Source organism: Achromobacter sp. FW305-C-28 (genome assembly GCF_058783235.1).
The window spans coordinates 1-114417 of the sequence record NZ_JBYSYL010000005.1 but is presented as its reverse complement, the minus strand read 5'-3'; the positions used below and the strand labels follow the sequence as shown (position 1 = coordinate 114417).

Below are 114417 nucleotides of genomic sequence, written 5' to 3'. Positions count from 1 at the left end.
GCGCCACCACGGTCAGCACCAGGTTTTCCTTGGCGGGGAAATGGTGATGGATGCTGGGCTTGCCGATGCCCACTTTTTCGGACACGTCGGCGTAGCTGAACCCGTGATAGCCGCCGGCGGCCAGCAGCAGCCGGGTCTGCTCGACGATTTCCAGGGCGCGGGGGGATAAATCCAGACTCATGCGGGGATTTCCAGGTTCACGACGCAACCAATCTACTAGTTGGTCGGTAACGTGTCAAGTCCACCGGTGCGCAATGGCGCCCTGGCCCCGGCACGCCATTGCCAGAGAGCGGTTACATCTTTTCCCGGACGGAGCAACCCCGTATGTCACCAAGCGTGATCAGCCAGCATTTCGGGACCCGTTCTCATGCATCGTCCGCCGCATTCCCGCCTTCCCCTGCCCCGGCACCCGCGCACCATCTGCCCGCCAACCTCGGGGACAAGCATTGCTGCGGCGTTTCGCGCGCTTTCGTTGACGCCGCTGACCGCCGCGTGCGCACTTGCCGTCAGCGTGCTGGCCGCGCTGCCCGCCGACGTCCACGCGGCCGCCGGCTACGGCGGCGGCTTGGGCGGCACGGGCATTGGTTTCGGGGCGGGCGGCGGCCAAGGCGGTGGCCTCACCGGCGGCGACGGCGGCCATGGCGGCAACAATATCTTGGGCTCCTCAGTGAATCCAGGCTACCAAGCTGGGGCCGGCGGCGGCGTAGCGGGCACAGCGGCAGTCGCGGGCGGCCTGCCTGGCAACCCGGGCGATGACGGCTTGCCCGGCAAGGGCGGCCTGGGCGGGGCAGCGGGCGCGCCTTCCTTCCCGGGAGGCCTGCTGGGCGGCGGCGGCGGAGGCGGCGGCCTCACTATCGGGTCGGGCGGCGGCGGTGGCAGTGACGGCAGCAACGCCTCGACCAGTATCGGCGGGAACGGGGGATTCGCCCCCACCTCCGTGAGCAATATCGAGATCCGCAGCGGCACACTCTACGGAGCGCGCGGATTCGATGGAACCGGTTTCGGGGGAGGCGGCGGCGGCGGCGCCACAGTCGTGGGCCTGCCGGGCGTTTCATTGACGATGGACGGCAACGTCATCGTCCAGGGCGGCCAAGGCGGTAGCACCTTCTATGAATCCACGTTGGGCCTGACGTATTCCGCCTCAGGCGGAGGCGGCGGCGGCGCGGGCGTTGTAGCAGCTTCCGGCACGTTGCAGCTCTTGCGAGGAAACATCTACGGCGGCAACGGCGGCCAATCACGCATAGCAGGCGGGGCCGGCGGCGATGCGATCGTCCTGACCTCGGGCACGATCACGATAGGCGCATCGACCTCCGTTGTCGGCGGCGTCGGCGGCTCGGTCCTCTCCTCGAATGCGACGGGATTGCAGGGCGGCAACGGCGGCACCGGCATCTCGATCGGGTCCGGCACGGTCACCAATGAAGGCATTATCGCAGGCGGTGGCGGCGGCGCAGCAGGACCGGCCGACAGGCCGGGCATTGACGGGGTCGCGCTGCGGGCCGGCAGCCACACCACCGTCATCAACAAGGGCACGATTTCCAGCGGCACCGATGCCGTCATTTTCGAAGGCAACAACAACACCTTGACGCTGTGGCGCGGCGCGACCACGACGGGCAACATCCGCTTCACCGGCACGGGTAACACACTGGCGATCGGCAGCAACGCCGGCACGGGCACTGCACTGGCGCGCGTCACGGGGTCAGTGGATTTCGGCACCGGCAGCACCTTCGTCGTGCGCATGGAAAATGGCCAGGCCGACTTGCTGGCCACGACCGGCAGCGCCAATGTGTCCGGGGCAACCGTGAAGGTCGTGGCCGGTTCGGGCAGCTATGGCACCGGCACGCTCTACCCCATCCTGCAGGCGAACGGCACGCTCAACGGCACGCGCTTTGCCAGCATCACCACCAACCTGGCGTATCTGGACACGACGCTGGACTATTCGGCCAACGACGAGGCGGTGAACCTGAAATTCGCGACCAAGCAGGTGCCGCCTGTGACGCCGGACCCTGACCCCGGCACACCGCCTGCTACCGGCGGCAATCCGGTGCCCCCCGTGATCGAGCCGCCGGCCACGCGCCCCATCCGCTTCGCCGACCTGGTCTTCAGCCGCAACGGCATCGCCACCGCCAACGCGGTGAACAGCCTGCCCGTCAGCCACGAGGTCTATCGCCACGCCCTGACGCTGCCTGAAGGCGCGCCGCCGTCGTACTTCGCCGCCTTGTCCGGCGACACCCACGCCAGCGTCGCCAGCGCGTTGCAGGGCCTGGGCAGCCAGGTGCGCAATGTGCCGTTGGCACAACTGCGCGCCAACCTGGGCGCGGGCTTGCGTCCGGGCGCGCCCACGGCCGCCACCGGCATGCGCGACGCAGCCCCCGGCGCCACCACCTTGCCCACGTCCAACGCGCAGCCGGCCTGGGTGCAAGGGGTGGGCAACTGGCAGCGCCTGGGCGCCACGGCCGATACGGCTGCCGTGCGCCTGCATATGGGCGGCGTTTTCGCGGGAGGAGACGGCGCCATCGGCGGCGGCTGGCGGCTGGGCGGTGCGCTGGGCTATACCGACAGCAACCTGCGCACCGACGGCGTGGATGCCAAGACCGACATTTCCAGCTACAGCGCGATCGTCTACGGCGGCAAGGCCTTTGCGGCCGGCCCCGGCACGCTCAACCTGCTACTGGGCGCGGCCTATACCTGGCACGACATCAGCACCCAACGCCGCATCGCCGCGGGCGGGCTGGACCAGACGCTGCGCGCCGACTACGGCGCCAACACCACGCAGGTCTTCACGGAACTGGGCTGGGCGTTCAAAGCGAGCGATGCGCTCACCATGGAACCCTATGCCGGCGCGGCGTGGGCCGGCCAGCGCAGCCGGGCGTTCCGCGAAAGCGGCGGTAGCGCGGCGCTGTCGGGCGAGAGCCAGACCACCCACACCACGACCACCACCCTGGGGCTGCGGGCCCGCCATGACCTGGCGCTGGGGACAACGCAAGGCACCCTCACGGGCGGCCTGGGCTGGCGCCACGCCTTCGGCGACGTCAAACCGGTATCGCGCATGGCGTTCGATGCGGGCGACGCATTCACCGTCGCGGGTGCGCCGATTGCGCGCAACGCCGCCTTGGTCGACGTGGGCCTGGGCGCCGCCGTCGGCCGCAACGCCACGGTGGGCCTTGCCTACGCCGGCCAGTTCGGCTCGGGCAACCAGGACCACGGCGCGACGCTGTCCTGGCGCTGGGCGTTCTAGCGCGCGGCCTGCCGCCGGTAGAACTTCAACTTGTCGGTATCCAGCGTGACGCCGAAGCCCGGCAGGTCGGGCACGACCAGCGCATGGTCCTTGAACGCGATGACCGGCGAGGCGATGTCGTCGGTCAGCAGATGCGGGCCGAACAACTGCGCGCCCAGCGTCAGGTTGGGCATGGTCGAGAAGATCTGCGCATAGGCCGACGTGCCGATCTGCCCTTCGATCATCGTGCCGCCAAACAGGCGGATGCCGGCGGCCTGGGCAATGTTGGCGACCTGCTTGGTGCGCAGCATGCCGCCATGCTTGGTGACCTTCACCGAAAAGGCATCGGCGGCGTTGCGCTGCGCGATGCGCAGCGCGTCTTGCGCGGTCATCACGCCTTCGTCGGCCATGATGGGCACGGTGAAGCGTTCGGTCAGGCGGCGCATGCCTTCGACGTTGTGGCCGGGCAGCGGCTGCTCGATGATCTCGATGCCGCCGGCCTGCAGTTCGGCGATGCCCCAGGTGGCGGTGGCTTCATCCCAGCCCTGGTTGATGTCGACCCGCACCTGGGCGCGGTCGCCCAGCGCATCGCGGATGGCCAGCGCACGGTCGACGTTTTCACGCGGGTCGCCCTTGCCGATCTTGACCAGGAACAGCTTGTAGTCGCCCAGCCGCGCCTCGGCTTCGGCAATGTCTTTGTCGATGACGCCATTGCCCAGCACCCACAAGAGCGGAATGCTGTCGTGCAGCTTGCCGCCGAACAGCTGGTAGGCCGGCACGTTCATGGCGCGGGCGATGGCGTCCACGCAGGCCATCTCGATGCCGCCCTTGGCGTAGGCGTTGTTCTTGATGATCTGGTCCATGAACTGGACCAGACCTTCGAGCCGCCGGATGTCGTAGCCCACCAGGTAAGGCGCGATCACTTCGTCGATCATCGACTTGATGGCGCCCGGCGCTTCTTCGCCGTAATGCGGAATGATGGCGATCTCGCCCAGGCCTTCGACGCCGCATTCGGTGCGCAGGCGCACGATGACCTGGCTGTGGCGGTCGATCACAGCCATGGCCAGCTTGTGCGGCCGGGCCACCGGCAGATCGACGATGGTGGTGTCCAGGCTGTGCAGCTTCATTGCGCCCCCGGCAGATGGCAGACGCCGTCCACATATGCCTTGCGCCAGCGGGTGACGCGCACTTCGGCAAACAGCTCGCCCAGGAAGAACGGATCGGCGTGAATGAACGCCTGCGCCTCGGCCAGGCTGTCGGCGGTGATGATGTACACGCCGCCGCCGGCATCGCTGCCGTCATCGCGCAGCTTGGCGCCGCAGGCCAGCAGCCGGTGGGCGTGGGCTTGCAGGAATTCCAGATGCTGCGGGCGCAAGGCCTGGCGCACGGCCTGATGATCGGGCTTGTCGAACGTTTCGATGAAATAGGTCATGGTCTGTATGCTCAGTTCTGGCTGCCTTCCAGGCCGGTCGCGCGCAGCAGCGTGCGATGGCTTTCGAGCTGGTCCTTGACCAGCGCGCCCAGCGCTTGCGGCGTGGACGGGGTCAACATGAAGTCCTGCACTTGCATGGCTTGCTTGACCGAAGGCTTGTCCATGGCGCGCTTGAAGGCCGCGTTCAATTGCTCGACCAGATCGGCCGGCATGCCGGCCGGACCGAACAGCCCCAGCCAGGGGGCGATGGGAAAGCCGCCCAGGCCGGCTTCGGCCATGGTCGGCACGGTCGGCGCGTTGGGGCTGCGGGTGGGCAGCACGGTCGCCAGCGCCTTGAGCTTGCCGGCCTGCACCTGCGGCATGCCGGTGCCCGCCGTGGCGATGCCCGCATCAAGATGGCCGCCCAGGATGTCATTGATCATCGGCGGCTCGCCCTTGTAGGGCACGCTCAGGATGTCGATCTTGCTGGCCTGCGCCACGTACGCAAACGACAGCAGGCCCGTGACGTTGCCCGACCCGTAGGTCAGCTTGCCGGGGTTCTTCCTGGCGTGCTGCACGAATTCCTGCAGCGTGTTGCCCGGGACGTCGGCGCGGGTATACAGAAAGAACGAATAGCGGCCGATATCGGTGATGGGTGTGAAATCCTTCACCGGATCGTAGGGCGGCGTCTTGCGCATGACCGGCACGCCCGACATCGGGCTGTTGGTCGCGATAAGCAGGGTGTAGCCGTCGGGCTTGGCGCGCACCACTTCCTGGGCGGCGATGGCGCCGTCCGCGCCGGGCTTGTTCTGGATGATGACGGCCTGGCCCAGGTCTTCGCCCACTTCCTTGGCCAGCGTGCGGGCAATGATGTCGGTCGACGCGCCGGCCGGAAAATGCACGATCAGCGTGATCGGCTTGTCGGGAAAGGCTGCCTGGGCCGTGGATGCGCCAACCAGCGCCGCGCACGCAAGCAGTGCGCCGGGAATGAGCCGTTTCATGAATGTCTCCTGTTTTATCGCTATGGAGCGCATTCTAGTGAGCGGCCACCCATCCGTATAATGATTTGGAACGCCAGAATCGTTCGTTTCTATCGATGAATTCGCATGCCGATGAAGCACGGCCGGGCGAACGAACGACCCATAAGATCGACCCATAGGGCAGACCATGGAAATCCGGCAACTCAGGTATTTTCTCGAAGCGGCCAAGCGCGAGCACATCACGCAGGCGGCCAGCGCGCTGCACATCACGCAGTCCACGCTGTCGCACCAGCTGCGCCAGCTGGAAGCGCAGCTGGGCACGCCGCTGTTCGACCGGGTCGGGCGCCAGGTGCGGCTGACGGCGGCCGGGCGGCTGTTCTCACGCTTTGCGCTCAGGGCGCTGCGCGACCTGGAAGATGGCCAGCTGGCGCTGCAATCGCTGAACGACCTGCAAAGCGGCGAACTGCGTGTCGGTGTGATCACCACCTATACGAATTCGCTGCTGCCGCGCGCCATTGCCTCGTTCGCCACGCGCTATCCGGGCATCCACCTGCACGTCGAAGACCTGCCCATGCGGCAGATCGAACAGCGCCTGCAGGATGGCCTGCTGGATATCGGCCTGGGCTTCACCACGCCCGACAACGGCGAACACCTGGACAGCGAACCTCTCTTCACCGAACGCCTGATGCTGCTGGTGAAAGACGACCATCCCCTGGCCGCGCGCCAGACCATCGACAAGAAAGACCTGTCGGGCCTGGACATCGCCCTGCAATCGCGCCTGTATGTGTCGCGCCAGCTGATCGAACGCCAACTGGCCAAGTACATCGAAGGCCGGGTGCGGCTGGAGCTGGACTCGATCCCGGCCATGCAGAGCATCGTCGCCCATAGCCATCTGGCGTGCATGCTGTTCGAAGGGGCGGTGCTGCCCCTGCCGACGATGCGGGCCATTCCCATCGCGCCGCAGGTGACGCGCACGGCCGCCCTGCTCTGGCCGCGCGAGCGCTACCGCTCGAAGGCGGTCACGGAGTTCGTGCAGACGGTCAAGGCCAATCTGGCCATGACGTCGGCCCCCGGGCTGGCGCCGGCCAGCGACAAGCGCCCTGCCCGGCGCCCCCGCACCGCAAAGGCCGGCGGCGGCCTGGCCAACGCCAACGGCCGCCTCAAATAAGCGCCGCCGCCTGCTCGCAATGCCGCAGCGCCTGGCGCAGCGCCGTGTCCACCGACCGCAACGACATGCCCAGCCATTCGGCCGCATCGGCGCGGCTGCGCCCTTCCACCCGCAAGGCGATCAGCACGGCGCGCTGGCGGCGCGGCAATTGATCCACGATGCGCGACAGCGCAGCCAGGGCCGACCGCCCCTCGGTCACGGCCTGCGGCCCCGGGGTCTCGTCGACCAGCTCGGGCAGCGCCGTGGCAGGGTCATCCAGCGACAGGCACGACGCCTGCCCGCGCAACCGGTCGATGGCCACATGACAGGCCATGCGGAACACATAGGCGTCGGCCTCGCGCACCTCGGCCAGCACCGGCCGCTGCAGCCGCAGCCAGGTCTCGTGCAGGCATTCGTGCGCCAGGTCGGCGCAACGAAACCGCCGCAGCAGCCGGCCATGCAGCGCGGCGTAGCTGCCGCTCAGGTGCTCGCGCAGCCGCGCCGTATCGTCGACCCGGCGCGGCGATTCGTCAGGCGGGCGCACGGTGCCGTCCGGCGAGTGCACCGTTTCGTCTTGCGGACGCACGGCCTGCCGTGCCTGCCGCAAGGGCTGGCGCGGCAGATGCCACGCATCGACGTCCAGCCAGGGCGGCGGCAAGGCGGGCGCCGGCCGCGGGCGCGCGCTCGATAGGGGCGTCATCATCACAGCCGGCCCAGGTTGCTCTGTTCGCGTTCGGTCAGCTGCTGCTGCGCCTCCGGCGGCAACTCGCCCAGGCCCAGGACGCGCACCGCGCTGCCCGGGTCATAGGACGCCGACGGCGCGGGCGGCTTGGGCGGCGGCGCTTCGGCGCCGCTGCCGGCCGGCAACTGCTCCGTGCCAAAGCCCAGGATCTGCACGTTGAAGATCGACGGCTGGTTCTGACGCGCCGCCGCGCGGTCGCGCTGCATCACGTCCTGCGCCGAGGACGACGCCGAGGTCGCCGCCGCGCTGGCGCTGGTCAGCGCGTTGGTGTTGACCGACGCCGTCACCGGGATGCCCTTGCTGTCGCCCTGCACCTGGATGTTGGCGGCGTTCACCACATGCAGCGCCGCCACGTTGACGTTGCCCGACACGCGGATGCCGGCCTCGCCCGCATCGATGGTGCCCAGCGGCGCGATCAGGTCCACGTCGCCCGCCGGCACTTCGGGAATCGGCGCCAGCGTGCCGATGCCCGCGCCGGTGGACGGCACGGTCGGCGACAGCGTGACGTTGCCGAAGGCGTCGTACACGCGCCGCGGCGGCGTATACAGCACCGTCGTCTTGGCGCCCCGGCCGGCGTTGATGTCGCCTTCGGCCGACCAGGCCTGGATGTGGCCACCGAACGTGGTCATGATGCGGCTCTGGCCCAGCAGCAGGCTGCCTTGCGCATACAGCTGGATGTTGCCCTGCCCTTGCGTCACCACGCCCGCGCTGGCCGGCGGCGCCACGCCTTCCACGCCCAGCACCTGCCGGCCGCCCGGCGTGAGCAGCTGGATGTTGCCGCCGAAGTTGCTGCGCAGCCCCGCGCCGCCGTACATCGTAAAACTGCCGTCGTAGCGCAGCGGCCTGCCCGCGGCGTCGACGTCGGGGAACAGCGCGGCAATGGCGCGGCGTCCGCGCAGATAGCTGCCAAAGCGCGGGCCGCCATCGTCGTTGTATTCGCGCCCGCCTTCCTTCAGTTCGGCAAAGAACAGCTGACGCGCGTAGATGCCCAGTTCGGCCGGCGCCAGCGCCGCCAGGGCCGCGCCCGCGCCCGCCTCATCTCCCTGATAGCCATGGTGCTTGCGCAGCCAGTTCACCAGGTGGACGCCGCTGTCCTGCTCGAAGTCGTTCTTCAGGTCGCGGCGAGCCTTGTTCGTGTCGGCATCGCGCAGCGCCTGCTGGCGCGCCAGCTCGGCCGGCGCACCGGCGTCATCGCCGGCATAGCCGAACTCGGCCGCCAGCCAGCCGCGCAGCGTCATCTCGCCGCCATAGGCCTGCACGACCTTGCCCGGATGGGTGCCCAGCGCCTCGCCGGCTTGCAGCCCGCGCGCGCCGTCCAGGTAACGCGCCAGGAACGACGCGTAGTCCGGACCCGCCGAGCCCACGCCGGCCAGCACGGCCAGGTCCGCACCGGGGCGGGTGTCGCCGCGCACGATGGCGCCCAGGCTGCGCACGCTGGCCACGTCTTCCTGGCGCAGTTGGCGCCCGGCCTGCATCAACAGCGTGCCGGGCCCTGCTACCTGCGCATTGGCGTAGACGATGTCGCGGCCCGCCTCGATCAGCGAGAAATCGCGGGCATTGTTGTGCAGCGCGGTGACGTCCAGGCCCAGGATGTCTCGACCCGCCCGCACGGACACCGGCAAGGCGGCCTCGTACCAGGTATCGACGCTGCGCACCGCGCCCGCCACGTTAAAGCGCACCGTCGCGCCGCTCTTGACGCCCACGATGTCGCCAGAAGCGGCATAGAAGCGGGCGACGCTGGCGTCCCCTGCGTGCAGCGACCGGTCCAGCGGGGTGCCTGGCCCGAACGCAAAGAGCGGCTTGTTATCCCATCCCGACGCCTGCATCACCCCTTGAGTGCTGGTGTTGGTCAAGATCAGAGTGGCGTACATGTCCGTCGAGTAGGCGCTGAAGGCCGGACGCAACGGCGTGGGCAACGCCACATCGGCCGCCGACATCGACACCGTATGCGCGCCTGTGGCCAGAATGGAACGACCCGCCAGCATTTCCAGCTGGCCGCCCGCCGACGGCGCCAGCAGCAGCACCGGATTGTCCTCGCCGGCAGCGTTGTCGGCCAGCACGATATTGCCGTTGGCGGCCACCGCCCGCAGAATCGACGGGTACACGAAATACCTGCGGCCCGTCCCATCGATCTGCGTGATTTCGGGCCGCAGTTCGTCACCGGCAAAACGGGCATTGGTGACGGTCATCGGCGTGAGATTGCCGCCCGCCGAAAACAGATTGATGGCCGTCGATGGCGTCCAGAGCGTGAACCAGCTTTCGCCGCCGCCCGTCGCCGGCTGCGCGTCGCTGACCCGCTGGTACGGACTGGCATTGACCGGCCGGGTCCGCCCGGGGTCGCTGACGCCGCCCAGCACCAGGTCCGAGCGCGTGTCGATCCAGGCCACGGCATCGCCCAGCACCAGCCGCGGTCCGCCCATCGGACGGCCGGACGCCACCGCATACGGATCGGCGGCGCGCAGGCCGCCGCCATCGCCATAGCGCAGATCCATGCCCCCCATCTGGCCGGCGGACACGGCAAGCCGGCCCCGCAGGTTCGCCAGCACGCCGTTCAGGTCCAGATGGTCGCTACCGCCGGTGTGCGGACCGGTGGCGTTCAGCTGGGTGGCGGCCAGCGACGGATTGATGCTGCCGCCCACGCGCAGGTCCAGATCGCCGCCGCCCGTCAGCACCATGTTGCCATCGAGCACCCGGCCGGTGCTGCCGACGACAGCGGTCAGGCCTTGCGAACGCGGTTCCACGCCATTGACGTAACGGGCCGCATCGCCGCGGGCATCGCGGATACCCGCGTCGCGTCCGGCGGAAATGCTGAGGTTGCCACCGCCCAGCGTGCCGAAGCCGGTAAATCCAAGCAGCCGCGGCTCTTCATAGCCGCCGCCCACGGAAGCCTTCGTCGCATAGCTGCCAAAGTTGATCCACCAGCTGGGCGCGATGTCCGCCACGCCCGGCGTGCCCAGGCTGCCCTGGCGCCACAGCCACGCGCCGGTCAGCGTGTTGGCATAGCGTGCACGGGGAGACGCGCCTTCGAGCGTGACGCCTGCATCGGCGGCCGACCCCACCGCATCGCCGTAGACGTCGCGCCCGGCCTGCACCACCAGGTTGCCGCCCTGGTCGGGATACCAGGCCTGGTACACGGACAGGGCGGCGTCATACTTGCCGTCCAGCTGGATCAGCCCCAGCGTGCCGGTGGCCTTGTCGGCGCCGCGCGGCAGGTTGAACCGCGCATCGGCCGCGCCCAGCGATGATTGCGTGCCCGCCGTGTACACGCCGTACAGCGACGCCATGCCGACGTCGCGTCCGGCCAGCAGCGACAGATCGCCCGCGCCGGTGCGCAGCACGCTGAAGGCCGGCGACCCGAAGCCATATTTGTATTCGCGGGTGACGATGGTTTCGCTCGTGCCGCCGCCCAGGCAATTGGTGGCATCGGCGCAGAATTCGTCTACGGTGATACCCAACTGGGCCACGAGCTGCTCGACCGGCTTGCCCACCCAGCTCAAGTCTCCCCACCAGTTCATGGAACCGGTTTCCGACACCGTGCGCGGCGCGGGCGTGCAATAGTCGCCCCACCCGCACATCTCTTCCCATTCGAAGCCCCACTGTTCGGCCAATTCCTTGATCGGCTTGCCAACCAGGAGCGGATCGCCGAACAACTCTTCGGCGCCGGCCGGCGTCAACACCATCACGCCGACGAAGATCGTCTTGGTGGTCTGGGTCGCGCGGGCCGCCAGGCCGTAGTGCGTATCGGCCAGCACCAGGTCGCCCTTGCCCAGCACGTTGCGGGCGCGCACGTCCGCCGAGTCCAGGTCGGCGCCAGCCACCGCCGTCAGGCTCCAGGCGCTGGCGCCCGGGCCCAGCATGGGGGCCAATGCCCAGTTGCGGCCTTGCTTGCCGTCCGGGCCCTTGGGCCGCAGATCCACCGGCTTGCCATCGAGCAGCACCACCTTGGTCTGGGACGGAATCAGCGAGCCCTGCGCCAGCACGATCCGCGTGCTGGCCACCAGCTCGGTCGGCAACGCCACGCCCTTGGGCCAGGTGAATGCGCGCATCGACGCACTGCTGCGCAGCACGAAGCCGGCGCCCAGCATCGAACCCGCTTCAAGCTTGACCTCGCCCGCCAGCACCGTACCGGCGCGCAGCACGCTGCCGCTGGCGGTGGTGACGTCGCCCGTCAGCACCAGGCCGGCAGGCAGCGACAACGCCGCGTTCAGCGTCATGGCGACCGGCAGCACCGTGCCCATCGGCAAGGTCGCGGGGCGCGCGGGCAGGTCGTAGTTCAACGTGCGGCCCTCGGGGAACGAGGTGCCCGCTTCCAGCTTGACGCCGCCGATCGGCACCACCAGGTCGCCGCCAAACGGCGTCACGGCCTGCGAGCCGTAGCGCCCCTCGACCAGTTGCCAGCCAGCCGCGTCGTCCGGCGAATCCGGCGGCGGCGCAAAGCCGTCGTTGATGCTGCCGTAGATGTTCAGATTGCCGCCCGCGCGCAACACCAGCGCGCCCGGTTCGCCATAGCCGCGCCGTGCCGGCGTGTTGCGGTCGACGTTCGGGCCGTAGCGGTAGTTGGACAGGTCAATGTCGCCCACCACGCTCAGGTCGCCGTCCGGCGTGGCACTGACCACCTCGACACCGGGGCGCAGATGGTAATTGCCCAGGCCCGCCAGACGGGCGGACAACGCCGGGTTGCCCAGCGCCGCGGTCATGAAGGCCTGGCTCTGGCCGTCGATGCCGTCCAGGTAGGCCTGCGAGATCAGCTGCGGCACCTTGCCCGTCACGTCCGGCGCGCTCGCCAGCGGCGCGTCGTTGTAGCGGCGGAAGGCATTCACCGCGACGGTCCTGGCTCCCCGGATGGCGGGCGTGCCCAGCACCGTCACGGCCACGTCGTTGGCGCCGTCGCCCGAACCGGCAAAGGCGCCCTGCCCGTTGCCGCCGCCCAGGCGGCGCGCGTTCAGGTCCAGCGTGCCGCGCGCCACGCCATCATTGTTCGGCGCGTCGGTGCCCGCGCGCAGGTCCACTGCCGCGCCAGCCCCCAGCACCAGCGTGCCCTCGCGGGACGTCAGGTCCACCATGGCGCGGTTGACGCTGTCGATGATCTTGCCGTAGCTGTCCACGCGCAGGCCGGTGCCATGCGTGTCCAGCAGGCCGTTGATGACCAGGTCGCGCATGGCAGCCAGGCGGATGCTGCCCACCTGCGCGCCGCTGGCGTCGATGCGGCCATTGACGGTCAGGCTGCCGCCGTCCAGCACCAGTTCGACCTGGCGGGCGCGCACCTCGTCACCCACCACCAGGTCACCGCGCTTGATCTGGAAGCGCCGGGCACCAAACACGCCGCCTTCGGTCAGGCGCGCGTTCAGGTCGGCAAAGTCGGCCACGGTCTGGGCACGCAGCACCGCCTCGGCGCTTTCGTATGCCACCCGCGTGCCGCCCGCGTCATACAGGCCCGACGCCGTGCCGCGCAACGATCCCGCCAGGTCCAGGCGACCCGCGCCTTCGCCCAGCGCAATGGCCTGGATACGGCCCGCGCGGTTGTGCACCGCCGACACATCGATCAGTCCGCCAGGCGCCTGCGTGATGTTGCCCGCCGTGCTTTGCAGATCGATATCGCCCCCCCAGCTGTAGCGCAGCTGGTCAAGCAGCCGCACCTCGCGGCCCGATAGATCCAGGCGCGAGCCCGCGCCCAGCGTGATGTCGCCCTCGGCCTTGACGGTCAGCTTGCCCGACGGCAACGCCACGGTCGTGTCCACCAGGACGCTGCGGCCGGCCAGGTTCAGGGTGGCGCCCAGCGCATTGCGTGCGGCAGCGGCGGCTCCCGTGCCGGTGACGGCCAGCGCACCGCCCGCCTTGATCGAGTTCACCGAACCGGCCTCGCCAGTCAAGAGCGGCGTGCGGATCAGCAGATCGCCGTCGCGATAGCGCCAGCCGTCCTGCGCGGTGTAGCCCTCCGGCGCGTGATAGACCGACAGGCCGCCCTTGGCGCGGCCGGAAATCATCTGCGCGGCATCCAGGGTCACCGACGAAAAGCCCAGCACCAGGCGCTCGGCCGGTACCAGGTCGTTCGGCAATTGATAGGGCGAAGATTCCAGCCGGATCACATCGGCCGCGATGTTCAGCGCACCGCTGCCCAGGCTGTCCAGGATCGCGCCGCCCGGCGCCTGCGGCTTGTTGGCGCCGGCGCCGCTTGAACCGCCGCGGTCGGCGGCAGTCGCCCCCGCCCACACGAATTCAGAGGCGGCAATCGTGGCGGTATCGCCCGCCGCGCCGTAGCCGTAGATGGCCGGTGCGCCCAGCACCAGCCGCTGCAGTGACCGGCCGCCCGCGCCGCGCGCGTCCAGCGAGACCGAGCCGTACACGTTGACCGATTCGCCCGCGTTGAGGATCAGGCTTTCCAGCGCCGGGGCTTCCAGCGCGGTATTGCCGCGCAGCAGATTGCCCAGCACGTCCTGGTTCAGCGCCAGGCCCGGCGGCAGGCGGCCTGCCGCGCCGGCCTGCTGCAGGGCCTGGGCGCTGCCCAGGTTGACGGCCGACACGCTCAGCGCCAGGTTGCGAGTGCCGTATTGCACCGTATCGCGCCAGGTGAACGCACCGCTGGTAGAGGCACCGATCGAGCCTTCCGACAGCAGGCGGGCAGGCCCCGAACAATCCGTGAGGCAGCCGCCCACATCGATGGCGGTGCCGGTGCCGTACTTGGGCACCAGCAGGTTCACCAGCCCGTTGGAGACCGCCAGCATGGCGCCGCTGATCAAGTCGTAGTAAAGGCCCGTGCGCGCATCCTGCGCCACGTCGCCGCGCCCCAGCGTGGAAAGGGTCGCCCCCTGTTCCACCAGGATGCCCCGGCCGCCATCGAGCGAGTACAGGAAGATCTCGGGCGCCCGCAACGCGGCGCCGCTGCGCACGACCACCTGCTTCGCGTTGCCCCCTACGCTGCGGGCGCCTGACGCATATTGGCCCCCGACGGTGCCGCCGATGAACATCGCGCCAGGCGACAAGGCGTTCAGGTCCGCGGCATAGATCGCCGCGGCCTTCGGGCCCAGCACGGGCGTCTGGCCGGCCGCCAGGATCTCCAGGCCATCTGCCGGGCCAGTCACCGCCAGGCGGCCGGCGTAACTGCCGCTGCCCGCGGGCACGTCGAACCGCGCGGTTCCCTTGAACGACAGGGCCGGGGCATCGCCCATGCCGGCGCCCGGCGCCAGGTTCAGATGCAGCGCGCGGGCATCCGTGGTCAGCATGCCGCGGGCAATGCCCTTGCGCGCCGCGTCGGCCAGCACGAAGGCGTTATAGGACGTCTCGTTGTACTGCGCATGGCGCCGCACCACATCGGCAGGCGTGATCAACAGGCGCGTCGGCAGCGCTGCAAGCTGCCCGGTCCGGGCTGTGCCCACCAACCCGCTGCCCACCCACGAGCCGCCGCGCGTCGCCGCCGTCACCGACGCTTCATTGGCGCCCTGCGGGCCCAGTTCGACGCGGAAGGCGCCGGGCAGCAGCGCATACGTCGAGGGCAGCAAGGTGTAGGTCCCCGCCGGCAGGCCCGGCACGCCGCCCTCAATGGTGACCTGCCGCCCCACTGCGGGATTGCCCGCGCCGGCATCGGCCGCAACCGGCGCCTGGCTGCCGGTGAAGCCCGGCACGATGGCATAGACCGCGTTGCCCGACCGGCTGAAGCTGAATCCCGGATTGGCATCGGCCATGGCGTAGCGCAGCACGTCGACCGAACCGCCCCGGCCACGCACGAACGCGCCGCCCGTCAGTTCGCCGCCGCCGGACAGATCCAGCACGGCGCCCTCGGCCACCTCGATCACGCTGCCCTGGATCTGAATCTTTCTGCCCAGGAAATCGTCGCTGCGGGTCGGATCCGGCGTCACGTCCTTGCCGGCATAGGCGTATTTCACGCCGTCCACCGTGCCGCCATAGGGCATGAGCAGCCCGCCGCCGCTGATCGACGTGATGCTGCCCGGCAGGAACCGCACCGTGCTCGGCTTTTCGGAGCGGCTTTCAAAGGTGATGGCGCCCAACGGTGCGCGCAGCACGCCGCCCTGCTCGATCAGCGGCGCCGCCAGCGTGATCGACCCGAATGCGGAATAGGGCAAGGCCGGCGTCTGGCCGTCCGTGCGTCGCAACGTCAGCACGGCATCGTGGTTGTAGCTGGCGATGTCGCCGTTCGGTCCCTTGGCGAGGTAGTCGCCAACGGCAATGGTGCCCCCCGAACCGGTGACCGGGTAGATCTGTGCCGCGGTCAGCGTCAGGCGGCCGGGCGCGGCCAGCTTGTTCATCAGGCCGCGGTCGCCAAACCCCGACGCGCCCATGCGCATGTCGCCCAGCACGTCGAAGCGCACGTCGTCAAAGGTGACCAGGTTGCGCATGCCGCGCACATCCAGCAGATCCGCCGCCACGTTCAGCCGGTGATCGACATGGAGATACTTCAGCGGCGCGGCAACCGGCTGCAGGAAGGCGTCGGCGCCATCCAGCGGCCGATAGCGCGCCTGGTTGAACAGCACGTACGACGCGCTCAGATTCACCACGCTGGCGGCAGACGCCGTTTCAAGCAACGACAGCGCGCCCGACAGCCGCAGGCTCTGGCGCAGGGCCAGCGAGACGTCGCCGTCGGCGCGCACATCGGCGTTCAGCGCCAGGTTGTCAAAACCGCCCGCCTCGATCCGGTCCACGCCCAGACGGCCATAGCCATACACCAACGCGGGGTTGTCCTGGCCCGGCTTGAGATCCGCGGCCAGCAAGCTTTCGCCCTGGCGTTGCGCCAGGATCAGCTGGCGTTCCGCCTGCACCGCCAGTTCCGGCGATTGGTTGCGCATGTAGAACGCGCCGGCCAGCGACACGCCCAGGGTGCCGCCGGCCGCCTGGCGGGAACCGGCCGCCGCGCGCAGCATGCCATCCAGGTGCAGGCCGTTGGCGGACGACAGCACGATCGTGCCGCCATCGGACCCCACCACCGTGGCACCGCGCCCCGGCAGGTCCAGCACGGCCTGCGTGCCCGATGCATCCAGCAACGCCCCCGGCCGCAGGATGATGTGCCGGTCGATGGGCCGGTTCAGCGTATCGACATCGGTTTCCCAGTCGATCTTGCCGCCGATCTCGATCGAGCCGCCCGCCTGCACCACGCCATAGCGCTGGCCCTTCCGGTCCACCGCCACATGGCTGCGCCCGGCCACGTCCAGCACCGCCTGCTCGCCGATCCAGACCGAGCGCGGATTCGCCTTGGGCACGTAGGGTTGCTCGCCGATGCGCGGCTCATTGATCGAAATGCGCCCGCCCCAGGCGTCCAGCCGGCCCAGCACCGTCAGTTGGTCCGCGCCCTTGATCTGGATCGTGCGGCCGGGGTCGACGCTGACGCGCGCGTCCTCGCCCACCACGATCGGTCCGCCCACGGCGCCGCGGTCCGAGTACAGCGCCAGGTCGGCGCCAACGCGCTGCGTCAGACGACCGCGCAACGGGTCTTCGGTGAATAGCGGCGGCGTCCAGAGCGACAGCACGTCGCCCGGCTCGACGCCCGAACCCGGCGCCTGCGCGGTGCTGCCCGGCAACCGCAGCACCGGCATGGCCACGTCGATCTGCGCGCCGTCGGCCACCGTCAGGCCCTCGTAGCCGTTGATCTCGTACTTGCCGAAACCGGTGCGCAACAGCGACGCATCCAGCCGCAGCATGCCCTTTTCCAGAGGACCCAGCGGGCCACCCAACACGATGTGCCCGCCGCTGGACACGGACAACGTGCCGCCACCCGTCACGCCATAGCCTCGCACTTCGCCGTTCATCGACAGCTGGCCGCCGCTGGCCGCCACGCTGCTGAGCGCATAGGCGGCCAGCGTCACGCTGCCACCCTGGCCGCCCTGCAGCTTGCCGTCGGCCAGCACCGACGCGCCGGCCGATACATCCAGTACGCTGCCCGCATCCAGGGTCACGTCGCCCGAGCTGCGCAGCGCCACGCGGCCGCCGTCACGCACCGGCAAACCGGCCAGGCTCTCGGCGTCGCGCAGCAGGTTGGCCCACACGCCGCGGGCATCCAGCATCACGCCTGAAGCCACGTGCACCCGAGGCTTCTGGTTGGCTTGAGGCGCCAGGCCCGTGTCTTCGATACGCGGCGCCAGGAAGCTGGGTTGCAGCAGGACGTTGCCGGCCTGGATCAGGCCGCCGCGGCTGACCAGGTTCGCCTTGATGTCCACCTCGGGCGCATAGAGCGTGATTTCGCCGCCGTCGGCGCTGTGCAAGGCCGTATCGACCGTGATGGACCGGCCCGCGGCGATGCGCACCCGGCCCAGCGAAAAGCCATTGAGCCGATCCGCGTCCAGGAACAGCTTGCCCAGGTTTTCCTTGGGCAAGGCAGCCGCCAGATCCAGTCCGTCGGCCAGGCGCTGCCCGCCCGCGCCCACGATCACCTCGGCCACGGTATCCGCCGTGGCGCCCAGCTGATAGTGCACCTGCCTGGTGACGGGGTCGTAGTAGCGCAAATCGTTGCCCACTACCAATGCCGCGCCGCGCGCCATCGCGCGTTGCGACTGGCTGTAGCCGTCCAGGCCCGCCTGCGGCGCGCGATCCTGGCGCACGCCCTGATAGGTATTGCTGACCAGATCGCCTTCCAGCACGGCGTTGCGGGTCGAGATGACCAGCGCCCCCGCATCGCGCCCTACCGTGTAGCCGTCTTCCTGGCGCGTGCGCGGCGCCAGCAGCGCGTTGTAGAAGCGGCGCGTGGCCTTCTCGCCCCACCGTTCGGAACGCTGCTCGAAACCGTTGTAGATGCCGGTGTACAGCAGGTCGGCCGGCGCCCGGTCGGCCGTATAGAGGCGTCCGTCCTGGCCGCGCAGCCAGGTCTGCTGCAGGGTGCCGGCCTGCACGTCCAGCGTGCCGCCCGACAGGTTGATGGTCGAGCCTGCCTGCGTCACGACCTCGGCGCCTTCGAAGCGGACCTGTCCGCCCTGCGCCAGCCAGTGGCTGGCCGGCACCGCCAGCGTGCCCAGGTAACCGCCCACTTCCAGCAGGCCGCCGCCGCTGTACCAGCGGTCGCCCTCGTAGCCGCCGGTGCCGCCGGCCACGCGGATCAGCGAGCGCCGGTCCAGCCACACATCGCTGTTGTTCAAGCGCGCATCGTCGCGGTTCAGCGGCGAATCACGCTGCTCGTTACCTTGCAGATTGATCTTGAGATTGTTCGATTCCATCGACACGGCCACGCCGATGGCGCCGGCCACGTCCAGCTGCGCGCCGTCACGCACCAGGCTGCGCCCGGCCGCCTTGACCGCGATCTGGCCGCCCGTGGCCAGCGTCAGCGAATCGCGCTGGAAATCCACCGTGCCGCCGCTGTCGATCTGCACCAGCGACAGGTCGCGCCGATTGCGGTCGGTCTGCGCCAGCGTGCCGGTCGTGTCGACGCTGGGCGGCATCAGGTTGTCGCGCTGGCCGTCCAGCGCCGTGGCGTTGTCCGCGTCCACCAGAATGGCGCTGACCGCGCCCGAATGCAGCGTCACCGCCGCCTTGACGCCCACGCCATTCAGGTGGATGGTGCCGCGCGAATCCACCGACGTGGATGCCGCCAGCACGCCCGCCTGGTCCACCGTGCGGGCCGCCAGCGTGATATCGCCCTGGGGCGACAGGATCAGGCCGCGGTTCGTCACCACGCCCTCGCCGGTCGGCGTGATTTCATTGCCGCGCGTGGTCGACGCGGCATTGCCCTCGGTGCCCTGGCCGCGCTTGATGATGAAGCTGTCGCCGGCCACCAGCCCCGCCTGCCCGCGGGCCGTCGTGAGGGTGCCGGCGTTGTCCACCTCGCGGCCCACCAGCAGCACGTAGCCGCCGGATTGCGTCACGGTGGCGGGCCGGTTGGTCTCGATGAGCGCGCCGGGCCGCAATTCCACCTTGCCCAGCGCGTCCGTGAAGGTCGGGGTCTTGTCGTCCGGCCCGTACAGGCCATTGTTCTCGAACTGCGTGTCGCTGATGCGCGCCGCGGCCGCCACCAGGTTGCGCACGTTCACCTGCGAGGTGCCGTCGAACACCACCCCGTTGCGATTGACCACCATCACCGTGCCGGCGGCCTTGATCTGCCCCTGGATCACGGACGGCCGCGCCTGCGGATCGTTGACGCGGTTGAGCACGGCCCAGCTCGACTCCTGCTGGAATTGCACCGTGGTGCGCTTGCCGACGTTGAAGGTCTCCCAGTTCAGCACGGCCTTCGAGCCGGTCTGCTCGATCGCGACCTTGGTGCGGCCGTCTTCGACGGTCGTCACCGGCGCCCGGGCATTGCGCCAACCCGCCGTCAGCGGATTGGCATCCACCTTCAGGCCGCCTTCGGCCATGCCGTCCGGCACCGGCGCGTCCGACGCCAGCGCCGCGCCACGCGCGGCGCGTTGCGCGGCCTGCTGCGCGGCGATCGCCGCCGCCGTCGTGCCCAGGTTGCCCACCGACCGCTGCAATTGCTCGCGCGCGGCCTGCGACTGGCGCGCACCGGTCAGCGAGCTCACCGGTGCGCCGTTGGGCAGCCGGCCCGTCGTGATGGCCTGCGTCTGCGCCGCGTTCTTGGCCGCGAACCAGCCGCTGCTGAAAGCCTGTTGCGCCGAGGCCGGCATGGCCACGCCCCCAGACACCAGCATCAGCGCCAGCGCGGCAGGCAGCGGCTTGAGCCGGCCTCCCCGCGCGCCAGCCGCAACAAGGCGGGTCATAGGGAGTTTGCGAAGACGCGATGTCATAGCGGGCAATCCTGATCCGTGTAGCCAAGGGAGCGAGATCACGTCATCGACGCGTTCGTGGCGCGTGATGGCGGCTCATACTCCAATGACGGAGGGACGCGAAGGAAGGGCTACCGAAAACCCCTAAATATTTTGTAACAGCACCCTCAGCTGAGCAGCACGATGCCGCCCGGCAGGCGCGTCAGCTGCGCGCCGTACAGGTCGCGCAGCATGTGCAGCGCCAGGTCGGTCTGGGTAATCTCAAAGCGCATCCGCACGCGCCGCGCGGCCAGGTCGGCATTGCGCAGCAGCACGCGGCCCGGGCGATATCGATTGATCTCGTCCACCACCTCGGCCAGCGTCTGCCCGGCGAAGGTCAACGTCCCCGTGCGCCAGGCGTTCACCTGCGCCGTATCCGCCGCCAGCGGCGCGTGCAGGCCGGTATCGTCGTAGGTAACCTGCTCGCCTTCGGCCAGGGTGCGCTGCGCGCCCGCCCATTGCACGTCGACCGTGCCCTGCAGGCAGGTCACGCAGACCGCGGGCCCGGTATAGCGCAGATTGAAGCGCGCCTGCCGCGCCCGCGTGGCGCCGGCCCCGGCGTAGACGATCACCGGCGCGCCGCTGCCGGCCGCTTCCACCTGGGCCTCGCCCGCCACCAGTTCGATGGCTGCGCTGCCGGCCTGCGCGCCGCGCTGGTTGATGCGGGTCTGCGTGTTCATCTGCACGTGCAGCTGATCGGACAGCGCCAGTTCGCGCTGCTCGGCCGTGCCGGTCCGGAAATCCGCCGTGTAATCCAGCAACGACGGCCACAGGGACAGCGGCGGCCATACCGCCACCGCCGCGCCGCCCGCGGCCATGGCCATGGCCGTACCCAGAAAGGCCCGGCGGGCCGGCCGGCTCGGCCCCCTGCGGGCAGGCGGGTGCGCCAACCCCGGATCGCGGCGCATGGCCTGGCGCAATACCGGGTCCAGGTCCCGCCACAACCGCGCCACCTCGTCCCAGGCTTGCGCATGCAACGGGCTGCGTGCGCGCCACTGCTTCATCGCTTCGGCGTCGCCGCGCGTCGCGTCGCGGTCACGCAGGCGCAACCACCATTGCTCGGCTTCGCGCCGCAAGCGGTTGAGATCTTCGGATGGGTTCATGGCGCCGAGCATCGTGTCAGAATTTCCGTCGGCCGACAACAGCGCCGTTGGCCACGGCGTCGGTGGCGGCCAGACGCTCGCGGCAATGCCGCATGGCGGCCGCCAATTCCTTTTTCACCATCGCCACCGAAATCTGGAAGCGTTCGGCGATCTCGGCATTGAGCAGCCCATCCACGCGCGCCGCCGCCAGGATGGCGCGCTGGCGCGGCGGCAGTTCCTCCATCGCGACCTCCAGCGTGCGCACGTCGCGCCGCGCCGCCACGATGCGCAGCGGGTCGGCGGTTTCGTCGGCCACGTGCAGCAGCGCTTCGCGCTCGTCGTCGGCCAGCGGCTCGCGGCTGCGCCGCCAGTCGTCGGTGGCGATGCGCGCCGCCATGCGCAGCAGGTAGGCGTCGGGATTGAGCACCGGACTGGCGGGCTTGGCCACATCCAGCCGCAGCCAGGTTTCATGCAGCGCGGCCGACGCCTGGTCACGCGACCCGACGATGCGTTCCAGGCTGCGCCGCAGTTCGGCGTAGCGGGCGATCAGGCGCAGCCGCAGCAGCGCAGCGGAGATCATCGACATGCCGTCACTGCCCCGAGCGGCGCGGCGCCGCACAGTGCGTGCCGCCGGGCAGCAACAGGATCGACACCGGCTGCGGCATCCCGGCAGGCGGCGGCGCGCCCACGTCCATGCCCTGGATGGCGCGCGTCACCGCCGCGTCCACCCGACTGCTGCCCGTCGTGTCCAAAAGGCGCATCCGGGCGACATGCCCGCCGTCGTCCAGCCGCAGTTGCAGCGCCAGGCGGTATTCCCCCGGCCGGGCGGCGGCGTTGCCGCACAGCGTGCGCAACACGGCCTTCTGCAACCGCCCGATATATCCGCTGAAATTGGCGCCGCCGGCCCGCGCGCCGGGAATGTCCTCGGCACGCAATGCGGGCCCGGCGTCCGTGGCGGCGCGCCCCGGTCCGTCGGCGGACGGCGCATAGACCACGATGGCTTCCCCGTCCGTCTGGCGAATGCGCAGCCCCGATCCCTCCAGCAGGCGGCGCAGGGCGTCCATGACCGTCAGGCGGCCCGCCAGCGCCGGTGCGCGCCGACCCGCATGGCGCTCGTCGACCAGCACCGCCACCCCCGCGACATGCCCGATGGCCTCCAGACTGTCGCCCAGGGGCTGCGCGGGCAAGGCAAAGTCATACCGCTCGCCGCGCAGGCGATCGGACAACCCCGCCGAGGCGGACGCGGCGCCGCCCGCCAGGATGGGCGTCGCCAGGCACAGGAGACACACGCCAACCAGCGCCAACACACTGAGCGGTGCCGGGGTACCTATCATCGGGCGATATGGACGTCGGGTAAGGGAACAGGGCCGGCGCACGCCCCAACGAGGCGACACCGGCCAGCAGGCTAGCCCGGCGATATGACCCGGACATGACACCGCGATGACGCAAACGGCGGACCCGGTACACCGCGCCCCGCCCTCGACGCCGCCCTTCTGCGGCAGGAAAGGCAGCCTGGCCGGCGACGGGTTCTCGTTGCAGTGATGCCGTGACGCGCCGACGCGTCAATCCGCCACGAAGCCAATGGCCTTGATGGGCGCCTCCCAGCGCTTCAGCTCGTCTTGCTGCAGCTTGACGACAGCTGCTGGCGGGGCGTACGCCGGCTTGTAGGCGAATTGCGCAATGCGCTTTTGCAGGTCCTCGGATTGGAGCGTGGCTTCAAGCGCCTTGCTGATGCGTTCGGCCTTGTCTGCCGGCAGGTTGGCAGGCCCGTAAAGCCCGATGTAGGCATCAAAGACGACATCGATGCCGGCTTCCCGAAGCGTCGGCACGTCAGGGGTGATCGCCGTTCGTTCGCTGCCCGTCGTGGCCAGGATCCGGACCTTGCCCGCCTTGGCCATCTCCAGCGCCTCAAGAATGGTGTCTATCACCAGCGATATCTGTCCCCCGACCAGGTCATTCATCGCCGGCGCGCCGCCTTTGTAGGGCACGTGGACCAGCGACACGCCCGCCGCCTTGTTCAGCATCTCGCCTACCAGGTGTCCTGGCGTCCCCGCGCCGGGCGATCCGAACGTGGCCTTTGCCGGATTCGCCTTGGCCCATGCCAGGTATTCCTTGATGCCGCCTGCCGGCGTGGCCGGGCCGGCGGACAGGCCGAGTTCGAAGGTGGCGACACGTCCCAGCGGCGTAAAGTCGCGCACCGGGTCAAACTCCAGCTTCTGGTAGATATGCGGGTAGATCGTGAACGGCGTGCTGTTCGCCAGAATCAGCGTCAGTCCATCCGCCTTCGCTCGCCTGGTTTCCCCCAAGGCGATGCGTTGACCCGCGCCCGGCTTGTTTTCAACGAGCACAGGCTGGTTCAGCGCGATGCGCAGCTGGCCGGCAACCGCCCGCGCCACGGCATCCAGCGCACCGCCTGGCGCAAAGCCGACAATCAGCCGGACCGGCGTCGAGCTTTCCTGAGCATGGACGGCATTGCCGGCCAGCAACATCACCGTGCCTACGGCTGCGAACAATTTTGAACAGCGCATGGTTATCTCCTAGGGGGTGCGACCTACGTGAAACTACAATTCCGTTCCTGGAACGGCCCTGGCCGTCGGCAGATGTTTGTAGGGGTCAAAGCCGATGGCGGACAACTGTGCCGACAATGCCTTTCCCTGGCCTGCGGTGAGCGGCAAGAGGGGCGGCCGCACGATCGACCAGTCAGGTTCAGCGCGCGCATCCGCGATCACCTGCTTCATGGCCGCGATGAGGGGATAGCCTTGAAAGACCGTGCGCACACTGCGTGCCGCGTCGTTCTCTTTTTCGCCCCCCCCACGCACGCATGCCACATACAGATCGGCCAGCGCCTGCGGATTCACATTGGCCGTGGCGCTGATGCAGCCCGCCCCGCCCGCCAGAACGGTGTCCCTGAGCAACATCTCGGTACCCGCGAACACTTCGAATCCGTCCCGAGCGAAATGCTCGATGTAGCCCCGGGTGCTTTCCCAATCGCCCGACGAATCCTTCATGCCGGCCACCTGCGTCGGATAACGGCGCAGCAGCGCTTGCACCACACCCAGGCTGATCGGCACCTGGGACATCGCAGGAAAGTGGTAGAGGTACACGCGAAGCCGATCGTCGTTGACGCGATCGATGACCCGCGAGAAGTACGCGACCAGCCCCTCGTCGCTGACGTTCTTGTAGTAGAACGGCGGCAGCATCAGCACCCCGCTGACGCCCAGGCTCAGCGCATGCCGGGTCAAACTGATCGTCTCGGGCATCGAACAACAACCCGTGCCGGGCATCATCCGATGCGGGGGTATCCCCGCTTCGACCAGCGCTTCCAGGAGGCCCTTTCGTTCTGACGACGCCAGGGAATTCGCTTCCGAATTTGTTCCAAAAACGGCCAGCCCCACGTCGCAGGCAACGAGCCCGCGGCAATGCTCGACGAAAGCCGGCGTATTGACACAAAGATCCGCCTGGAACGGCGTGACAACCGGCGCAAAAACGCCGAATTTCTTCTCTGAAAGGCGCATGGCGCTTACTCCCCTTGAATTTCCAGCAGTGGTTCATCGGTTGCGGTGCCGGGTGCGAGCGCGTCGCGGTAGGCAAACAGGGTAGGAACACCCCCTGTCATCAGGAAGACGATGTCTCCGGCATTGCGCAGGCCATTGCCACGTATCAGCGCCAGCAGTCCGGCAAAGGCCTTTCCGGAATACACCGGGTCCAGCAATAGCCCTTCGCGACGCGCCATCAGGTTCACCGCCTCGACCATGGCCGCGGTCGGCACGCCGTAGGCCGATCCCCGCTGACTGCCATCCACAAGCATGTCGGCTTGCGCAATGCCACCGCCCGTGCCCAGCAGGTCGATAGCCGCCATGGCCTTGAGCGCCGTCGTCTGTTGCACCACGTCGGCATCGCCGATCACCGCGAAAGACTGGATGGCACGGGCGGATCCCCCCATGGCCACCCATCCTGCCGCCAGGCCGGCATGGGTTCCCGAACCGCCATTGGCCAGGAAGAGCCGTGCCAATCGAAAGTCGCAGGCGGCCTGCTGCTCGACGATTTCGCGCGCCGCCGCGGCATAGCCCAGCGCGCCGATGGCGTTGGACCCGCCGGCGGGAATCACATACGGAATGCGGCCTCGTGCACGGTGAAAGTCCGCGCGCGCCTGCATCGCGGCGTTGGCGTCGGCAGACGCAGGAATCTCAATGCGCGCTGCGCCGAACAATCGGTCGAGCAGAACGTTGCCGCCCAGGCGGTGTTCTGCATTGGCGTGCCCCACCGTCGGCTTGACCACCAGCTCGCACGCCAGCCCAAGGTGCGCGCAGGCAGCCGCGGTCAGACGTGCGTGGTTCGACTGGCGTGCGCCAGTGGTGATGATCACGTCCGCGGCCATCGCTTGCGCGTCTCCCAGCAGGAACTCCAGCTTTCTCAGCTTGTTGCCGCCCCCGCCCAGCGCCATATGATCGTCGCGCTTGGCAAAGAGCCGGGTCGTCCCCAATTGATCGCGAAACGCCTGCTCCACGTTCTTCAGCCGTTGAACCGGCGTGGGGCCGGCCAGCAACGCCGCGCGCGGTCTGCGCTCCAGCGCCTGTGTCAGTTCTTCGGTGCGGTATGACATGAATAGGGACGGCCCGGAATGCAGGCGTGCCGGTCGGAACCCACACGCCCTTCAAGTTGCAATGTCGAAATTCTCGTTTCACCACCACCGGAAAGAAAGTGATTTATATTGATCATCTGACAGCCAAAAATCAGATCAATACATGGTCACCAAAGTCTCCATCGCACAACTGCAGGCCTTGGTTGCCATCGTCGAACAAGGCTCGTTCTCTGCGGCGGGCCGGCAATTGGGCATTGCCCAGTCTGCGATCTCGCGCAACATCAACGACCTTGAAAGCCGCTTGCGAACGGCCGCTTTCCAACGTCAAGGGCGTGCGGCCAGATTGACCGACGAAGGCGCGCGCGTGGCCGAGCTGAGTCGGGATGCACTGCGGCAATGGCGGGTGATCTGCGAAGAATTCGCCAAGCCGACCTTGCTGCATCGCACGCTGCGCATGGGCATCACCGAAATCGCGGCGCAGACCTGGCTGCCGCGTTTCGTGACCGCATTCCGCGCCGCGTTCCCTTGGGTGCAACTGCAACTGGAAGTCAGCGCCATGGCGTCCGAACTGGTCGAAAAGGTCCAGCGTGGACAGCTGGAGCTGATCATGGTGTCTGACGCCGGCGATCGTTCAGGCGTGACCGTCCTGCCCCTGGGGCTGATGAAGTGTGGCTGGTATTGCCGGCCTGACTTCCAGGCGCCGCGACGTGCGCTACCGCTGGATGAACTGATGCGCCTTCCGCTCGTCATGCAGGACCATGCCTCCGCGGCGGGCCGCCTGGTCCTGCAGTGGCTGGAATCGCACGCGCTACAGCCCGCAAATGCCCTCTATGCCAACAGCTTCGCGGCGCTGGGCGGCATGACCGTTGCCGGTCTGGGCATCGGCTGCCTGCCCTGCGCCGTGGCGCGCGAACTTGTCGAACGTGGGCTGGTCCGCGAAATCAAGACCTCGCCAAAGATGCCGCCGATGCGCTACGTGACCGTCTTGCGCAGCGACCAGGGCACACCCTTCCTGTCCCGTGTCGCCGAACTGGCCGCTGAGGTGTGCGACTACAACCTGCGCTACCAAGAGGCGGGCTAGAGCCTATGTTCTCAATCAAGCAACTTGAGCTTTTCGTGCACACGGCCCAACTGGGGTCCGTACAACGCGCTGCCGAACACCTGCACCTGTCAGCATCCGCTGCCGCCAAGCGATTGCGCGACCTTGAACGCAGCTCGGCCGTCCCGTTATTCGAACCCCAAGACCGTCAAAAAGCGCGCTTGACCGCGAAGGGAAGAGAAATGCTCGCGCTTTGCGAGGAATTACTCAAGACCCTTCAGGCCATCGAGAAAGGGGCCTGACCCTGCCGTCAGTCCACCCCCGTCCCCGCAAAATGCGGCGACTGGCCGAAGTGTTCGATCAACAGTTCCGTCAGCACCCGTATCTTGCGGGCGGGATGCTGGCCGGGCGGGCGGATGACGTACGCCCCGGCCGGCGGCGGCGGATACCGCGTCATGATGGGCACGAGCGCCCCGGCGGCCACATAGTCGTGGGTCAGGCAATCTGGCAGATAGGCCACCCCCAGCCCGGCCGCCGCCGCGGCAACCAGGGCCGCGCCGTTGTCGGCCTTGAAGCGCCCTTGCGGCCGCGCCACCACCACCTTGTCGCCATCCATGAACTGCCAGGTCTCGGTGCCTTGCATCAAGGCCTCGTGCGCCGGCAGTTGCGCGGGCGTTTCCGGCGCACCGTGCGCCTTGATGTAGTCGGGGCTGGCCAGCAGCTTGCCGCGGATGGGGCCGACGCGTCTGGCGACCAGGTTGGAATCCTGCAAATAACCCACCCGTATCGCGCAGTCGTAACCCTCGGCGATGAGATCCACGAAACGATCGCTGTAGCAGGTCTGCACATGCAGCCTGGGATGGCGACGCGCCAATTCCGCCACCACCGGCGCGAAATGCGTCAGGCCGAAAGACACCGGCACGGCGACGCGCAAGCGGCCCCGTAGTTCGCCGGCCGGCACGATCGCTTCCCGGGCCATATCGATTTCGGCGCAGGCCTTGGCCGCATGGTCGCGAAACAGCGCGCCGGCCTCGGTCAGCGCGGCCCCGCGCGTCGTGCGCGCCAGCAACTGCACGCCCAATTCCGCTTCCAGCCGCAGCAGCCGACGGCTGACGATCGACTTGGATACGCCCAGCCGCAGCGCGGCGGGGGACACGCCCCCCGCATCGGCGACTTCGATGAAGGTCTGGAGTTCTTCGATATCCATGTGGCGCAGCTCCCCGTTGTGCGACGCGTTTCGCCGCAGGATAGCACTGCGCCATGCATATCGAATCCGCAAACATCGCGGCGCCGCGGCGCACGGTCCACGTGTGCCTGGAAGCGTTCCTGATCGCGCGACACAGCTTGCCTTCGAACGCAACTACCGCGCCCCCCTCGACAAAAACATAATGCTGATTCCACCCATCTTAGCCACTCAAGGATCAACAATGACCTTTCGCAACGGCCTCGATTCACTGCTACGCCCCGAAGATTCGGTACTCGTCCTGATCGACCACCAGCCCTACCAGCTGACCAACCTGAACAGCCACGACCCTCAAATGGTGGTCAACCATTCGACCGCGCTGGCCAAGGCCGCCAAGGCCTTTGGCGTGCCCACGATCCTGACCAGCGTGATCGCTGCACGCGGCGGCCGCATCTTCCCGCAGATCACCGACGTGTTTCCCGATCAAGAGGTCATCGACCGCACCTTCATCAACACGTGGGAAGACAAGAAGGTCGTCGACGCCGTCAAGGCCACGGGCCGCAAGCAGCTGATCATCGCGGGCCTGTGGACCGAGATCTGCGTGGCCATGCCGGCGATCCAGGCGGCGGGCGAAGGCTGGGACGTGACGGTGGTCACCGATGCGTCCGGCGGCGTGTCGGTGGAAGCGCACGAAGTCGCCCTGCAACGCATGGCGGCGGCGGGCGTGAACCTCATGACGTGGCTGGCCGTGGCCGCCGAGTGGCAACGAGACTGGGCGCGCGTGGACACCGCCGCCGCGCTGACCGACGTGCTCGTTCAGCACGCCGCGGGCAGCGGCATCGCGTATCTGTGGGAACAGCAATTGCTCAATACGCCGGTGTCCGACACCGCGGGCTGATCGCACGGGCGATGACGTGGCCGCGTCGGTGTCGATGTTGCACGATGCGGCGCCTCATCCTCTGGCGCCGACATGACGGATAACGTCTTGCAACGAATCAGGCGACGCAGGTGTTGCCGGGCGTGAAGCGACCGCGATAAGGTGAAGGCCCCTCACCTGGCCCCGCTTCCGGACGGGGCTTGCCCACATTACGGACACCCGCATGAGCCCGAGCCGCTCCCTGGGCGCAACCGGCTTCGCCCTCATCGCCGTCTGCTACGGCTTTGCCCGCTTTGCCTTCGGCCTGTTCCTGCCGCGCATCGGCGCGGACATGCCCTTGTCGTCGACGCTGGTCGGGTTGATATCCGGCGGCGCGTTTCTGACGTATTGCGTGGCCGTCATCCTGTCCGCATGGCTGACCGAACGCGTCGGGGCCCGGTATGTGGCCTTGGCCGCCGCGCTGATTGCCGCAGCGGGCATGGCGGGCATCGCCCTGTCGTCCTCGCCCGCGTGGCTGGCCGGCGCGGTGATGCTGGCCGGCTCCAGCACAGGACTGGTCTCGCCGCCCTTGGCCGCCGCCGTGACCGCGGCGGTCCCGCCCGATCGGCAGAGCGCCACCAACACCCTCATCAACGCCGGCACCGGCGCGGGGGTGGCGTTGTCCGGCCCCGTCGCATTGATGCTGGGCGATCAGTGGCGCTACGCGTTCACGGGCTTTGCCCTCACCGCGATCGGCCTGGCCTTCGCCGTAGCGTTGATCCTGCCACGAGGCTCACCCGCAACCACCCCATCCGCGCCGGGCCTGCCGGCACTGGACGACACGCTGCGCCGCCTGATCCTGGCGGCATTCCTGGCGGGCGCGGCCAGCACCGCCATCTGGTCCTTTGGCGGGCGGCTGGTTGCGCTGCGGCTCAACTGGGGCAGCACGGGCGCGGGCTTGCTCTGGACCGCCATCGGTGCGGCCGGCATCGCGGGCGCCAGCGCCGGCCACCTCATCGCGCGATTCGGCAGCAACCGGGTGCACCGGGCCGCGCTTGCGGCGATGGCGGCCAGCATCCTGCTGATCGGCATCGACGGCACCTCGGCCGCCCTGACGCTGGCCGGCGGCCTGCTGTTCGGCGCCGCCTACATCACGCTCACGGGCATCTACCTGCTATGGGGCGTGTCGGCCCTGCCCGACCGGCCCGCCACCGGCGTGACCCTTGCCTTCCTGGCGCTGGCCATCGGCCAGACCGCCGGCGCGCCGGGCTTCGGGTGGCTGATGGACCGGCTGACGGCAGACCACGCCGCGATCCTCTTTGCCTGCCTGGGGCTGATGGCCGGGTTTGTGCGCGCCAGCGGCCCGCACCCCCGATAGGTCGGCGGACAGCACGCCGCCAGGCGTATCAACCCGCAGCCCCCCGCCGCGCGCCGGGCACGTTGTCGCACGTGGTGGTCGAGTGCAACAGCCCGCCATAGATGCCGGCGCCCGGCAGGTTGACCGGTCCGGTATCCAGATTGAAAGGCATCGTCTGGCTCGGCCCCGACTTGCCCTGGTATCGCAGCGTGACGGGCGAGGCCGACAGCAGGAAGGGCGGCGTCAACGTCACCGAAACAATACCGAACCCGAAGAAGTCGGTCACGCGCGTGGGCGTCGGCGTGCTGAACGCGGTGGGGCCGCCGTATATCGACGGCGAGACCGGAATCGGCCCCGGCACGGCCAGCCCCGCCACCGTGCCGACATAACGCGCAGCCAGGTCGTTGGCCACGTCGTGCATGTCGAACAGATACACACCGCCTTCCATCACCTCGCCCCCTGTCAGGCCGCCCAGCATCTGCAACGTGAACGACTGACTGTATGGGCATTGATCCATCGGCAGGCAAGAACCTGTCGGCCGCGGCCGCGGACGCGGGTCGATCGGTATCTGATGGGGCAGTCGCGGGCGGTCTTGTAGCGAGGCAACGTCCTGGTCCAGGCTGGCGATGGTCTTGCGTCCCACGATGTTGTCGACCTGGTTGGCGTAGTTCAGGATCTGGCGTGCCTGCTTGTAGCGCGCCACGGCGTTGGCAAACGCGGCGTCGTAGCTGCCGTTGACCGTCACGGCGCCGATGCCCAGTTCCGGCAGCCGGTCGGCAATCGTGCTCAGGGCAGTCTGCACCCGCCGGATGTGTTCTCCCTGCTGCCCGATGGCGAAATGGCTGGCCACTTCGTTGGGCACGCCGTTCGCACAGTTTTCCAGGCGCTGGAACGTGGCCGGGTCGGCCTGGGTGAACAATCGAGACGTCAGTGTGCTCATGGATAGGCTCCTCAAGTGGGCCGAAGTCCTGCTTGAATGACGGCGACGCCGCTGTCAGCGCGGGCGCAGCGCATTGCGCGCAACGAGCTGGTGGATCGCGATGCGTCCTGGGTTCTTCAGGACGTCCTGCATCTTCACCGCCTTGTCCTGCAGATCGAGTTTCACCAGAAGCCGGCTGGGCGGCCGTTGATCGGACACCTTGCCCGATTGCTGGTCCCACCACAGTTGTCCGCGCTCGAAGATGCTGATCCGGTCCAGCCCATCGGCCAGCATGCCTTCGATAGTGGCCTCGTCCGTACGGGGGTAGCCGAGCGGGCCTTCGCAATGGCCTCGCTTGAGGTATTCCTGGAATATCGCGCCGTACACCACGTGCGCGCCCAGGTCCGGGTGCCAGAACAGGCCCCCCCGTGGGCCCGTTCGACCCCACGAACAGCTTGTAGCGGCCGCCTCGCGGCCCGCGGTCGTAGTTGGCCAGGGGCGTCTTCAGATTGGCCTCGGCTACCCAGGGGGCTGCCCGTGCATCATGTTCGAGAATGTCCCGCCACTTCACCTGCAGCGGATCACCCGCATCTTCCTTGCGCCTGGGCAGATCGATCCTCACGGGCTGCGTGCCCTCCAGCGAGCAGCGGGACAGATCCCGCGAGCACTCCCCCGCCCGAGCGGCCAGCTTGGGTAGCAACGCGTCCACGTCACGGTACGCCGCTTTGAGCGCCTCGATGTCTGGCGTCTCGAACTGCTCGGGATAACGCAGGATGAAATCCAGGTGCGACCGCAACGCGATGCCCTCGACGATGCGCTTGCCGCATTCCTTGATCGTGTCGTCACGCACCGCGCGCTCGGCCCAGCTGGGGCCGGCCGGCATGGGCAGGTAGCGGAATTCCTTGAGCGTGCCCTTGAAATCCACCGGATGATCCCTGACCGCCTGGTTGAAGGTTCGGTACAGCTCTTTCAGTTCCTGCATGTTGGTCGGATTCTCCTGGCCCGACCCGCCCGCCATGACCACGCGAATCTGCATCGACGATCGCTTCTTGGCCTCTTCGATGGTGTTCTGGAACGCGATGTTGATGTCGCCGCCAGCCATGAAATTGCCTATCGACATATCCAGCGATGTCTTCAGCGCCGAGCGGCTGGTGTCGTCGAAGGTCTCGAACACGAACACGCCGTAGAAGTCGCCGCCGCTGTGGACCTCGTCGATGAAATAGTCGCCGTAGGTCAGGCGAAAGTCTTCGGGGTCATTGCGATAGGCCTGGGCGGCGGCAGGCGTCAACCGTGCGCCCGACATATGGCGGGGCGCATTGCGCACACTCGCCGAAAACAGGATGTAGAGCGAATAATGATTCACCGAATGCTGCTGCGCCAACGAGAACTTGGCGTTGGCCTCGCCCACCGGCAGGTAATGCACGCTGGCGGCGACCGACAGATTCATCGATTCCATCAACGCCTCTTGCGATTCGATGATGCGCACATCCGACGTGACGAACTGCCCGCCCTGGCCATCACTGCCCTGCACGACCGCCTCGAAATCGATGGCCGTGGCGCGGGCCTCTTCGGTCAGGCCATCCACCCCGATACCAAAACGCATGCCTTCGGTCAGGTTGATCACTTTCATGACGTCCTCCTGGGCGCGCTGGCCTGAGGGTTGCGGCCGCGCCTGATAGCGATAGAATCAGATTGCCTTCGCAGCCATTATTGCCAAGGCCGCTTCCCGTGGACATCCCTGCCGGTGGTATTTCAGAATTACGCATTCTGCAATGACGGACATTCAACAGCTGCGGGTCGTGGTGGCAGTGGCCGATGCCGGCGGGTTCGCGCAGGCGGCCCGGCAATTGGCGATTTCCGCGCCGGCCGTCACACGCACCATCGCCGCCCTGGAACGCCAACTGGGTGTTCGCCTGATTGAACGCACCACCCGCAAAGTTCGCCTGACCGAAGCCGGCATCCGCTTCACCGAAGACGCCCGCCGCATCCTGGCCCTGATCGGCCAGGCCGAAATGACGGCCCGCACCGCGCAGGCGCTGCCCGAAGGCGAAATCTCCATCACCGCCCCCGTCTCGTTCGGCCGACTGCATGTCGCCCCCCTGCTGCTCGACTACCTCGCGGCCTACCCGACCATGCGCGTGCGGGCGGTGTTCACCTATCAGGTGCTCAACCTGGTTGCCGACGAGATCGACGTGGCGGTGCGCATCGGCCACCTGTCCGACTCCGGCCTGACTGCCGTTCACGTCGGCGCGCTGCGGCACGTGGTGGTGGCCTCGCCGGACTATCTGGCCAGGCATGGCGAGCCCCGCAGCCTCAACGACCTGGCGGCGCACCGCGCCGTGGCCATGGCGTACGACGTGCGCATGGCCCAATGGCTGTTCCCGGCCCCCAACGGCTCACGCAGATACCAACCGCCCCAACCGGACATTCGATTGACCGTGAATTCGCAGGAAGTGGCGATCGAAGCCGCGCTGGCCGGCCATGGCCTCATCCGCGCCCTGTCCTACCAGGTGCAGGACCTGCTTGCGCAGGGACGGCTGCAAGCCATTCTGACCGACTACGAACCCGCACTGGTGCCCGTGCATCTGGTCTATGTCGGCGGCGGCAAGGCCCCCGCCCGGGTGAAGTCCTTCATCGAGTTCGCGGCGCCGCGATTGCGCAAGTGTCCCGCCCTGAAGCAACGCGGCTCTTAACGATTCGTTGACGCCGCCTGGCCTACCGTCCATCATCAACCGCCCCTGGCGCCCTCATCCGCCACCGACAGGAACCGCTCCTGGCATGAAACACACGCCTGCCGACGATCAGACCGCTCGTACACGCCTGCTGCTCGCCATCCTGCTGACCGGCGTGTCCGCCGGCCTGGGCGGCATGCTGCTGGGCATGTTGCTGCACGCCGTGCAGCACCTGGCCTACGGCTACAGCCTGGATCGCATCGTCGGCCCCGAGACCTTCCTGCAAGGCGTGCAAGGCGCCAGCGACCGTCGGCGCCTGGCCGTCCTGATGCTGTGCGGTCTGGTGGCCGGCTTGGGCTGGTGGCTGATCTACCGGTTCGGCAGGCCGCTCATCAGCGTGACGCAGGCCGTGCAGGACCCGGCCGCGCGCATGCCGGCCAAGACCACCTTGGCGCATGCCCTCTTGCAGATCATCACGGTGGGGCTGGGCTCGCCGCTGGGCCGCGAAGTCGCGCCCCGAGAAGTCGGCGCGCTGGCGGCAAGCGGCGTGTCGACATGGCTGCGCCTGCCGGCCGACCAACACCGCCTGATCGTGGCGTGCGGCGCGGGCGCAGGCCTGGCCGCCGTCTACAACGTGCCGCTGGGCGCGGCGCTGTTCGTGCTGGAAGTGTTGCTGGGTACGTTTGCGTGGCCCGCCGCCGCCGTCGCGTTGGTGACCTGCTGCATCGGCGCCGTCATCGCGTGGATCGGCCTGGGCAACGAAATCCAGTACGCGGTGCCGTCGATGACCGCCGGCGCCAGCCTGATCGTCTGGGCCGTCTTGGCGGGTCCCCTCTTCGGCGTGGCGGCTCATGGTTTCGTGCAGTTGACCTCAGCCGCCCGGCGCCAGGCCGCGCGCGGATGGCAGTTGCCTGTCGCGGCGTTCGTCAACTTCACCCTGATCGGCGTCCTGGCGATCTTTCTGCCGGCCCTGCTGGGCAACGGCAAGGGTCCGGCGCAACTGGGCTTCAGCAGCGAACTGACGCTGGGCATGGCCGCCCTGCTGCTCGTCCTGAAAGTGGCCATCACCAGCGGTTCGCTGCGCGCGGGCGCCTCCGGCGGCCTGCTCACCCCAGGCATCGCCATCGGCGCCTTGCTGGCGGTCGTACTGGGCGCGGCCTGGAACCTGATCTGGCCCGACGCGCCGCCAGGCGCCTACGCCGTGGTGGGCGCGGCGGCGTTCCTGGCGGCGTCCATGCGCATGCCGCTGACCGCCATCGTCCTGATCCTGGAATTCACACGGGTCGATCAGGCTTTCCTGGTGCCGATCATCCTGGCGGTCACCGGCTCGGCGGCGACACAGCGTTGGTGCGCGGCCCGGGCCGCCCCAGCACCGGACAACTCGCCGGCACGGGACGATCAAACAGCACGGCCATCCCGCACACCGACGTGAACATCCCCAGGTTGTTGTGGCCCACCCCAGGCACTTGCACGACGCGCTGATTCAGCCCCGCGGGATGCCGGCTCTTCAGGTAGTCGAAATAGGCAAGACCGCGTTCCAGCCGGTTGGGGCCTTGCGCCATGCCGCCGCATGAACGATCGATGAAGTGGGTATAGGGATCGGTGTCCGCCTGGCCCAACAGGTATTCCACACGCCGACTGGCGTAGCGGGCCTCGACCTGGTCGGCGTTCTGCGACGCCACGTAGGGTGGCCCGCCCTCAAGCTGGTACTTCCACTTCGTCGCGGCGGGACACGTGCCGGCGGGCGCAGGGTTGGGCCGCTGGTCGCTGAAATACAGATAGCTGGAAGGGTTCGCCACCACGAAGCGCACGGGCACGCCCTTGCGCGCCAGCAACGTGCCGCCCTGGCCCACCACGGCATAACGTTGAACGATCTGCGCGCCCGCCGAATGCCCCATCACGACGACATTGCGCAAGGCAGGATAAAGGCGCTTGTCCGCAAAGTGATCCAGCAAGGCATCCATCGCCTCGAATGAACTGATTGGCGCCGGCCCGATGGCAGGCTCGCCGCTTTTCCAGCCCTCTTGCGTCCACATCAAGGTCTGCGGCGACATCGAGAATTGCTTGACGTCCGGCGCGGTCAGAAACTGCGGCGCCACCACCATCACGCTGCCGTCCGGCTTGCCGGCCCCCGACAGGATTTTCTTGCCAGTGTCGAAGTAAGTATCCGCATTGCGCAGCGTGCCGTGGATCACGATCAGCACGGTCGAGACCTTCGGGGCCGGGGCCGCGATGTCCAGCGACGCATACAGCGGAAGATCTCCCACGCCAGCCGCCCCCGTCACTGCAAGCGCCTGATCCGCGACCCGCTTCACCGGCGCATCCAGCTTGGACACTTTCGCTGGCGGGGGACTGGCGGCTTCGCGGGTGGCGCAACCGTTCGCGGCCAACAGCAACGGCCCGCACAGCACTCCCCATTTGATGTACGAAAAGAATCTTCCTGTTCTCATTGCCTCGCTCCAGATCGCACCGTGAAATCGATGCGCTCATTACTGTAGGCGGATATGCCTGTCGGGAACATTAAGCGTTGCACGCTCGAAATTCCCAAGGCCACACCGCTGCGCCTGCCGCAGCGGCCTACTGCCGGATAGCTTCTCGCAGGTAGTCGATGAAGGCTTTGAGCTTCGGTGACGGCAAGCGCTCGCGCGGGGTGACGGCGTGGAATTCCTGGACGGGTCCTTGCCATTGGGCAAGCACCCGCACCAGCCGCCCTTCGGCCACATCGGCCGCCATGCTGGCGTCCATCGCCAAGGTCAGTCCTTCACCGGCCAGCACGGCATCGCGCAGCAGCGCCGGATCGGACGCGACCACCACCGGGTTCACCAGATAACCGCGCAGCCGGCCGCTACCCTGGCGCAGGGGCCAGACATGCCCCACGTCCTGCTGTCCCTGATGCAGGGACAGCACCTTGTGATCGCCCAGATCATCAGGGCTTTCAGGGCAGCCGTGCTGCTCAAGGTAGGCCGGGCTGGCGTAGATGCCTGTAGGGAAACCGCCCAGGCGGCGTGCCACCAGCGAGGAATCCGGCAGCGCGCCCAATCGCAGGGCCACGTCCAGTTCTTCCTTGATCAGGTCCAGCGTCTCGTGTGAGGCCAGCAACTCAAGCCGGATGTCCGGGTAACGGGCTCTGAAGCCCGCAATCAATGGCGCAAACCAGCTGACGCCGAACGAGTACGGCAAGGTCACGCGCAGCCACCCCCGGGGCCCGTCACGCAGCTGCTGGACGGCGGACTCGGCCGCTTCCAGTGTTTCGGCCACCTGCTTGCACTTCTCGAAATACACGGCGCCCGCCTCGGTCAGGCTCAGGCGCCGCGTGGAGCGGCGCAGCAGCTGCGCACCGATAAAGCGTTCCAGCGCCATGACGCGTCGGCTAACGGTGGTCTTGGGCATCTGCAGCGCGTGGGCCGCGGCAGTGAAGCTGCCGGCCTGTACCACGCGCACAAACACCAGCGTGTCGTTCATATCGCGGTTCATCGCCAGATTGTCCCATGAACGGCTCAATCCTTGCCACTTAAACGGGCTAATAAAACTGGCCATCAGCCGCTATCTTTCCCCTACCCCTACTCTGGAGCACGCCATGAATTTGAACGAATACAGCGCCCACGACGGTGTGGGCCTCGCGCAGTTGCTTGCCAGCGGCGACGTCAGCGCCGCCGAGCTGGCCGCCTTGGCAGCCTCGGCCATCGACACGGTGAATCCGCGCCTGAATGCGGTCATCGAACACTGGCAGCCAGACGTTGCCCCCCCCCCGGCGACCGGACCGCTGGCGGGGGTGCCCTTTCTCATCAAGGATCTGGCCGTCTCGTACGCGGGGCGGCGCAGCGAGCTGGGTAGCCGGTTGGCCGCCGGCCTGGTCGCCCCGGCAGACTCGTACTTGATGGGCCGATTCAAGGCCGCTGGCTTGCAGACCATCGGCCGCACCACCACTCCCGAAATGGCCTTCAGCACCGAAACCGAATCGGCGCTGGTGGGGCCGACTCGCAATCCCTGGAATCCGCTGCTCAGCGCCGGGGGGTCGAGCGGCGGCGCGGGCGCCGCCGTCGCGGCAGGCATCGTGCCCCTCGCACATGCCACCGACGCAGCCGGTTCCATCCGCGTGCCCGCCGCGTTCAATGGACTGTTCGGACTGAAGCCCACACGCGGGCGCAGCTCGAACGGCCCCGGCCTGGACGAAGTGTTCGCCGGTTTCGGCGTGCAGCTGGGCCTGAGCCGCACGGTGCGCGACAGCGCCGCCCTGCTGGACGCCATACAGGGCCAATCACCTGGCGATCCCTACTACACACCGGCACCCGCCGAGCGTTTTCTGGCGCAGGTCGGCCGCGACCCGGGGCGCTTGAGAATCGGCCTGCTGCGCACGCCCTGGAATGCCGGCGCGGTAGATGCCGAGATCGCGCAAGCCACGCAGCTTGCGGCCTTGCACCTGCAAGCGCAGGGCCATCAGATCGAAGAAGCGTCCTTCGACCTGGGCGTGTCCTGGGAAGCCTTCGTGCATGCCAACGCGCAGATCTGGTGCGCCACCCTGGTGCGCTGGATCGACGGCCTGGCGTCGGCCACCGGCCGCCGCATCGATGCCAGCACCTTGGAGCCTTCGACGCTGGCCTGCTACGCCTACGGTCTACAGGCACGCGCATCCGACTTCGCCGGCGCCCTGGAAGTGCGCAACAGCGTGGCCCGGACGGTGGCCAGCTGGTTCGAGCGTGTCGATGTGCTGATGACGCCGACCCTGCCCCAATTGCCCCAGCCGCTGGGCACGTACAGCGCCGGCGCGGCGCAAATGAATGGCCTGGAATGGACCTCGCGCGTCTTTCAGCACTCGCCGTTCACCCCGCTATTCAACGTCGCCGGCACGCCCGCCATGTCCGTCCCCATGGCAACCGCCGCCAGCAACGGCCTGCCCATCGGCATGCAGTTCGCAGCCGCCTTTGCCCGCGAGGACGTGCTGCTGCGCCTGGCCGGACAATTGGAGCAAACGATGCCTTGGCATGCGCGTCGTCCGACGGTGTGGGCGGGCGCCTGACCTGCCGCCTTGTGTTGGCCTGACACCTTGATGATTGCCACGGGCCACACCGCGCTGCCAGGTAGCCGGCCCCCAGCCGCTTTTGCGCCGCAGCATGCCGCCATGGAATGACGTCGGGATTTTTTTTCGCTTGTGGCCCGCCCGGCAGGCTTCCAGAATGGGTGTGCGGAGCGTCCCTCGCCGGACGCGCCGACACCCATAATAATCAGGAGACATTGCATGCACGGCCCGACCCGTAGTCCGCTGTTCGCGTCCATTGCCAGCGCTGGCGCGCTGTTCCTTGCCGTACCCGCACAGGCGGTATCGCCACCCCCTGCCCAAGGAGAAAATGGCATGGTGGTCAGCGCCCACAAGCTGGCCAGCCAGGTCGGCGTGGATGTACTGAAACAAGGCGGCAACGCCGTGGATGCCGCCGTAGCCGTGGGCTATGCGCTGGCCGTCACCCTGCCCCAGGCCGGCAACCTCGGCGGCGGCGGCTTCCTGGTCATACGCATGGCCGATGGCCGCGAGACCATGGTCGATTTCCGCGAAGCCGCGCCGCTGGCCGCCAGCGCCGACATGTACCTGGACAAGGACGGCAACGTCCGCAAGGAAGCGGTGTCGCGGTCCTGGCTGGGGGCCGCCGTGCCCGGCACCGTCGCCGGGCTGGAATATGCGCGCGAACACTTCGGCAGCCTGCCCAGCAAATCGCTGGTGATGCCCGCCGTGGCGCTGGCGCGCGATGGCTATGTGCTGACCCAGTGGGACGACGTCGTCGCGCACGCCGATCTGCTGACCACGTTCGCCAAGACGGATACCTACGCCAAGAAGTATTTCATGAACGGAGACCGCCCCTACCGCGCCGGCGAACGCTTCCGCCAGCCCGCGCTGGCCAAGACCCTGCAAACCATTGCGGACCAAGGGCCGCAGTCGTTCTACGGCGGCTGGATCGCCGACGAAACCGTGCGCGCCAGCAAGGCGGGCGGCGGCATCTTTTCCGCGCAAGACTTCTCGCAATACAAGGCCTTGGTCTACAAGCCCATTCACTGCAACTACCGGGGCTATGCCCTGGTTTCGGCCGCCCCGCCCAGTTCAGGCGGCATCTCGCTGTGCGAGAGCCTGAACGTGCTTGAGAACGTGTCGCTCAAGGACATGGGCTTGCGGTCGGCGGCCAGCACGCATCTCTATATCGAAACCTTGCGCCGCGCCTTCGCCGATCGCAACGTCGAACTCGGCGATCCGCGATTCGTCCAGAATCCGGTCGACAACCTGATTTCCAAGTCCTATGCAAAACAGGTCCTGGCCAGTATCGACCCGGCCCGCGCCACCCCTTCGTCCGACATCAAGGGCGGCGTGCCGGTCAAGGAAGGCAACCACACCACGCATTACTCCATCGTCGACAAGGCCGGCAACGCGGTCTCTGTCACCTACTCGCTGGGCCTGCGTTTCGGCACGGGCAAAGTCGCGGGAGACGCCGGCTTCTTCCTGAACGACACCATGGAAGGCTTCACGGCCAAGGTGGGCGCGCCCAATGTGTTCGGCCTGATTCAAGGCAAGGCCAACGCCATTGCACCGGGCAAGCGTTCGCTCAGTTCCATGACGCCCACGGTCGTGCTCAAGGACGGCAAGGTATTCATGGTGACCGGCAGCCCCGGCGGCCCGCGCATCATCACCACCACCTTGCAGACCATCCTCAACGTCATCGACTACGGCATGGACGTGCAGGCCGCCGTCGACGCCCCGCGCATCCATCACCAGTGGCTGCCGGACACGGCCTACCTGGAAGCCGGCGCCTTGTCGCCCGACACCCAGGCCATGCTCGAAAAGATGGGCCACCGCTTCACGACGGAAGAAAACTGGAGCGTCGCCGACGCCATCGTGGTGGACGAAAAACGCGGACTGATCTTCGGCGGCCACGACAACCGGGCCCCTGCCGGCGGGGCGCTGGGTTATTGATTTGCCCGGCCGCGAGCCATCTGCAGCGCCACCTGTGCCACGCGTTGCCCCAGATGGCTCGCCGTTTCCAGGTCGGATTCCGGCGGCGCCGTGTCCGCGGTCTGGTCCACGTTGGATTGCGCGCCGGCACCCAGCCAGAATCCCAGGCGATTCAAGTCACGCTCGGACCCGGTCGCCGAGTTGTTGGCCGGGGGCAAGGCCATGTTGATCCAGTGCATGCCATGCTGGGCGGCAAACAAGGCAAGCTGAATCAGCGTGGCAAGCTTGTCGCCCGCGTGCGCGCCGGAGTTCGTGAACCCGGCGGCCAGCTTGTTCTGCCAGGCGGCGCCCTTGGACAGCACGGCGGGCGAAGTGGCTTCCTGAAAGGCCTTGAACGCCGCGGAAACGCTGGCCATATAGGTGGGCGTTCCAAAGATGAGGCCGTCCACCCGTGCCAGGTCATCCCAACGGCCCTGGGCTTGTTCCGTGGTCAGCAGCAGCGCATGCGCGCCTTCGACCCGTTCCACACCGGCCCGCACGGCGTGCGCCTGCCTGGCTGTGTGGCCGTAGGTGCTGTGATAGATGACTGCGATCAGGACGTTCGACATGCATTGCTCCGTAAACAATTCCCGCCTGACGTTTTTGCAGGACGAGCTTGGCCACGAGGGCCGACAGCCAGCCCCCGAAAAGAAAAAAAACGAGTGATCAGTCGTTGATGCGAGACACGACGCTATCGAGCCTGTCGAGAAAGCGTGCCCACGCCTGGCCCAGCCGCACATAGCTGAGCGCGGTTGGCGACGGAAAGCCGGACTGCTCCATGCGCAACCGCGTGCCGCCCCCTTCGGGCGTCAGCGTCCACGTGACCGTGGTTTGCAAGCCGCTGGCCGACTCGGTGCCATCGCCCCAGCGATAGGCCAGCAATCGCGGCGACTCCACCGCCACTACCTGGCAGTGCGTGATGCCCGACCATCCCGGCAACGGCGCCGCGCGCACGGTGAAACGATGGCCGACCTCGGCGACGAAGTCGTTCGCCATCAGCCATTCTTCTATCAGCCACGACTGCGTCAGCGCGCGCCACACTTTTTCTGGCGGATGCCGCAAGGTCCTGTTGAACACCAGGCTGTGCGAATCTTGCGCCGCCATCATGTGTCCATCCTGTCCAGCACATCGGACAAGGCATCAAGCCGGTCACGCCAGAAGACGCCATAGACTTGCAGCCAGTCGACCAAAGGGGCCAGCCCCTGCGACGTGGCGTGGTAGTACGTTTCGCGCCCTTCCTTGCGCCCCTCCACCAGTCCGGCGTGCCGCAGCACCGCCAGGTGTTTCGAGACGGCCGGCTGGGAAATGCCGGCGTGATCGGTCAAGCGGCCGACCGTCAGCTCACCCTCAAGCGTGAGCTGCTGAAAAATCGCCCGCCGGGTCGAATCGCCCAAGGCGGCAAACAGAACACGAGCCGGCTCCCTATCCATACGCTGATCTCATCCATTTCATAGCCAAGAAGTTATGGATTAATTTATAACTTTTCAGTTATGCGTTGTCAACGCCGGGGCGCAGTCAATCCGACCGGAACGCCCTGCCGTGCCCGCCGATCCCGAGTTGGCGCGAGAATGGCGCCCAGACACCTCTCTGACGACCGCGATCCCCCCTCGGCAGATAAGGTCGGTTTTCGTCTTAATACGCGCGAGTATTTGTATTGGATCTATGAATAGGCGCTCCTTACTATGAATTCGCCGCCACGCGCGGGATAGCGCGGGCGTCGCACACATCGCTCAAGGGGAACACCAATGTTCATGCAGAAACACCGCAGGGCAGCACTTGCCGCAGGCCTGACGATGGCCGGCATTCTGACCATGGCCGCCACACCGTCCGCGCATGCCGCGGACGCCCAGTATCCGAACAAGCCCATCCGCCTGATCGTGCCTTTCGGCCCGGGCAGCGCCACCGACCAGTTGGCCCGGGTCGTGGCCACGGGCCTGTCAGAGCGCCTGGGCGCCGCGATCGTCGTCGAGAACAAGGCGGGAGCCGGCGGCAACATCGGGGCGGGGTACGTCGCGGAAAGCGCCCCCGACGGCTACACGCTGCTGATGGGTGCGGCCAGCACCAATGCCATCAATCCCAGCCTGTACCCGAACCTGAAATTCGATGCGATGAAGGCCTTCGTGCCCGTGTCCAACGTCGCCTCGGTGACCAACGTGCTGGTCGTCAGCCCGCAGGTCAAGGCGCGCGACGTCAAAGGCCTGATCGAAGAACTCAAGGCCAACAATTACAGCTATGCCTCCAGCGGCGCGGGCGGCAGCCAGCACTTGTCGGCCGAGCTGTTCAAGTCCCTGTCCAAAACCGACATGGTGCACATCCCCTACAAAGGTGGCGCCGAGCCCTTGCCGGACCTGATGAGCAACCGCGTGCAGGTGATGTTCTGCAACCTGCCCGTGTGCCTGCCGCACATCCAGGCCGGCAAGCTGATCGCCCTTGGCGTGACCTCGGCGCAGCGCTCGCCCTTGTTGCCCAACGTTCCGACCATCGCCGAAGCCGGCCTGCCCGGCTATTCGGTGGAAGGCTGGTTCGCGCTGTTCGCCCCGGTCAAGGTGCCCGCCGCCATCGTGGCCCGCTTGCATGACGAGACCGAGCAACTGCTCGCATCCCCCGCCGTCGCGGACCAGATCCGCCGGCAAGGCGGCGAACCCAAAGTCGGCAGCCAGGCCGATTTCGCCGCGTTCGTGCAGGCGGAGCATGACAAGTGGGCGAAGGTGATCAAGGACGGCAACATCCGGATCGAATGACCGGTGCCGCGCCGCGCTGACGCTCGGCGGGGAGATGGAGGGGCATCGTGCGCCACAGGCTGCCGCCGGTGACCTCACTTCAGACATGTTTGTTTTTTTAAGCATGGAACAAGAGAGGCCCCTCCCCTTATGTATGGATTTTTATAACGATAAAAATCCATAAAAACCATACAACACGAACCATTCAACAGGTTGTATGGAATTTGGCGGTAGAATTTGACCGTCTACAGGGAGCAGGGCGCTCACGCTCCCCACTCCCCACCTGAAGCAGCGTTTTGAGGCAATGATGAATTTTTGGGTCCCTGTAATCTTCGGTACGTTCAAGCTTCTCGTGCTGGGCACCGGCATGTTTCTCGCCATCAAGTCTCACTACGATGGAGAAAAAAAGGACAAAGAAAAGCAGAAGAAAAAGGAGATCGAGGCACCGTAGGTGCTGACCTCGGTACTACCGGCGACCTCCTGATCAAAGTTTCGATGCGGGGAATTCAAGGTGCCAGGCTACGTTTTTCGACAGTGAAATCTCCTGCTGACGCGCCGCAGCGCTCCTGCTTACGGTCGGTGCAACGCCGGCATCAGCGCACGCTCCTGGACCGCGCCTCCGGCCGCATCCACATCATGCACAGCCAACGCGACTGGCAACGCCCGTGGCGCGGGTTCCGCATCCCGGTTCGGTCCAGTCGTTCGGGGTGGGCATCCCCAGCGTCTACGACCGCGACGCCCAACCGGCCGCGCCATGCCGTTCTGGGCGGGCCCGGATTGGTTTCTGACCATCCCCTTCCGGCTGGTCGCCTTGATCTGCCTGCCGCTTTAGTTGGTAAAGGCACAGGCGTCAGCCTGGATCTGGTAAAAACTGAGCCGGGTATTGGAATAAGAATGCCTCTGATGCTCCAGCGACAAGATCACAAGACCAGAGATGTGCATCAGCTCGGTCAAGCTGATTTGACGTGCCACGAGGGAGATGTGTCGTGCTGTACGCAAGACATCATCGACATACCACTTGAGAAGACAGGATCATGACCCAGCCGCATTCAACACGCCCACCCGCTTACGCACTGAAGATACGGTCTACCGCTGCGGTGACGCTTCTCTTTACGTTGGGCCTTGCAACGCTATGGACTGGCGCCCAAGCCGCTAGTTTTGATTGCAACAAGGCCGTGAGCGCTACGGAAAGGTTGATCTGTAGCGATGCCGAGACATCCGCGCTGGATGGGAAATTGCAAGGGGCCTACAAAACAGCCCTGGCCGCAACCGATGCCTATGGCAAGAAAGAGCTGGCTAAAGAACAGCGCAACTGGATCAAATACGCTCGTGACATTTGTCAAGACAGCGCCTGCCTGCAGCAGGCATACACCACCCGCATCGCCATGCTGGCGCGTAATGAGAAACATATTGCCAATGGCGAGGTGTACTCAGACTGCAAGCTGCCGGGCAACCAAACCGCTAGTGGCGCATGCGTCAATGTTGTGCCGATTCGTGATCCCAACGCCCGTGTTGATTCGTTCAACCAATCGTTGGCGCATCAGAAGCAAAACGGCCGAATCATCGGTTGCAGCCAGCTGATTGATCTGCCGGTTGGCGTCGCTGGGAGTAATCACAGTTTTGGCGGCGCCTGCGTATTGCAGGAAGGTACGCAGCGCAAGAACGTGAGGATCTGCAACGACGATATGTTCGGGCATTTCCAGGTAGAGCCGTCCACGCCACAGGATGCCTCAGACAAGCGCCTGGTCGACTTTACTTACGCTCAATGCTATGGCGGTTGAGGGTAAGCGCCCGGGCATTTAAGGTGTCATTTAAGGCTACCGTCCAGTGCCCAGCCGGCTCAGAAGCGCGGATCGAGGTTTCTTTAAAGTGTCAGACTACATTTTTGTACTGTCCACTTCATTGACGGCCTGACTCCGCGGCACGGTCGAAGCAGCCGAACAAAAACACGGCAATTGCGAACGCCAGTGTCACCACGCACACGCCATTCCATCCCGCCCATGCCCATGCCGCGCCTGACAGCGCAGCACCAATTGCGCCGCCGACGAAAAAGATGCCGACAAAGAGCGCGTTCAATCGGCCACGAGCCGCCGGATTAATCAGGTTGATCGCGCGTCGGCCCAGCGTTTGATCGGCGATCACACCGGCGTCGAGCGCCGCCGCCCCGACTACCAGCAATGCGAGTGCAAGGACGGGATGCGTGGCTGCGGAGAACCCGCCCCAGCCCGCCCCGGCAACCGCAAGCACGAGTACCGCCGCGATCATCACCAGATGCGCGGCGATTTGTGTCGCACGCCCCGCGCCGCAATCGCCGAGGTAGCCCGCGAGCGGCGTCACCATCGCACCGGTTGCACCCGCCAGCGTGAAGGCGGCAATGCCTTGTATACCCAGCGAAAACGGCGGCTGGGCGAGAAGCAGTGCGATGGTTGTCCAGAACGCGCTGAACGCACCGAGCGCTAGCGCGGCAAGCGTCGCGCGACGCTGTAGGACGGGTTCGGTGCGCAGCAAGGTCCACAGCGAGCGCAGCAAGTTCAGGTAGCGAGCGGCGGTGTGCGGCGCGTGACTCGGCAACCGCGTCAGCAGCACGACTGCAAGCAGCGAGTCGGCCAAGGCCGCGATGCCATAGAACGCACGCCAGCCAAACGTTCCACCGATCAGGCTCGCGAGCGGTCGCGACAACAAGATGCCAAGCATCAGGCCGCTCATCACGTTGCCGACTGCGCGTCCGCGCCGGTTTTCAGGCGCCATCGACGCCGCCATCGGCACGAGCATCTGGATCACGCTCGATGTCGCCCCCGCCATGAACACCGATGCCAGGAACAGCCAGCCCGATCGCGCGAGCGACGCGAGTCCGAGGAACATCGCGCAGCAGGCGAGCGTCCAGACGATCAGGCGGCGATTTTCGAGGAGGTCGCATAGCGGTACGAGCAATAGCAGGCCTGCGGCGTAGCCGAGTTGCGGGAGCATCGCAATCACGCCGGCAAGCTCGGGCGGCAGAGCCAGTGCTCGGCTGATAGGCCCCGTCAGCGGTTGCGCGGCCGTCAGGTTCACGACGATCACGCCGACGGCTGCGGCAAAAAAGATCGTCAATGGCGCGGTCAGGCCACCGCCTGGGGACGCATCCGCTTGCAGTGAGGGCAGCGCAGCGGAGGGCAGTTTGCGCGCGCAGGTGTCAGCGGGTTGACTCATGGGTTTGGGCTTCCGGGTGTACGGGTGTGGCCTATCCTAAGGACGAGAACGTTATGCGACAATTGAATTATCTTGATAATGTTTATGCGAGATTGTTTTATGAACACGCGTGACTTGCAGGCTTTCGTGGCAGTGGTCGAAAACGGCTCAATGGTGCGGGCCGCAGAGAGGCTGTTTCTGACTCAGCCGGGACTCACGCGCCGTGTCCAGAATCTGGAAACGATGCTCGGCATCGAGTTGCTCGACCGGCAGAGCAAGCCGCTCAAGCCGACGGCGGCCGGAAGCGACGTCTATGGCCTTGCGCGCGCGGTGCTGCGCGCGGTCGACGACCTGCTGGCCGTCGCGTCGCCTGATAGCGAGCCGGCTGGCGAGTTCAGGATCGGGGTCCCGCCGTTTTTGTCTGAGCTGGCGTTGGAGCAACCCATCGACCGTCTGCGTGCCGCCTTTCCGAATCTGACGCTGCGCGTGACAGCGGGCTGGTCGCCGGGACTGCTGGAGGGCATCGAAAAGGCGAAGGCGGACGCGGTCGTCGTGCTTTTACCTGAAGGCGTGCCGTTGCCGGAAGGCCTGACGTCAACGCTTCTCGCCTATAAGCCCACGGTCGTCGTCGCGCCGCGCTCGTTCAATCTGCCCGACAAACCCGTCTCGCTCGCCGATCTAGCCGCCTATCCCTGGGTGCTGAACCAGGACGGTTGCGGAATGCGTTCAGCACTGAGCCGCGCCATGTCTGCGGCAGGTTTGCCGTTCAACGTCGCTGTCGAAGCGTTCGGTTCGGAACTGCAGTTGTCGCTGGTCGCGCGCGCCTTGGGCGTCGGGCTCGCTGCGCCTGAAGTGCTGGCGCGGAGCCCCCATCGCAATGCGCTGCAGATCGTCGATGTGCCGGAGTTCAATAGCGGGCTGAGCGTGTGGCTCGTGCATGGCGTGCTGCCTGGCCGTCTTGTGCGACCCGTCGCGCTGATGCGCGACGCACTGATCGAAACGCTGGAAAGGGATGCGGTATGTTTGCCCCTCGCCGATTCCGTCGCATAGGCCCGAGCAGAAGCTGCGTTGCGGGAGATTCCCACCACTGGCCTCGGCTCAAAAGCCGCGTAGATCCGTACATCGCATTTAAGGTGTCAGACTACATATTCGCAGGCTACGTTTTCGATACGGAAACCTCCCGCTGACGCGCCGCATCGCCCCCGCTGACGGTCGGTGCAACGCCGATCGCCGTTGCGCAAGCCGGCGCCTTCCGGCCGGCTGACCCTTTACAAGCCACGTGTCGAAGTTCATTGAACTTGGGTGATGATGGGGACCATCACATCGCGAGGCCCCGATGCCACAGCGCCTGCCCTACCCTACGACGGCTGTGAACTAGACGCGGTTGACGAACGTCTGCCACCGGCCAGAAGCCGACAGTCATTAGGGCCTTTTAGCGCACCCATAGCAGCCGCACCGTGCCGCGACGAGATGCGCGCGAGGCTGCTTTCCCGGTCTTCATGCACAGAGAGGATGATTGGCTCTCGATTCAGGCCGTGCCGCCGCCTTCGTTTTACGCCTTCAAATCACGGCAATCTTGATTTGACGAGCTGTGGGCTGCATGCCTGGGTCAGATATCGACCAAGTCCGACAACGTTGCGGCACTTGTCTCCCTGATCAGGGACAAAAACTCGACCAAATAAGGTTTTGCGCTTTCCGAAACCAGAGTCGCGGCCCAGACATCCGCGGTCAAACCGGCTTGCGTGATGGGACGAGCAGTGACGTACTGCCGTTGAAGATAGGTTTGCACGGCCCATCGCGGCAAAACCGCAATTCCTCGACTCGTCGCAACCAACATCAGGATTGCAACCGTCAATTCAGTCGTTCGCCGCTTGGGAACGACGCCCGACGGCTTGAGCAACTGACGGATGATATCCAGCGAGTCGTCCGGCACGGGATAGGTGATCAACGTTTCACCCGCGAAGTCTTCTGCCTGAAGCACTTTCTTTTGCGCAAGCGGGTGATCGTTGGCCATCAGCGCCATGAGCCGGTATCGGAACAAATGGTGAAAATCGACACCACTCTCTGACTCCTTGCATGACACCAACGCCACATCTGCGCGGTCTTTGTGTAATAGCGCTACGGGGTCAGACTGATACCCGGAAACGAGGTCGACCTCAACTTCGGGCCAACGCGCTCGAAATGCGTCGACTGCCGGCATCAGCCAGTCAAAGCAGGTGTGGCACTCGAGCGCGATCCGCAAAGTACCCTTTGCCCCCTTTGCCAGGCGGGTCAGATCGCGCGTTGTCTGATGAAGGATCGGCAAAACGGCATCTGCCGCCTCCAGGAGTCGCTTGCCGGCCGGCGTAAACACCACGGGCGACGACTTTCGGATGAACAGCTGCACCCCATAGAAGTCTTCGAGCGACTTGATGTGATGGGATAGCGCCCCTTGCGTCAGCCGCAGCCAGCTTGCCGCCTTTGACACGCTTCCGCTGTCTCGCAGCGCGACCAGGGTCTGCAGATGACGTACGTCGACAGGAATTCTTTCCATTAAATTTTTTGAGGTTGCGTGATTAGATTATTCGTTTGAATAATAAATCAGGGTCGATCACACTGCCAACCACGCGCTGACGTCCGCTTCGCCTTTCAGGGGTGAGGCGTTCGTGAGCAGAATTTGATCAGTTGCAGTATGGAATTCAAGCCGATGAGCGGCCACTCTATGCATAGTCAGGTGTTCATCCTGGCGACGGCACAAGCCTTGTTTCAAACCGCGTCCGTCCTGGTAATGACCGTGGGCGGACTCGCGGGCGGGCTCGTCGCCTCCCGTCCCGAATTGGCGACGACGCCAATTGCAGCCATGTTCCTCGGGACGGCGATAACCACATTTCCCGCATCGTCCTGGATGGCGAAGGCGGGCCGGCGGACAGGCTTTCTCACCGGGTCCGCGCTGGGAATCCTGGGCGGGCTGATTGCCGCCCTGGGCGTATGGCTGGCATCGCTACCGATCCTGTCCGCTGGAACGTTTCTCGTAGGCGCTTACCAGGCGTTCGCCCAGTTCTACCGGTTCGCAGCCAGTGAGGTCGCTGATGAGAAGTTCCGCCCGCGCGCCATTTCCCTTGTGCTGGGCGGCGGCATCGTGGCGGCCCTGCTCGGGCCGACGCTGGCTCGATATGGCGGCCCTTTGCTGCAACCGGTCTACACCGGATCATTCCTCATCCTGGCGGCAATCTCTTTTGTGGCGACCTGCGTACTGACGGCGTTGCGCATGCCCAATTCGCAAGTCGACCACGTGGATACAACAAAAGGTCGAAGCTGGTGGACCATCGTGAGCCAACCCGCCTATCTGGTCGCATTGTTCGGAGCGGTCACAGGGTACGGGATCATGATCCTGGCGATGACCGCGACTCCGCTCGCCATGGTTCACCACCGCCATGAACTCTCGACCGCGTCGACGGTGATCCAGTTGCATGTCCTGGGCATGTTCCTGCCTTCTTTCTTTACCGGATCGCTCATTGCCCGATTTGGCGTGATCCGGATCATGTTGGTCGGCATTGCCCTCTTGGCCAGCCACGTTTTCATGACTTGGACGGGCACCTCTTTTTATTCGTTTGCAGGCGCGCTGGTGCTGCTGGGAGTGGGCTGGAATTTCCTGTACATCGGCGGAACCACGCTCTTGACGACGACCTACACGCCGGCGGAGAAAAGCCGGGCCCAAGCCACCAACGACATGACCATTTTCGCGGTCGGCCTTGCATGCTCGTTCAGCGCTGCGGGACTGCTCCAAAGGTTCGGGTGGCAGACACTCAACGAGCTGCTGCTCCCCTGGCTGGCGGCGGCAGCTGCCGTTTTGATGTGGCATGGGATGAAGGGTGCGCGTCGCACCTCTGGCTCTCTCGGAGGAAAATCGGCATGACGCACCCGACTTCCGGCGGAACTTCGAGCGCTCAGATGCGCCTTTACGACCGTCTTACTGAGCTAGGAATAAAGGCGCAAACCGTTGACTACCCTGCTCATCAGTCGATCGACGAAGGCAAGGCTCTTCGCGGTTCAATGTCAGGAACCTTTACCAAGAACCTGCTGCTCAGGGACAAGAAGGGAAAACACTTTCTGCTGAGCGTGCACGAGGACCGACAACTCGCGCTCAAGACGTTGCACAAGCGGTTGGGCGCGCGAGGGCAATTGGCATTTGCATCCGGCAAAAGCGTTATGGAGTATCTTGGAGTCGCGCCCGGCGCCCTGACTCCCCTCGGTTTGATCAACGACTCCGCTGCCGCCGTCACGGCGGTAATTGATGCCCAGCTCATGCAAGCGACGCAGGTGAACTTTCATCCACTCGTCAACACGCGGAGCACCGGGATACATCCCAACGAGCTCGTCCGATTCATTCGATCCTGCGGGCGAGACCCTCTGATCATTGACTTCGACGAGGACGTCGTGGTGTCGGGTACGGCGCAGGACTAGCGTGCGCTCCAAGGGGCGCAAGCCGGGCTGTAACTTCGCCAACATCGATGGAGAACCAGGCATGAGCGACAAGAACCACTGGGACAATATCTACCGCACCAAATCCCCGAATGCGGTGAGTTGGTACGCCGCTCATCTGGACACGTCGTTGCACATGATCCAGCAAGTGGCTTCGGCGCCAGAGTCCGCCATTATCGATGTGGGCGGCGGTGAGGCCACATTGGCGGATGACTTACTGGCTCTCGGTTACGAGCACTTGACTGTGCTGGATATCTCCGAGCACGCCGTTGAAGCGATGCGAGCACGGTTAGGACCAAGGTCAATGAGCGTGGAATGGATGGTTGCAGATTTGACCGTTGCCTCTCTGCCCAAGTCTCGCTATGACGTTTGGCACGATCGTGCGGTATTCCATTTCTTGACTGACAGAGCGGATCGTGAAGCATACGTGACGCGAGCGATACAGTCATTGAAGGCTGATGGCTATGCCATCGTCGCTACATTTGGCCCTTCAGGTCCTCTCAAATGTAGCGGATTCGATACCAGGCAATACGATGCCGAGAGCCTCCATGCAGAGTTTGAATCGGGCTTCGATCTGCTTGACAGTCGACTTGAATCCCATCTGACACCGTTCGGGACCAGCCAAGAGTTCATTTACTGTCTATTTAAACGGAAGTGATCCTTGATCTGCCAGGCGGTCGGCATAGCCCTCCAACACAAGGTCAAAAAGATCTCGTCTTCGCGAGTCTCGCCTGACCGGCCTTAGAGTAAAAAAACCCAGTTCAACCAGTGACCGCAACGGGTCGGAAGCGGCCCGTCGTCCAATAGCAGACCAGGTAGAGAACGACCGTGGTTTGACAGCCGTCTTTGGCGTACACGGCCAAAGCAGGTCCTGGCGGGCGTCGTTTGACGCGTCGCAGTGCTAGCCGCAGGCAAAGGCACCATACCGGGAGAACGGCGGATCGCCCTACTGTGACACAGGAAATCGGACCTCCAGGGCGAAATCGGGCTGGAGGCCGCGCCAGCGCTTGTATATCGAAAATTCTCGATTCCCAAACTGGATGACGTAAATCCCAAGTTGGATGAATTTCGACATCGACAACGGGGGACGCTCTGCGCAGTTACATTCTTCAGACCCACCTGCTGCCCCCCCAAGATGTAACAGCCCACCCTCGCCCCCTTGAACCCCACCACATCATCCCTATAATTAGCACTCGACTCCGGTGAGTGCTAACAGTCTCCCGGGCCAACCCGATCATTCACTTTCTTCTTAAGTAACAGGAGTTCCTCATGGCCTTGCGTCCCCTGGGCGATCGCGTGATCGTCAAACGCCTCGAAAACGAGCGCAAGACTGCGTCGGGCATCGTCATCCCCGACAGCGCCGCTGAAAAGCCCGACCAGGGTGAAGTCGTGGCCGTCGGCCCCGGCAAGAAGACCGAAGACGGCAAGATTCTGCCGGTCGACCTGAAGGCTGGCGACAAGGTTCTGTTCGGCAAGTACGCCGGCCAGTCCGTGAAGGTTGACGGCGAAGAGCTGCTCGTCATCCGCGAGGACGAAATCCTCGCCGTGGTCCAGTAAACCCTGCCTCAAACGAATTTTCGAAGGAAGCTAACAAATGGCTGCCAAGCAAGTATTGTTCGGTGACGACGCCCGTGTGCGTATCGTCCGCGGCGTGAATGTCCTCGCCAACGCTGTCAAGACCACCCTGGGCCCCAAGGGTCGCAACGTCGTGCTGGAGCGCTCGTTCGGCGCCCCGACCGTGACCAAGGACGGCGTGTCCGTCGCCAAGGAAATCGAACTGAAGGACAAGTTCGAGAACATCGGCGCCCAACTGGTCAAGGACGTTGCCTCCAAGACCTCCGACAACGCCGGTGACGGCACCACCACCGCCACCGTGCTGGCCCAGGCCATCGTTCAGGAAGGCCTGAAGTACGTTGCCGCCGGTTTCAACCCGATCGACCTGAAGCGCGGCATCGACAAGGCTGTCGCCGCCGCCGTCGCCGAACTGAAGAAGCAATCCAAGCCGGTCACGACCAGCAAGGAAATCGCTCAAGTCGGCTCGATCTCGGCCAACAGCGATTCGTCCATCGGCCAGATCATCGCTGACGCGATGGACAAGGTCGGCAAGGAAGGCGTCATCACCGTCGAAGACGGCAAGTCGCTGGAAAACGAGCTGGACGTCGTCGAAGGCATGCAATTCGACCGCGGCTACCTGTCGCCCTACTTCATCAACAGCCCGGAAAAGCAAGTTGCCGTGCTGGAAGACCCGTTTGTCCTGATCTTCGACAAGAAGATCAGCAACATCCGTGACCTGCTGCCCGTGCTGGAACAAGTCGCCAAGTCGAGCCGTCCGCTGCTGATCATCGCCGAAGACGTCGAAGGCGAAGCGCTGGCCACCCTGGTGGTGAACAACATCCGTGGCATCCTGAAGACCACCGCCGTCAAGGCCCCGGGCTTCGGCGACCGCCGCAAGGCCATGCTGGAAGACATCGCCATCCTGACGGGCGGCACGGTGATCTCCGAAGAAACCGGCATGTCGCTGGAAAAGGCCGGCCTGGCTGAACTGGGCCAAGCCAAGCGCATCGAAGTGGGCAAGGAAAACACCACGATCATCGACGGCGCTGGCGACAGCAAGTCGATCGAGGCTCGCGTCAAGCAAGTCCGTATCCAGATCGAAGAAGCCACGTCCGACTACGACCGTGAAAAGCTGCAAGAGCGCGTGGCCAAGCTGGCCGGCGGCGTTGCCGTGATTCGCGTTGGCGCTGCCACCGAAGTCGAAATGAAGGAAAAGAAGGCCCGCGTCGAAGATGCCCTGCACGCTACCCGCGCTGCTGTGGAAGAAGGCGTCGTGGCTGGTGGCGGCGTGGCTCTGCTGCGTGCCAAGCAAGCTATCGCTGACCTGAAGGGCGACACGCCTGACCAGAACGCCGGTATCAAGCTGATCCTGCGCGCTGTGGAAGAGCCCCTGCGCACCATCGTCACGAACGCCGGCGAAGAAGCCAGCGTCGTGGTCAGCAACGTGCTGAACGGCAAGGGCAACTACGGCTACAACGCCGCGACCGGCGAGTACACCGACCTGGTCGAGCAAGGCGTGCTGGATCCCACCAAGGTGACCCGCACCGCCCTGCAAAACGCTGCCTCCGTCGCCAGCCTGCTGCTGACGGCCGAAGCCGCCGTGGTCGAACTGGCCGAAGACAAGCCCGCTGCCCCGGCCATGCCGGGTGGCATGGGCGGCATGGGCGGCATGGACTTCTAAGTCCCGCTTACCCTGCAAGGCCTCCCCGGCTTCGGCCGGGGAACAGTACCCCGAGAAACCCCCGGACCTTCGCCCCGGGGGTTTTTCTTTTTGAGCCAAGCGTTCCTGGCCGCCCGGTTCTGCGGCGCGCCTGTGTCCCGAGTCGGAACACTTGCCTACAAGTTGCGGGTTTCGTCGCGGCGCATGCGTCCCTACAATGAGGGATCCCAAGCCCGAGCCCAGTCCCATGCGTCTACCCCAGAGCCTGCGTGCCCTGCGTCCGTCCGAAATCGGCGGGCTGCTGATGGATTCCGCTAACCAGTGGTCGACCCACCGCGCGTCCAGCAAGGGCGCCGCGCTGGCGCTGTACATGGTGTTTTCGCTGGCGCCGATGCTGATCCTGGTGATCGCGGTGGCGGGCGCCTTCTTCGGCGAGGATGCGGTGCGATCGGAATTGTTCTCGTCGCTGCGCGACCTGACGGGCGAGCGCGGCGCCGAGGTGATCCAGACGGTGCTGGCCAGCGCGCATGAGTCCGGCGGCGGCTGGATCGCCGCGCTGATCTCCATTTTCGTGCTGATCTTCAGCGCCACCACGGCCTTCGCCGAACTGAAGGCCAGCCTGGATGACCTGTGGGAAGTGTCGGCCAACCAGAAAGGCGGCCTGCAAGGCATGGTGCGCAGCCGCATGCTGTCGTTCGGCCTGGTGCTGGTGCTGGCGCTGTTCCTGTTGATTTCGCTGACGGTGAACGCTGCGCTGGGCGCGGCGCGCAAATACTACGGCGACCTGTGGGCCGCGTCCGCCTTTGCCACCGTGGCCGACTGGATTTCCACCGCCTTCTCGTTCTCGGTGGTGGTGGCGCTGTTCGCGGTGATCTTCAAACTGCTGCCCAGTGCGCGGATTTCCTGGCGCGACGTCATTCCCGGCGCCATCGTGACGGCGGCGCTGTTCCTGGTGGGCAAGTGGGGCATCGGGGTGTACCTCAGCCGGGGAGCCGCCGTGTCGGCCTATGGCGCGGCGGGCTCGTTGATCGCGCTGCTGCTGTGGATCTATTACTCGGCGCAGATCTTCTTTTTTGGTGCGGTATTCACGCGCCAGTTCGCACTGCGCTTTGGCCGCGCGGCCAAGAAGGAAGAAGCGGTGGCGGATGCCCCCCCAGCTGCAAACGCCCCCGATCCCTCGTCCCCGCCCAAGCCGCCTGCGCCCTGACATCCCCCCTGACGCCACGCGCCTTACGCCGCCTCTTCCGGCTCCAGCCCTGCCATCAAACGCAGGCACTTCAAGAACATGGGCCGCAGTTCAGGTGGAATCGGCGCCAGCACCTCGGCCTCGACCTCGGCATCCCGCGGCAGCACGCGGGCCAGCAACGCCATGCCCTCGTCGGTGATTTCCAGCGCGTAGGCGCGCGCATCCTGTGCCGAGCGCGTTCGGCGCACGTAGCCCTTGGCCGTCATGCGCGCGATCATTTCCGCGAAGGAATTGCGGTCCAGCGCGATCAGCTCGGCGATGCGGCTTTGCGTGGCGCCGGGGTTCTGATGCACCGTGATCAGCAGGGCCTTCTGGCGCGGCGTCAGGTCTTCTTCGGGGAACGCCTGCGCAAACAGCCCTTCGGCCCGGAAATGGGCGCGCCGCAGCAAGTGGGACGCCACCTGGGTCAGGTCGAAATCCTGTAACGCCTGGGGCGGGACTGAACGGGAAGCGGGCATCGGGCGGTTCCTTGAAATACGCGTGGCGATTGTAGGCGCTGACCTCGCCGCCTACGGCAAAACCCTGCATTGACTTCACCTGGCCGGCTCCTTACTATCGCCATAATAGTACGTATACGTACTTTATACGCAAAGCCCGTCCGGTCGTCCGACCGCCATGGCCTCTTCTGGAATCTCGATCATGACGATCCGCCAACTGCGCAACTACATCGACGGCCGTTTCGAAGACGGCACGTCCACCTTCGACAAGCACAGCCCGGTGGACGGCGCCCTGATCGCGCAAGCCCACGAGGCCAGCCGCGAACAGGTCGACCGCGCCGTGGCCGCCGCGCATCGCGCCCTGCCCGCCTGGGCCGCGCTGCCGGTCGCCACCCGCACCGATCACCTGCTGGCGCTGGCCGACGGCATCAATCGCCGCTTCGACGACTTCCTGCAGGCCGAGATCGGCGATACCGGCAAGCCGGTGTCCTGGGCCAGCCAGATCGACATTCCGCGCGGCGCGGCCAACTTTCGCGCCTTTGCCGAACTGGCCCGCACGCTGGACATGGAAAGCTACATGACCGACACGCCCGACGGCCGCCAGGCGCTGAACTACGCCTATCGCAAGCCGCTGGGCGTAGTGGGCGTGATCTCGCCGTGGAACCTGCCGCTGCTGCTCCTGACCTGGAAGGTCGCGCCCGCGCTGGCCTTTGGCAACACGGTCATCATGAAGCCATCGGAAGTGACGCCATCCACCGCCACCCTGCTGGCCGAAGTGGCGCGCGACGCCGGCCTGCCGCCCGGCGTGCTGAACCTGGTGCATGGCTTCGGCCCGGGGTCCGCAGGCGAATTCATGACCACGCATCCCGACATCGACGGCATCACCTTCACCGGCGAATCCGCCACGGGCGCGGCCATCATGCGCGCCGTGGCGCCGGGCGTGAAGCCCGTGTCGTTCGAACTGGGCGGCAAGAACGCGGCGCTGGTGTTCGCCGATGCCGACTTCGACGCTGCCGTCGATGGCACCGCACGCTCGGTCTTCGCCAATTGCGGCCAGGTCTGCCTGTGCACCGAACGCGTGTATGTCGAACGCCCGATCTTCGAGCGCTTCGTTGCCGCGCTGGCCGAACGCGCGCGGGCGCTGCGCATCGGCTGGCCCGACGACCCCGCCACCGGCATGGGGCCGTTGGTGTCGCGCGAACATCGCGAAAAAGTGCTGTCGTACTTCGCCCTGGCTCGCGAAGAAGGCGCCACCGTCGTCACCGGCGGCGGCGTGCCCGAATTCGGCGATGTCCGCGACGCCGGCGCCTACGTGCTGCCCACCATCTGGACCGGCCTGCCCGAGACCGCCCGCAGCATCAAGGAAGAGGTGTTCGGCCCCGTCTGCCACGTGGCCCCCTTCGACACCGAAGAAGAGGCCATCCGCCTGGCCAACGACACCCGCTACGGCCTGGCCGCCGCCGTCTGGACCCAGAACCTGACCCGCGGCCACCGGGTGGCCCAGGCGATGAAAGTTGGCCTGGCATGGGTCAACTGCTGGTTCCTGCGCGACCTGCGCACGCCCTTCGGCGGCAGCGGCCTGTCCGGCATCGGCCGCGAAGGCGGCCGCCATTCGCTGCACTTCTACACCGAACCCACCAACGTCTGCATCAAGCTCTAAGTCCCGAGGAAACCACCATGACCACCGCCCCCGTCAGCGCCACCGTCGTCGCCGGCAAAGCCACGCCCCGCGGCAAGTATCCCCACATCAAGCGCGCCGGCGACTTCCTGTTCGTCTCCGGCACCAGCTCGCGCCTGCCCGACAACCGCATCGCCGGCGCCGAGGTCGACGCCCTGGGCACGGCCACGCTCGACATCCGCGTGCAGACCCGCGCCGTTATCGAGAACATCCGCGACATCCTCGCCACCGCCGGCGCCGGCCTTGCCGACCTCGTCGAGATCAGTACTTTCCTGGTCAACATGAACGACTTCGGTGGCTACAATCAAGTCTACGGCGAGTTCTTCGACGCCGATGGGCCGGCACGCACCACCGTGGCGGTGCATCAGCTGCCGCACCCGCAATTGCTGATTGAAATCAAGGCGGTCGCCTACAAGCCGCTCGCGCGTTAAGCCTTCCCCGCGCACGGCCATGGCGCGCGACCGCCCTCCGGCTTTTCCTTCGGAACAGGATCCCCGCCCCCGGCGCGCAGCCGGAGCGGCCGCGCGCATGTCGAACTTCCGCATCACGCCCAACGCGCTCAGCCACAAGCTGAAACTGCACCAGCTGCAGATCTTCGAACGCGTGCTGGCGCGCCGCTCGCTGTCGCGCGCCGCCAGCGAACTGCACCTGACCCAGCCCACCGTCACCAAGGCCATTCACGACCTGGAAGCCTTCTTCGGCGCCACCCTGTTCGAACGTTCCAACCGCGGCGTCACCCCCACCGAACTGGCCCTGGTCCTGGGCCGCCGCGTGCACGCCATGATGGCCGAGATCCGCTACATGGCCGACGACATCGACGCCGTCCTGGGCGGCGCCAGCGGCCACGTCGTCGTCGGCACCCTGATCGCGGCATCCGCCAAGCTGCTGCCCGAAGCCATCGCCCGCCTCATGACCGACCACCCCGGCATCCAGGTCACCGTCCGCGAAGGCCCTTCGGCCCAGCTCCTGCCCGCCCTGGCCACCGGCGACGTCGACATCGTCGTCGGCCGCCTGCCCGGCCCCGACATGGCCTCGATCTCCGGCGTCGCCGTCGACCACCACAAGCTCTACCGCGAAGACCTGTGCCTGGTCGTCGGCGCCCAACACCCTCTGGCCAGCGCCCCCCAGATCGCCCTGTCCGACCTGATCGACCACATCTGGATCCTGCCGGCCCCTACCTCGCCGCTACGCGCCTCGATAGAACGCACCTTCTTCGACGCGGGCCTGCGCCTGCCCGCCCGCCACGTGGAATCGCTCTCGCTACTGACCAACATCGGCATCCTGATGCACAGCGATGCCCTGGCCCTGATCCCCTACGACGCCGCCGCCCAATTCCTCACCATGGGCCTGCTGGCCCGCCTACCCACCACCGTCTTCGGCACCTTCGGCGACGTCGGCTACTCCATCCGCGCCGACCGCCCCCTGACCCCCGCCTGCCAACGCCTGGTGGACTACCTGAAGCAAATCACGGCACAACGCGCCCCAACACCAACAACCGAATAGACACCCCCCCACAACAGCGGGCGAAGCCCGCCACCGCCCCGCCCCCTCGCTTTCCCCCCGCCACGACGCCGCGCGACTTAAGAACCCACCCCACCATCAGCAACCCAATTATCACATTAGCAATCACCAACAACCACATAAGAAATAAAGGAAAGCCACAACAAAACCCCTAAGGGAAACCCCGCGATAGATAACCCGCATATCTGATCACACAATTTCTATTGTCCCCCCACGCCCCCACCCGCCTAGACTCCCATCATCAAAGCAAGCCCAAGCCTCCCCGGAGATCGACATGCCCGCCTACGGCCCGCCCCTGAACTTCCAACGCTGGATCCAGGACCACGCCCACCTGCTCAAGCCCCCCGTCGGCAACCAGCAGATCTGGCAGGACGCCGACTTCATCGTCACCGTCGTCGGCGGTCCCAACCACCGCACCGACTATCACGACGACCCGCTCGAGGAATTCTTCTACCAGGTCCGCGGCAACGCCTGGCTCTCGCTGTGGATCGACGGCAAGCCCGAACGCGTCGACCTCAAGGAAGGCGACATCTTCCTCTTGCCCCCCCACGTGCGCCATTCCCCCCAGCGCCCTGAAACCGACAGCGCCTGCCTGGTCATCGAACGCCAGCGCCCGCAGGGCCTGCTCGACGGCTTCGAGTGGTATTGCCCCCATTGCGGCCACCTGGTGCACCGCGTCGAAGTCCAACTGAAAAGCATCGTCACCGACCTGCCGCCCCTGTTCCAGGGCTTCTACGGCAGCGAACAGAAACGCACCTGCCCCGGCTGCGGCGCCATCCACCCCGGCAAGACGCAAGCCCCGGCCACGCAGCCCGCGCCCGCCTGACCCCGCGCCTTGGTTTGACCCCGGCTGTCTGTTGAACGACAGCTTCTAGCCTGATCCGCGCTTGCCCTCGCCCATCCCGTTGCCCAACCCGCGACGAGCCGCTTTCATCCCACGCCTTTTGCACGCCTTGCCCATGACCCAGAAAATCGACATGCATGCCCACTTCTTTCCGCCGATCACGCGGCAGGAAGCGGCCGCGCTCGACCCCGTCAACGCCCCCTGGCTGCGGCGCGACGGCGATGGCTCGACCGGCCAGATCATGGCCGGCGACCGCCCTTTTCGCCCCGTCGACGCCACCCTGTGGGACCCGGCCCTGCGCGTCGCGCAGATGGACCGCCACGGCGTTGACGTGCAGATCCTGTGCGCCACCCCCGTCATGTTCGGCTACACCTACCCGGCCCAGGCCGCGGCCGACTGGGCCGCCCGCATGAACGACCTGGCGCTGGAACACTGTGCCCACGCCCCCGCCCGCCTGAAGGCCCTGGCCCAGGTGCCGCTGCAAGACCTGGACCTGGCCTGCCGCGAAGCCTCGCGCGCCCGCGCCGCCGGCCACCTGGGCGTGCAGATCGGCAACCACGTCGGCCCGCGCGACCTTGATGACGACACGCTGGTGCAATTCCTGGTGCACTGCGCCCATGACGACATCCCGGTGCTCGTGCACCCCTGGGACATGATGACCGACGGCCGCATGAAGAAATGGATGCTGCCCTGGCTGGTCGCCATGCCCGCCGAAACGCAGCTTGGCATTCTGTCTCTGATCCTGTCCGGCGCCTTCGAGCGCATTCCGCGCAGCCTGAAGCTGTGCTTCGCGCACGGCGGCGGCAGCTTCGCCTTTCTGCTGGGCCGCGTCGACAACGCCTGGCGGCATCGCGACATCATTCGCCAAGACTGCCCGCAACTACCCTCGTCCTACACCGACCGCTTCTACGTCGACAGCGCCGTGTTCGACCCGCGCTCGCTGCGCCTGTTGATCGACGTGATGGGCGAAGACCGCGTGCTGCTGGGGTCCGACTACCCGTACCCGCTGGGCGAACAGGAGGTCGGCAAACTGGTTTCGCATTCCGGCCTGCTGCCGGCCGTGCAGCAAAAGATTCTGTTCGGCAACACCGTGGCGTTCTTCGGCCTGGACCGCTGAACGCCGCATCGCCACCACATGACCGTGAGACACGGCAACGCAAGGGGAATCACCATGAAACGCATCCATCTGCTGGCCGCCCTGGCGGCCCTGGGCCTGGCCCACGGCGCGCCCGCCTCGGCCGACGTCAAGATCGGCCTGCTCACCACCTTGACCGGACCCGGCTCGGTGCTGGGGCAGGATCAACTCGACGGCTTCATGCTGGCCGTGGAACAAGGCGGCGGCAAGCTGGGCGGCGTGCCCGTGCAGGTCATCAAGGAAGACGACCAGTTCAAGCCCGAAGTCGGCGTGCAGGCCGCGCGCAAACTGGTGCAAAGCGACAAGGTGCCGATCATCACCGGCGTGGTGTATTCCAACGTGATGCTGGCCGTGGCGCGGCCCGTCACCAGCGCCGGGGTGTTCCTGGTGGGCTCGAACGCCGGCCCCACCAACCTGGCCGGCAAGGACTGTTCGCCGTTCTTTTTCTCGACCTCGTGGAACAACACCCAGCGCCACGAAGGCAGCGGCGAAATGGCCAACCAGATGGGCTTCAAGAAGGTCTACCTGCTGGCGCCCAACTACCAGGCCGGCAAAGACGCCATGGCCGGCTTGAAGCGTTTCTACCAGGGCCAGGTCGTCAACGAGGTGTTCACCCAGGTCAACCAGCCCGACTACTCCGTGGAGCTGGCCGCCCTGGCCGACGCCAAGCCCGATGCCGCCTATGTGTTCTTTCCTGGCGGCATGGGCGTGAACTTCGTCAAGCAATACCGCCAGGCGGGCCTGTTCGGCAAGATCCCGTTGCTGTCGGTCGACACCATCGACGGCGCGACGCTGCCCGCCTTGGGGCAGGACGCCCTGGGCGCGGTCACCAACGTGCCGTACTCGCCAGACCTGGACAACGCCGCCAACAAAGCCTTTGCCGCCGCGTTCCGGCAGAAATACGGCCGCGAGCCTTCCAGCTACGCCGCCCAATCGTGGGATGCGGCGCAACTGATCGGCTCGGCCCTCAAGCGCACTGGCGGCAAGGTCGACGACAAGGACGCGCTGCGCCGCGCGCTGGAAGCCGCCGACTTCCAATCGGTGCGCGGTGAATTCCGCTACCAGCCCAATCACTTCCCGGTGGCCGGCTTCTTCCGTGCCGACGTGGCGCAGGGCGCGGATGGCAAGGTGGGCTTCGTCAACAAGGGCCCCATCTTTCCCGACCTGTCCAAGGTCTCGGACCAGTACGCCACGCAGTGCGTCATGAAATGAAGCCTTGGCGGCCCGCGCACGCGGGCTGCGAAGACAGATGAGAGGTAAGGCTCCATGTCCGCGACGCTGCTGCTGGTGCAGGCCCTGAACGGCCTGCAACTGGGTATCCTGCTTTTCCTGCTGGCCGCCGGCTTGACGCTGGTGTTCGGCATCATGAACTTCATCAACCTGGCGCACGGCTCGCTGTACATGATGGGCGCCTTCATCGCGGCCACCGTGTTCCGCCACACCGGCTCGTTCCTGCTGGCGGCCGCCGCCGTGGTGGCCGGCATGGCGCTGCTGGGGCTGCTGCTGGACCGCATCGCGCTGGCGCGGCTGTATCCGCGCGAACACCTGGACCAGGTGCTGGCCACCTTCGGCTTCATCCTGTTCTTCAATGAGCTCACGCGCATCATCTGGGGCCCCGCGCCCATCAGCATGGGGCTGCCGTCGTGGCTATCGGGCACCATCGACCTTCTGGGCGTCACGTATCCGCTCTACCGCTTTCTCATCATCGTGGCGGGCCTGGCGGTGGCCGCGGGCTGCTACGTGCTGATCCACCGCACCCGGCTGGGCATGCTGATCCGCGCGGGGTCGACCGACCGCATGATGGTGGGCGCGCTGGGCGTGAACATCGCGCGGCTGAACACGCTGCTGTTCGTGCTGGGCGCGGTGCTGGCCGGCGTGGCGGGGCTGATGGCCGGGCCGATCCTGTCGGCGCAGACCGGCATGGGCGAGCCGATCCTGATCCTGACGCTGGTGGTGATCGTCATCGGCGGCATCGGCTCGGTGCGCGGCGCCTTCCTGGCCGCGCTGATGGTGGGGCTGATCGACACGCTGGGCCGCGCGCTGCTGCCGGCCCTGCTGCGTGCGGCGCTGTCGCCCGCCGCCGCCAACGCGGCCGGTCCGGCGATCGCATCGATGCTGATCTATATCGTCATGGCGCTGGTGCTGGCGATGCGGCCGCAAGGCCTGTTTCCCGTGCGGCACGGATAAGGGGCGCGCAACATGTTCGAACTTTCTGCACGCAAGCTGGCCGCCGGCATCCTGTTGCTGGCCTTGGCCCTGGTGCCGCTGTATGCGCAGTGGCAGGGCGAACCCTTCCTGCTGGCGCTGTTCGGCCGCGTGCTGGTGTACGGCATCGCGGCGCTGGCGCTGAACCTGCTGCTGGGCTATGGCGGCATGGTCAGTTTCGGCCATGCGCTGTACCTGGGCCTGGGTGCCTATGCCGTGGGCGTGCTGAACCACTACGGCATCGACAACGGCTGGCTGCACCTGGCGGCGGCGCTGGGCGCCTGCGCCGTGGTCGGCCTGGTCAGCGGCTACGTCGCGATGCGCACGTCCGGCATCGCCTTCATCATGATCACCCTGGCCTTCGCGCAGATGTTCTATTTCCTGGCGACGGGGCTGGAAGGCTTTGGCGGCGACGACGGCATGCCGCTGTTTTCGGGCAGCGACTTCGGCCTGTTCCGGCTGGATACGCCGCTGGCGCTGTACCTGGCCGCATTTGGCGTGCTGCTGCTCACGCTGGCCGCGCTGCACCGTCTGGTGCACGCACCCTTCGGCATGGCGCTTCGCGGCTGCCAGGCGAACGAGCGGCGCATGCGCGCGCTGGGCTTTGCCACGCTGCGCTACCGGCTGGCGGCCTACGTGATATCGGCCATGGTGTGCGGCGTGGCCGGCGTGCTGCTGGCCAACCTGACGTTGTACGTGTCGCCGTCGTACCTGGCCTGGACGACCTCGGGCGAGCTGATCGTGATGGTGGCGCTGGGCGGCCTGGGCACGTTGTTCGGCCCGGTTGCGGGCGCGCTGGCGTTCCTGCTGCTCGAAGAAGGGCTGAAGCTGCTGACCGACCACTGGATGCTGGTGATGGGTCTGTTCATCGTGGCCGTGGTGCTGGTGTCGCGCCGCGGCCTGTATGGCGGCCTGTCGGACAAGCCCTGGCGCCTGGGCGGCCTGCGGCCCACCCCACGCCCCACCGGAGAACCGCGATGAGCACCCTGCGCGTGGAAAACCTGGTCAAACGCTATGGCGGCCTGACCGTCACCGACGACCTGTCGCTGGACGTGCCCAGCGGGGAACTGCACGCCGTCATCGGCCCCAACGGCGCCGGCAAGACCACGCTGATCGGCCAATTGAGCGGCGAACTGCGGCCGAACGGCGGCCGCGTGCTGCTCGATGGGGTGGACGTGACCCGCATGCCGGTCGACAAGCGCGTGCGCCACGGCCTGGCGCGCTCGTACCAGATCACTTCCGTGTTCAAGCCCTTTACCGCGCTGGAAAACGTCATCATGGCGGTGCAGGCGCGGCGCGGCCACAGCTTTCGCTTCTGGCGGCCGGTGCTGGCCACGCCCGCGCTGCGCGATCCGGCGCACCAGGCGCTGGAACTGGCCGGGCTGGCGGCCCGTGCCAACACCCCGGCCGGCGAATTGGCGCATGGCGAACTGCGCCAGCTGGAGCTGGCCATGGTGCTGGCGTGCCAGCCCACCCTGCTGCTGCTGGACGAGCCCATGGCGGGCATGAGCCAGCACGAATCCGAGGCCATGACGCGGCTGCTGCAACGGCTGCGCGGGCAGTACACCATCCTGCTGGTGGAACACGATATGCAAGCCGTCTTTGCCCTGTCCGACCGCATCACGGTGCTGGTGTATGGCCGCGCCCTGGCCTGCGGCAGCGCCGACGACATCCGCCAGAACCCCCAGGTGCGCGAATGCTACCTGGGCAGCGAACGGGGCCATGCCGGGCGCCGCGCGCCAGGCGTCCTGGCGGGAGCGACGGCATGAACCAGACTGCAAACCACACCCTGAGCGCCACCGTGGAAAGCGCCCGGCATGCCGGGGCGCCTCTCGCCGGCGCGACCACGACCGCCAAGGCGCTGCTGTCGCTGCGCGGCGTCACCGCGCACTACGGCGCCAGCCAGGCGCTGTTCGGCATCGACCTGGACATCGGGCCGGGCGAATTCGTGACGCTGCTCGGGCGCAACGGCATGGGCAAGTCCACCACCGTCAAAGCCATCATGGGCCTGAACCGCGCCAGCCGCGGCGCCATCGCGTTCGACGGCCGCGACATCACGCCGTTGCCCTCGTACAAGGTGGCGCAGTGCGGCATCGGCCTGGTACCCGAAGGCCGCCACGTGTTTCCCAATCTGTCGGTGCGCGAGAACCTGATCGCCACTGCCCACAACCGCCAGGGCCTGGCAGCCCCCTGGACGCTGGACCGGGTCTACGGCCTGTTCCCGAGGCTGGGCGAACGCGCGCGCCACCTGGGCAGCCACCTGTCGGGCGGCGAACAGCAGATGCTGGCCATCGGCCGGGCGCTGCTCACCAACCCGCGCCTCTTGATCCTGGATGAGGCCACCGAAGGGCTGGCGCCGGTGGTGCGCGAAGAAATCTGGCAAGCGCTGGAAAGCCTGAAGCGCACGGGCCTGGCGGTGCTGTGCATCGACAAGAATCTTGAGCCGCTGCTGGCCACGGCCGACCGCCACGCCATCGTGGAAAAGGGCCGCGTGGCCTGGACGGGCACGTCGCAGGCCTTCATCGACGACGAGCCTCGATTGCTGCAATACCTGGGCGTGTAGCGACCAGGGCCGGGATGCCCCACAGCACATCGGGCGCCCGCAAGCGCCCGATGGTTCGCACCGACGACCCGCTGTTTACGCGCCGACGCCTGCCGGCTCGCGCACAGACGCCGCCGCCGCGGCCTCGCCTTCGTCCGCGATCGGCGCCGCGGCTTGCGGCTCACGCGCGACTTCCTGCAAGGCATGCAGCACGCCGTGCTCGCGCAACGTTTCCAGCTGCGCGGCCAGCGCGGCGATGAACACCGGTTTCTTGCCCAGGTCGCCAAACACGGGCCGATAACCCGCCAGCACCATGGCGCGGCGAAGCGCGGCCTGGTTGGGCGCTGCCGCGCGCGCCGCCACGTCGGCCCGTGCCAGCAGCTTGGCCAGCGGCGCGGCCAGCGGGTCCTGGATGGGATGGCGTGCGCCCGTTTCGTCCACGCCGCGCAGATAGTGCAGCCAGGCGGCCACCGCCAACACCAGCCGGCGGATGTCGTCGCCGCCGCGCAGGCGTTCGCGGATGGTCGCCAGCAAGCGTTGCGGCAGCTTCTGCGAGCCATCCATGGCGACCTGCCGCGTCAGTTGCGGCAGTTCAGGGTTGACCACGCGACCCAGGAAGCGGTGGCGATAGCCCTCCAGCCCCACATCCGGAATGCCCTTGAGTGTCGGCGCGATCTCGCAGCGCATCATGTCATCCACAAAGCCGCGCAAGGCAGGCACAGCCGCCGCCTCGCCGATCGTGGCGATGCCCAGCAAGCCGCCCAGGTAGGCCAACGCCGAATGCGGGCCGTTGACCATGCGCAGCTTCAGGCGCTCGTATGGGGCGGCGTTGGTCACGAAGGTTGCGCCCGCCACTTCCCAGGCAGGGCGGCCAGCGGCGAACTTGTCTTCGATCACCCAATTCAGGTAGGGCTCCCCCACCACCGGCCAGGCATCTTCCACGCCCAGCCGCTGCGCGATGCGCACGCGGTCTTCGTCGCGGGTGGCCGGCACGATGCGGTCGACCATGGAATTGGGAAAGGTGCAGTGCTTGTCGATCCAGCCGGTCAGCGCCGCGTCGATGCGCAGCGCAAAGGCCAGCACCAGGCTGCGCAGGGTGTCGCCGTTGGCCTGCAGGTTGTCGCAGGACAGCAGCGTCAGCGGCGGCAGACCGCGTTCGCGCCGCAGCGCCAGGCCATAGACCAGGAGGCCGATCGCGCTGCGCGGCCGGATCGGATTGTCCAGGTCGTGCAGGATGTCCGGATCGTCCCAGCGCAGGTGGCCCGTGGCCGGCTCGTGGCTGTAGCCTTTCTCGGTGATCGTCAGGCTGACGATGCGGGTCTGCGGATACGCGATGCGTTCAAGCACCGCATTGGGGTCTTCTTCAGCCACCATCACGCGCTGCACGGCCCCCACCACGCGCAGTTGTTCGCGCGGCTCGCCGCCCGGCGCGGCGTCGCGCAGCGCCAGTGTGTACAGGCCGTCCTGCGGCGTCAGTGCATCGCGCGTGGCGGCGCTGCGCAGCGACACGCCCAGGATGCCCCAGGACAGGTCCTGCGTGGCAGCCATGGCCAGGTCGGTGGCCACCGCCTGGTGCGCACGGTGAAATGCCCCCAGCCCCAGATGCACGATGCCCGGCGTGAGCCGACTGCGGTCATAGGGGGGCTTCTCCACGTCCGCGGGCAGACGCGTCAACGACTCCGTATTCAAACGTTCGAGCATGGATTGCAGTGCCAAAAGGTCGCCGTCGTGCGTCTGCCGAAAGGCCTGCAGCCAGGCGCGTGGGTGGGAATTCGCGCCAGCGTATCGTATGGCCGCGGCGAAGGCAAAACGTAACGTAGTATTACGTTAAAACGCGTTCCATGACGGTCGCATCGGCAAGACGGCAAGTCCAAACCACGGCGGCAACCCATATCTGGTAAAAAGCCGCCACACCCGGCCTTATTACGCACCTCATGTCCACGAATCCGCACCACTCGCCCTACAAGAGCACTGGCGGCCTGCGCCGCATCCTGAACGCGCTGCGCTATTCGCTGCAGGGCCTGAAGGCCGCCATCAAGTACGAGGCGGCGTTTCGCCAGGAACTGGCGCTGGCCGTGCTGCTCATCCCCGCCGCGTTCTTCCTGGGGCGCACCACCGTCGAAGTCTTCTTCCTGATCGGCACCGTGATCCTGGTGCTGGCGGTGGAACTGCTCAATTCGGCGGTCGAGGCGCTGGCCGACGCGCTGTCGGTCGACACCCACCCGCTGCTGGGCCGCGCCAAGGACCTGGGCAGCGCCGCCGTCATGCTGTTGCTGCTGTTCACGGTGGCCGTGTGGGTCGGCGTGGCCGTGAGCCGGTTCGTCATGCACTGAAAGTCGGACGCCGGCTTGCCCGCCCCGGCCCCCGCGCCCGTAACGGCGCATCTATACTGGGAGCCATGATGCCCAACACCAAGCCCGCTTCTCCGGAACGCATTGTCATCGTCGGCGGGGGTGCCGGCGGCCTCGAACTTGCCGCCAAGCTCGGCCGCATCCACGGCCGCCAGCACATCACCCTGGTCGACAGCCGCCCGTTCCACATCTGGAAGCCGTCGCTGCATGAAGCGGCGGCCGGCACGCTCGATATCCACCAGGAAGGCCTGTCCTACCTGATGCTGGCGCACATGAACGGCTTTTCGTTCGCGCAGGGCCGGCTGGTCGGCGTCAACCGCGAGCGCCGCCTGGTCACCGTAGACCCGGTCTCCGATTCCCAAGGCCAGGAAGTCCTGCCGCGCCGCGAACTCGCGTACGACACCCTGGTACTGGCGCTGGGCAGCACGTCCAACTTCTTCAACACCCCCGGCGCGGCCGACCACGCCGTGACGCTGGACACCACCGAAAACGCCGAACAGTTCCGCCTGACCATGCTCAAGGCCATGGCGCTGGTCGACCAGGCCAAGGTGCGCGACCCGTCCGCCCGCCTGGATCTCGTCATCGTCGGCGGCGGCGCCACCGGCGTCGAGCTGGCGGTCGAACTCACCGAAGCCAGCCACGTCGTCAGCGCCTACGGCCTGCCGAACTTCCGCGCCGAACGCGACCTGGCCATCACGCTGGTCGAAGGCGCGCCGCGCATCCTGTCGGCGCTACCCGAAAAGATCTCCACCGCCGCCACCACCCGCCTGACCGAACTCGGCATCCGCGTCGAAACCGCCTGCCGCGTGTCCGAAGTCACCGCCGATTCGGTCAAGACCGCCGACGGCCGCACCTTCCCCGCCCAGCTCTGCATGTGGGCGGCGGGCATCAAGGGCCCGGCGCTGTTGGCCGACCTGGACCTGCCGCTGAACAAGCTGGGCCAGGTCGAAGTGAACGAACGCCTGGAAACCGCCGACCCGCACATCCTGGCGCTGGGCGACTGCTGCGCCGCGCCCTGGCGCGACGGGCGCACGGTGCCCGCCCGCGCCCAGGCCGCCCACCAGCAGGCCGACTACCTGGCCAAGAAAATCACCGCCCGCCTGCGCGGCACGGCCGAACCCACCAAGCCTTACGTCTACGAAGACCACGGCTCGCTGGTGTCGCTGGGCCAGGACGCCGGCGTGGGCAGCCTGATGGGCAAGCTGGCCGGACGGGGCCTCTTCGTAAGCGGTACACTGGCGCGCCTGATGTACATGAGCCTGCACCTGATGCACCACAAAGCGGTGCTGGGCATCTCGCGCACCGCCTCCCTGGCCCTGGCCCGCCTGCTCATGCGGCGCACGCGTCCCCGGGTCAAACTGCACTGAACTCCCCCATGAATTTCCTCCAAAGACTCGAACACGCCTGGACCTCCCGCAACTCGCTGCTGCAAGTCGGGCTCGACCCCGATCCGCAGCGCTTTCCGCGCGAATTGCAGGACAAGCCCGACGCGATCTTCCAGTTCTGCCGCGACATCGTCGACGCCACCGCGCCCTACGCCTGCAGCTTCAAGCCCCAGATTGCCTACTTCGCCGCCCACCGCGCCGAAGACCAGCTCGAAGCCCTGTGCCAACACATCCGCGACAATCACCCCGACCTGCCCATCGTGCTGGACGCCAAGCGCGGCGACATCGGCTCCACCGCCGAAAACTACGCCCGCGAAGCCTACGAGCGCTACCAGGCGCACGCCCTGACCGTCAGCCCGTACATGGGCCTGGACTCGGTCGAGCCCTACCTGGCCTGGCGCGACCGTGGCGTGATCGTGCTGTGCCGCACGTCCAACCCTGGCGGCTCCGACCTGCAATTCCTGAAAATGGATAACGGCGAACCGCTGTATCTGCACGTGGCGGGGCTGGTGGCCGACAAATGGAATGCCAACGGCCAATGCGGCCTGGTGGTGGGCGCGACCTTCCCGAACGAGCTGGCCGCGGTGCGCCAGCGCATCGGCGACGCGGTGCCGCTGCTGGTGCCGGGCATCGGCGCCCAGGGCGGTGACATCACCGCCACGGTCAACGCCGGCGCCAACGCCGCGCGCAGCGGCATGATGATCAACTCGTCGCGCGCCATCATCTACGCCAGCGGCGGCGACGACTGGCGCGACGCCGCCGGCCAGGCCGCCCGCGGCCTGCGCGACGCGATCAACGCGGTACGTTGATCGGCGCGGTGCGGCTCAGCGCCGGTTGACCGGCGCGCCCAGCAATTCCAGAACGCCGCGCAGCGCAAATTCCACGGCCGCCTGGCGCACCTGCGCCCGGTCGCCGGGAAACACATGGGTCACCGCGCGGCTGCTGATGCCATCGCCCACCCGCATGGCAAAGCCAAAGCACACCATGCCCACCGGCTTGCCCGGCGTGGCTCCGCCCGGGCCGGCGATGCCGGTGGTGGACACCGCCACCTGCGCGGCCGGCGCCGCCAGCAGCACGCCATTGGCCATTTCCAGCGCCACCGGTTCGCTGACCGCGCCGAAGTGATGCAAGGCATCGGGCGACACGTCCAGCTCGGCCACCTTGGCCTCGTTGCTGTAGGTGATGAAGCCGCGGTCGAACCATTCGCTGGATCCCGCCACCGCCGTCACCGCGCCCGCCAGCAGGCCGCCGGTGCAGGACTCGGCCGTCCCCAGGACCAGGCCCTGGCGCCGCAGCGTGTCGCCCACCCGCTCGGCCAGGCCCAGCGCGGTGGCTTGCGCCAGTTGTTCGGCAGACAGATTGGACCGCGTGCTTTCGTATTGCTGGTTCATCCCAAGACTCCTGTGCGCACGACCAACGCCATGATCAGCAAGGCGTATCCGGCCGCGACGATATCGTCCCACATTACCCCAAAGCCGCCCTTGAGGCGGGCGTCGAAGAACTTGATGGGCGGCGGCTTGACGATGTCGAACGTGCGAAACAGCACGAACGCCAAGGCCTGCGACAACAGGCCGGCCGGCGTCAGCCACAGCACCAGCCAGAAGGCCACCATCTCGTCCCAAACCATTCCGACATGATCGGGCTGCTGGAGTTCGCGGCCGACCCGATCGCAGGCCCAGCAGCCGTACAGGAAGGCCAGCGCCAGGAAGATGCCGATGGCCAGGTCGGACGCGGCGGGCGCGGCCGCCACCCAGATGGCCCAGGCCAGCAACGTGCCCCAGGTGCCCGACGCGGGACGCACCAGGCCGCTGCCCAGGCCAAAGGCGATCAACCGGCCCGGATCGCGGCAGACCCAGGCCAGGGACGGGTACACGGCGCGCGAGCGTTCGCGCATGGAAGGGGAACGGGGGGAGGAAGACGGCATGGGTAGGTTTTGGCGGTTGCGGGGAAGGGATGGCGGGATGGGGTCGCTGGGACGGAGCCCGGATAGCAAACGGTATTGCACAGCGGCATTGCGCCGGCAAGTCAGGCGGTCAAGCCCTTGGTCATGCCCCTGGGAAGTGATCGAACCCCGCGGGTAACTGTGCCAGCGGCTGGCCGGTGGCGTCCAGCACCACCAGGCGGGGCCGCGCCACGCCCGGCATCGCGAACGCGTCGCCGGCACGCGTGACGGGGCAGGCCTGCATCGCGTCCTGGACCGGCTCGTGCGCCACGATGCCGCCCACCCGGGTCACCCGCGCCCCGACCGTCCGCGCGGCCGCCTGCACGGCGTCGCGGCGGCCTGCCGGCGCGGTGAAGCAAAGCTGGTAGACGTCGCCGCCGCCCAGCACCGCCCGGCGCAGCGCATCTGCCGGCAACCCGGCCAGCGCGGCGGCGGCCGGCAGGCGGTCTTCATGCAGCACCGCGCCCACCCGGCTGGCAGCCAGGATGTGGCCCAGGTCCTGCAACAGGCCGTCGGAAATATCGATGGCGGCGTGCGCGATGCCACGCAGCGCCAGGCCCAGCGGCACCTGCGGTTCGGGCCACTCCAGCGCCCCACGAGTGGCGGCCAGGCGCTCGGCGTCGGCCGGGTATTGGCCATCCAGCAGCCGGTAGGCCACATCGGCCGCACCCAGTTCGCCGGACACCCAGATATCGTCACCCGCGCGGGCACCGTCACGGCGCAGCGCGGCGTTCGCGGGCACGGCGCCGAACACGGTCACGCTGATCGCCAGGTCGTGCGCGCTGCGCGTGGTATCGCCGCCAATCAGCGGGCAGCCGTGGGCGGCGGCCAACCCATGGAAGCCCTCGGCGAAGGCGGCCAGCCACGGCTCGTCCAGCCTGGGCAGCGCCAGCCCCAGCACGCAGCCGATGGGGCGCGCACCCATGGCGGCCAGATCGGACAGATTCACGGCCAGGGCCTTGTGTCCCAAGGCTTTCGGGTCGACGTCGGGAAAGAAATGCCGGCCTTCCAGCAGCAGATCCGTGCTGGTGGCCACCTGCTCGCCCGTCGGCACGGGAAACAGCGCGCAGTCGTCGCCGACACCGAGCAGGCCCGCCGGGGCAGTGCGCGTGAAATAGCGCGCGATCAGGTCGAATTCGGACGCCACGGCAACTCCGCAGTCCGGCGCAGCGCCGGTATTGACTCCCAAACCGGAGCCACGTTCCAAAAGGAGGACCGCTCCAGCGAGGGACGGGAAGCGCGATTCCAAGATGCACGCCGCCAAAAAACAGGCCTCCCCAGACCCGGGCCGCGCGGATCCGGGCTCCGCCGGTCCGCTGCGGCGCCCCCTGGGGGGAAGCCCGCAGCGCTTCGGGGGGGTCACCTTTTGGCCTGGACCTCGTGCGCACGCACGTCGGCAGCCAACTTGTCGAGCACGCCGTTGACGAACTTGAAGCCATCGGTGCCGCCGAACGACTTGGCGAGCTCCACGGCTTCGTTGATGGCAACCTTGTATGGCACTTCGACGTGATGAATCAGTTCGAAGCTGCCGATCAGCAGGATGCCGTGTTCGACGGGCGACAACTCGGCCAGCGGGCGGTCGACGTAGGGCGTGAACCGCTCGCGCAGCGTGGGCGCTTCGCGCAGGACACCGTGCAGCAAGGTCTTGAACCACTGGGCGTCGGCCTCGGAAAAATCCTCGGTGTCGCGCAGATGGGCGTCGATCTCGCCGGCGTCCTGCGTGCCCTGGCCACCGCGCAGCAGCCACGCGTACACGCCCTGCAACGCGAATTCGCGTGCACGGCGGCGTGCGCTGCGCGCATTGGCGCGGGCTTGCGCCGCGCTATCAGCGCTGGTCGTCGTCTTCTTCGTCGTCAAAATCTTCGTCCTCGTCTTCGTCGTCTTCGTCTTCTTCCTCGGGCTCCAGTGCCGCGACCAGGTTGGCCATTTCAACGGCCACCTGCGCGCAGTCGCGGCCCTTGCCGGCGGCGCGGGCTTGCGCCTGCTCGTCGGTGTCCACGGTCAGCACGCCGTTTGCGACCGGAATGCCGGTTTCGAGGGAGATGCGGGTGATTGCAGTGGCCATTTCATTGCTGACCACTTCAAAGTGATAGGTTTCGCCGCGGATGACGGCGCCCAGCGCGATCAGGGCGTCGAATTCGAACGTTTCGGCCATGTGCGACAGGGCCACGCCCAGTTCCAGCGCGCCGGGCACGGTGGCGACCATCACGTCGCGCTCGTCCACGCCCAGTTCGGCCAGTTCCTTCAGGCACGCTTCGAGTTCGGCCTGGCCGATTTCTTCATTGAAGCGGGCGCGTACGATGCCGATGTGCAGCCCTTCGCCGTTCAGGTCGGGGGTAAGGATGTAAGGGTTCATGTGTCGGCCTTCAGTGTGTTGCGGGAGTATGCAGAGGGTCGCAATCGTAACCCGTAATGGTGAGCGAGAAGCCCGCCATGCTGGGCATCTTGCGCGGACGGGCCAGCAGCTTCATCTGGCCCACGTTCAGGTCGCGCAGAATCTGGGCGCCGATGCCGTAGGTGCGCAGGCCGAACCGGTCGGCGTTGGCAGGGTTGGCATTGGCCTTGGGGTCGCTCCAGCCGGCGATCTGCGCGAACAGATGTTCGGTGGACGATTGGCAATTCATCAGCACCAGGACGCCGGCCGGCGCCTGGGAAATGGTCTGCAGGGCCTGCGCCACGCCCCAGCTGTGCGGGCTGGCGCCGGTGTCCAGCACGTCCAGCACCGAGGCCGGCTCGTGCACGCGCACCAGCGTTTCGACGTCCGGCGTCACGGTACCATGCACCAGCGCCAGGTGGGCCGAGCCGGTGGCCGCGTCTTCGTAGGCCACGGCCTCGAACACGCCCCAGGCGGTCTGCATGGGCCGCTTGCCCACGCGCTTGACGATGGACTCGTGCTCGCTGCGGTACTGGATCAGGTCGGCGATGGTGCCGATCTTCAGGCCGTGTTCGCGGGCGAATTCGACCAGGTCGGGCAGGCGCGCCATGGTGCCGTCCGGCTTGAGGATTTCGCAGATGACGGCGGCCGGGGTCAGGCCGGCCATGGCGGTGAGATCGCAGCCGGCTTCGGTGTGGCCGGCGCGCACCAGCACGCCGCCGGGCACGGCGCGTACCGGGAAGATGTGGCCGGGCTGGACCAGGTCGGACGGCTTGGCGTCGCGCGCCACCGCCACCTGGATAGTGCGGGCACGGTCGGCGGCCGAGATGCCGGTTTCGACGCCGACGGCGGCTTCGATCGACTGCGTGAAATTGGTGCCGTATCGCGTGCCGTTGCGGGCGGCCATCAGCGGCAGGTCCAGCTGGCGGCAGCGGTCTTCGGTCAGGGTCAGGCACACCAGGCCACGGCCATGGGTGACCATGAAGTTGATGGCTTCGGGCGTGACGAATTCGGCGGCCATGACCAGGTCGCCTTCATTTTCGCGGTCTTCTTCGTCGACCAGGATGACGATGCGGCCGGCGCGCAGCTCGGCGATGATCTCGGCGACCGAGGCAATATCGAAGGATTCCGGCTCGGAGCCGGGCAAGGAGGACAACTGGACGGACATGGCGGGCACGTAAACCAGGCAGGAAAGCCCGGATTTTAGCGCCCCCGGCGCCAGAACCCCTACCGGGGCGCGACCGGACCGCCCAAACAGGGCCATCCGGTTAAACTTTCGGCCGGAGAACACCCTGTAAAACCAAGGAAAAACGCCATGCAAGCCCTTGCGGCCATGCCTTTGAACGTCGCGGCGGGGATACGCGTCGTCCTGACGGACATCGACGACACGCTGACCACCGACGGCCGCCTGCCGGCCGACGCCTACGCCGCGCTCGAGCGCCTGGAACAGGCCGGCATCCAGGTGGTGCCCATCACCGGCCGCCCGGCCGGCTGGTGCGACCACATCGCCCGCATGTGGCCGGTGCGCGCCGTGGTCGGCGAAAACGGCGCGTTCTACTATGCCTACGACCGCCAGGCCCGCCGCATGACCACCCACTACTGGACCGACGCGGCCTCGCGCCAGGCCAGCCGCAAGCAGCTGGACGCCATCCGCGACCGCGTGCTGGCCGAGGTGCCCGGCGCGGCGGTGGCCAGCGACCAGGACTACCGCGTGGCCGACCTGGCCATCGATTTCTGCGAAGACGTGCCCGCCCTGCCCGAGGCCGACATCGGCCGCATCGTCCGGCTCTTCCAGGAGGCCGGGGCCCAGGCCAAGGTCAGCTCCATTCACGTCAACGGCTGGTTCGGCGACTACGACAAGCTGACCATGACCCGTACCTTGTTCCAGCGGGAATTCGGCCTGGACGTGGCCAGCGTGCTGGACAGCACCCTGTTCATCGGCGACTCGCCCAACGACGAACCCATGTTCGCGTTCTTCCCGGTGTCGGTCGGCGTGGCCAACATCCAGTCGCAACTGCACCGCCTGACGCACCGGCCCGCCTACGTGGCCGCCCTCCATGGCGGCGGCGGCTTCAAGGAAATGGCCGACCGCCTGCTGGCCGCCCGCGCCCCGCGCGCCCTGTCGGCATAAGGCGCACCGTGGCCACTGCCAAGACCCCCGCCCCGGCCGCCAACGACGGCCGCCGCAGCATCCAGTCCATCGAAGTGGGCGTGCCGCTGTTGGCCGCGCTGGTCGACGCGGCCAAGCCGCTGACCCTGCGCGACCTGGCCGCCGGCGCCGGCATGACGTCGGCCAAGGCCCACCCCTACCTGGTCAGCTTCATCCGCGTCGGCCTGGTGCAGCAGGACAGCATCACCGGCCAGTACGAGCTGGGGCCCTTCGCCCTGCAGATGGGCCTGGTCAGCCTGCAACGGCTGGACCCGGTGCGCATCGCCATGCCCGAGATCGCCAAGCTGCAATCCGAGATCGGCCACACCCTGGGCATCGCGGTGTTGGGCTCGCACGGCCCCACCATGATCCACATGACCGAGGCCAGCTATCCGGTGCACGTGAACATGCGCAAGGGCACGGTGATGTCCATGCTGCACACGGCCACCGGCCTGGTGTTCGCGGCCTGGCTGCCGCCCAAGGTCAGCGAGCACTACATTGCCCGCGAAGAAGGCGACACGGCCGTTATCGCCAGCGTGCCGCCCCCGCGCAAGGCCAGCCGCGCCAATGTCGATGCACAACTGGCCGACATCCGCGTGCACGGCATGGCCCGCGCCCTGGGCAATCCGCTGCCCGGCGTGGACGCCCTGTCGGTGCCGGTGTTCGACAACACCGGCAACATCGTGCTGGCGCTGACCAGCCTGGGCCCCACCGGCCTGTTCGACGTGTCCTGGGACGGCGCCATCGCCCGCCCCCTGCTGGCCTGCGCCCACGAAATCTCGCGCAAGCTCGGCTACCGGGCCTGATCCGCCGCACCGCAAGCCAAGCGGGCCCCATTCGGGCCCGCTTTTTTTTCGCACAAAAACGAACGCATAGCGAACAAAACGAACAAAACTCGAAAAGAAAGGCAGGGACTTTCCCAAGTGTGCTCGGCGCATGCGTATGTTTGAATTCAGTTACTAGTCATATTCAACCCCATAAGAGGAGACATACGATGCGCGCTTTGCGTCTACTGCAAGCGGCCTCGCTGGCCGCGTTCGCTTTCGGGGCGTCCGCCGCCCAGGCCGCCGACACCTGCCCCAACCGGGGCGACCTCGACCAGATGTATTGCGACGCCGACAAGAACCTGGTGGCCGACACGCCCACCGACCCGGCCAAGCTGAAGACGCCGTCCACGCTCGTCTTCACCTACACCCCGGTCGAAGACCCGGCCGTGTACGAAGACATCTTCAAGCCGTTCACCAAGCACCTGTCCGAATGCACCGGCAAGCGCGTCGTGTTCTACCAGGTGCAGAGCAACGCCGCCGAAATCGAAGCCATGCGCTCGGGCCGCCTGCACGTGGGCGGCTTTTCCACCGGCCCCACCGCCTTCGCCGTGAACATCGCCGGCGCCGTGCCGTTCGCCGTCAAGGGCTACGCCGACGGCTTCCAGGGCTACAACCTGATCGTCATCGTCAAGAAAGACAGCCCCTACCAGAAGCTGACCGACCTGAAGGGCAAGAAACTGGCGCACACCGCACCGTCGTCCAATTCGGGCCACATGGCGCCCGTGGCGCTGTTCCCCAAGGAAGGCCTGACGCCCGACAAGGACTACAAGGTGGTCTTCTCCGGCAAGCACGACCAGTCCGTCATGGGCGTCAATTCCGGCGACTACGACGCTGCCGCCGTTGCCTCGGACGTGTTCAAGCGCATGATCGAACGCGGCCAGGTCAAGGAAGCCGATTTCCGCGTCATCTACAAGAGCGAGAAATTCCCCACCTCGTCGTTCGCCTACGCGCATGACCTGGAGCCGAAGTTCCGCGACCAGATGCTCAAGTGCTTCTACGACTACCGCTTCCCGGCCGAGATGTCCAAGGCCTTCGACGGCGCCGACCGCTTCTACCCGGTGACCTACGAGAAGGACTGGGCCATCGTGCGCCAGGTCGCCGAATCCGGTGGCGAAAGCTTCAACCGCGCCGCCTACGACCGCGAATCCGCCAAGAGCAAGAAGTAATCAGCATGACGACGTCGCTACGCATTTCCGGCCTGGTCAAGGAATACCGGGCCGGCCGGCCGGTACTGAACGGCATCGACCTGCAGATCGCGGGCCAGGGCCTCACCGCCATCATCGGGCCGTCCGGCACCGGCAAGAGCACGCTCTTGCGCTGCATCAACCGGCTGATCGAGCCGACCCGCGGCGAAATCGTGCTGGAAGCCGGCGACGGCGCCGTCGATCTCGCCCGGGTGCGCGGCGCGTCGCTGCGCCGCGCCCGCCGGCGCATCGGCATGGTGTTCCAGGAATACAACCTGGTCGAACGCCTGACCGTCATGGAAAACCTGCTGACCGGGCGGCTGGGCTACACCAGCGCCTTCAAGGCCTGGACCCGCCGCTTCGAAGCCGAAGACATCGAGCACGCCTATTCGCTGCTGGACACCGTGGGCCTGGCCGGCTTTGCCGACCAGCGCGCCGACGCCCTGTCAGGCGGCCAGCGCCAGCGCGTGGGCATCGCCCGCGCTCTGATGCAACGCCCGCAACTGCTGCTGGCCGACGAACCCACCTCGTCGCTCGACCCCAAGACCTCGGTCGAAATCATGGAGCTGCTGGCCGCCCAGGGCAACGCCACCGGCATCCCCGTCATCGTCAACATCCACGACGTCGAACTGGCCCGCCGCTACGCCAGCCGCATCGTCGGCATGTCCGGCGGCCACGTCGTCTACGACGGCGATGGCCACGGCCTGGATGCCGCCATGCTCAAGACCATCTACGGAGGCGAGTCTTGGCTGGAATAACGCATCCCCGGGGCCCACGCCCCTTCGCCATGTCCAGCCGCGCGAAAGCCGGCCTGCTGTTGCTGGTGCTCTACACCGTCTACGCCGCGGCCCAGCTGGACTTCAGCTGGAGCCGCTTCGAATCCGGCATGGGCCACGCGTCCACCTTCCTGGCGCGCATGTTCCCGCCCAACTTCGAAAAGCCCGCCACCCTGTGGAAGGGCATCGCCGAAAGCCTGGAAATCGCCGTGCTCGCCTCGGTGCTGGGCATCTTCCTGGCCCTGCCCGTCGGCCTTTTGGGCGCGCGCAACATGATGCCCGCCTGGGTCTCCTGGCCCGCGCGTTCGCTCGTCGCCCTGTGCCGCGCCCTGCACCCCGTCATCGTTGCCATCCTGTTCGTCAAGGCCGTCGGTTTCGGCGCCCTGGCCGGCATCCTGGCCCTGACCGTCGCCTCCGTCGGCTTCATCGGCAAACTCTTCACCGAAGCCATCGAGGAAATCTCGCTCAAGCAGGTCGAAGCCGTGCGCGCCACCGGCGCCTCGTTCGCCAACGTCATCGTCTTCGGCGTCCTGCCGCAGGTGTTCGCCCGCTTCATCGGCTTTGCCACCTATCAGTTCGACTCCAACCTGCGCAACTCCACCATGGTCGGCATCGTCGGCGCCGGCGGCGTGGGCGGCACGCTGTTCTCGGCGTTCCAGCGCTTTGACTACGACTTCGTCAGCGCCATCCTGCTCACGCTCATCGCCATCATCATGCTCGGCGAAATCCTGGCCGGCTTCGTGCGCGCCGTCTTCCTGGACAACCTGGGCTTTGACCGCATCCTGCAAAGCCGCTTCGCCGGCGCCCGCGGCATCGGCTCCAGCCAGTCCAAGACCGCCAAGCCGGTCATCAACAAGGCGGAGGCAGACCAATGAACGCCCACGCCCCCACCTTGCGCGACACCGCCGCGCCGCGCGTCTGGCAACGCTACAGCCTGGGCCAGCGCCTCTTGCGCTTCGCCCTCTACCTGCTCGTCGTCGCCGCCATCGTCCAGGCCATCCGCGGCGTCGAAGTCATCCCCGAGTTCCTCTACGACGCCCCCGAACAGATGGCCGACCTGTTCCAGCGCATGTGGCCGGTCGACTGGGCCTACTACCCCGGCGGCGTCCACAACGCCCTGGTAGAGACCCTGCACATCGCCACCCTGGGCACCATCCTGTCCGTCTTCATGGCCGTCCCCGTCGGCCTGCTCGCGGCCAACAACCTCACCCCCAGCAAAACCATCAACATGCTGGCCCGGCTGATCCTCGTCTCCAGCCGCTCGGTCAACTCGCTGGTCTGGGCCCTGCTTTTCATCGCCATCTTTGGCCCCGGCGCCCTGGCCGGTACGCTCGCCATCGCGTTCCGTTCCATCGGCTTCGTCGGCAAGCTGGTCGGCGAAGCCATCGAAGAAGCCCAACGCGGTCCCATCGAAGCCGTCACCGCCACCGGCGCCAGCAAGGCCTCGGTCATCTGGTACGCCTACTGGCCCCAGATCCGCCCTGCCTTCTGGTCCATCGTGCTGCTGCGCTGGGACATCAACGTCCGCGAATCCGCCGTCCTGGGCCTGGTCGGCGCCGGCGGCATCGGCATGGCGCTGGACACCGCGCTGAACCTCTTCCAATGGGACCGCGTCGCCCTGGTCCTGGCCGCCATCTTCGTGGTGGTGGTGCTGGCGGAAGTGATCATCACCCAAGCCCGCAAACGCATCCTCTGACCCAACAACGCATCACCCAACGTTCCTTTGCGCCGCCCGGAAACGGGCGGTTTTTTTTGCACGCCAATCAATCCAAACGCAGTTCATCCCCCCCGCGCAAGCGCGCAGCGTCATCGCAGGACGCAAGACACCACGTAAGCCGAGCAAGGCCGCCCGCGCGGCCGGCACGAGGCGGGCCCCGCAAACTCCTCCACCCCCCAAACCGATCTTGGCCAACACGCCAAGCACACCCCCCGTCCCAGCGCCCGCCAGTAAGGCACATCAAGAGCGCGTGACGGGGCAGGCGGGTGAGGGCGGGGCGTGTAGATTGCGCCCGGCGGAATCCGAAGGAACCGCCAAAGGCGGTGACGAGGATGAGCACGGGGGGGGCCGGAGCGAAGGCTCCGGACCGCAATCGTAGCCCCGCCCTCACCCGCCTGCCCCGCCACGCGCGGCTCAAGAACCAACACCCCCCCTTGTTGACGCACCGCAACCCCGTCTAAGCTCAATGTGAACAAAATATGACCCGTCATCAAATACCCCCCTCCGATTGACTAAGATCTCGGCTTTTGCCGTCGGACACCCCCGCCATGTCGGAACAGGAATTGAAACTGCACGTGCCCACGGCGTCCCGCCAGGCCGTGCTTCGAGAGGTCAAGCAACGTGAAGCGACCCGCATCCGCTTGCACGCCATGTACTTCGACACCCCCGAGCGCGAACTCGCCCGGGCCCGCATCGCCATCCGCCTGCGCCAGGAAGGCCGCGACTGGGTCCAGACCCTCAAGATGCCCGGCATCAACGCCATCACCCGCATCGAACTGAACCACCCCAGGCCCGGCCCCGTCCTCGACCTGTCCGTCTACGCTGGCACCGAAGTCGAAGCGGCCCTGGCCGCCATCAAAGGCGAACTCGGCCTGCGCTACGAAACCGACGTCCAGCGCATGCTGCGCAAAGTCCGCACCCGCTACGGCACCGTCGAACTCGCCTACGACACCGGCATCCTGCGCGCCGGCGCGCTTGAACTGCCCATCTCCGAACTCGAATTCGAACTCGTCTCCGGCCGCCCCGCCGCCATCTTCTCCGTCGCCCGCGGCTGGCAGCAGCGCCACGCCCTCGTCATCGACCCCCGCAGCAAATCCGAACGCGGCGATGCCCTCGCCCAGCTCGCCCAGCGCCTGGCCGACGTCGACGCCATTCCCGGCGACGACCTCGAAGCCCGCCGCGCCCGCGCCATCGCTCTCTTCTGGGCCCCGCGCGGCGCCGCCTCCGTCAAGCTACGCGAAGACATGACCGCGCCGCAAGCCATGGGCCGCATCGCCGCCGAATGCCTTGACCAGATCGCCCGCAACGCCGCCGTGCTGGCCGAAGTCGACACCGAAGGCGTCTACCGTGCCGGCAACTCCGAACACGTGCATCAATTGCGCGTCGGCATCCGCCGCCTGCGCTCCGGCTGGAAACTGTTCGACGGCTGGATCGCCCCCGTGCCCGACGCCCTGCTGCAAGGCGTGCGCGCGCACTTCGCCGCCTTCGGCGCCAACCGCGACCAGGACGTCCTGAACGAAACCGTCGCCCCCGCCCTGATGCGCGCCGGCATGCCCGTCATTCCCATGGAAGCCGCGCCGCCTGAACAGGACGCCCGCGCCATCGCCGGCGGCAAGGCCTTCCAGGCCTGGCTGCTCGACCTGCTGGAATGGAGCCTGGACGTGCCCCCCGCCGTCCCCCTGGCCGACGGCAGGCCCATCGCCAACGGCATGCCCAGCGACGCCGCGCCCGAGCCGGCCATCCGCCTGCAGGGCGGCGTTGCCGGCCCCAGCGTCAAGCCCACCATCATTCCCATGCTGACGCCCGAGCCGGACCCGCAGCAGTTGCACAAACAGCTTGCCCGACGACTGCACCGCTGGCACAGCAAAGTGGCCGACCAGGGCACCCAGTTCGCCGCGCTGGACATTCCCACCCGCCACGAACTGCGCAAGCGCGGCAAGCGCCTGCGCTACAGCCTGGCCTTCGCCGAATCGCTGTTGCCCGCCTCCAAGCTGCGCGGCTATCGCAAGCTGCTGTCGCGCGTGCAGGACATCCTGGGCGAAATCAACGACCTGGCCGTCGCCAAGGACTACTACGAAGCGTGTACGGTCACGCACCCGCAAGCCTGGTTCGCGCTGGGCTGGATCAGCGCACGCCTGGAAGAACTGGCCGTCGACGCGCAAAAGGCCTTCGACGACCTGGCGGGCAGCAAGCCTTTCTGGAAGTAGCGCCAAAAAGACCGCGCCCCACGCATCCGGCATCGGACACGTGGGGCGCATTTTTTTGTGCCGCCAGGCTCGGCGGCATCCAGATCGATCAGTCGGCCAGCAAGGCCCCGGCGAATTCATCCGCCACGAACGGCTGCAGGTCTTCCAGGCTTTCGCCCACACCGATCCAGTACACCGGAATCGGACGCACGCCCTGGCTGCCCGCTGCCACCGCCGCCAAGGTGCCGCCCTTGGCGGTGCCGTCCAGCTTGGTCACGACCAGGCCCGTCAGGTTGATGGCCGCATCGAACGCACGAATCTGCGCCAACGCGTTCTGGCCAGTATTGCCGTCCACCACCAGCAGCACTTCGTGCGGTGCCGACGCGTCGGCCTTGCCGATCACGCGACGGATCTTCTTCAGTTCTTCCATCAGGTGCAGCTGGGTCGGCAAACGGCCCGCCGTATCCACCATCACCACGCCCATGCCGCGCGCGCGGCCGGCATTGACGGCATCGAACGCCACGGCGGCCGGGTCGCCGCCATCCTGCGAGATCACGGTAACGTTATTGCGGCTGCCCCATTCGATCAATTGCTCGCGGGCGGCGGCACGGAAGGTATCGCCCGCGGCCAGCAACACGCTCGCGCCCTGGCGCTGGAACGTGTGCGCCAGCTTGCCGATCGACGTGGTCTTGCCTGCGCCGTTCACCCCCGCGATCATCACGACCAGCGTCTTGGCCTGCTTCAGGTCAAAAGCACGTTCAAGCGGACGCAGGTGGTCGGCCAGCAGTTGGCGCAGCGCCGCCTTGACCTTGGCCGGGTCTTCGATGCGCTCTTTCTTGACCCGCGCACGCAGCGCGGTCAGCAGCTTCTCCGTGGCCTCCAGGCCGGCATCGGCCATAATGAGCGCCGATTCGAGTTCCTCGAACAGGTTCTCGTCGACCTTGACGCCGACGAAAATGCCGCCAATGCTTTGGCCGGTGCGCGACAAGCCTTGCTTCAGGCGCGACAGCCACGACGCCTTCTTGGGCGTGGCTTCGGGCTCGGGCTGCGGTGCCACCGCTACAGGCGGGGCGCTGATCGCAGCAACCGCCACCGGCGGCGGCACGATAGCGGGCTGAGGCGCTGGCGCAGCCGGTGCGACCGCAGCGGGCGTGGCAGCGACGGGCTCTGCGATGACCGGCGCAGCCGATGACGGCGCCACGGAAGCCGGTGCGACCGGAACTGGCGCCACCGGCGCGGCAGCGGCAGGTTGCGCCGCAGGCGCAAACGCCTGCGCGGCCGGCGGTTGCGGCACCGAGGCGGGTTGCGGTTGCGGCACGCTGGCTGGCGCCGGTGCAGGCACCGACGCGGCCGGCACCGGCAACGTCAGTTCGGGCGGTGCGGCAGGCGAGAATTCCCGGACCGGGGCGGGGGACTCGACGGGAGAGGCGGGCGTCTCGGCGCCGGCTTGCGGGCCGGGCGTGGTGTCCACGCCCTCTGGCGGCGACGCAGGCTGGGCCGGCGCGGCGGGCGGAGGGGATTTTTTCTTGAAGAAGCGGCTAAACATGGGTAACAAGTATATTCGTATCGTCGGGGGCCAATACCGGCGCACCCCTATCGTCGTGCCCGACGTGGAGACGCTCCGCCCAACCCCCGACCGGGTGCGGGAAACGCTGTTCAACTGGCTCAATCACCTGTGGGGCGGCGAATTCGCCGACAAGCAGGTGCTGGACTTGTTCGCCGGCAGCGGCGCCCTGGGGTTCGAAGCCGCCTCGCGCGGCGTGGCGCACGTGCAGATGGTCGAACGGGACAAGACCGCCGCGTCCGCGCTGCGGACACTACGCGACAAGCTCAAAGCCGACATGATACGCATCCATGTGGGCGATGCGATGCAGGTCGCCGAAAGAATGGATGCGTCCCGATTTGACCTCATCCTTCTGGACCCACCCTTCGGACAAGGCTGGCTGCCGCGCCTGTGGCCGATCCTGCCCGGCATCCTGGCCGAGGGTGGACTGGTCTACGTCGAGGCCGAAAGCGCCATCGACGCCCCCGACGGATTCGAGATATTGCGCCAGGACAAGGCTGGGGCGGTCCACTACCATCTCCTGAAATTTGCTGCATTGCGCAAATAGATCAATAATCCGAGCTTCGGAGGATGGTGTACACCACTAATAACGGTACGGAGCTCGCATGATCATCGCTGTTTACCCCGGCACTTTCGACCCGCTGACCAGAGGCCACGAAGACCTGGTCCGCCGTGCCGCCACGCTTTTCGACAAAGTCGTGGTCGGTATCGCCCATAGCCGCAACAAGAAGCCTTTCTTCAGCATCGACGAGCGCGTGGACATCGCGCGCGAAGTGCTGGGCCACTATCCCAACGTGGAAGTGCAAAGCTTCGGCGGCCTGCTCAAGGACTTCGTGCGCGACCAGGGCGGGCGCGTCATCGTGCGCGGCCTGCGCGCCGTGTCCGACTTCGAATACGAATTCCAGATGGCCGGCATGAACCGCCACCTGCTGCCCGACGTCGAAACCCTGTTCATGACGCCGTCGGACCAATACCAGTTCATCTCGGGCACCATCGTGCGCGAAATCGCCCAGCTGGGCGGCGACGTCAGCAAGTTCGTGTTCCCGTCGGTCGAACGCTGGCTGCAGGAAAAAGCCAAGGAACGCCGCGAACAGTCCTGGCCGGGCTGACCTCGCGGGCTCCCCCCGCCGCCGAATCCCCCGAAGAGCGCCTCGTGCGCTCTTCTTGCGCTTTGGGGCGGCAGACCACCCATAGCGCCATTGGCAGGACGGCGTCAGGGGCTTGTCCGGGCCCCGTCCGGGGTCGGCAGTACAATGGCCGTGCCCCCAGCTTGATTTTCCTTGCCCGCCCATCATGGCTCTGACCATCACCGAAGAATGCATCAATTGCGACGTTTGCGAGCCTCAGTGCCCGAACGACGCGATTTCCATGGGCGAGGACTACTACGTCATCGACCCTGACCGCTGCACGGAATGCGTTGGCCACCACGACGAGCCACAGTGCAAAGTGGTCTGCCCGGTGGAGTGCATCGAACTGCACCCGCAATGGAACGAAGGCCAGGAACAACTCATGGCCAAGTACCGCCGCCTGACCGGTGCCGCATGAGCGACACCGCGCAACCCAGCTTCAATCCCCCCGACTCCCGCCCCCACGCCCGCCGCGACCTGTCCGCCTCCGCCATCGCGGCCGGCCTGGTCGCCGTGCTGGTGAGCTTCGGCGGCACCGCGGTGCTGATGGTGCAGGCCGGCCACGCCGCCGGCCTGGACGCCGCCCGCATCGGTTCCTGGATCGGTTCGCTCAGCCTGGTGCTGGGCTTCGGCGGCGCGGCCTACAGCCTGCGCACGGGCCTGCCCATCGTCATGGCCTGGTCCACCCCGGGCGCCGCCCTGTTGGTCACCGCGCTGGCCGGCGTGCCCTTCCCCGAGGCCATCGGCGCCTTCGTGCTGGCGGCCGCCCTGACCCTGGCCTGTGGCCTGTTCGGCTGGATCGATCCCATCCTGCGCCGCATCCCCGGCGAGGTCGCCGCCGCCATGCTGGCCGGCGTGCTGCTCAATTTCGGCATGGGCGTCTTCACCAACATCAGCAAGCAGCCGGCGCTGGTGCTGGGCATGTGCGCCGCCTACCTGGTGTGCCGCCGCTGGGCGCCGCGCTACGCCGTGCTGGTGGTGATGGTCGTGGCCGTCGGCATGGCGGCCGGCCTGGGCCTGCTGCAGGTCGACCAGCTTGACTGGCACCTTACCGAATTCGTCTGGACCACGCCCGCCTTCAGCATGCAGGCCGCGATCAGCCTGGGCATTCCGCTCTTCGTCGTCGCCATGGCGTCGCAGAACCTGCCCGGGCTGGCCATTCTGCAAGCGGCGGGCTATCGCCCCCCGGCCTCGCGCCTGGTCGCCGCCACGGGCTTCCTGGGCCTGCTGGCAGCCCCCTTCGGCGCCCATAGCGTCACGCTGGGCGCCATCAGCGCCGCCATCTGCACGGGCCCCGAGGCCCACGCCGATCCGTCCAAGCGCTACATCGCCGCCGCCACCTATGGCCTGGGTTACTTCGCACTGAGCATCGTGGCCGGCGCGGTCGCCGTGTTCTTCCAGGCCCTGCCGGCCGCCCTGCTGGCCGCACTGGCCGGCCTGGCGCTGCTGGGCACGATCATGGGCGGCATGGCGGCCGCCATGGCCAATCCGCAACGGCGCGAAGCCGCGCTCATCACGCTGCTGGCCACGGCGTCCGGGTTCAGTTTCTGGGGGATCGGGTCGGCCTTCTGGGGCCTGGTCGCGGGCCTCGCCGCCCACACCGCCTTCGAATACAAGCGCAAGCTGGCCGTGCCATAACGGCAGGCCGGGTCACGGCAAGCCAGGTAATGGCAAGTCAGGAAACGGCAGGTCGGAAAATGGCAGGACAGGAATGCGCCGCGCGGGTCCGCGCGGCGCACCCCGGCGTCAAGCCGGCCAGGCGGACACAGGCGTGTCCGGATGCACTTTCATGATGCGGCACGGCACCTGCACGAAGTTCGAGATCCAGGCGGCGGCAAGCTCGCCTTCGTCGACGACGTCGATGGTCTGTTCGCCCACCTTCATGCTGTAGCGCACGCTGTCGTCGTCTTCGATGACATCCAGCGGAATATCCATGCGCAGCATGCCCGGCGCGCGCAGCACCAGATAGCCCAGGCGCAGTTCAACCGTCACGTCGGCCAGTCGCGGGCACAGCTCGCGGTTCAGCCACTGCCCTGAATCATTGGCCACCAGCCATTGCCGGTGATAAGGCGCGGCCTCGGGCTGCGCCGTATGGCCGCACTGGGCGATGGGCTGGAAGGCGTCGCTCATTTGCCGAGCAGGCCCTTGAGCGCCTTGTCGACCGCCGCACCGCCCTTGCCCTTGCCCGTCACGGCTTCACGCAGCTTGTTTTCCAGGCTGCGCTTCAGAATGCCGCCGATGGCGTCCTTCCAGAGCAACGTATAGGTGGGTTTGTCGAACGGGCCTTTCACGTGCACGGGTATGGTCACGTCTTTCAGGTCGATCAATTCGCGGCCTTCGGGGTCGGCGGCCGGGTTGACCACGCGGGCGCGCGCCACCAGGTCCAGCTCGTCCTTGACGAAGTCGATGGTGGCCGGCTCGCCTTGCGTCACGCGCAGCAGCGGCGACACGACATTCAGGCGCTTCACGCTGGCCACGCCCTTGGTGAAGGCCAGGTCGGCCTCCATTTCCGAGAACGCGGTCTGCTTGCTGGTGTCGGCCGCGACAGTCTCGTCTTGCGATTCGGGCTTGAGCGCGGCCTTCAATTCGCGCAGGGTCTGGGTCAGGTTGATGCCCTTGACCGCGCCATCGCGCAAGCGCACCTGCAACGTGCCGCCCAGGTTGCTCTTCATGGCGTAGCCGTTGGCGCCGCCGGTCTTCAAGTCCAGGGCCAGGCTGCCGGTGCCGGACAGCACGTTCTTCTGCGTCAGGTCCATCAGCAGCGGTTCGATGGCGATGCCCGCCAGCGACATCTTCGTGGCCAGCTGGTTGCCCTGCGCCGCGTCCACCGACAAGGCGCCGGCCAGCTTGCCGCCGTACAGGCCCGCCGTGAGGCTGGAGATATCGAGCTTGCCGCGGTCCAGCTTGACGGCCGCGGCAACGTCGTCGGCCTTCAGGCCGCGCACCACCAGCTTGCCGACCTTGAGCGTGCCGTTCACGCTGGGGCCGACCAGGGCCGACAGGTTGATCGAGTCGTCCGCAGGCTTGGCCGGGGCCGGCTGGGCGGGCTTGTTTTCGTCTTTCTTGCCGTCGGCGGGCGGCTTGGCCGGCGCGGCCGCGACCGGCGGCACCAGCTTGTCCAGGTCCAGCGTATCGACCGCCAGGGCGAAGTTGACCTGCGGCGCGTCGCTCAGCTTGGTGATGTCGGCGCTGAGATCGAACTTGCCGCCTTCCAGCACGGCATTGATCTTGCTGCTGGCCTGGTCTTTGAGCAGGTCGACATTCAGGCTGCCGATCACGGGAATCTGCAGGCTGCCCTTGGGCAGGCCCGGATCGGTGATGTTGACATCGCCGCGCAGGCCGGACAAGCCGCCCTTGCGTTGCAGCAGGTTCAACGACAGCGGCGAGGCGAAAGTCAGCTTGACGATGCGTTCGCCATTCTTGGACGTGCTGTCCAGCTTGGCTTCCTTGATGTCCAGCTCGGTCGCGTTGCCGCTGATGCCGTTCAGGCCGAAGCTGGCGTCCAGGCCGCTGATGCGCACGCGGCCGGTCAGGGCCTCGCCCGTGGCCTGCGTGGGCGAAATATTCAGGGCCGGTGCATCCACCGCGAATTCAAACGGGCCGTCGGCCACCCCGCCCTTGGCGCGCACCGCCAGCTTTTCGATCTGCAATTGGCTCTTGTGCGGGTCGATCGACAGCTTGGGCATCGCCACGCTGGCTTCGACGCCCGTGGCGCGTGCAGCGGGGTCGGTGATGTCGCCCTGGAAGACGAGTTCCAGTCCGGCCACGTCCAGCGCCGACTTCTGGCCGTTGAACGCCAGGTTGCCGCGCATGGCCAGGCTCTTGGCCTCGGCGCCGGGCAGCTTGCCGTCCATGCGCAGATCCAGCTTCTGGGCGGCATAGCGCTTGGCGGACGGATCCAGCGTCAGCAGTGCCTGGCCCGTCAGGTTGGCATCGATGCGCGGGTTCCCGCCTTCGACGCGGGCCGTCAGGCGCACGTCGAACGGCTGGTTGAACGTCACGCGGCCGGTATTGGCGTTGATCTTGGTGACCGCCACCGCCATGCCCGACATTTCGTCCTGCAGCAACACTTCGCCGTCTTTCAGGTCCAGGCCGGCAATGTCGATCTGCATGTTGTTGCGCGTCGCCGGCGAGGTGCCGTTGGTGAGCGCCTGCGCCGCGGTCTGGGCCGCGCCGGCAATGGCCTCGGCCGGATTGGCGGGCGTGGCCACCACCGGGGCCGTGCCGCCGACCAGATTGCTGAAGTTGAACTGGCCGTCCTTGCCGCGCACCACCCGCGCCTTGAAGCCGCTGATCGCCACGTGGTCCACCACGAAGCTGTTCGACAGCAGCGGCCATACGGCCACCGCCAGGCGGGTGCTTTCGATGGACGCGAAGTTCTCGGTGCTATTGGCTTCGGACAGTGACACGCCCTGCACCGACAGTCCGATGCGCGGGAACAGCGACAGCTCGATTTCGCCGTCGATCGTCAGTGTGCGGTGATAGCGTTCCTGGACAAGCTCTTCGAGCTTGTACTTGTACGCGTTGGGGTCGAACGTCAGCAAAAAGATGGCCAGGCCAACGACGGCCACGACAACCAACACCACCAGGCCTATCAGAATGCGCTTGAACCACGTTTTCATTGCCGCCCCGTCGGACCCTCGACTGGTAATCCTTGAATGCCACCCGCCACGCCGGGCGCGAAGGTGACGCTTTGCCGTGGCTTGCCGCCCGACATCCTGATCTGGCCGTCTTGCATGGCATGCCGCCGCGTGCGCCAGGCTTGGGGCCGGGTCGCTTGAAAGGGGGGATCTACCAAGGAAAAACGGGCTGAAGACGCGGGCATGGCCTGCGTGCAGATACCGCTATCGTAACAAATCGGGCCGGCCTGCGCGCCAACTCGAAAACTGACGGTTTTCTGTCTGGGGGATTGTAGGACTAGAATTATTGATCCATCAATCATTGACGTATCCAACAATGCCCGCCCCCGCCCCCAGCACCCCCTATTCGCCCGGTCAGGTGCTTCCCTTCCGGCAGACCCTGCTGGCCATGCTGGGCATGTGCTTTGTCATGATGATGGTCGCCATCGACCAGACTGTCGTCGGCACGGCGCTGCCCACCATCGTGGCCGAGCTCAAGGGCTTCGAACTGTATGCCTGGGTCGCGACTTCGTACCTGCTGACCTCGGTCATCACCGTGCCGATCTTCGGCCGCCTCGGTGACTACTACGGCCGCAAACCCTTCGTGGTCGCGGCCATCGTGCTGTTCACCCTGGCCTCGGTGCTGTGCGGCGCCGCCGACAGCATGCTGACCCTGGTGCTGGCGCGGGCCTTGCAGGGCATCGGCGGCGGCATGCTGGTGGGCACGGCCTTTGCGTCCATCCCCGACCTGTTCCCGGACCCCCACGTGCGGCTGCGCTGGCAGGTCATGCTCAGCTCGGCCTTCGGCATCGCCAACGCGGTCGGCCCGTCGCTGGGCGGCGCCCTGACCGAGCACTACGGCTGGCGCTCGGTGTTCTACGTCAACCTGCCCATCGGCATCCTCGGCGTCTTCTTCGTGGCGCGCTACCTGCCCCACCTGCGCAACCACACCGCCGGCAAGGTCCGGCTGGACTGGCAAGGCGCCCTGCTCATCGCCGCCGCACTCGGCGGCCTGCAACTGCTGGTCGAACTGCTGCCCAAGGAAGGCGCCAGCCTCACCATCGCCCTGCTCGGCATCGGCAGCGCCGCCGCATTCGCCCTGCTCTTCTGGTGGGAACGCCGCTGCCCGCACCCGCTCCTGCCCTTCGACATGTTCCGCAACCGCGGCCTGGCCACGCTGTTCACCCTGGCGCTGCTGGTCGGCGTCACCATGTATTCGATGCTGTTCTACGCGCCCCTGCTGCTGCAAGGCGGCTTCGGCCTGTCGCCGCAGGACGCCGGCCTGCTCATCACGCCGCTGGTCGTCTTCATCACCGTGGGCAGCATCATCAACGGCCGCATCATCACCCGCATCCGCAACCCCAACCGCATGCTGTACGCCGGCTTCATGCTGATGGCGGCGTCCTGCCTGGGCATCGTCACCACCCACAACTACACCCCGCACTGGCTCATCGCCGGCTACATGATGATGGCAGGGCTAGGCATGGGCTTCATCATGCCCAACCTCACCGTCTTCGCCCAGCAGACCGCCGGCCGCACCCACCTGGGCATCGCCACGGCCCTGCTGCAATCCCTGCGCATGATCGGCGGCATGCTCGGCACCGCCGTCGTCGGCACCATGGTCAACCACAGTTACTTCAGCGGCGTCGAATCCACCCTGCGCGGCACATCGGCCCAGTGGCTGCCGCAGCTGGACGACCCGCAGATGCTGGTCAATCCCGTGGCCCAATCGCAGTTCCTGGCACAATTGGCCCATCAAGGCCAGGATGGAGCGTCGCTGATCGAGATCGCGCGCGTGGCGCTGGTCGGCGCCATCCACGAAGGGCAGCTGATTGCCCTGGCGGTCGCGGTGCTGGCGCTGTGGTGCGTGCGGCGCGTCCCCCTGGTGCAATTGGCGCGCGTTCCCAAACCGGAGCCCGCCGGCGTCGGAGAGTAGCTTTTGCCCAAACAACAACAAGGCCTGCAGGTCATCCAGCATATGGGCCAGACCTACCGCGTCATGCAAAGCGCCTTCAGCGCCAAGGTCGGCCACGCGCTCCCGCGCTGGCGCATCCTGCTGGCACTGCATGAATGCGGGCAGTGTTCGCAAAAGCACCTGGCCGAACGCTGCCGGCTCGACCCGGCATCCCTCACGCGTCAGCTGCAGGCCATGCAGAAACTGGGCTGGATCTCCCGCGCGGTCGATGCCAACGACAACCGGCTGACCAATGCACGGCTGACCCCGGCCGGGCAGGCGGTGGTGGATGAAGCGCTGCCCAAGCGAGCGGCGTTTTTTGATGAGTCGCTCAAGGGCTTGTCGGCCGCCGATATAGACACACTGAACCGGGTGTTGAGCGTGCTGGAAGAGAATTTCGTGCGGGGGGCGGGGGATAAGGGCGCTTGATCGGCCGCGGGCGTTACGTCGTCCATGCCACCGTCGGACAACGAAGTCGTGAACAGACGAGCTATGCGGTTCTAACTATTGCGCTCGAAAGGCGCCTGGGTTGGCTCTGAGCATCACTCTTTTGCGCTGTCATCCAAAGAGCTGCCCAGTTCCCGCTCGATCTGTGCAATGCTGGGTAAACTGGTCCGCAATTCGGCGGGTAGGGATTCGACCAATTGGTACTCCGCTACGCCAAGCGGCTGGGCATTGTTGCGTAGCGCGTATTCGGCCACCACCTTGTTCTTGCCTTTGCACAGCAGCAGACCAATGGTCGGACCATCGTCTGGATGCTTCACCTGTGCATCCACCGCAGTCAGGTAAAAGCCCAACTGCCCCAAATGTTCTGGCTTGAACTTGCCGCCCTTGAGCTCTATCACCATGTAGCAGCGCAGCTTGAGGTGGTAGAACAATAGATCGATGAAAAACTCGTCCCCCCCTACGCTCAGCAGCACCTGGCGACCCACGAAGGCGAAACCCGAGCCCAGCTCCAGCAAGAACTCGGTGACGTGCCTGACCAGCGCGCCCTCGATCTCCCGCTCCTGCGCCTCGTCGGTCAGGCCTAGGAAATCGAAACGGTACGGATCTTTGATCGACTCGCGTGCGAGGTCGGATTGCGGTGCAGGCAGCGTAGCTGGGAAGTTGGTGACGGCTTGGCCGCTGCGCTCCAGTAGCCGGGACTCGATCTGCATCACCAGCACGTTACGCGACCAATTGTGCTCGATGGCTTTGGCCACGTACCACTTGCGGGTTTCGGGGCCAGGCAGTTTGTCCAGCAGCGCCAGATGATGGTACCAGGGCAATTGTGCAAGCACCTCTTGCACAAATGATTCCTCCGGCCAGGCTTCGGCAAACGCCCGCATGTACTTGAGGTTACGCGGTGAAAATCCCTTCATGTCCGGAAAGGCGGTGCGTAAGTCATGTGCCAGCCGATCGATCACCTTGGCGCCCCAACCCTGCACAGTCTGCCGCGCCAGAATGTCGCGGCCGACCTGCCAGTACAACCTCACCAACTCCCTATTGACTGCCTGGGCCGCACGCTGTTGCGCGCTATGGATGCGGCCCTTTAGCTCGGCCAGCCAGTCTGCGTAGCCATGTGGGGCTGGAGTAAGTGAAACTGGCTTGTCGGTCATGGCAGTGCCGCCCCTTTGGGCAAGAAACCCTTTTCTCGCATCCAGCAAAGCGCCTTCAGCCAAAGATCTTCAGGCATATGCCGTTTCGCTTCGAGCCAATTGTGCGGCACTTTTTGGAAAATCATTTCATCAGAAACAGATATAGCGCAGCATAAAGCTATTCATACATTCGTACCCGTTCAAGGCACGCAGCGTGACCGCTCGGCCTCATTCTAGGACCCATCCCGCATCTACTCAGCCCTGCTCAGGGAGGCGGGGATTCCACGGCAAACGGCACCAGCTCGTAACTCGTGCTGCGTCCGCCCGCCCCCTGACCGCAGCAACATCCCCAACACCATCAGTTCGTTGATATCGCGCAGTGCGGTGTCCGTCGAACACCTGGCCAGCGCTGCCCATTTGCTGCTGGTCAGCTTGCCTTCGAAGCCGTCGAGCAAGCGATTGAGCACCTTCACCTGCCGCTCGTTCAACGCGGCGCCTGACACGCGTTGCCAGAACCGTGCCTTGCCCAGCACGGCATCCAGCGTGTGGTCGGCATGACGCACCGCCTCGCCCACCACTTGCAGGAACCACAGCAGCCACGCCGTCACATCCAGCGTGCCCTTTTGCGTGCGATCCAGGATGTCGTAGTACTGCTTGCGCTCGCGCTGGATCTGCGCCGACAGACTGTAGAAGCGTTGGGGACTGCCGTCAGCGCGGGCCAGCAGAAGATCGCCGATGGCGCGGGCGATGCGGCCATTGCCGTCATCGAAGGGATGCAAGGTGACGAACCATAAATGGCCGAGCCCGGCACGGACCAGTGCCGGCTCTTGCGTCGTCGGCACATTCAACCAATCAAGAAAGCGAGCCAATTCATCCGGCAGGCGTTTCGCGGGAGGCGTTTCATAATGCACTTTCTGACGCCCCGCGGGACCAAAGACCACCTGCATCGGCGCATGCGCGTCATCGCGCCAGCCACCGATGGTGATCTTGCTGAGGCCCGAGTAGCCAGTTGGAAACAACGCGGCATGCCATCCGAAGAGGCGCTCCATCGTCAGTGGCTTTGCGCTGTTGGCGCTGGCATCCAGCACCATTTCCACCACCCCTTCCACATTGCGGTCCACCGGCGCCAGAGAGCCGATATCCACGCCAAGTCGGCGCGCAATGGACGAGCGTACCGACACAACGTTCAGATGTTCACCTTCGATCTCGCTGGTCTTGAGCGCGTCATCGGTCAGCGCGGCCAAGCTTGCCTCGTCGCGCAAATCCAGACCGGCGTCGGCCAGGCGTCCCAGCAGCCACCCCTGGGCGTGACTGACCTGCGCCAGCGGCTCGGCCAGAACGGCCAAGTCGTAACGCCATTCCGGCCAGTCAGGGGCTTGCCAAAGGTAGAGGTATTCACCGCTATTCATGCGGTGATTGTGCAATGGATTCGCCGCAACGGCACGCCATTCACCGCAGAAGACGCGGCGAATACAGACGGAGAAACAAGAAACCGCATGGCCCATGCGGCTTCCTGGGGCGGTGCATCCCGGACATGTCATGCCATGCCCAGGACGTTCAATCCGATCAGACGTTGAACAAGAAATTCATCACATCGCCATCCTGCACGATGTATTCCTTGCCTTCCGCGCGCATCTTGCCCGCTTCCTTGGCACCCTGCTCGCCCTTGTAGGCGATGTAGTCTTCGTACGCGATGGTCTGCGCGCGAATGAAGCCACGCTCGAAGTCGGTGTGAATCACACCTGCGGCTTGCGGCGCGGTGGCGCCGATGGCGACGGTCCAGGCGCGCACTTCCTTCACGCCGGCGGTGAAGTACGTTTGCAGGCCCAGCAGCTTGAAGGCAGCACGAATCAAACGATTCAGGCCCGGTTCTTCCATGCCCATGTCGGACAGGAAGGCTTGGCGATCCGCGTCGTCCAGATCAACGATTTCCGATTCGATGGCGGCGCAGATGGCGACGACCGGCGCATTGCGGGCGGCGGCGAATTCGGTCAGGCGGTCCAGCAGCGGGTTGTTGGTGAAGCCGTCGTCAGCGACGTTGCCCACGTACATCGCGCGCTTGGCGGTGATGAAGCACAGCTGGGCGATGTCGGCCTGCTCTTCGGTGGTCAGGTCCAGCGCGCGGATCGGCTTGGCTTCGTTCAGCTGGGCCACGCACTTTTCCAGCACGGCCACGATGCGTTGCGATTCCTTGTCGCCGGAACGGGCGGTCTTCTGGTGGCGCAGCAGGGCCTTTTCGGCGGTCTGCAGGTCGGCCAGGGCCAGTTCGGTTTCGATGACTTCGATGTCGGCGATGGGGTCGACCTTGCCGGCCACGTGGATCACGTTGGGGTCTTCGAAGCAGCGCACCACGTTGACGATGGCGTCGGTTTCACGGATGTGCGAGAGGAACTGGTTGCCCAGGCCTTCGCCCTTGCTGGCGCCAGCCACCAGGCCGGCGATGTCCACGAATTCGACCGTGGCGGACAGGATGCGCTCGGGCTTGACGATCTCGGCCAGCTTCTGCAGGCGCGGATCCGGCACCTCGACGACGCCCACATTGGGCTCGATGGTGCAGAACGGGTAGTTCTCGGCGGCGATGCCGGCGCGGGTCAGAGCGTTGAAGAGTGTCGATTTGCCAACGTTGGGCAGGCCGACGATGCCGCATTGCAGAGCCATGGGAATCCTGTGTAAGTACGGTATTGAGCGTTAACGTTCTAGTTTACCCCGCCAGGGGTTACGGCACGGCGGGCACACGGCCGGCGCGGGGCGGCGACCCGTGAAGGCCGCACAGGCGGCCAGGCCGGCGCCGCGGCTTTGCTACTGCGCCGCGGCGGGCAGCCACCGCATCACCGCCCAGATCAGCAAAATGGGGCCAGCATTGAAGGTGGCGTGCAGCGCGATCGCAGCGCCAATGCCGCGGCGTACGCGAATCCAGCCCAGCACCAGCCCGGTCACCCACTGCGGCAGCACCAGCAGTGGCAGCAACCAGTAAGGGGTGTCCTTGAAGACGAAGTTGGTCAGGTGCACGGCGGCGAAAGTCAGCGCCACCAGGTGGAACACCCAGCCGAAGTGCTTCAGGTAGTGGCGCCGCCAGGCGGTGTTCCAGCCTTTGAGTGGTTCGGCCTTGGGGCGCAGCGCCCAGCACGCCAGCAGCACGAAGGCCGCCAGCAGCAGGCCGGTCCAGATGCGCGGGCCGTACAGCACCACGGGCAACAGCGCCGGGCAGAACCACAGCGCCTGCCTGGGACGCCGCAAGCCATAGCGAAACAGCATTTCCTCGACCAGGGGCGCCCAGATGATGGCGGTCAGCCAGGGAATGTTGGCCGGATCCAGCCGATGCGTCACCCCGCCCGCCCCGGCCGCAGCGACCGCCAGCGGCCCCAGGATAAGCAGGTTGATCAGCCACAGCACGCTCGCCCAGGCGAGGATGCGCCCGGGGCCGACACCTGGCCACCAGTCCGACACCCAGCCTATCGCGGCGGTGCGTCCGGGCAGGCGCCGCATGGGATGCGGCCGGCGCACGAAGCGCCAGAAATCCACCAATTCGGTGCGAAATCGCGGTTTGCGGACGGACATGGTGCCGGGGCTGGCGTTCATCAGGCGTCGTTGCCGCTGTGCAGCTGGCGCGTGGCCAGCGGGAAATCCCCCGCCAGCATGGCCGGCACCACGGCGCGGCAGCGGTCGATGACGGCTTCGATTTCCTTTTGCTCTTCGCGGCGCGGCGGATGCAGCACGAAGTCGGCCACCTGCTGCGCGAGGTTCAGCGTGCGCGGGTGGCCAATGCCGATGCGCAGGCGCCAGAAGTTCGGGCTGCCCAGCGCGGCCTGGATGTCTTTCAGGCCGTTGTGGCCGGCGTGGCCGCCGCCCTGCTTGAGCTTGACCTGGCCGGGCATCAGGTCCAGTTCGTCGTGCAGCACCAGCACGTGTTCGGGGGTCAGCTTGTAGAAGCGCGCCAAGGCGCCCACCGCCTGGCCGGACCGGTTCATGTAGGTGTTGGGTTTGAGCAGCAGCACGCTGTCGGCCCCCACGCGGGCTTTGGCCACCATGCCGAAAAAGGATTTCTCGAGCGCAAAAGAAGTGCGCAGATCGTCCGCCAGGTGGTCGGCCAGCCAGAAGCCGGCGTTGTGCCGGGTGGTTTCGTAGTCGGGACCGGGGTTACCCAATCCCACGATGAGGCGTATGGGAGTAGACATGATGGGGGTGTTTAAACCAAAAAACCCTGCGCATGCAAATGCACACGCAGGGTTTCGGGCACCAGCCGCAGGAAAGCCGAGGCTTTCCGGCAGGACTTAGGCGGCCGGGGCAGCCGGAGCGGCTTCGTCGGCGTCGTCAGCGGCAGCGCCGCCCTTGACGACTGCGGCGGCCAGCAGCGGGTTGGCGTCAGCGCCGTGCGGGACGTAGGTCACGCCCATCGGCAGCTTGATGTCGGCCAGGTGGATCGAAGCGCCAGCCAGGATGTTGGTCAGGTCGACTTCGATGAACTGGGGCAGCGCTGCCGGCAGGCAGGTGATTTCCAGTTCGGTCGTCACGTGGCTGATGATGGCGCCCGACAGCTTCACGGCCGGCGAGATTTCAGCGTTGACGAAGTGCAGCGGCACCTTGGTGCGCAGGGCTTGGTTGGCGTCCACGCGCTGGAAGTCCACGTGCAGGACTTGCGGCTTGTAGGCGTGCCATTGAACCGAACGCAGCAGAACTTGTTCTTCCTTGGCGCCTTCGAGCTGCATTTGCAGGATCGATGCGTGGAATTCTTCCTTGCGCAGCGCGTGGTAGATCTCGTTGTGGTCGAGTTCGATGTTCAGGGGGGCAGCCGTACCACCATAGACAATGGCGGGAACGCGGCCCGCGCGGCGCAGGCGGCGGCTCGCACTCGAACCCTGGACGCTACGCGCAGTGGCGATGAATTTCATGGAAAACTCCAAAAACAAAAAATAGCGAAGAGGCTTCGCCGGTTAAAGCACGGCGCACAACAGGTGCGCCGTGTTGCTTGTGCCTTGCCGCGACCAGCAAGGCACAAAAAAACGGGGGTGGGCTGAACGCCCGACCGACGCCTGGCGTCAGTCGACGAACAGCGAGCTGACCGATTCGGCGTTCGAGATACGCAGGATGGTCTCGCCCAGCAGCGCGGCGCACGACAGCTGGCGGATCTTGCCGCTGGCCTGGCCTTGCTCGGAGAGCGGAATGGTGTCGGTGACGACCAGCTCGTCCAGTTCCGACGCTTCGATGCGGTCGATGGCGCCGCCCGACAGCACGGGGTGCGTGCAGTAGGCGTAGACGGCGCCGGCGCCGCGGTCCTTCAGGGCCTGGGCCGCCTTGCACAGCGTGCCGGCGGTGTCGACCATGTCGTCCATGATGATGCAGGTGCGGCCGTCGACTTCACCGATGATGTTCATCACTTCCGACACGTTGGCGCGCGGACGACGCTTGTCGATGATCGCCAGGTCGGCTTCCAGCTGCTTGGCCAGTGCACGGGCACGGACCACGCCGCCGATGTCCGGGGACACCACGACCAGGTTCGAGAAATTGCGGCGCCAGATGTCGCCCAGCAAGATCGGACCGGCGTAGATGTTGTCCACGGGGATGTCGAAAAAGCCCTGGATCTGGTCGGCGTGCAGGTCCATCGTCAGGACGCGGTCGACGCCAGCCACTTGCAGCATGTTGGCCACGACCTTGGCCGAGATGGCCACGCGCGCCGAACGCGGGCGGCGATCCTGGCGGGCATAGCCGAAATAGGGAATCGCGGCGGTGATGCGGCCGGCCGAAGCGCGGCGCAGGGCATCGACCATGACCATGATTTCCATCAGGTTGTCATTGGTAGGCGCACAGGTGGGCTGCAGGACGAAGACGTCCTTGCCACGCACGTTCTCGTTGATTTCGACCATCACCTCGCCGTCGGAGAAGCGACCGACGGTCATCTTGCCCAGGGACATATCGAGGTGGTTGACTACGTCCACGGCCAGCCGAGTGTTGGCCGTGCCCGTGAAGATCATGAAGCTATCGTTTGCCATGATGGATGATGCGATGGTCGTTTAAGACACTGACGAGATGATGCGGGAACCTGCGGACCGGAAAATAAAAAAGCTGCTGAACCCGGGCCAGTGTCTTACAGGCGTGTTCAACAGCTTTTTTATGTATTCGGTTGGCTGGGGAGGAAGGATTCGAACCTTCGCATGCCGGAATCAAAATCCGGTGCCTTAACCAGCTTGGCGACTCCCCAACTATCTTGCAATCCAATTCCGCAACGGATGCTCAGTCAACCCAGGACAAGCCTGCACTAACCGGAACCGTGGATGCGTTGTGCTGTTTGTTTTAACAGCGCCGCGCATTGTAGCGGTAATTTCCGTTTTCGCCAAAACGGCCTCCGAAAGTTCGGAAAACTCGGCGTACAAACACGCACCAGATCCCGACATGCGAACTGGGATTCCCTTGCGGACAAGAGTTTCCTGTTCAGCAAGCCACCGCGATGCCCTGAAAACTTCAGGATAAAGACGGAAGACTACCGGCTCCAAGTCGTTTCTGCCGAAGCAAAAAGTTGGCGAAGCAAGAAAGTCCGCTATTGTGATGTAAGAAGAATCCCTTGTCAAATCGGGTGCGGAAAAAATTCCAACAGTCGGCACGCTCGCGTCCGGCTGGGCCACCAGATAAGCCCGCTGCGGCAGGTCGAGCGGCGTCAGTTTTTCACCCACGCCCTCGGCAAAAGCCGATTGGCCGAACACGAATACCGGGACATCGGCACCCAGCGGCAAGGCCAGGTCCATCAACTGGCGCCGGGTCAGGCCGGTGCCCCACAGCCGGTTCAGCGCGATCAGCACGGTGGCCGCATCGCTGGACCCGCCGCCCAGGCCGCCGCCTTGCGGAATACGCTTTTCCAGCGCGATCTGCGCGCCCTGGCGCGTGCCGGTGGCTTGCTGCAAGGCACGGGCGGCGCGCAGGGTCAGGTCATCGGCTTCGGACACGCCGGGCAGGGCCGTGGCGCGGCTGATGACGCCATCGGCGCGCGCCTCGAAATGCAGCGTGTCGCACAGGTCGATGAAGCGAAACGCGGTCTGCAGCAGGTGGTAGCCGTCAGGGCGACGGCCCACCACGTGCAGGAACAGATTCAGCTTGGCGGGCGCGGGAACGTCGTAGAGAGTCACGGCGGATCGAAAATTTGGGCGGAAGCGCCGATTTTAACGACCCGCGCGTGCGGCCGGCTGCTGCCAGGGGATCAGGCGATCTGGGGCGCGGCACGGCCGGCCAGGCGCTCGGCAGCCGCCTCGATGACCTGCCCTTCCGGCAGCTTGAACACGGCCACGGCGCTAGCCAATTGGCGCGCCTGCTCTTCCAGCGCGCCAGCCGCCGCAGCGGCCTGCTCGACCAGGGCGGCGTTCTGCTGCGTCACGCCGTCCATTTGCGTGACCGCGCGATTGACCTGGTCGATACCGCTGGCCTGCTCTTCCGAGGCCGCGGAAATCTCACCCATCAGGCTGGTCACGCGCTGCACGGAGTCGACGATCTCGCGCATCGTGGCGCCGGCGGTTTCCACCTGCGCGGAGCCGACGCCGACTTTCTGCGCCGAATCTTCGATGAGCTGCTTGATTTCCTTGGCCGCGGCAGCGCTGCGCTGGGCCAGCGTGCGCACTTCGCTGGCGACCACGGCAAAGCCCTTGCCCTGTTCGCCGGCGCGCGCGGCTTCTACGGCGGCGTTGAGCGCCAGGATGTTGGTCTGGAACGCAATGCCATCGATCACGCCCACGATGTCGGAGATGCGCGCCGAACTGCCCGAGATGGCGCGCATGGTTTCCACCACGCTGGACACGGCATCGCCGCCGCGCTGCGCCACCGCGGCGGACGCGGCGACCATGCGGTTGGCTTCGCGCGCGGTATCGGCGTTCTGCTTCACCGTGGACGCCAACTCTTCCATGCTGGCGGCGGTTTCCTCGAGCGAGGCGGCCTGTTCTTCGGTACGGCTGGACAGGTCGGTGTTGCCCGACGAGATTTCACGCGCACCGACGTTGATTTCGTCCACGCCACGGCGCACGGTGGACACGGTGCGAACCAGGCTGTCCTGCATGGCGCGCAGCGCATTCAGCAGCGCGCCGATTTCGTTGCGGCCGCGATCGGCCACGCGGCGCGTCAAATCGCCTTCGGCGATGCGGCGGAAGATCTCGCCGGCTTCCAGCAGCGGGCGCACGATCATGCGGCGGATCAGCACGTGCGCACCAACGGCCATCGCCAGGCCCAGGGCCAGGATGCCGCCCAGCAGGTAGGTGAACACGCGGTGGAACAGCGAAATCTCGTCCATCACGCCCTGCCCGCTTTCCTCGGCGCGGCGCATGAAGGCGTCGCGCTCGGACACCAGCAGTTCCTGCACCTGTTGCGTACCCTGCTTGAAGTAGGCGTCCATGTCGCCGGCCTCAAGAACCTTGCCCACGTTCTGCAGGTTGGTGCTGAGGTTGCCGTAGGCCTCGATCAGGTCCTTGGAGGCGGCGCGCTCATCGGCCGACAGGCCACCTGAGAAGCCCTGGAACGCGCGATCACCCGCGGCGATGCGCTGACGCGCCAGCCGCAGCGCCGTGGTATCGCTGGCATTGCCCTGCGCCACCCGGGTGGCGTAACGGCTGAGGTCGGTGCGAGCCGCCACCAGGGACAGGGCCGCCGAGTTGACCGCGTTGACCTGTTGTGAAGAGAGGCGATACAGCTGGCCGACGTCCTGGTTGGTCTGACGCAAGGCGATGAAGCCCATGCCGCCGACAAGCAGCTGGAAAGTGAAAAATACCGCGATGATCCCCAAGAGCATCGTCGCGATTCGGGTGTTCCTGAACATAGCCTTTCTCCAAAAAATCGGCGGCGCGATCCGCGGCTGCCGGTCTTGCAAGCCGAGCGGGCTGGTCGCGCGCGCGGGTCTCGGGAGAATTATTCAGGCTAAACAAGATATTTCAAGCCGTAACACAGCGGATTTTGCCGCGCTTATTTGCGCGATTGAAAAATGACGGACGTGTTAACGCCGATGGCCGCGGCGCCCCAGGATTGAAACAAGGGGCGCAGCGGCCATCGGGCCTGACAAATCAGGGAAAGATCAGGGCTGGTTGACGACCAGCCGCACCATGATGCGGCGGCCAGGTTCCTGGCGTTCCAGGACCAGCATGCGAGGCCCCAGGGTGTCGTAGCGCGACAGGTTGGCCCGCCAGCCGCCTTGCTCGAATGCCACGGGGCGGCCCAATTCGTCGCTGGAAACGTCGGTGGCTTCGGGTTGCCCCGCCAGCTTGCCGCGCAGCCAGTCGCGCAGGCCGGACACCGGCATGCTGCTGCCCAGGGCGTCTTCGGCCAGGGCGTCGGGGTTGTCGGCGACCAGGCGGGTGCCGTCGGCCTTGGTCAGGCTGGCGGCGCCGGGTTGGCCTTCAACACGGGCTTCGGTCGACCCCAGCGGGTTGGTCAGGTCAAGCACATAGCGACGGCCATCGTCGGACCACGAGAACCCGCCCTGCACGGCGTTTTGCTTGCCGCCTTCTTCGTTGACCGTTATGGCGAAACGCCCGATGCGTGAAAACGCGTCGGCGGATGTGCCTTCGATGGGCTTGGGCGTGGTGGTGCAGGCCGCCAGCACGAAGGCTAGCAGGGCCAGCAGCGCCCAGCGCAATGCCGCTACGCCATCATGCAGGCGCCGTGCCACTGCCGTCACAGACTGACTCCCAGGCGCTTGACCACATCAAGCACGGTCTTGTTCTTGGGGTCTTTCTGCAGGGCGGCGCGCAGCAGGTCAGTGGCCTGGTCGCGCTTGCCCTGAGTCCAGAGCACTTCGGCCAGGTGGGCGGCGATATCGGCTTCCGGGCGCACGCTGTAGGCGCGGCGCAGGTAGTCGGCGGCCGCGACCTGGTCGCCCATGCGGAACTTGACCCAGCCCATGCTGTCCAGGATGAACGGATCGTTGGGCGAGAGTTCCAGCGCCTGGGTGATCAGGTCCAGCGCTTCGGGCAGGCGCTGGTTGTGATCGGCCAGCGTGTAGCCCAGCGCGTTGTAGGCGTGGGCGTGGTCCGGATCCAGCGCGATGACCTGGCGCAGCATGCGTTCCAGGTCGGCCAGGCGGTCCTGGCGCTCGTACAGCATGGCCAGCTCGTACTTGATCTCGACGGTATCGGGCAGTGCCTGGTCGGCGGCTTCCAGCGTGGACACCGCCTGGCCGATGCGGTCGGCATCGCGCAGGATCTGGGCCTTGGTCAAGACGCCCAGCGTGCGTTCTTCTTCGTCTTGCGGCGAGGCGGCATCGACCATCTTGATGGCGTCGTCGACCCGGCCGGACTTGGCCCGCAGGACGGCCTGGCGCATGCTGGCCGAGTAGCGCAGCGACGGATCGTCGATGCGGCCGAGTTCGGCGATGGCTTCGTCGTACTGGCCCTGGTCTTCGGCAATGCGCGACAGCAGCACGTGAGCATCGGCCGCGGCGGCGCCGGCGTCGGTGGCGCCCGGCACAATGGCGCGCTGGCGCTGGTTCTGAACGTCCAGGTACTGCTGCAGGAAAGCCTTGGCCTGCGGCAGCTGGCCGGCCTTGTAGGCCAGTTGGGCCTGCATGAAGAGCAGGTCGAAATCTTCGGGCGAACGGCGCGACATGGCCTGCAATTCGGCCAGGGCGCCCGCGTAGTCGCCGGCGTCGGCCATTTGGCCGGCCAGCATCAGGCGCACCTTGCGGGCGTTGGGATTGCGGCTGATATAGGCGCGGGCGTCGGCCTGGGCGCGCTGGGGATCGACCTTGGAGCCGTACTCGAGCACACGCTGGGCGGCGGCTTCGGACTTCGGGTCGGCGGCCAGCGCGGCGCGGGCTTCCTGGGTGGCGCGTTGGTTGTCGCCGGACGCGGACGCCACGTCGGCCAGCGCCAGATGCGCGGCGGGCAGCTTGCGCACGCTGTCGCTGAAGGATTCGTCAAGGATGCGCAGCGCCAGGCGGCGGTCGTTCAGGCGGCTGAGCACGGCCAGGGCCTGGCCGATGGCCGCGGGCTTGTCGCGGGAGGCGTCGATGCGGTTGCGCAGCGCCTGCGACAGGCCCTTGGTCTGGCCATTGGCGGCGGCCAGCGCCAATTCGGTGGAGCTGGCTTCGAGATCGTTGGGCGACAGGCGGGCCCAGACCCGGGCCGCATCCAGTGCGCCCGGCAGGTTGCCGCCCGCCAGCTGGAATTCCAGGCCGCGGCGCGCCAGGCGGGGATCGCCGGTATCGCGGGCCAGGCCGACCATGGTGTTGGCGGCGGTACCGTACATGCCGCGCTGCGCGGCGATTTCCGATGCCAGGACGCGATAGAAGATGTCGGCCGTCAGCGACACATAGGGCAACTGCCCCGGACGCAGGCGGATGACCTCGGTTTCAGGTTGGCGGTTCTGGGGCGCCATGCGCGGGCCGGTCGCGTCGCGCGTCCGGCTGTCGGCGGCCTGGGCCTGAGGGGCCAGGATGGCGGCCAACGCGAGCGCCAGCGTGGCAAACCCGATATTCATTTGTTTGAAAGACGACTTCACGCGGCCCGTCCGGTTGATGGCACAATCTTCGTACACGCAATTGATGATCTTACACTGGCTCATGCCGGAACTGCCTGAAGTTGAAACCACGCGTCGGGGAATAGACGCTGTCATCACCGGCCGCCCCCTCACGCGGCTGGTCGTCCACGAGTCCCGGATGCGCTGGCCCATCCCTGCCGACCTGCCCGACCTGCTGGGCGGGCATACCGTGCTGGAATGCGGCCGCCGGGGCAAATACCTGCTGCTGCGCTTTGACCACGGCACCCAGATCGTGCATCTGGGCATGTCCGGCTCGCTGCGGAGCACGGCGCCGGGCGAATTCCTGCGCAAGCACGACCACGTCGAATGGATCTTCGACCAGGCGGTCCTGCGCCTGCACGATCCCCGCCGGTTCGGCGCGGTGCTGTGGCACCCCGACGCCGACGGCCCCATCGAAAACCACCCGCTGCTGGCCAAGCTGGGCATCGAACCCTTCGACCCGCGCTTTGACGGCGCCTGGCTGCACCGGCACTTCAAGCGGCACGGCGCGGCGGTCAAGCAGGTGCTGCTGGCCGGCATGGCGGTCGTGGGCGTGGGCAATATCTACGCCTCTGAAAGCCTGTTCCGGGCCCGCATCAATCCCAAGACCCCGGCCAATAAATTGTCGGCCGCCCGCTGCGACCGCCTGGCGGACATGGTGCGCGCCACCCTGGCCGACGCCCTGACCTCGGGCGGCAGCACGCTGCGCGACTACGTCGGGGCCAGCGGCGAACCGGGCGCCTATTTCGAGATCCACGCCGCGGTCTACGAACGTGAAGGCCAGCCCTGCAAGGTGTGCGGCACCCCGATACGGCGCATTGTCCAGGGCCAGCGCGCTACCTACTACTGCCCAAAGTGCCAGAAAACCTAGCGCTGCCCGCCCGGGTCGCGGTCACGCGTGGCTGCATCGCCAAACTGGCAATCTGAGCCCTGCCGGGCCCGGAAGTTCCCCCTGAATGCTCCCCTCCGGGCCGCCTCGCGGCCCGGTTTGCCATGGGCGGCCGACCCGACACCCTGGTGAAATCCCTGAAAAAACCAGACCATTAGTCAATAGCAAACGTATTGCATAAGCACTAACGCCACGCTATATTCCTTCCACACCCCCTATTCCTATAAAAGTGGAAGGAGCCAGTCATGAGCAAGCAATTCGCCTCGCAAGCCGACCTGTCCGACAAGGTCGTCTCGTTTGAAAAACTGTCCGACAACGCCTATGCCTACACGGCCGAAGGCGACCCCAACACGGGCGTGATCATCGGCGACGAGGCGGTCATGGTGATCGACACCCAGGCCACCCCGGTTATGGCGCAGGACGTCATCCGCCGCATTCGCGAAGTCACCGACAAGCCCATCAAGTACATCCTGCTGTCGCACTACCACGCCGTGCGCGTGTTCGGTGCGTCGGCCTACAACGCCCAGGAAATCCTGGCCAGCCGCGACACCTACGACCTCATCGCCGAACGCGGCGAACAGGACAAGGCCAGCGAAATCGGCCGTTTCCCGCGCCTGTTCCGCAACGCCGAATCGATTCCGCCCGGCCTGGTCTGGCCCACGATGACTTTCAAGGGCGAAATGACCGTCAACCTGGGCAACCTGGAAGTCAAGCTGCTGCAGGTGGGCCGTGGCCACACCAAGGGCGACACCATTGCCTGGCTGCCCGAACAGAAGATCCTGTTCGCCGGCGACCTGGTCGAATACCAGTCCACGCCCTACTGCGGCGACGCCTACTTCCGCGATTGGCCCACGACGCTGGACGCGCTGTCCGGCTTTGAAGCCGAAAAGATGGTGCCCGGCCGCGGCCCGGCCCTGAAGAACGCCACGGAAGTGCGCCAGGGTCTGGCCGGCACCCGCGCGTTCCTGACCGACCTGTACGGCGCCGTGAACCGCGGCGTGGCCGAAGGCCGCGACTTGAAGACGATCTACCGCGAGGTCTACGACTTCATGAAGCCGCGCTACAGCGACTGGGTCATCTTCGACCACTGCATGCCGTTCGACGTGTCGCGCGCCTATGACGAAGCCTCCGGCCACGTTCACCCGCGCATCTGGACCGACAAGCGCGACCTGGAAATGTGGGCCCAGCTCGAGGGCTGATCCCGCACCGGAACGGGGTGGGCAGGCCGACACAAGCGGCCGCCCTCACCGTTTCACGCCAAGCAGGAACCGGCTTCGCCCGCCCCCACCCCAACCGGCGTGGGCAGCAAGGCGCAGCCGAGCATAAAAACAAAATGACCCACACAGGAGACAACCGTGGGAGACATCGACTTTCAGGCGATGGAGTTCGCCTATGAAAAACACGCCGACCAGGCGGCCGCGGCACGCGCGCGCCACCCGGTGGTGGTGGTGGGCGCCGGACCAGTGGGCCTGACCACGGCGCTGGACCTGGCCAGCCAGGGCGTGCGCGTGGTGGTGCTGGACGACGACTACCGCCTGTCCACCGGCTCGCGCGCCATTTGCTTTTCCAAGCGCACGCTGGAAATCTGGGACCGCCTGGGCGTCGGCCAGCGCATGGCCGACAAGGGCGTGTCCTGGAACGTGGGCAAGGTGTTCTTCCGCGACCAGGAGGTCTGGCGCTTCGACCTCTTGCCCGAACCCGGCCATCGCCGCCCCGCCTTCATCAACCTGCAGCAGTACTACGCCGAAGGCTACCTGTACGAACAGGCGCGCCAGCAGCCCAATATCGACCTGCGCTGGAAGAACAAGGTGGTCGGCGTCGAGCAGACTGACGCGAGCGTGGTGCTGTCGATCGACACGCCCGAGGGCGCCTACACCTTGCAGGCCGACTGGCTGGTGGCGTGCGACGGGGCGCGTTCCCCGGTGCGCAAGCTGATCGGCCAGGAAAGCCACGGCCGCATTTTCCGCGACCGCTTCCTGATCGCCGACGTCAAAATGAAGGCGGACTTTCCCGCCGAACGCTGGTTCTGGTTCGACCCGCCCTTTCACCCCAACCAGTCGGTGCTGCTGCACATGCAGCCCGACAACGTCTGGCGCATCGACTTCCAGCTGGGCTGGAACGCCGACCCCGTCGAAGCCGTCAAGCCCGAGAACGTGCTGCCGCGCATCCGCGCCCTGCTCGGCCCCGACGCGCAATTCGAGCTGGAATGGGTCAGCGTGTACACCTTTGCCTGTGAACGCATGGACACGTTCCGCCACGGCCGCGTGCTGTTCGCGGGCGACTCGGCCCATCGCGTATCGCCGTTCGGCGCTCGCGGCGCCAACAGCGGCGTGCAGGATGCCGAAAACCTGGCCTGGAAGCTGAAGCTGGTGCTGGCCGGCCAGGCGCCCGAATCGCTGGTGGACAGCTACGCCGCAGAACGCGAGCATGCCGCCGACGAGAACATCCTGAACTCGTCGCGCGCCACCGATTTCATTACCCCCAAGAGCGACATCAGCCGCAGCTTCCGCAATGCCGTGCTGAACCTGGCGCGCCACCATCCATTCGCGCGGTCACTGGTCAACAGCGGCCGGCTGTCCTTGCCCGCCACCTATGCCGATTCGCCGCTGAACACGCCCGACACGGACGCGTTTGCCGGCCGCATGCGGCCAGGCGCCGTGGCGCTGGACGCCCCGGTACGAGGCCCGGGCGGTATCGACTGGTGGCTGTCTCGCCTGACCGGCAGCTTCACGCTGGCGCTGTTCTGCGGCGACCAGCTGCCTGCGCCCGACACGCTGCAAGCCCTGCAGGCGCTGCGCCTGACGGCCGTGCCGGTCACGCCGGTGCTGGTGGCAAGCGCCCACTGCGACACCTCGGCGTGGCCCGCCGACCTGGCGCAGGTGGTCGACAGCGAAGGCCTGCTGGCCCAGCGCTACGACGCCCGCCCCGGCACCGCCTACCTGATCCGCCCCGACCAGCACATCAGCGCGCGCTGGCGCGCCTTTGCGCCCGACGCCGTGGCCTCGGCCATCCAACGCGCCACCGGCCGCGCCTGAATCCGAAGGACTATCCATGCTGATCACCGAGAACAACCTGGCCGCGCCGGACGACTTCTATGAAGCGCTGATCGACGCGCACCGCGACCTGAGCAACGAGCAAAGCCAGGAAATGAACGCCGCGCTGATCCTGCTGCTGGCCAACCACCTGGGCGACATGGCCGTGCTGCGCGAAGCCCTGGCGCAGGCGCGCGCCTCGGTCATACCGCAGGCGCCCCCACCGCAAACGCATTGACGATCAAGGCGCGCAGCCACTGGTTGCCGCCGTCGCGGTCGTAGCGGCGCTGCCAGTACATATTGGTCTGCAGCGCCGGCACCTTCACCGGCGGCGTCATGATGCGCAGGCCAAAGGGCGGCGCCGCGCTGGCGGCCAGCTTTTCGGGCACCGTGGCCAGCAGGTCGGTCGCGCTGACGATATACGGCACGGCCGAGAAATGCGGCACGCTGAAGTGTTCGGCCAGCACCAGGCCGGCGCGCTCCATCGACTGGTTCACCTGGCCGTAGGGCGCGGCGCGCGACACGATCAGGTGGCGTTCGGCTCGAAACGCCTTCAGCCCCATGCCGGCATGGGCCGTGGGATGCGCCTGGCGAAACAGCGTGGCGTAGCCCTGCCGGAACAGCATGCGCTGCAACGTGCCCGCCCCCATCTCGTCGAATGCGCCGATCGCCAGGTCGACGCGGCCCGCCTCCATTTCGCGCGGCAGGTCCGGCCCTTGCACTCGCACGGAGTCAATGCGCACCTGCGGCGCCACCTGCACGCACACTTCCATCAGGCGCGGCATGAAGTGAATCTCGCCCACGTCGGTCATGGCCACGCGAAAACGCCGCGTGCTGGTGGACGCGTCAAAGGCATCCTGGTCCTGCAACGCCTGCGTCAGCATCGCCAGCGCCTCGCTGACCGGTCCGGCCAGACGCTGCGCCCGCGGGGTGGGCAGCATGCCCTGGGCGGTGCGCACGAACAATTCGTCGCCAAAGGCCAGCCGCAGCCGCCGCAGGGCATTGCTGACGGCGGGCTGCGACAAGTCCAGCCGCCGCGCCACGGCAGACAGGTTGCGGTCTTCGAGCAGATGCTGGAACAGGATCAGGAGGTTCAGGTCTACGTCGCGCAGTTCGGCCATGCGGCCCCCTACTATTCACAAAATTTATAGTTGCTATTTTTGCATTCCCGTAGCCGTAGCGGGGTTTTTTTCCGACAATGGCGTATCGGCCTCGGGCAAGCGCTGCCAGTAGCCCCAGAACCAAGACCGCGCGGCCACGCACCGCGCGCCACCCAGGAGGATTCCATGGAACTGCAATACCAGACCGGCTTCGGCAACGACTGTGCCACCGAAGCCCTGCCCGGCGCGCTGCCGCTGGGCCGCAATTCGCCCCAGCAATGTCCCTACGGCCTGTACGCCGAGCAACTGTCCGGCACCGCCTTCACCGCGCCGCGCAGCGAGAACCGCCGTTCGTGGCTGTACCGCATCCGCCCCGGCGCCCAGCACAAGCCGTTTGCACCGTTCAGCGGCGCCGCGGGCTGGCAAAGCACGTTTGGCGAAGGCCCGGTCACGCCCAACCAGCTGCGCTGGAGCCCGCTGCCCATCCCCAGCGCCCCCACCGATTTCCTGGAAGGCGTGAAGACCTGGGGCGGCAATGGCGGCCCCGATGAGCAGGGCGGCGTCGGCATCCATCTGTACGCGGCCAATCGCAGCATGAAGGGCCGCTATTTCTACAACGCCGACGGCGAGCTGCTGCTGGTGCCGCAGCAAGGCCGCCTGCGCCTGGCCACCGAGCTGGGCCTGATCGACCTGGAGCCGCTGGAAATCGCCGTGATCCCGCGCGGCGTGCGCTTTGCCGTGCAACTGCTGGACGACACGGCGCGCGGCTACATGCTGGAAAACTTCGGCGCCGCGCTGCGCCTGCCGGAACTGGGACCGATCGGCTCGAACTGCCTGGCCAATGCGCGAGATTTCAAGACGCCGGTGGCCTGGTATGAAGACGTGGAAGGCGATTTCGAATTGATATCCAAGTTCACGGGCGGCTTCTGGCGCGCCGCCATCGGCCATTCGCCACTGGACGTGGTGGCCTGGCACGGCACGCATGCACCGTACAAGTACGACCTGCGCCACTTCAACACGATCGGCTCGATCAGCTTCGACCATCCGGACCCGTCGATCTTCACGGTGCTGACGGCGCCGTCCGACACCCCGGGCACGGCGAACATGGACTTCGCGATCTTTCCGCCGCGCATCCTGGCGATGGAAAACACGTTCCGTCCGCCCTGGTTCCACCGCAACGTGGCCAGCGAATTCATGGGCCTGATCCAGGGCGTATACGACGCCAAGGCCGAAGGGTTCGCCCCGGGCGGCGCCAGCCTGCACAACTGCATGAGCGGCCATGGCCCGGATGCGGAAACGTTCGAGAAGGCGTCGCACGCCGACACCAGCACGGCGCACTACATCCGCGACACGATGGCGTTCATGTTCGAGACGCGCCGTGTGATCCGCCCGACCGCCCAGGCATTGGCGTCGGTAGAATTGCAGGGCGACTATTACCGGTGCTGGCAGGACATCAAGAAGCACTTCGATCCCGGCAAGGCGTGACCGGACAGACCGATTTCACGCCCGCCCACGGCGATGCGCGCAAGCGCATCGCCGTTTGGCTTTGGCTTTTCCCGGCGCCTGCCGGCCCCTTACAAACACATTGAACGAGACACCAGAACCATGACCACTTCGATCAACGAAACGCACGACCCGTCCCTGAAGAGCTGGGTAGCCAGCGCCAATACGGGCACGTCGGATTTCCCGGTGCAAAACCTGCCGTACGCGGCGTTTCGCCGCAAGGGCTCGCAGGAATCGTTCCGCCCAGGCGTGGCAATCGGCGACCAGATCCTGGACCTGGCCGCACTCGCTGACAAGCAGCCGTTCGAAGGCGCTGCCGGACAGGCATTGGCCGCCTGCCAGGGCGATAGCCTGAACGCGTTGATGGCGCTGGGCCAAGCCCACTGGAGCGCGCTGCGCCTGGCACTGTCGCGCGCGCTGCGCGAAGGCGCGGCGCTGCGCACGGTGGTGGAGCCGCTGCTGGTGGCGCAGGCAGACGCCGAGTACACGACGCCGGCCCGCATTGGCGACTACACGGACTTCTATATTTCGGTGCACCACGCAACGTCGGTGGGCAAGCAATTCCGTCCGGACAATCCTCTGCTGCCGAACTACAAATGGGTGCCCATCGGCTACCACGGCCGCGCATCGAGCATCGGGGTGGACCAGAAGTTCCCGCGCCCGGTAGGCCAGACGCGCCCGGCAAACGAAGGTGAAAACCCGCAGTTCGGCCCGTGCGCGCGCCTGGACTATGAACTGGAACTGGGCATTTTCGTGGGCACGGGCAACGCGCAAGGCGAACGCATCACGCTGGCGGACGCGGACGCGCACGTGTTCGGCCTGTGCATCCTGAACGACTGGTCGGCACGTGACATCCAGGCCTGGGAATACCAGCCGCTGGGCCCGTTCCTGTCGAAGAATTTCGCCTCGACGATCTCGCCGTGGATCGTGACGATGGAAGCGCTGGAGCCGTTCCGCACGCAATGGAACCGCGGCCCCGCAGAACCTCAACCGATGCCCTACCTGGCCTCGGACGCAAACCGCGCGAAGGGCGCCTACGACGTGCAAATGGAAGTGCTGCTGACGACGGAAAAGTCGCGCACCGAAAAACTGCCCCCGGCCAAACTCTCGCGCAGCAATTTCCGCGACGCCTACTGGAACATCGCCCAACTGATCACGCACCACACCGTGAACGGCTGCAACCTGCAACCGGGCGACATGTTGGGTACGGGGACGCTGTCGGGTCCGCAGGCGGCAGAAGCGGGTTCGCTGCTGGAACTGAGCAATGGCGGGAAGACTGCATTTGATCTGCCTTGGGGGGAGAAGCGTACGTTCCTGCAAGATGGGGATCAGGTGATCATGCGGGCTGAGTGTGTGAAGGCTGGGTATCCTCGGATTGGCTTTGGTGAAGCGTCCGGGATTGTGTTGCCGGCTCGGGTTTAGGTTATTTGGATTGTGTGGTTGTCGCTTCGTAGGTCGCCCCTCGCGGGGGTGGCATGCGGGGTGGGCGCCCACGATTGCGGTCCGGAGCCTTCGCTCCGGACTGCCCTAGGCGGGCCCCCCCTGCGTCATCCTCGTCCAGGCCTGCGGCCTTCCCTACGGATTCCCTTGGGCGCATCGAGGTTGCCCACCCCGCATGCCACCCCCGCGAGGGGCTACGGCTTTCGAGGCTTGTGGCGCTGCTAGACCTGTGGTCAGGGAATGGAATCTACAGGGTCGCCAAGCCGCGGCCGCGCGGGCGGCCACGTTTGGCATTGCGTTTCTAGAAAGTGTTGCGGGTGCGCTTCGCGCGGGTGGAGAGTTGTTTGCTATTGGTCCGCACGTCGTGGGGGGGGCGGTGATGGGCGGCGCGGCTGGTGCCGGCTTGCTCGTATTGGCCGTCTCGCGCGCCGCCCATCAGGCGCTGGCCACTGACGTCGAACGCCATGGCATCCGCGCCGGTAGCAGGCCGGCGTCGATTGGCTGGATTTTCACCAGGGTGCCGCTGCGGCAAGCTGCTGACCTATTGCCTTCAGTGATCCTATTGCCTTCAGCAGTCTTCTGATCTGTTGCCGTCACACACTAGAGAACAACAGCATCACCGACACGCGCGAGCGGCGCGTATGCCGTGGCGTTCGACGTCAGTGCGTAGCGCCTGATGGGCGGCGCGCGAGACGATCAGCACGAGCAAACAGGTACCTGCCGCGCCGCCCATCACCGCCCCCCACTCTGACCGTGGCTATCATGCCAAGCACACCACCCGCCCCAGCGCCCGAGGCTAATCACCATCGTGAGCGCTTGGCGGTGTCGGTGTGGGGTGGGCGGGGCGTGTAGATGCGCCCGAGGGAATCCTTAGGGAGCCGAAGGCGTACGAGGATGAGGACGGGGGGGGCCGCCGAGGCGAGTCCGGAGCGAAGGCTCCGGACCGCAATCGTGAGCCTGTCCGTATTTTCGTGGGCGAGGCGTTTTAAAAGTTGTTATCCATGCGCCGCAGTAAACCGTTCACCGAACAGGATAGCAAACTGGTTCATGGCCGCTTTCCAGTCGAAGGTTGCCCTCACAGACTTGGCGAGCACGTTGCGTAACGCCAGCCATAGGAGCTTGATGGCGGCCTCATCGTTGGGAAAGTGACCTCGCGTCTTGATGATCTTGCGTAATTGCATGTTCAAGCTCTCGATGGCGTTGGTCGTGTAGATCACGCGCCTGAT

Annotated in this window: 99 protein-coding genes, 1 tRNA gene and 1 pseudogene (1 of these 101 only partly in view); 53 read left to right on the top strand and 48 right to left on the bottom strand. The window is 66.5% G+C overall.

All coding sequences use genetic code 11. The features are described from left to right. A protein-coding gene (locus tag AC3WMR_RS14740; protein ID WP_492264449.1) for a TetR/AcrR family transcriptional regulator crosses the window boundary here: on the bottom strand, positions 1-181 show its start. The gene continues 407 nt to the left of window position 1, outside the view; only the first 181 of its 588 coding nucleotides appear in the window; it begins with the start codon at positions 179-181; its stop codon lies beyond the left edge, outside the window. A gap of 291 nt (positions 182-472) precedes the next feature. On the opposite strand from AC3WMR_RS14740, the gene AC3WMR_RS14735 reads away from it, so the two are divergent. Beyond that, on the top strand, positions 473-3235 hold the full coding sequence (locus AC3WMR_RS14735) for an autotransporter family protein (protein WP_492264450.1): 2763 nt from the start codon (positions 473-475) through the stop codon (positions 3233-3235). Here AC3WMR_RS14735 and AC3WMR_RS14730 read toward each other — a convergent pair. Genes AC3WMR_RS14730 through AC3WMR_RS14720 form a run of 3 tightly spaced genes read right to left on the bottom strand, consistent with a single transcriptional unit; the run spans position 3232 to position 5626 of the window. Beyond that, positions 3232-4341: a muconate/chloromuconate family cycloisomerase gene (locus AC3WMR_RS14730; RefSeq protein WP_492264451.1), complete on the bottom strand. Its 1110-nt coding sequence runs from the start codon at positions 4339-4341 to the stop codon at positions 3232-3234. The two genes, AC3WMR_RS14735 and AC3WMR_RS14730, sit on opposite strands and share 4 nt — an antisense overlap. Then, positions 4338-4646, bottom strand: a complete 309-nt coding sequence (locus AC3WMR_RS14725; RefSeq protein ID WP_492264452.1) for a YciI family protein — start codon at positions 4644-4646, stop codon at positions 4338-4340. Before AC3WMR_RS14725 ends, AC3WMR_RS14730 begins: the two co-directional genes overlap by 4 nt. An 11-nt stretch (positions 4647-4657) precedes the next feature. Next, entirely contained in the window at positions 4658-5626 is a 969-nt protein-coding gene (locus AC3WMR_RS14720) for a Bug family tripartite tricarboxylate transporter substrate binding protein (protein WP_492264453.1), read from the bottom strand. A gap of 166 nt (positions 5627-5792) precedes the next feature. Between AC3WMR_RS14720 and AC3WMR_RS14715 the strand changes: the two genes are divergently transcribed. Beyond that, entirely contained in the window at positions 5793-6773 is a 981-nt protein-coding gene (locus AC3WMR_RS14715) for a LysR substrate-binding domain-containing protein (protein WP_492264454.1), read from the top strand. On the opposite strand, the gene AC3WMR_RS14710 is transcribed toward AC3WMR_RS14715, so the two are convergent. From AC3WMR_RS14710 to AC3WMR_RS14675, 8 genes are all read right to left on the bottom strand, one after another. Then, positions 6766-7455 (bottom strand): RNA polymerase sigma factor, encoded by a 690-nt coding sequence (locus AC3WMR_RS14710; RefSeq protein WP_492264455.1) that lies wholly within the window; start codon positions 7453-7455, stop codon positions 6766-6768. The genes AC3WMR_RS14715 and AC3WMR_RS14710 overlap by 8 nt on opposite strands. After that, complete coding sequence (locus AC3WMR_RS14705; RefSeq protein WP_492264456.1) at positions 7455-20141, bottom strand: filamentous hemagglutinin family protein; 12687 nt, start codon at positions 20139-20141, stop codon at positions 7455-7457. The genes AC3WMR_RS14710 and AC3WMR_RS14705 overlap by 1 nt, the downstream gene beginning before the upstream one ends. A gap of 173 nt (positions 20142-20314) precedes the next feature. Then, entirely contained in the window at positions 20315-21289 is a 975-nt protein-coding gene (locus AC3WMR_RS14700) for a FecR family protein (protein ID WP_492264457.1), read from the bottom strand. Between the two features lie 16 nt (positions 21290-21305). Continuing rightward, positions 21306-21854, bottom strand: a complete 549-nt coding sequence (locus tag AC3WMR_RS14695) for an RNA polymerase sigma factor (protein WP_492264458.1) — start codon at positions 21852-21854, stop codon at positions 21306-21308. A gap of 4 nt (positions 21855-21858) precedes the next feature. Then, positions 21859-22557 (bottom strand): TonB C-terminal domain-containing protein, encoded by a 699-nt coding sequence (locus AC3WMR_RS14690; protein ID WP_492281572.1) that lies wholly within the window; start codon positions 22555-22557, stop codon positions 21859-21861. 273 nt (positions 22558-22830) lie between these two features. Next, entirely contained in the window at positions 22831-23796 is a 966-nt protein-coding gene (locus AC3WMR_RS14685; RefSeq protein ID WP_492264460.1) for a tripartite tricarboxylate transporter substrate-binding protein, read from the bottom strand. A gap of 33 nt (positions 23797-23829) precedes the next feature. Then, positions 23830-24783 carry a dihydrodipicolinate synthase family protein gene (locus AC3WMR_RS14680; RefSeq protein ID WP_492264461.1) on the bottom strand — a complete coding sequence of 318 codons (954 nt, stop codon included), beginning with the start codon at positions 24781-24783 and terminating at the stop codon, positions 23830-23832. A gap of 5 nt (positions 24784-24788) precedes the next feature. Then, positions 24789-25871: a D-cysteine desulfhydrase family protein gene (locus tag AC3WMR_RS14675; protein ID WP_492264462.1), complete on the bottom strand. Its 1083-nt coding sequence runs from the start codon at positions 25869-25871 to the stop codon at positions 24789-24791. A 142-nt stretch (positions 25872-26013) separates the two neighbouring features. On the opposite strand from AC3WMR_RS14675, the gene AC3WMR_RS14670 reads away from it, so the two are divergent. Together AC3WMR_RS14670 and AC3WMR_RS14665 are read left to right on the top strand one after the other, a co-directional pair. Beyond that, positions 26014-26931 carry a LysR family transcriptional regulator gene (locus AC3WMR_RS14670; RefSeq protein ID WP_492264463.1) on the top strand — a complete coding sequence of 306 codons (918 nt, stop codon included), beginning with the start codon at positions 26014-26016 and terminating at the stop codon, positions 26929-26931. Between the two features lie 5 nt (positions 26932-26936). Continuing rightward, positions 26937-27191 (top strand): LysR family transcriptional regulator, encoded by a 255-nt coding sequence (locus AC3WMR_RS14665; protein ID WP_492264464.1) that lies wholly within the window; start codon positions 26937-26939, stop codon positions 27189-27191. A gap of 8 nt (positions 27192-27199) precedes the next feature. On the opposite strand, the gene AC3WMR_RS14660 is transcribed toward AC3WMR_RS14665, so the two are convergent. Further along, a complete protein-coding gene (locus AC3WMR_RS14660; RefSeq protein ID WP_492264465.1) occupies positions 27200-28096 on the bottom strand; it encodes a LysR family transcriptional regulator in 897 nt (298 codons plus the stop codon). A 220-nt stretch (positions 28097-28316) separates the two neighbouring features. Here AC3WMR_RS14660 and AC3WMR_RS14655 point away from each other — a divergent pair, with 220 nt between their 5' ends. Beyond that, positions 28317-28970 carry a hydrolase gene (locus tag AC3WMR_RS14655; RefSeq protein WP_492264466.1) on the top strand — a complete coding sequence of 218 codons (654 nt, stop codon included), beginning with the start codon at positions 28317-28319 and terminating at the stop codon, positions 28968-28970. Positions 28971-29172: 202 nt separating this feature from the next. Beyond that, positions 29173-30306, top strand: a complete 1134-nt coding sequence (locus tag AC3WMR_RS14650) for an MFS transporter (RefSeq protein WP_492264467.1) — start codon at positions 29173-29175, stop codon at positions 30304-30306. A 28-nt stretch (positions 30307-30334) separates the two neighbouring features. On the opposite strand, the gene AC3WMR_RS14645 is transcribed toward AC3WMR_RS14650, so the two are convergent. Beyond that, the gene (locus AC3WMR_RS14645; RefSeq protein WP_492264468.1) at positions 30335-31225 is read right to left on the bottom strand and encodes a hypothetical protein; all 891 of its coding nucleotides are present in this window, start codon (positions 31223-31225) and stop codon (positions 30335-30337) included. A gap of 54 nt (positions 31226-31279) precedes the next feature. After that, positions 31280-31624: an LGFP repeat-containing protein gene (locus tag AC3WMR_RS14640; protein WP_492264514.1), complete on the bottom strand. Its 345-nt coding sequence runs from the start codon at positions 31622-31624 to the stop codon at positions 31280-31282. A gap of 364 nt (positions 31625-31988) precedes the next feature. Here AC3WMR_RS14640 and AC3WMR_RS14635 point away from each other — a divergent pair, with 364 nt between their 5' ends. The 3 genes from AC3WMR_RS14635 to AC3WMR_RS14625 all read left to right on the top strand — a co-directional run bounded on the left by AC3WMR_RS14635 (position 31989) and on the right by AC3WMR_RS14625 (position 35308). Then, on the top strand, positions 31989-32861 hold the full coding sequence (locus AC3WMR_RS14635) for a hypothetical protein (RefSeq protein ID WP_492264469.1): 873 nt from the start codon (positions 31989-31991) through the stop codon (positions 32859-32861). 115 nt (positions 32862-32976) lie between these two features. Next, entirely contained in the window at positions 32977-33897 is a 921-nt protein-coding gene (locus AC3WMR_RS14630) for a LysR family transcriptional regulator (protein ID WP_492264470.1), read from the top strand. Between the two features lie 85 nt (positions 33898-33982). Continuing rightward, a complete protein-coding gene (locus tag AC3WMR_RS14625) occupies positions 33983-35308 on the top strand; it encodes a chloride channel protein (RefSeq protein WP_492264471.1) in 1326 nt (441 codons plus the stop codon). On the opposite strand, the gene AC3WMR_RS14620 is transcribed toward AC3WMR_RS14625, so the two are convergent. Then, entirely contained in the window at positions 35196-36326 is a 1131-nt protein-coding gene (locus AC3WMR_RS14620; RefSeq protein ID WP_492264472.1) for an alpha/beta hydrolase, read from the bottom strand. The two genes, AC3WMR_RS14625 and AC3WMR_RS14620, sit on opposite strands and share 113 nt — an antisense overlap. Before the next feature lie 127 nt (positions 36327-36453). Beyond that, a complete protein-coding gene (locus AC3WMR_RS14615) occupies positions 36454-37350 on the bottom strand; it encodes a LysR family transcriptional regulator (RefSeq protein WP_492264473.1) in 897 nt (298 codons plus the stop codon). Between the two features lie 103 nt (positions 37351-37453). Between AC3WMR_RS14615 and AC3WMR_RS14610 the strand changes: the two genes are divergently transcribed. Continuing rightward, the gene (locus AC3WMR_RS14610) at positions 37454-38893 is read left to right on the top strand and encodes an amidase (protein ID WP_492264474.1); all 1440 of its coding nucleotides are present in this window, start codon (positions 37454-37456) and stop codon (positions 38891-38893) included. Between the two features lie 219 nt (positions 38894-39112). Continuing rightward, on the top strand, positions 39113-40828 hold the full coding sequence (gene ggt, locus AC3WMR_RS14605) for a gamma-glutamyltransferase (protein WP_492264475.1): 1716 nt from the start codon (positions 39113-39115) through the stop codon (positions 40826-40828). Here the strand turns inward: ggt and AC3WMR_RS14600 are convergent. The 3 genes from AC3WMR_RS14600 to AC3WMR_RS14590 all read right to left on the bottom strand — a co-directional run bounded on the left by AC3WMR_RS14600 (position 40822) and on the right by AC3WMR_RS14590 (position 42276). Next, complete coding sequence (locus AC3WMR_RS14600; protein ID WP_492264476.1) at positions 40822-41415, bottom strand: flavodoxin family protein; 594 nt, start codon at positions 41413-41415, stop codon at positions 40822-40824. The genes ggt and AC3WMR_RS14600 overlap by 7 nt on opposite strands. Positions 41416-41512: 97 nt before the next feature. Further along, positions 41513-41953 (bottom strand): SRPBCC family protein, encoded by a 441-nt coding sequence (locus AC3WMR_RS14595; RefSeq protein WP_492264477.1) that lies wholly within the window; start codon positions 41951-41953, stop codon positions 41513-41515. Then, on the bottom strand, positions 41950-42276 hold the full coding sequence (locus AC3WMR_RS14590; RefSeq protein WP_492264478.1) for an ArsR/SmtB family transcription factor: 327 nt from the start codon (positions 42274-42276) through the stop codon (positions 41950-41952). The genes AC3WMR_RS14595 and AC3WMR_RS14590 overlap by 4 nt, the downstream gene beginning before the upstream one ends. A 315-nt stretch (positions 42277-42591) precedes the next feature. On the opposite strand from AC3WMR_RS14590, the gene AC3WMR_RS14585 reads away from it, so the two are divergent. Continuing rightward, a complete protein-coding gene (locus tag AC3WMR_RS14585) occupies positions 42592-43587 on the top strand; it encodes a Bug family tripartite tricarboxylate transporter substrate binding protein (protein WP_492264479.1) in 996 nt (331 codons plus the stop codon). 1013 nt (positions 43588-44600) lie between these two features. Next, on the top strand, positions 44601-45347 hold the full coding sequence (locus AC3WMR_RS14580) for a lysozyme inhibitor LprI family protein (protein WP_492264480.1): 747 nt from the start codon (positions 44601-44603) through the stop codon (positions 45345-45347). A 118-nt stretch (positions 45348-45465) separates the two neighbouring features. Here the strand turns inward: AC3WMR_RS14580 and AC3WMR_RS14575 are convergent, their stop codons facing one another. Continuing rightward, positions 45466-46755: an MFS transporter gene (locus AC3WMR_RS14575; protein WP_492264481.1), complete on the bottom strand. Its 1290-nt coding sequence runs from the start codon at positions 46753-46755 to the stop codon at positions 45466-45468. Between the two features lie 99 nt (positions 46756-46854). Here AC3WMR_RS14575 and AC3WMR_RS14570 point away from each other — a divergent pair, with 99 nt between their 5' ends. Further along, entirely contained in the window at positions 46855-47784 is a 930-nt protein-coding gene (locus AC3WMR_RS14570; RefSeq protein ID WP_492264482.1) for a LysR family transcriptional regulator, read from the top strand. Between the two features lie 559 nt (positions 47785-48343). Here AC3WMR_RS14570 and AC3WMR_RS14565 read toward each other — a convergent pair. Then, positions 48344-49267: a LysR family transcriptional regulator gene (locus tag AC3WMR_RS14565; RefSeq protein WP_492264483.1), complete on the bottom strand. Its 924-nt coding sequence runs from the start codon at positions 49265-49267 to the stop codon at positions 48344-48346. A 138-nt stretch (positions 49268-49405) separates the two neighbouring features. Between AC3WMR_RS14565 and AC3WMR_RS14560 the strand changes: the two genes are divergently transcribed. The 6 genes from AC3WMR_RS14560 (at position 49406) to AC3WMR_RS14535 (ending at position 55616) form a co-directional block, all read left to right on the top strand. Continuing rightward, positions 49406-50629 (top strand): MFS transporter, encoded by a 1224-nt coding sequence (locus tag AC3WMR_RS14560; protein ID WP_492264484.1) that lies wholly within the window; start codon positions 49406-49408, stop codon positions 50627-50629. Next, positions 50626-51177 (top strand): prolyl-tRNA synthetase associated domain-containing protein, encoded by a 552-nt coding sequence (locus tag AC3WMR_RS14555; protein ID WP_492264485.1) that lies wholly within the window; start codon positions 50626-50628, stop codon positions 51175-51177. Before AC3WMR_RS14560 ends, AC3WMR_RS14555 begins: the two co-directional genes overlap by 4 nt. A 61-nt stretch (positions 51178-51238) precedes the next feature. After that, positions 51239-51853 (top strand): class I SAM-dependent methyltransferase, encoded by a 615-nt coding sequence (locus AC3WMR_RS14550; protein ID WP_492264486.1) that lies wholly within the window; start codon positions 51239-51241, stop codon positions 51851-51853. A 611-nt stretch (positions 51854-52464) separates the two neighbouring features. Further along, positions 52465-52752, top strand: a complete 288-nt coding sequence (gene groES / locus AC3WMR_RS14545) for a co-chaperone GroES (RefSeq protein WP_006221616.1) — start codon at positions 52465-52467, stop codon at positions 52750-52752. A 37-nt stretch (positions 52753-52789) separates the two neighbouring features. Continuing rightward, a complete protein-coding gene (gene groL, locus AC3WMR_RS14540; RefSeq protein WP_175191366.1) occupies positions 52790-54430 on the top strand; it encodes a chaperonin GroEL in 1641 nt (546 codons plus the stop codon). A 226-nt stretch (positions 54431-54656) separates the two neighbouring features. Further along, positions 54657-55616 carry a YihY/virulence factor BrkB family protein gene (locus tag AC3WMR_RS14535; protein WP_492264487.1) on the top strand — a complete coding sequence of 320 codons (960 nt, stop codon included), beginning with the start codon at positions 54657-54659 and terminating at the stop codon, positions 55614-55616. Positions 55617-55639: 23 nt separating this feature from the next. Here the strand turns inward: AC3WMR_RS14535 and AC3WMR_RS14530 are convergent, their stop codons facing one another. Further along, positions 55640-56113 (bottom strand): MarR family winged helix-turn-helix transcriptional regulator, encoded by a 474-nt coding sequence (locus AC3WMR_RS14530; protein ID WP_492264488.1) that lies wholly within the window; start codon positions 56111-56113, stop codon positions 55640-55642. Positions 56114-56294: 181 nt separating this feature from the next. On the opposite strand from AC3WMR_RS14530, the gene AC3WMR_RS14525 reads away from it, so the two are divergent. From AC3WMR_RS14525 to AC3WMR_RS14480, 10 genes are all read left to right on the top strand, one after another. Continuing rightward, complete coding sequence (locus tag AC3WMR_RS14525) at positions 56295-57752, top strand: 2-hydroxymuconic semialdehyde dehydrogenase (protein WP_492264489.1); 1458 nt, start codon at positions 56295-56297, stop codon at positions 57750-57752. A 17-nt stretch (positions 57753-57769) separates the two neighbouring features. Next, complete coding sequence (locus AC3WMR_RS14520) at positions 57770-58201, top strand: RidA family protein (protein ID WP_175191369.1); 432 nt, start codon at positions 57770-57772, stop codon at positions 58199-58201. 97 nt (positions 58202-58298) lie between these two features. Continuing rightward, the gene (locus AC3WMR_RS14515) at positions 58299-59273 is read left to right on the top strand and encodes a LysR substrate-binding domain-containing protein (RefSeq protein WP_492264490.1); all 975 of its coding nucleotides are present in this window, start codon (positions 58299-58301) and stop codon (positions 59271-59273) included. A gap of 292 nt (positions 59274-59565) precedes the next feature. After that, complete coding sequence (locus AC3WMR_RS14510) at positions 59566-60117, top strand: 3-hydroxyanthranilate 3,4-dioxygenase (protein WP_492264491.1); 552 nt, start codon at positions 59566-59568, stop codon at positions 60115-60117. 133 nt (positions 60118-60250) lie between these two features. Beyond that, positions 60251-61252, top strand: a complete 1002-nt coding sequence (locus tag AC3WMR_RS14505) for an amidohydrolase family protein (protein WP_492264492.1) — start codon at positions 60251-60253, stop codon at positions 61250-61252. 54 nt (positions 61253-61306) lie between these two features. Beyond that, positions 61307-62482 (top strand): ABC transporter substrate-binding protein, encoded by a 1176-nt coding sequence (locus AC3WMR_RS14500; protein WP_492264493.1) that lies wholly within the window; start codon positions 61307-61309, stop codon positions 62480-62482. Positions 62483-62536: 54 nt separating this feature from the next. Beyond that, complete coding sequence (locus AC3WMR_RS14495; RefSeq protein WP_025139484.1) at positions 62537-63457, top strand: branched-chain amino acid ABC transporter permease; 921 nt, start codon at positions 62537-62539, stop codon at positions 63455-63457. 12 nt (positions 63458-63469) lie between these two features. Continuing rightward, positions 63470-64456: a branched-chain amino acid ABC transporter permease gene (locus AC3WMR_RS14490; protein WP_492264494.1), complete on the top strand. Its 987-nt coding sequence runs from the start codon at positions 63470-63472 to the stop codon at positions 64454-64456. Then, the gene (locus tag AC3WMR_RS14485; protein WP_492264495.1) at positions 64453-65244 is read left to right on the top strand and encodes an ABC transporter ATP-binding protein; all 792 of its coding nucleotides are present in this window, start codon (positions 64453-64455) and stop codon (positions 65242-65244) included. Before AC3WMR_RS14490 ends, AC3WMR_RS14485 begins: the two co-directional genes overlap by 4 nt. Further along, the gene (locus tag AC3WMR_RS14480) at positions 65241-66038 is read left to right on the top strand and encodes an ABC transporter ATP-binding protein (RefSeq protein WP_492264496.1); all 798 of its coding nucleotides are present in this window, start codon (positions 65241-65243) and stop codon (positions 66036-66038) included. Before AC3WMR_RS14485 ends, AC3WMR_RS14480 begins: the two co-directional genes overlap by 4 nt. A gap of 75 nt (positions 66039-66113) precedes the next feature. On the opposite strand, the gene AC3WMR_RS14475 is transcribed toward AC3WMR_RS14480, so the two are convergent. Beyond that, complete coding sequence (locus AC3WMR_RS14475) at positions 66114-67718, bottom strand: mannitol dehydrogenase family protein (protein ID WP_492264497.1); 1605 nt, start codon at positions 67716-67718, stop codon at positions 66114-66116. Between the two features lie 233 nt (positions 67719-67951). Between AC3WMR_RS14475 and AC3WMR_RS14470 the strand changes: the two genes are divergently transcribed. The 3 genes from AC3WMR_RS14470 to pyrF all read left to right on the top strand — a co-directional run bounded on the left by AC3WMR_RS14470 (position 67952) and on the right by pyrF (position 70562). After that, positions 67952-68350, top strand: coding sequence for a diacylglycerol kinase (locus AC3WMR_RS14470; protein WP_025139479.1), 399 nt, complete (start codon positions 67952-67954; stop codon positions 68348-68350). Between the two features lie 68 nt (positions 68351-68418). Next, entirely contained in the window at positions 68419-69735 is a 1317-nt protein-coding gene (locus AC3WMR_RS14465) for an NAD(P)/FAD-dependent oxidoreductase (RefSeq protein WP_029954234.1), read from the top strand. A gap of 8 nt (positions 69736-69743) precedes the next feature. Beyond that, positions 69744-70562, top strand: coding sequence for an orotidine-5'-phosphate decarboxylase (gene pyrF, locus AC3WMR_RS14460; RefSeq protein ID WP_492264498.1), 819 nt, complete (start codon positions 69744-69746; stop codon positions 70560-70562). A 15-nt stretch (positions 70563-70577) separates the two neighbouring features. Here the strand turns inward: pyrF and AC3WMR_RS14455 are convergent, their stop codons facing one another. From AC3WMR_RS14455 to ribBA, 6 genes are all read right to left on the bottom strand, one after another. Next, complete coding sequence (locus AC3WMR_RS14455; RefSeq protein ID WP_492264499.1) at positions 70578-71144, bottom strand: CinA family protein; 567 nt, start codon at positions 71142-71144, stop codon at positions 70578-70580. Then, positions 71141-71647: a phosphatidylglycerophosphatase A family protein gene (locus AC3WMR_RS14450; protein WP_025139475.1), complete on the bottom strand. Its 507-nt coding sequence runs from the start codon at positions 71645-71647 to the stop codon at positions 71141-71143. The genes AC3WMR_RS14455 and AC3WMR_RS14450 overlap by 4 nt, the downstream gene beginning before the upstream one ends. Before the next feature lie 151 nt (positions 71648-71798). Beyond that, positions 71799-72842, bottom strand: coding sequence for a thiamine-phosphate kinase (thiL, locus tag AC3WMR_RS14445; protein WP_492264500.1), 1044 nt, complete (start codon positions 72840-72842; stop codon positions 71799-71801). Between the two features lie 212 nt (positions 72843-73054). Then, on the bottom strand, positions 73055-73552 hold the full coding sequence (nusB, locus tag AC3WMR_RS14440; protein WP_199165794.1) for a transcription antitermination factor NusB: 498 nt from the start codon (positions 73550-73552) through the stop codon (positions 73055-73057). Further along, the gene (gene ribH, locus AC3WMR_RS14435; RefSeq protein ID WP_006391339.1) at positions 73521-74051 is read right to left on the bottom strand and encodes a 6,7-dimethyl-8-ribityllumazine synthase; all 531 of its coding nucleotides are present in this window, start codon (positions 74049-74051) and stop codon (positions 73521-73523) included. Before ribH ends, nusB begins: the two co-directional genes overlap by 32 nt. A gap of 10 nt (positions 74052-74061) precedes the next feature. Continuing rightward, positions 74062-75237 (bottom strand): bifunctional 3,4-dihydroxy-2-butanone-4-phosphate synthase/GTP cyclohydrolase II, encoded by a 1176-nt coding sequence (gene ribBA, locus AC3WMR_RS14430; protein WP_025139472.1) that lies wholly within the window; start codon positions 75235-75237, stop codon positions 74062-74064. A 147-nt stretch (positions 75238-75384) separates the two neighbouring features. Between ribBA and AC3WMR_RS14425 the strand changes: the two genes are divergently transcribed. The 7 genes from AC3WMR_RS14425 to AC3WMR_RS14395 all read left to right on the top strand — a co-directional run bounded on the left by AC3WMR_RS14425 (position 75385) and on the right by AC3WMR_RS14395 (position 82929). Continuing rightward, complete coding sequence (locus AC3WMR_RS14425; protein WP_492264501.1) at positions 75385-76200, top strand: HAD-IIB family hydrolase; 816 nt, start codon at positions 75385-75387, stop codon at positions 76198-76200. A gap of 8 nt (positions 76201-76208) precedes the next feature. Next, positions 76209-77024: an IclR family transcriptional regulator gene (locus AC3WMR_RS14420; protein ID WP_492264502.1), complete on the top strand. Its 816-nt coding sequence runs from the start codon at positions 76209-76211 to the stop codon at positions 77022-77024. Positions 77025-77212: 188 nt separating this feature from the next. Next, entirely contained in the window at positions 77213-78211 is a 999-nt protein-coding gene (gene phnD / locus AC3WMR_RS14415) for a phosphate/phosphite/phosphonate ABC transporter substrate-binding protein (protein ID WP_025139469.1), read from the top strand. Between the two features lie 5 nt (positions 78212-78216). After that, a complete protein-coding gene (phnC, locus tag AC3WMR_RS14410) occupies positions 78217-78987 on the top strand; it encodes a phosphonate ABC transporter ATP-binding protein (protein WP_025139468.1) in 771 nt (256 codons plus the stop codon). A gap of 29 nt (positions 78988-79016) precedes the next feature. Further along, positions 79017-79880 (top strand): phosphonate ABC transporter, permease protein PhnE, encoded by an 864-nt coding sequence (gene phnE / locus AC3WMR_RS14405; RefSeq protein WP_492264503.1) that lies wholly within the window; start codon positions 79017-79019, stop codon positions 79878-79880. Further along, the gene (phnE, locus tag AC3WMR_RS14400; protein WP_025139466.1) at positions 79877-80701 is read left to right on the top strand and encodes a phosphonate ABC transporter, permease protein PhnE; all 825 of its coding nucleotides are present in this window, start codon (positions 79877-79879) and stop codon (positions 80699-80701) included. The genes phnE (AC3WMR_RS14405) and phnE (AC3WMR_RS14400) overlap by 4 nt, the downstream gene beginning before the upstream one ends. Positions 80702-81270: 569 nt before the next feature. Next, positions 81271-82929: a CYTH and CHAD domain-containing protein gene (locus AC3WMR_RS14395; RefSeq protein ID WP_492265737.1), complete on the top strand. Its 1659-nt coding sequence runs from the start codon at positions 81271-81273 to the stop codon at positions 82927-82929. Positions 82930-83017: 88 nt separating this feature from the next. Here the strand turns inward: AC3WMR_RS14395 and ftsY are convergent, their stop codons facing one another. Beyond that, positions 83018-84454: a signal recognition particle-docking protein FtsY gene (gene ftsY / locus AC3WMR_RS14390; protein ID WP_492265736.1), complete on the bottom strand. Its 1437-nt coding sequence runs from the start codon at positions 84452-84454 to the stop codon at positions 83018-83020. Here ftsY and rsmD point away from each other — a divergent pair. From rsmD to AC3WMR_RS14370, 4 genes are all read left to right on the top strand, one after another. After that, positions 84453-85019, top strand: a complete 567-nt coding sequence (gene rsmD / locus AC3WMR_RS14385) for a 16S rRNA (guanine(966)-N(2))-methyltransferase RsmD (protein WP_492265846.1) — start codon at positions 84453-84455, stop codon at positions 85017-85019. The genes ftsY and rsmD overlap by 2 nt on opposite strands. A 58-nt stretch (positions 85020-85077) precedes the next feature. Then, entirely contained in the window at positions 85078-85581 is a 504-nt protein-coding gene (gene coaD, locus AC3WMR_RS14380) for a pantetheine-phosphate adenylyltransferase (RefSeq protein WP_006385942.1), read from the top strand. A 184-nt stretch (positions 85582-85765) separates the two neighbouring features. Continuing rightward, positions 85766-86017 (top strand): YfhL family 4Fe-4S dicluster ferredoxin, encoded by a 252-nt coding sequence (locus tag AC3WMR_RS14375; protein WP_006391351.1) that lies wholly within the window; start codon positions 85766-85768, stop codon positions 86015-86017. Next, positions 86014-87237 (top strand): benzoate/H(+) symporter BenE family transporter, encoded by a 1224-nt coding sequence (locus AC3WMR_RS14370; RefSeq protein WP_492265735.1) that lies wholly within the window; start codon positions 86014-86016, stop codon positions 87235-87237. The genes AC3WMR_RS14375 and AC3WMR_RS14370 overlap by 4 nt, the downstream gene beginning before the upstream one ends. A gap of 108 nt (positions 87238-87345) precedes the next feature. Here AC3WMR_RS14370 and AC3WMR_RS14365 read toward each other — a convergent pair whose 3' ends face one another. Continuing rightward, the gene (locus AC3WMR_RS14365) at positions 87346-87729 is read right to left on the bottom strand and encodes an MOSC N-terminal beta barrel domain-containing protein (RefSeq protein ID WP_492265734.1); all 384 of its coding nucleotides are present in this window, start codon (positions 87727-87729) and stop codon (positions 87346-87348) included. Continuing rightward, positions 87726-90221, bottom strand: a complete 2496-nt coding sequence (locus AC3WMR_RS14360; RefSeq protein ID WP_492265733.1) for an AsmA family protein — start codon at positions 90219-90221, stop codon at positions 87726-87728. The genes AC3WMR_RS14365 and AC3WMR_RS14360 overlap by 4 nt, the downstream gene beginning before the upstream one ends. Before the next feature lie 334 nt (positions 90222-90555). On the opposite strand from AC3WMR_RS14360, the gene AC3WMR_RS14355 reads away from it, so the two are divergent. Beyond that, the gene (locus tag AC3WMR_RS14355) at positions 90556-92154 is read left to right on the top strand and encodes an MDR family MFS transporter (protein ID WP_492265732.1); all 1599 of its coding nucleotides are present in this window, start codon (positions 90556-90558) and stop codon (positions 92152-92154) included. 3 nt (positions 92155-92157) lie between these two features. Continuing rightward, complete coding sequence (locus AC3WMR_RS14350) at positions 92158-92601, top strand: MarR family winged helix-turn-helix transcriptional regulator (protein ID WP_175191382.1); 444 nt, start codon at positions 92158-92160, stop codon at positions 92599-92601. A gap of 113 nt (positions 92602-92714) precedes the next feature. Here AC3WMR_RS14350 and AC3WMR_RS14345 read toward each other — a convergent pair whose 3' ends face one another. From AC3WMR_RS14345 to AC3WMR_RS14300, 10 genes and pseudogenes are all read right to left on the bottom strand, one after another. After that, entirely contained in the window at positions 92715-93770 is a 1056-nt protein-coding gene (locus AC3WMR_RS14345) for a PDDEXK nuclease domain-containing protein (protein WP_492265731.1), read from the bottom strand. 244 nt (positions 93771-94014) lie between these two features. Beyond that, positions 94015-95158: pseudogene (locus tag AC3WMR_RS14340) on the bottom strand (Fic family protein). Positions 95159-95315: 157 nt separating this feature from the next. Beyond that, entirely contained in the window at positions 95316-96407 is a 1092-nt protein-coding gene (gene ychF, locus AC3WMR_RS14335; RefSeq protein WP_025139446.1) for a redox-regulated ATPase YchF, read from the bottom strand. A 141-nt stretch (positions 96408-96548) separates the two neighbouring features. Then, the gene (locus AC3WMR_RS14330) at positions 96549-97328 is read right to left on the bottom strand and encodes a CPBP family glutamic-type intramembrane protease (protein ID WP_492265730.1); all 780 of its coding nucleotides are present in this window, start codon (positions 97326-97328) and stop codon (positions 96549-96551) included. Next, positions 97328-97924, bottom strand: a complete 597-nt coding sequence (pth, locus tag AC3WMR_RS14325; RefSeq protein ID WP_492265729.1) for an aminoacyl-tRNA hydrolase — start codon at positions 97922-97924, stop codon at positions 97328-97330. Before pth ends, AC3WMR_RS14330 begins: the two co-directional genes overlap by 1 nt. A gap of 96 nt (positions 97925-98020) precedes the next feature. Next, positions 98021-98638: a 50S ribosomal protein L25/general stress protein Ctc gene (locus tag AC3WMR_RS14320; RefSeq protein WP_175191384.1), complete on the bottom strand. Its 618-nt coding sequence runs from the start codon at positions 98636-98638 to the stop codon at positions 98021-98023. Between the two features lie 147 nt (positions 98639-98785). Further along, a complete protein-coding gene (locus tag AC3WMR_RS14315) occupies positions 98786-99736 on the bottom strand; it encodes a ribose-phosphate pyrophosphokinase (RefSeq protein ID WP_006227587.1) in 951 nt (316 codons plus the stop codon). A 132-nt stretch (positions 99737-99868) separates the two neighbouring features. After that, positions 99869-99945, bottom strand: a tRNA-Gln gene (locus AC3WMR_RS14310). A gap of 1 nt (position 99946) precedes the next feature. Further along, entirely contained in the window at positions 99947-100864 is a 918-nt protein-coding gene (gene ispE / locus AC3WMR_RS14305) for a 4-(cytidine 5'-diphospho)-2-C-methyl-D-erythritol kinase (RefSeq protein ID WP_492265728.1), read from the bottom strand. Between the two features lie 71 nt (positions 100865-100935). After that, positions 100936-102534, bottom strand: coding sequence for a methyl-accepting chemotaxis protein (locus AC3WMR_RS14300; protein ID WP_492265727.1), 1599 nt, complete (start codon positions 102532-102534; stop codon positions 100936-100938). Between AC3WMR_RS14300 and AC3WMR_RS14295 the strand changes: the two genes are divergently transcribed. Continuing rightward, complete coding sequence (locus AC3WMR_RS14295; protein WP_492265855.1) at positions 102491-102700, top strand: hypothetical protein; 210 nt, start codon at positions 102491-102493, stop codon at positions 102698-102700. The two genes, AC3WMR_RS14300 and AC3WMR_RS14295, sit on opposite strands and share 44 nt — an antisense overlap. Positions 102701-102786: 86 nt before the next feature. Here the strand turns inward: AC3WMR_RS14295 and lolB are convergent, their stop codons facing one another. Both lolB and AC3WMR_RS14285 read right to left on the bottom strand, forming a co-directional pair. Then, a complete protein-coding gene (gene lolB / locus AC3WMR_RS14290; protein WP_492265726.1) occupies positions 102787-103389 on the bottom strand; it encodes a lipoprotein insertase outer membrane protein LolB in 603 nt (200 codons plus the stop codon). Beyond that, positions 103386-105272 (bottom strand): tetratricopeptide repeat protein, encoded by a 1887-nt coding sequence (locus AC3WMR_RS14285; RefSeq protein WP_492265725.1) that lies wholly within the window; start codon positions 105270-105272, stop codon positions 103386-103388. The genes lolB and AC3WMR_RS14285 overlap by 4 nt, the downstream gene beginning before the upstream one ends. On the opposite strand from AC3WMR_RS14285, the gene mutM reads away from it, so the two are divergent. The 4 genes from mutM (at position 105271) to AC3WMR_RS14265 (ending at position 109386) form a co-directional block, all read left to right on the top strand. After that, positions 105271-106098, top strand: coding sequence for a bifunctional DNA-formamidopyrimidine glycosylase/DNA-(apurinic or apyrimidinic site) lyase (mutM, locus tag AC3WMR_RS14280; RefSeq protein ID WP_492265724.1), 828 nt, complete (start codon positions 105271-105273; stop codon positions 106096-106098). The genes AC3WMR_RS14285 and mutM overlap by 2 nt on opposite strands. Before the next feature lie 263 nt (positions 106099-106361). Continuing rightward, positions 106362-107315 (top strand): MBL fold metallo-hydrolase, encoded by a 954-nt coding sequence (locus tag AC3WMR_RS14275; protein ID WP_492265723.1) that lies wholly within the window; start codon positions 106362-106364, stop codon positions 107313-107315. 156 nt (positions 107316-107471) lie between these two features. Continuing rightward, positions 107472-109151 (top strand): FAD-dependent oxidoreductase, encoded by a 1680-nt coding sequence (locus AC3WMR_RS14270; RefSeq protein WP_492265722.1) that lies wholly within the window; start codon positions 107472-107474, stop codon positions 109149-109151. Between the two features lie 16 nt (positions 109152-109167). Further along, complete coding sequence (locus AC3WMR_RS14265) at positions 109168-109386, top strand: DUF2783 domain-containing protein (protein WP_492265721.1); 219 nt, start codon at positions 109168-109170, stop codon at positions 109384-109386. Here AC3WMR_RS14265 and AC3WMR_RS14260 read toward each other — a convergent pair. Next, on the bottom strand, positions 109352-110269 hold the full coding sequence (locus AC3WMR_RS14260) for a LysR family transcriptional regulator (RefSeq protein ID WP_492265720.1): 918 nt from the start codon (positions 110267-110269) through the stop codon (positions 109352-109354). The two genes, AC3WMR_RS14265 and AC3WMR_RS14260, sit on opposite strands and share 35 nt — an antisense overlap. Before the next feature lie 165 nt (positions 110270-110434). Here AC3WMR_RS14260 and hmgA point away from each other — a divergent pair, with 165 nt between their 5' ends. Both hmgA and fahA read left to right on the top strand, forming a co-directional pair. Next, on the top strand, positions 110435-111733 hold the full coding sequence (gene hmgA / locus AC3WMR_RS14255) for a homogentisate 1,2-dioxygenase (RefSeq protein WP_492265719.1): 1299 nt from the start codon (positions 110435-110437) through the stop codon (positions 111731-111733). A 120-nt stretch (positions 111734-111853) separates the two neighbouring features. Further along, positions 111854-113173: a fumarylacetoacetase gene (fahA, locus tag AC3WMR_RS14250; RefSeq protein ID WP_492265718.1), complete on the top strand. Its 1320-nt coding sequence runs from the start codon at positions 111854-111856 to the stop codon at positions 113171-113173. Between the two features lie 319 nt (positions 113174-113492). On the opposite strand, the gene AC3WMR_RS14245 is transcribed toward fahA, so the two are convergent. Beyond that, positions 113493-113657 carry a hypothetical protein gene (locus AC3WMR_RS14245; protein ID WP_492265717.1) on the bottom strand — a complete coding sequence of 55 codons (165 nt, stop codon included), beginning with the start codon at positions 113655-113657 and terminating at the stop codon, positions 113493-113495. A 529-nt stretch (positions 113658-114186) separates the two neighbouring features. Beyond that, on the bottom strand, positions 114187-114417 hold a 231-nt coding region (locus AC3WMR_RS14240), incomplete at its 5' end, for a transposase (RefSeq protein WP_492281571.1).

Coding starts and splice junctions, on each gene's coding strand:
- AC3WMR_RS14320 (WP_175191384.1), bottom strand. CDS start 98,638: ATGAAATTCATCGCCACTGCGCGTAGCGTCCAGGGTTCGAGTGCGAGC.
- AC3WMR_RS14575 (WP_492264481.1), bottom strand. CDS start 46,755: ATGAGTCAACCCGCTGACACCTGCGCGCGCAAACTGCCCTCCGCTGCG.
- AC3WMR_RS14725 (WP_492264452.1), bottom strand. CDS start 4,646: ATGACCTATTTCATCGAAACGTTCGACAAGCCCGATCATCAGGCCGTG.
- AC3WMR_RS14345 (WP_492265731.1), bottom strand. CDS start 93,770: ATGACCGACAAGCCAGTTTCACTTACTCCAGCCCCACATGGCTACGCA.
- AC3WMR_RS14370 (WP_492265735.1), top strand. CDS start 86,014: ATGAGCGACACCGCGCAACCCAGCTTCAATCCCCCCGACTCCCGCCCC.
- AC3WMR_RS14730 (WP_492264451.1), bottom strand. CDS start 4,341: ATGAAGCTGCACAGCCTGGACACCACCATCGTCGATCTGCCGGTGGCC.
- AC3WMR_RS14515 (WP_492264490.1), top strand. CDS start 58,299: ATGTCGAACTTCCGCATCACGCCCAACGCGCTCAGCCACAAGCTGAAA.
- AC3WMR_RS14710 (WP_492264455.1), bottom strand. CDS start 7,455: ATGATGACGCCCCTATCGAGCGCGCGCCCGCGGCCGGCGCCCGCCTTG.
- AC3WMR_RS14555 (WP_492264485.1), top strand. CDS start 50,626: ATGACGCACCCGACTTCCGGCGGAACTTCGAGCGCTCAGATGCGCCTT.
- AC3WMR_RS14285 (WP_492265725.1), bottom strand. CDS start 105,272: ATGAGCCAGTGTAAGATCATCAATTGCGTGTACGAAGATTGTGCCATC.
- AC3WMR_RS14705 (WP_492264456.1), bottom strand. CDS start 20,141: ATGACCCGCCTTGTTGCGGCTGGCGCGCGGGGAGGCCGGCTCAAGCCG.
- AC3WMR_RS14355 (WP_492265732.1), top strand. CDS start 90,556: ATGCCCGCCCCCGCCCCCAGCACCCCCTATTCGCCCGGTCAGGTGCTT.
- AC3WMR_RS14500 (WP_492264493.1), top strand. CDS start 61,307: ATGAAACGCATCCATCTGCTGGCCGCCCTGGCGGCCCTGGGCCTGGCC.
- AC3WMR_RS14505 (WP_492264492.1), top strand. CDS start 60,251: ATGACCCAGAAAATCGACATGCATGCCCACTTCTTTCCGCCGATCACG.
- AC3WMR_RS14530 (WP_492264488.1), bottom strand. CDS start 56,113: ATGCCCGCTTCCCGTTCAGTCCCGCCCCAGGCGTTACAGGATTTCGAC.
- AC3WMR_RS14585 (WP_492264479.1), top strand. CDS start 42,592: ATGTTCATGCAGAAACACCGCAGGGCAGCACTTGCCGCAGGCCTGACG.
- AC3WMR_RS14455 (WP_492264499.1), bottom strand. CDS start 71,144: ATGAACCAGCAATACGAAAGCACGCGGTCCAATCTGTCTGCCGAACAA.
- AC3WMR_RS14275 (WP_492265723.1), top strand. CDS start 106,362: ATGAGCAAGCAATTCGCCTCGCAAGCCGACCTGTCCGACAAGGTCGTC.
- AC3WMR_RS14245 (WP_492265717.1), bottom strand. CDS start 113,657: ATGGCGTTCGACGTCAGTGGCCAGCGCCTGATGGGCGGCGCGCGAGAC.
- pth (WP_492265729.1), bottom strand. CDS start 97,924: ATGTCTACTCCCATACGCCTCATCGTGGGATTGGGTAACCCCGGTCCC.
- AC3WMR_RS14525 (WP_492264489.1), top strand. CDS start 56,295: ATGACGATCCGCCAACTGCGCAACTACATCGACGGCCGTTTCGAAGAC.
- AC3WMR_RS14475 (WP_492264497.1), bottom strand. CDS start 67,718: ATGCTCGAACGTTTGAATACGGAGTCGTTGACGCGTCTGCCCGCGGAC.
- AC3WMR_RS14480 (WP_492264496.1), top strand. CDS start 65,241: ATGAACCAGACTGCAAACCACACCCTGAGCGCCACCGTGGAAAGCGCC.
- AC3WMR_RS14685 (WP_492264460.1), bottom strand. CDS start 23,796: ATGCGCTGTTCAAAATTGTTCGCAGCCGTAGGCACGGTGATGTTGCTG.
- AC3WMR_RS14315 (WP_006227587.1), bottom strand. CDS start 99,736: ATGGCAAACGATAGCTTCATGATCTTCACGGGCACGGCCAACACTCGG.
- coaD (WP_006385942.1), top strand. CDS start 85,078: ATGATCATCGCTGTTTACCCCGGCACTTTCGACCCGCTGACCAGAGGC.
- ggt (WP_492264475.1), top strand. CDS start 39,113: ATGCACGGCCCGACCCGTAGTCCGCTGTTCGCGTCCATTGCCAGCGCT.
- ribH (WP_006391339.1), bottom strand. CDS start 74,051: ATGAACCCTTACATCCTTACCCCCGACCTGAACGGCGAAGGGCTGCAC.
- AC3WMR_RS14600 (WP_492264476.1), bottom strand. CDS start 41,415: ATGTCGAACGTCCTGATCGCAGTCATCTATCACAGCACCTACGGCCAC.
- AC3WMR_RS14465 (WP_029954234.1), top strand. CDS start 68,419: ATGCCCAACACCAAGCCCGCTTCTCCGGAACGCATTGTCATCGTCGGC.
- phnD (WP_025139469.1), top strand. CDS start 77,213: ATGCGCGCTTTGCGTCTACTGCAAGCGGCCTCGCTGGCCGCGTTCGCT.
- AC3WMR_RS14665 (WP_492264464.1), top strand. CDS start 26,937: ATGTTCTCAATCAAGCAACTTGAGCTTTTCGTGCACACGGCCCAACTG.
- AC3WMR_RS14610 (WP_492264474.1), top strand. CDS start 37,454: ATGAATTTGAACGAATACAGCGCCCACGACGGTGTGGGCCTCGCGCAG.
- ribBA (WP_025139472.1), bottom strand. CDS start 75,237: ATGTCCGTCCAGTTGTCCTCCTTGCCCGGCTCCGAGCCGGAATCCTTC.
- phnC (WP_025139468.1), top strand. CDS start 78,217: ATGACGACGTCGCTACGCATTTCCGGCCTGGTCAAGGAATACCGGGCC.
- AC3WMR_RS14570 (WP_492264482.1), top strand. CDS start 46,855: ATGAACACGCGTGACTTGCAGGCTTTCGTGGCAGTGGTCGAAAACGGC.
- AC3WMR_RS14535 (WP_492264487.1), top strand. CDS start 54,657: ATGCGTCTACCCCAGAGCCTGCGTGCCCTGCGTCCGTCCGAAATCGGC.
- ychF (WP_025139446.1), bottom strand. CDS start 96,407: ATGGCTCTGCAATGCGGCATCGTCGGCCTGCCCAACGTTGGCAAATCG.
- AC3WMR_RS14330 (WP_492265730.1), bottom strand. CDS start 97,328: ATGAACGCCAGCCCCGGCACCATGTCCGTCCGCAAACCGCGATTTCGC.
- AC3WMR_RS14365 (WP_492265734.1), bottom strand. CDS start 87,729: ATGAGCGACGCCTTCCAGCCCATCGCCCAGTGCGGCCATACGGCGCAG.
- AC3WMR_RS14670 (WP_492264463.1), top strand. CDS start 26,014: ATGGTCACCAAAGTCTCCATCGCACAACTGCAGGCCTTGGTTGCCATC.
- groL (WP_175191366.1), top strand. CDS start 52,790: ATGGCTGCCAAGCAAGTATTGTTCGGTGACGACGCCCGTGTGCGTATC.
- AC3WMR_RS14625 (WP_492264471.1), top strand. CDS start 33,983: ATGAAACACACGCCTGCCGACGATCAGACCGCTCGTACACGCCTGCTG.
- rsmD (WP_492265846.1), top strand. CDS start 84,453: ATGGGTAACAAGTATATTCGTATCGTCGGGGGCCAATACCGGCGCACC.
- AC3WMR_RS14715 (WP_492264454.1), top strand. CDS start 5,793: ATGGAAATCCGGCAACTCAGGTATTTTCTCGAAGCGGCCAAGCGCGAG.
- AC3WMR_RS14495 (WP_025139484.1), top strand. CDS start 62,537: ATGTCCGCGACGCTGCTGCTGGTGCAGGCCCTGAACGGCCTGCAACTG.
- pyrF (WP_492264498.1), top strand. CDS start 69,744: ATGAATTTCCTCCAAAGACTCGAACACGCCTGGACCTCCCGCAACTCG.
- AC3WMR_RS14580 (WP_492264480.1), top strand. CDS start 44,601: ATGACCCAGCCGCATTCAACACGCCCACCCGCTTACGCACTGAAGATA.
- AC3WMR_RS14520 (WP_175191369.1), top strand. CDS start 57,770: ATGACCACCGCCCCCGTCAGCGCCACCGTCGTCGCCGGCAAAGCCACG.
- phnE (WP_492264503.1), top strand. CDS start 79,017: ATGTCCAGCCGCGCGAAAGCCGGCCTGCTGTTGCTGGTGCTCTACACC.
- AC3WMR_RS14260 (WP_492265720.1), bottom strand. CDS start 110,269: ATGGCCGAACTGCGCGACGTAGACCTGAACCTCCTGATCCTGTTCCAG.
- mutM (WP_492265724.1), top strand. CDS start 105,271: ATGCCGGAACTGCCTGAAGTTGAAACCACGCGTCGGGGAATAGACGCT.
- AC3WMR_RS14300 (WP_492265727.1), bottom strand. CDS start 102,534: ATGTTCAGGAACACCCGAATCGCGACGATGCTCTTGGGGATCATCGCG.
- AC3WMR_RS14375 (WP_006391351.1), top strand. CDS start 85,766: ATGGCTCTGACCATCACCGAAGAATGCATCAATTGCGACGTTTGCGAG.
- AC3WMR_RS14450 (WP_025139475.1), bottom strand. CDS start 71,647: ATGCGCGAACGCTCGCGCGCCGTGTACCCGTCCCTGGCCTGGGTCTGC.
- AC3WMR_RS14470 (WP_025139479.1), top strand. CDS start 67,952: ATGTCCACGAATCCGCACCACTCGCCCTACAAGAGCACTGGCGGCCTG.
- AC3WMR_RS14650 (WP_492264467.1), top strand. CDS start 29,173: ATGAGCCCGAGCCGCTCCCTGGGCGCAACCGGCTTCGCCCTCATCGCC.
- AC3WMR_RS14490 (WP_492264494.1), top strand. CDS start 63,470: ATGTTCGAACTTTCTGCACGCAAGCTGGCCGCCGGCATCCTGTTGCTG.
- AC3WMR_RS14700 (WP_492264457.1), bottom strand. CDS start 21,289: ATGAACCCATCCGAAGATCTCAACCGCTTGCGGCGCGAAGCCGAGCAA.
- AC3WMR_RS14675 (WP_492264462.1), bottom strand. CDS start 25,871: ATGTCATACCGCACCGAAGAACTGACACAGGCGCTGGAGCGCAGACCG.
- AC3WMR_RS14680 (WP_492264461.1), bottom strand. CDS start 24,783: ATGCGCCTTTCAGAGAAGAAATTCGGCGTTTTTGCGCCGGTTGTCACG.
- AC3WMR_RS14510 (WP_492264491.1), top strand. CDS start 59,566: ATGCCCGCCTACGGCCCGCCCCTGAACTTCCAACGCTGGATCCAGGAC.
- groES (WP_006221616.1), top strand. CDS start 52,465: ATGGCCTTGCGTCCCCTGGGCGATCGCGTGATCGTCAAACGCCTCGAA.
- AC3WMR_RS14295 (WP_492265855.1), top strand. CDS start 102,491: ATGATCCCCAAGAGCATCGTCGCGATTCGGGTGTTCCTGAACATAGCC.
- AC3WMR_RS14550 (WP_492264486.1), top strand. CDS start 51,239: ATGAGCGACAAGAACCACTGGGACAATATCTACCGCACCAAATCCCCG.
- AC3WMR_RS14720 (WP_492264453.1), bottom strand. CDS start 5,626: ATGAAACGGCTCATTCCCGGCGCACTGCTTGCGTGCGCGGCGCTGGTT.
- phnE (WP_025139466.1), top strand. CDS start 79,877: ATGAACGCCCACGCCCCCACCTTGCGCGACACCGCCGCGCCGCGCGTC.
- AC3WMR_RS14615 (WP_492264473.1), bottom strand. CDS start 37,350: ATGAACCGCGATATGAACGACACGCTGGTGTTTGTGCGCGTGGTACAG.
- AC3WMR_RS14360 (WP_492265733.1), bottom strand. CDS start 90,221: ATGAAAACGTGGTTCAAGCGCATTCTGATAGGCCTGGTGGTGTTGGTT.
- AC3WMR_RS14660 (WP_492264465.1), bottom strand. CDS start 28,096: ATGGATATCGAAGAACTCCAGACCTTCATCGAAGTCGCCGATGCGGGG.
- AC3WMR_RS14695 (WP_492264458.1), bottom strand. CDS start 21,854: ATGTCGATGATCTCCGCTGCGCTGCTGCGGCTGCGCCTGATCGCCCGC.
- AC3WMR_RS14560 (WP_492264484.1), top strand. CDS start 49,406: ATGGAATTCAAGCCGATGAGCGGCCACTCTATGCATAGTCAGGTGTTC.
- AC3WMR_RS14655 (WP_492264466.1), top strand. CDS start 28,317: ATGACCTTTCGCAACGGCCTCGATTCACTGCTACGCCCCGAAGATTCG.
- AC3WMR_RS14620 (WP_492264472.1), bottom strand. CDS start 36,326: ATGAGAACAGGAAGATTCTTTTCGTACATCAAATGGGGAGTGCTGTGC.
- AC3WMR_RS14565 (WP_492264483.1), bottom strand. CDS start 49,267: ATGGAAAGAATTCCTGTCGACGTACGTCATCTGCAGACCCTGGTCGCG.
- hmgA (WP_492265719.1), top strand. CDS start 110,435: ATGGAACTGCAATACCAGACCGGCTTCGGCAACGACTGTGCCACCGAA.
- ftsY (WP_492265736.1), bottom strand. CDS start 84,454: ATGTTTAGCCGCTTCTTCAAGAAAAAATCCCCTCCGCCCGCCGCGCCG.
- AC3WMR_RS14485 (WP_492264495.1), top strand. CDS start 64,453: ATGAGCACCCTGCGCGTGGAAAACCTGGTCAAACGCTATGGCGGCCTG.
- fahA (WP_492265718.1), top strand. CDS start 111,854: ATGACCACTTCGATCAACGAAACGCACGACCCGTCCCTGAAGAGCTGG.
- AC3WMR_RS14590 (WP_492264478.1), bottom strand. CDS start 42,276: ATGGATAGGGAGCCGGCTCGTGTTCTGTTTGCCGCCTTGGGCGATTCG.
- AC3WMR_RS14595 (WP_492264477.1), bottom strand. CDS start 41,953: ATGATGGCGGCGCAAGATTCGCACAGCCTGGTGTTCAACAGGACCTTG.
- AC3WMR_RS14425 (WP_492264501.1), top strand. CDS start 75,385: ATGCAAGCCCTTGCGGCCATGCCTTTGAACGTCGCGGCGGGGATACGC.
- AC3WMR_RS14630 (WP_492264470.1), top strand. CDS start 32,977: ATGACGGACATTCAACAGCTGCGGGTCGTGGTGGCAGTGGCCGATGCC.
- AC3WMR_RS14265 (WP_492265721.1), top strand. CDS start 109,168: ATGCTGATCACCGAGAACAACCTGGCCGCGCCGGACGACTTCTATGAA.
- AC3WMR_RS14645 (WP_492264468.1), bottom strand. CDS start 31,225: ATGAGCACACTGACGTCTCGATTGTTCACCCAGGCCGACCCGGCCACG.
- AC3WMR_RS14395 (WP_492265737.1), top strand. CDS start 81,271: ATGTCGGAACAGGAATTGAAACTGCACGTGCCCACGGCGTCCCGCCAG.